Annotated in this window: 110 protein-coding genes, 1 pseudogene and 1 riboswitch (1 of these 112 running past the window's edge); of the genes and pseudogenes, 45 read left to right on the top strand and 66 right to left on the bottom strand. The window is 60.4% G+C overall.

All coding sequences use genetic code 11. The features are described 5' to 3' along the window. On the top strand, positions 1-2,038 hold the 3' portion of the coding sequence (locus GT495_RS01245; protein WP_161161835.1) for a phosphoribosylformylglycinamidine synthase. Its footprint begins 1,709 nt before the window's first position; the window shows 2,038 of its 3,747 coding nt (coding positions 1,710-3,747); its start codon lies beyond the left edge, outside the window; it ends in the stop codon at positions 2,036-2,038. A 98-nt stretch (positions 2,039-2,136) separates the two neighbouring features. Continuing rightward, positions 2,137-3,072: a DMT family transporter gene (locus GT495_RS01240; protein WP_161161836.1), complete on the top strand. Its 936-nt coding sequence runs from the start codon at positions 2,137-2,139 to the stop codon at positions 3,070-3,072. 98 nt (positions 3,073-3,170) lie between these two features. On the opposite strand, the gene GT495_RS11075 is transcribed toward GT495_RS01240, so the two are convergent. Together GT495_RS11075 and GT495_RS01230 are read right to left on the bottom strand one after the other, a co-directional pair. Beyond that, complete coding sequence (locus GT495_RS11075; protein ID WP_161161837.1) at positions 3,171-4,313, bottom strand: GGDEF domain-containing protein; 1,143 nt, start codon at positions 4,311-4,313, stop codon at positions 3,171-3,173. A 188-nt stretch (positions 4,314-4,501) separates the two neighbouring features. Further along, positions 4,502-5,524, bottom strand: coding sequence for a 2-keto-3-deoxygluconate permease (locus GT495_RS01230; protein ID WP_161161838.1), 1,023 nt, complete (start codon positions 5,522-5,524; stop codon positions 4,502-4,504). A 282-nt stretch (positions 5,525-5,806) separates the two neighbouring features. Here GT495_RS01230 and GT495_RS01225 point away from each other — a divergent pair, with 282 nt between their 5' ends. Then, positions 5,807-6,619, top strand: coding sequence for an HD domain-containing protein (locus GT495_RS01225; protein ID WP_161161839.1), 813 nt, complete (start codon positions 5,807-5,809; stop codon positions 6,617-6,619). Here GT495_RS01225 and GT495_RS01220 read toward each other — a convergent pair. The 3 genes from GT495_RS01220 to GT495_RS11070 are packed head-to-tail and all read right to left on the bottom strand — an operon-like array spanning position 6,616 to position 10,241. Further along, complete coding sequence (locus tag GT495_RS01220) at positions 6,616-7,821, bottom strand: electron transfer flavoprotein subunit alpha (protein ID WP_161161840.1); 1,206 nt, start codon at positions 7,819-7,821, stop codon at positions 6,616-6,618. The genes GT495_RS01225 and GT495_RS01220 overlap by 4 nt on opposite strands. Then, positions 7,822-8,637 carry an electron transfer flavoprotein subunit beta/FixA family protein gene (locus GT495_RS01215; protein ID WP_161161841.1) on the bottom strand — a complete coding sequence of 272 codons (816 nt, stop codon included), beginning with the start codon at positions 8,635-8,637 and terminating at the stop codon, positions 7,822-7,824. Positions 8,638-8,639: 2 nt separating this feature from the next. Beyond that, a complete protein-coding gene (locus GT495_RS11070) occupies positions 8,640-10,241 on the bottom strand; it encodes an FAD-binding oxidoreductase (protein WP_161161842.1) in 1,602 nt (533 codons plus the stop codon). 346 nt (positions 10,242-10,587) lie between these two features. On the opposite strand from GT495_RS11070, the gene GT495_RS01205 reads away from it, so the two are divergent. From GT495_RS01205 to GT495_RS01165, 9 genes are all read left to right on the top strand, one after another. Further along, entirely contained in the window at positions 10,588-10,884 is a 297-nt protein-coding gene (locus GT495_RS01205; RefSeq protein WP_156598435.1) for a hypothetical protein, read from the top strand. Further along, the gene (locus GT495_RS01200) at positions 10,881-11,390 is read left to right on the top strand and encodes a hypothetical protein (protein WP_161161843.1); all 510 of its coding nucleotides are present in this window, start codon (positions 10,881-10,883) and stop codon (positions 11,388-11,390) included. The genes GT495_RS01205 and GT495_RS01200 overlap by 4 nt, the downstream gene beginning before the upstream one ends. 87 nt (positions 11,391-11,477) lie before the next feature. Further along, entirely contained in the window at positions 11,478-12,080 is a 603-nt protein-coding gene (locus tag GT495_RS01195) for a hypothetical protein (protein ID WP_156063421.1), read from the top strand. Then, the gene (locus GT495_RS01190; RefSeq protein ID WP_161161844.1) at positions 12,061-12,321 is read left to right on the top strand and encodes a hypothetical protein; all 261 of its coding nucleotides are present in this window, start codon (positions 12,061-12,063) and stop codon (positions 12,319-12,321) included. Before GT495_RS01195 ends, GT495_RS01190 begins: the two co-directional genes overlap by 20 nt. Positions 12,322-12,360: 39 nt before the next feature. After that, a complete protein-coding gene (locus GT495_RS01185; protein ID WP_161161845.1) occupies positions 12,361-13,761 on the top strand; it encodes a hypothetical protein in 1,401 nt (466 codons plus the stop codon). Positions 13,762-13,850: 89 nt separating this feature from the next. After that, complete coding sequence (locus GT495_RS01180) at positions 13,851-14,567, top strand: DUF554 domain-containing protein (RefSeq protein ID WP_161161846.1); 717 nt, start codon at positions 13,851-13,853, stop codon at positions 14,565-14,567. Between the two features lie 187 nt (positions 14,568-14,754). After that, positions 14,755-16,515, top strand: a complete 1,761-nt coding sequence (locus GT495_RS01175) for a TerB N-terminal domain-containing protein (RefSeq protein WP_370457552.1) — start codon at positions 14,755-14,757, stop codon at positions 16,513-16,515. After that, positions 16,508-17,812 (top strand): ATP-binding protein, encoded by a 1,305-nt coding sequence (locus GT495_RS01170; RefSeq protein ID WP_161161847.1) that lies wholly within the window; start codon positions 16,508-16,510, stop codon positions 17,810-17,812. Before GT495_RS01175 ends, GT495_RS01170 begins: the two co-directional genes overlap by 8 nt. A gap of 116 nt (positions 17,813-17,928) precedes the next feature. Continuing rightward, complete coding sequence (locus GT495_RS01165; RefSeq protein ID WP_161161848.1) at positions 17,929-20,373, top strand: DEAD/DEAH box helicase; 2,445 nt, start codon at positions 17,929-17,931, stop codon at positions 20,371-20,373. A 137-nt stretch (positions 20,374-20,510) separates the two neighbouring features. Here GT495_RS01165 and GT495_RS01160 read toward each other — a convergent pair whose 3' ends face one another. The 4 genes from GT495_RS01160 to GT495_RS01145 all read right to left on the bottom strand — a co-directional run bounded on the left by GT495_RS01160 (position 20,511) and on the right by GT495_RS01145 (position 25,013). Further along, entirely contained in the window at positions 20,511-21,386 is an 876-nt protein-coding gene (locus GT495_RS01160; protein ID WP_161161849.1) for a spermidine synthase, read from the bottom strand. Then, positions 21,387-23,291 (bottom strand): elongator complex protein 3, encoded by a 1,905-nt coding sequence (locus GT495_RS01155; protein WP_161161850.1) that lies wholly within the window; start codon positions 23,289-23,291, stop codon positions 21,387-21,389. A 103-nt stretch (positions 23,292-23,394) separates the two neighbouring features. Further along, positions 23,395-24,291: a DUF4097 family beta strand repeat-containing protein gene (locus GT495_RS01150; RefSeq protein WP_161161851.1), complete on the bottom strand. Its 897-nt coding sequence runs from the start codon at positions 24,289-24,291 to the stop codon at positions 23,395-23,397. After that, positions 24,291-25,013 (bottom strand): helix-turn-helix domain-containing protein, encoded by a 723-nt coding sequence (locus tag GT495_RS01145; RefSeq protein ID WP_161161852.1) that lies wholly within the window; start codon positions 25,011-25,013, stop codon positions 24,291-24,293. The genes GT495_RS01150 and GT495_RS01145 overlap by 1 nt, the downstream gene beginning before the upstream one ends. Positions 25,014-25,280: 267 nt before the next feature. Here GT495_RS01145 and GT495_RS01140 point away from each other — a divergent pair, with 267 nt between their 5' ends. The 3 genes from GT495_RS01140 (at position 25,281) to GT495_RS01130 (ending at position 30,103) form a co-directional block, all read left to right on the top strand. After that, a complete protein-coding gene (locus GT495_RS01140) occupies positions 25,281-26,153 on the top strand; it encodes a bifunctional 2-polyprenyl-6-hydroxyphenol methylase/3-demethylubiquinol 3-O-methyltransferase UbiG (protein ID WP_161161853.1) in 873 nt (290 codons plus the stop codon). 118 nt (positions 26,154-26,271) lie between these two features. Further along, positions 26,272-27,111, top strand: coding sequence for a tRNA (guanosine(46)-N(7))-methyltransferase TrmB (locus GT495_RS01135; protein WP_156598402.1), 840 nt, complete (start codon positions 26,272-26,274; stop codon positions 27,109-27,111). A 310-nt stretch (positions 27,112-27,421) separates the two neighbouring features. Continuing rightward, positions 27,422-30,103 carry an RNA helicase gene (locus GT495_RS01130; protein WP_161161854.1) on the top strand — a complete coding sequence of 894 codons (2,682 nt, stop codon included), beginning with the start codon at positions 27,422-27,424 and terminating at the stop codon, positions 30,101-30,103. Positions 30,104-30,214: 111 nt separating this feature from the next. Here the strand turns inward: GT495_RS01130 and GT495_RS01125 are convergent, their stop codons facing one another. The 30 genes from GT495_RS01125 to GT495_RS10700 form a co-directional block, all read right to left on the bottom strand. Further along, positions 30,215-31,312 carry a 1-propanol dehydrogenase PduQ gene (locus tag GT495_RS01125; protein ID WP_161161855.1) on the bottom strand — a complete coding sequence of 366 codons (1,098 nt, stop codon included), beginning with the start codon at positions 31,310-31,312 and terminating at the stop codon, positions 30,215-30,217. A gap of 40 nt (positions 31,313-31,352) precedes the next feature. Then, on the bottom strand, positions 31,353-32,213 hold the full coding sequence (locus GT495_RS01120) for a MerR family transcriptional regulator (protein WP_161161856.1): 861 nt from the start codon (positions 32,211-32,213) through the stop codon (positions 31,353-31,355). Positions 32,214-32,215: 2 nt separating this feature from the next. Beyond that, a complete protein-coding gene (locus GT495_RS01115; protein ID WP_161161857.1) occupies positions 32,216-32,857 on the bottom strand; it encodes a DUF4125 family protein in 642 nt (213 codons plus the stop codon). Positions 32,858-32,909: 52 nt separating this feature from the next. After that, a complete protein-coding gene (locus tag GT495_RS01110; protein ID WP_161161858.1) occupies positions 32,910-33,842 on the bottom strand; it encodes a DUF4037 domain-containing protein in 933 nt (310 codons plus the stop codon). A gap of 39 nt (positions 33,843-33,881) precedes the next feature. Next, entirely contained in the window at positions 33,882-35,519 is a 1,638-nt protein-coding gene (locus GT495_RS01105; protein ID WP_161161859.1) for an acetaldehyde dehydrogenase (acetylating), read from the bottom strand. A 49-nt stretch (positions 35,520-35,568) separates the two neighbouring features. Next, positions 35,569-35,856 (bottom strand): BMC domain-containing protein, encoded by a 288-nt coding sequence (locus GT495_RS01100; protein WP_075844702.1) that lies wholly within the window; start codon positions 35,854-35,856, stop codon positions 35,569-35,571. Between the two features lie 418 nt (positions 35,857-36,274). Further along, complete coding sequence (locus tag GT495_RS01095; protein WP_075844449.1) at positions 36,275-36,562, bottom strand: BMC domain-containing protein; 288 nt, start codon at positions 36,560-36,562, stop codon at positions 36,275-36,277. 27 nt (positions 36,563-36,589) lie between these two features. Further along, positions 36,590-37,498 carry a phosphate propanoyltransferase gene (pduL, locus tag GT495_RS01090; RefSeq protein ID WP_240128048.1) on the bottom strand — a complete coding sequence of 303 codons (909 nt, stop codon included), beginning with the start codon at positions 37,496-37,498 and terminating at the stop codon, positions 36,590-36,592. Between the two features lie 14 nt (positions 37,499-37,512). Continuing rightward, positions 37,513-37,782 carry a EutN/CcmL family microcompartment protein gene (locus GT495_RS01085; RefSeq protein ID WP_040221112.1) on the bottom strand — a complete coding sequence of 90 codons (270 nt, stop codon included), beginning with the start codon at positions 37,780-37,782 and terminating at the stop codon, positions 37,513-37,515. Continuing rightward, positions 37,769-38,074 (bottom strand): BMC domain-containing protein, encoded by a 306-nt coding sequence (locus GT495_RS01080; protein WP_075844452.1) that lies wholly within the window; start codon positions 38,072-38,074, stop codon positions 37,769-37,771. Before GT495_RS01080 ends, GT495_RS01085 begins: the two co-directional genes overlap by 14 nt. After that, positions 38,067-38,915, bottom strand: coding sequence for an ethanolamine utilization protein EutJ (eutJ, locus tag GT495_RS01075; RefSeq protein WP_156598385.1), 849 nt, complete (start codon positions 38,913-38,915; stop codon positions 38,067-38,069). The genes GT495_RS01080 and eutJ overlap by 8 nt, the downstream gene beginning before the upstream one ends. Continuing rightward, a complete protein-coding gene (locus GT495_RS01070; RefSeq protein ID WP_161161712.1) occupies positions 38,908-39,534 on the bottom strand; it encodes a hypothetical protein in 627 nt (208 codons plus the stop codon). Before GT495_RS01070 ends, eutJ begins: the two co-directional genes overlap by 8 nt. 27 nt (positions 39,535-39,561) lie before the next feature. Further along, a complete protein-coding gene (locus tag GT495_RS01065; protein WP_192924088.1) occupies positions 39,562-40,011 on the bottom strand; it encodes a EutP/PduV family microcompartment system protein in 450 nt (149 codons plus the stop codon). Beyond that, positions 40,011-40,349 (bottom strand): BMC domain-containing protein, encoded by a 339-nt coding sequence (locus GT495_RS01060; RefSeq protein ID WP_022387084.1) that lies wholly within the window; start codon positions 40,347-40,349, stop codon positions 40,011-40,013. Before GT495_RS01060 ends, GT495_RS01065 begins: the two co-directional genes overlap by 1 nt. Before the next feature lie 9 nt (positions 40,350-40,358). Continuing rightward, complete coding sequence (gene cutD, locus GT495_RS01055) at positions 40,359-41,306, bottom strand: choline TMA-lyase-activating enzyme (RefSeq protein WP_161161714.1); 948 nt, start codon at positions 41,304-41,306, stop codon at positions 40,359-40,361. A 55-nt stretch (positions 41,307-41,361) separates the two neighbouring features. After that, positions 41,362-43,896, bottom strand: a complete 2,535-nt coding sequence (cutC, locus tag GT495_RS01050; RefSeq protein ID WP_161161715.1) for a choline trimethylamine-lyase — start codon at positions 43,894-43,896, stop codon at positions 41,362-41,364. A 16-nt stretch (positions 43,897-43,912) separates the two neighbouring features. Further along, complete coding sequence (locus GT495_RS01045; protein ID WP_161161716.1) at positions 43,913-45,412, bottom strand: aldehyde dehydrogenase; 1,500 nt, start codon at positions 45,410-45,412, stop codon at positions 43,913-43,915. Positions 45,413-45,423: 11 nt separating this feature from the next. Beyond that, positions 45,424-45,735, bottom strand: coding sequence for a BMC domain-containing protein (locus GT495_RS01040; protein ID WP_022387080.1), 312 nt, complete (start codon positions 45,733-45,735; stop codon positions 45,424-45,426). A gap of 9 nt (positions 45,736-45,744) precedes the next feature. Then, complete coding sequence (locus GT495_RS01035) at positions 45,745-46,041, bottom strand: BMC domain-containing protein (RefSeq protein WP_022387079.1); 297 nt, start codon at positions 46,039-46,041, stop codon at positions 45,745-45,747. A 15-nt stretch (positions 46,042-46,056) separates the two neighbouring features. Beyond that, positions 46,057-46,320 (bottom strand): hypothetical protein, encoded by a 264-nt coding sequence (locus GT495_RS01030; protein ID WP_161161717.1) that lies wholly within the window; start codon positions 46,318-46,320, stop codon positions 46,057-46,059. A gap of 1 nt (position 46,321) precedes the next feature. Next, positions 46,322-47,413 (bottom strand): hypothetical protein, encoded by a 1,092-nt coding sequence (locus tag GT495_RS01025; RefSeq protein WP_152074322.1) that lies wholly within the window; start codon positions 47,411-47,413, stop codon positions 46,322-46,324. A 552-nt stretch (positions 47,414-47,965) separates the two neighbouring features. Then, positions 47,966-49,681, bottom strand: coding sequence for a DUF2130 domain-containing protein (locus GT495_RS01020; RefSeq protein WP_161161718.1), 1,716 nt, complete (start codon positions 49,679-49,681; stop codon positions 47,966-47,968). Positions 49,682-49,820: 139 nt separating this feature from the next. Continuing rightward, entirely contained in the window at positions 49,821-50,585 is a 765-nt protein-coding gene (locus GT495_RS01015; protein WP_161161719.1) for a ChbG/HpnK family deacetylase, read from the bottom strand. A 78-nt stretch (positions 50,586-50,663) separates the two neighbouring features. Beyond that, positions 50,664-52,112: a PTS transporter subunit EIIC gene (locus tag GT495_RS01010; RefSeq protein WP_161161720.1), complete on the bottom strand. Its 1,449-nt coding sequence runs from the start codon at positions 52,110-52,112 to the stop codon at positions 50,664-50,666. Between the two features lie 341 nt (positions 52,113-52,453). Then, complete coding sequence (locus GT495_RS01005) at positions 52,454-53,290, bottom strand: PRD domain-containing protein (RefSeq protein ID WP_161161721.1); 837 nt, start codon at positions 53,288-53,290, stop codon at positions 52,454-52,456. A gap of 73 nt (positions 53,291-53,363) precedes the next feature. Beyond that, positions 53,364-53,909 carry a metallophosphoesterase gene (locus GT495_RS01000; RefSeq protein WP_161161722.1) on the bottom strand — a complete coding sequence of 182 codons (546 nt, stop codon included), beginning with the start codon at positions 53,907-53,909 and terminating at the stop codon, positions 53,364-53,366. A gap of 66 nt (positions 53,910-53,975) precedes the next feature. Next, the gene (locus GT495_RS00995) at positions 53,976-54,155 is read right to left on the bottom strand and encodes a hypothetical protein (RefSeq protein ID WP_161161723.1); all 180 of its coding nucleotides are present in this window, start codon (positions 54,153-54,155) and stop codon (positions 53,976-53,978) included. A 246-nt stretch (positions 54,156-54,401) separates the two neighbouring features. Continuing rightward, positions 54,402-55,781: an aldehyde dehydrogenase gene (locus GT495_RS00990; protein ID WP_161161724.1), complete on the bottom strand. Its 1,380-nt coding sequence runs from the start codon at positions 55,779-55,781 to the stop codon at positions 54,402-54,404. Between the two features lie 8 nt (positions 55,782-55,789). Next, entirely contained in the window at positions 55,790-56,857 is a 1,068-nt protein-coding gene (locus GT495_RS00985; protein ID WP_204986868.1) for an iron-containing alcohol dehydrogenase, read from the bottom strand. After that, entirely contained in the window at positions 56,854-57,000 is a 147-nt protein-coding gene (locus GT495_RS10700; RefSeq protein ID WP_204986867.1) for a hypothetical protein, read from the bottom strand. Before GT495_RS10700 ends, GT495_RS00985 begins: the two co-directional genes overlap by 4 nt. Positions 57,001-57,255: 255 nt before the next feature. Here GT495_RS10700 and GT495_RS00980 point away from each other — a divergent pair, with 255 nt between their 5' ends. Further along, the gene (locus tag GT495_RS00980) at positions 57,256-57,816 is read left to right on the top strand and encodes a ferritin family protein (RefSeq protein WP_187323865.1); all 561 of its coding nucleotides are present in this window, start codon (positions 57,256-57,258) and stop codon (positions 57,814-57,816) included. A gap of 243 nt (positions 57,817-58,059) precedes the next feature. On the opposite strand, the gene GT495_RS00975 is transcribed toward GT495_RS00980, so the two are convergent. Both GT495_RS00975 and GT495_RS00970 read right to left on the bottom strand, forming a co-directional pair. After that, positions 58,060-58,941 carry a hypothetical protein gene (locus GT495_RS00975; RefSeq protein ID WP_161162663.1) on the bottom strand — a complete coding sequence of 294 codons (882 nt, stop codon included), beginning with the start codon at positions 58,939-58,941 and terminating at the stop codon, positions 58,060-58,062. A gap of 538 nt (positions 58,942-59,479) precedes the next feature. Further along, positions 59,480-60,919: a PLP-dependent aminotransferase family protein gene (locus GT495_RS00970; RefSeq protein WP_161161726.1), complete on the bottom strand. Its 1,440-nt coding sequence runs from the start codon at positions 60,917-60,919 to the stop codon at positions 59,480-59,482. Positions 60,920-61,064: 145 nt separating this feature from the next. Between GT495_RS00970 and pdxS the strand changes: the two genes are divergently transcribed. Both pdxS and pdxT read left to right on the top strand, forming a co-directional pair. After that, positions 61,065-61,955, top strand: coding sequence for a pyridoxal 5'-phosphate synthase lyase subunit PdxS (gene pdxS, locus GT495_RS00965; protein WP_161161727.1), 891 nt, complete (start codon positions 61,065-61,067; stop codon positions 61,953-61,955). Between the two features lie 20 nt (positions 61,956-61,975). Next, positions 61,976-62,563, top strand: coding sequence for a pyridoxal 5'-phosphate synthase glutaminase subunit PdxT (gene pdxT / locus GT495_RS00960; RefSeq protein WP_161161728.1), 588 nt, complete (start codon positions 61,976-61,978; stop codon positions 62,561-62,563). A 345-nt stretch (positions 62,564-62,908) separates the two neighbouring features. Here pdxT and GT495_RS00955 read toward each other — a convergent pair whose 3' ends face one another. Then, a complete protein-coding gene (locus GT495_RS00955) occupies positions 62,909-63,808 on the bottom strand; it encodes a hypothetical protein (protein ID WP_161161730.1) in 900 nt (299 codons plus the stop codon). Positions 63,809-64,022: 214 nt separating this feature from the next. Between GT495_RS00955 and GT495_RS00950 the strand changes: the two genes are divergently transcribed. Beyond that, entirely contained in the window at positions 64,023-64,433 is a 411-nt protein-coding gene (locus tag GT495_RS00950; protein ID WP_161161731.1) for a peptide deformylase, read from the top strand. A gap of 73 nt (positions 64,434-64,506) precedes the next feature. Here the strand turns inward: GT495_RS00950 and GT495_RS00945 are convergent, their stop codons facing one another. Both GT495_RS00945 and GT495_RS00940 read right to left on the bottom strand, forming a co-directional pair. Continuing rightward, positions 64,507-65,988 (bottom strand): aminotransferase class I/II-fold pyridoxal phosphate-dependent enzyme, encoded by a 1,482-nt coding sequence (locus tag GT495_RS00945; RefSeq protein ID WP_161161767.1) that lies wholly within the window; start codon positions 65,986-65,988, stop codon positions 64,507-64,509. A gap of 201 nt (positions 65,989-66,189) precedes the next feature. Beyond that, entirely contained in the window at positions 66,190-67,047 is an 858-nt protein-coding gene (locus GT495_RS00940; protein WP_156598336.1) for a LysR family transcriptional regulator, read from the bottom strand. A 118-nt stretch (positions 67,048-67,165) separates the two neighbouring features. Here GT495_RS00940 and GT495_RS00935 point away from each other — a divergent pair, with 118 nt between their 5' ends. Both GT495_RS00935 and GT495_RS00930 read left to right on the top strand, forming a co-directional pair. Then, the gene (locus GT495_RS00935) at positions 67,166-68,077 is read left to right on the top strand and encodes a DMT family transporter (RefSeq protein WP_156598333.1); all 912 of its coding nucleotides are present in this window, start codon (positions 67,166-67,168) and stop codon (positions 68,075-68,077) included. 215 nt (positions 68,078-68,292) lie between these two features. Beyond that, complete coding sequence (locus GT495_RS00930) at positions 68,293-70,542, top strand: KUP/HAK/KT family potassium transporter (protein ID WP_161161733.1); 2,250 nt, start codon at positions 68,293-68,295, stop codon at positions 70,540-70,542. A 79-nt stretch (positions 70,543-70,621) separates the two neighbouring features. On the opposite strand, the gene bsh is transcribed toward GT495_RS00930, so the two are convergent. Together bsh and GT495_RS00920 are read right to left on the bottom strand one after the other, a co-directional pair. Next, entirely contained in the window at positions 70,622-71,587 is a 966-nt protein-coding gene (bsh, locus tag GT495_RS00925; protein WP_161161734.1) for a choloylglycine hydrolase, read from the bottom strand. Positions 71,588-71,832: 245 nt separating this feature from the next. Further along, positions 71,833-72,252 carry a peptide deformylase gene (locus GT495_RS00920; RefSeq protein ID WP_156598032.1) on the bottom strand — a complete coding sequence of 140 codons (420 nt, stop codon included), beginning with the start codon at positions 72,250-72,252 and terminating at the stop codon, positions 71,833-71,835. A gap of 193 nt (positions 72,253-72,445) precedes the next feature. Here GT495_RS00920 and GT495_RS00915 point away from each other — a divergent pair, with 193 nt between their 5' ends. Next, positions 72,446-73,759 (top strand): NCS2 family permease, encoded by a 1,314-nt coding sequence (locus tag GT495_RS00915; RefSeq protein ID WP_161161735.1) that lies wholly within the window; start codon positions 72,446-72,448, stop codon positions 73,757-73,759. A 143-nt stretch (positions 73,760-73,902) separates the two neighbouring features. Beyond that, positions 73,903-74,562, top strand: coding sequence for an alpha/beta hydrolase (locus tag GT495_RS00910; protein ID WP_370457553.1), 660 nt, complete (start codon positions 73,903-73,905; stop codon positions 74,560-74,562). A 40-nt stretch (positions 74,563-74,602) separates the two neighbouring features. On the opposite strand, the gene GT495_RS00905 is transcribed toward GT495_RS00910, so the two are convergent. From GT495_RS00905 to GT495_RS00895, 3 genes are all read right to left on the bottom strand, one after another. Then, a complete protein-coding gene (locus tag GT495_RS00905; protein ID WP_240128049.1) occupies positions 74,603-75,736 on the bottom strand; it encodes a 5-methyltetrahydropteroyltriglutamate--homocysteine S-methyltransferase in 1,134 nt (377 codons plus the stop codon). 155 nt (positions 75,737-75,891) lie between these two features. Continuing rightward, positions 75,892-76,788: a LysR family transcriptional regulator gene (locus GT495_RS00900; RefSeq protein ID WP_161161738.1), complete on the bottom strand. Its 897-nt coding sequence runs from the start codon at positions 76,786-76,788 to the stop codon at positions 75,892-75,894. Between the two features lie 10 nt (positions 76,789-76,798). Continuing rightward, entirely contained in the window at positions 76,799-77,707 is a 909-nt protein-coding gene (locus tag GT495_RS00895; RefSeq protein ID WP_161161739.1) for an HAD-IIB family hydrolase, read from the bottom strand. A 160-nt stretch (positions 77,708-77,867) separates the two neighbouring features. Further along, positions 77,868-77,978, top strand: a riboswitch (TPP riboswitch). A gap of 51 nt (positions 77,979-78,029) precedes the next feature. Here GT495_RS00895 and thiM point away from each other — a divergent pair. From thiM to GT495_RS00880, 3 genes are read left to right on the top strand one after another with little or no spacing between them, the layout of a single operon-like run. Further along, on the top strand, positions 78,030-78,869 hold the full coding sequence (gene thiM / locus GT495_RS00890; protein WP_161161740.1) for a hydroxyethylthiazole kinase: 840 nt from the start codon (positions 78,030-78,032) through the stop codon (positions 78,867-78,869). A gap of 4 nt (positions 78,870-78,873) precedes the next feature. Continuing rightward, a complete protein-coding gene (locus tag GT495_RS00885) occupies positions 78,874-79,215 on the top strand; it encodes a thiamine-binding protein (RefSeq protein WP_240128050.1) in 342 nt (113 codons plus the stop codon). Further along, positions 79,212-79,907 carry a thiamine phosphate synthase gene (locus tag GT495_RS00880; RefSeq protein WP_161161741.1) on the top strand — a complete coding sequence of 232 codons (696 nt, stop codon included), beginning with the start codon at positions 79,212-79,214 and terminating at the stop codon, positions 79,905-79,907. Before GT495_RS00885 ends, GT495_RS00880 begins: the two co-directional genes overlap by 4 nt. A 224-nt stretch (positions 79,908-80,131) precedes the next feature. Here GT495_RS00880 and GT495_RS00875 read toward each other — a convergent pair whose 3' ends face one another. Next, positions 80,132-81,001: a patatin family protein gene (locus GT495_RS00875; RefSeq protein ID WP_161161742.1), complete on the bottom strand. Its 870-nt coding sequence runs from the start codon at positions 80,999-81,001 to the stop codon at positions 80,132-80,134. A 201-nt stretch (positions 81,002-81,202) separates the two neighbouring features. On the opposite strand from GT495_RS00875, the gene GT495_RS00870 reads away from it, so the two are divergent. From GT495_RS00870 to GT495_RS00840, 7 genes are all read left to right on the top strand, one after another. Beyond that, the gene (locus tag GT495_RS00870; protein ID WP_156598017.1) at positions 81,203-81,427 is read left to right on the top strand and encodes an EAL domain-containing protein; all 225 of its coding nucleotides are present in this window, start codon (positions 81,203-81,205) and stop codon (positions 81,425-81,427) included. 127 nt (positions 81,428-81,554) lie between these two features. Next, positions 81,555-83,084: a diguanylate cyclase domain-containing protein gene (locus GT495_RS00865; RefSeq protein ID WP_161161743.1), complete on the top strand. Its 1,530-nt coding sequence runs from the start codon at positions 81,555-81,557 to the stop codon at positions 83,082-83,084. Positions 83,085-83,194: 110 nt separating this feature from the next. Then, positions 83,195-83,818, top strand: coding sequence for a flavodoxin family protein (locus tag GT495_RS00860; protein ID WP_156598013.1), 624 nt, complete (start codon positions 83,195-83,197; stop codon positions 83,816-83,818). A 199-nt stretch (positions 83,819-84,017) separates the two neighbouring features. Beyond that, positions 84,018-84,356, top strand: coding sequence for an arsenate reductase family protein (locus tag GT495_RS00855; RefSeq protein ID WP_156598011.1), 339 nt, complete (start codon positions 84,018-84,020; stop codon positions 84,354-84,356). Between the two features lie 86 nt (positions 84,357-84,442). Beyond that, the gene (locus GT495_RS00850; RefSeq protein ID WP_161162661.1) at positions 84,443-85,573 is read left to right on the top strand and encodes a GTP-binding protein; all 1,131 of its coding nucleotides are present in this window, start codon (positions 84,443-84,445) and stop codon (positions 85,571-85,573) included. A gap of 95 nt (positions 85,574-85,668) precedes the next feature. Next, positions 85,669-86,268 carry a tRNA (cytidine(34)-2'-O)-methyltransferase gene (locus GT495_RS00845; protein ID WP_161161745.1) on the top strand — a complete coding sequence of 200 codons (600 nt, stop codon included), beginning with the start codon at positions 85,669-85,671 and terminating at the stop codon, positions 86,266-86,268. A gap of 142 nt (positions 86,269-86,410) precedes the next feature. Further along, the gene (locus tag GT495_RS00840) at positions 86,411-87,511 is read left to right on the top strand and encodes an ATP-binding protein (protein WP_161161746.1); all 1,101 of its coding nucleotides are present in this window, start codon (positions 86,411-86,413) and stop codon (positions 87,509-87,511) included. Between the two features lie 40 nt (positions 87,512-87,551). Here the strand turns inward: GT495_RS00840 and GT495_RS00835 are convergent, their stop codons facing one another. The 5 genes from GT495_RS00835 to GT495_RS00815 form a co-directional block, all read right to left on the bottom strand. Further along, positions 87,552-90,044 (bottom strand): excinuclease ABC subunit UvrA, encoded by a 2,493-nt coding sequence (locus GT495_RS00835; protein WP_161161747.1) that lies wholly within the window; start codon positions 90,042-90,044, stop codon positions 87,552-87,554. After that, entirely contained in the window at positions 90,041-90,598 is a 558-nt protein-coding gene (locus GT495_RS00830; protein ID WP_161161748.1) for a GNAT family N-acetyltransferase, read from the bottom strand. The genes GT495_RS00835 and GT495_RS00830 overlap by 4 nt, the downstream gene beginning before the upstream one ends. A 14-nt stretch (positions 90,599-90,612) precedes the next feature. Beyond that, entirely contained in the window at positions 90,613-91,731 is a 1,119-nt protein-coding gene (locus GT495_RS00825) for an AAA family ATPase (protein ID WP_161161749.1), read from the bottom strand. A gap of 35 nt (positions 91,732-91,766) precedes the next feature. Next, positions 91,767-93,827, bottom strand: a complete 2,061-nt coding sequence (locus GT495_RS00820) for a translation factor GTPase family protein (RefSeq protein ID WP_161161750.1) — start codon at positions 93,825-93,827, stop codon at positions 91,767-91,769. A gap of 253 nt (positions 93,828-94,080) precedes the next feature. Further along, positions 94,081-94,569 (bottom strand): N-acetyltransferase, encoded by a 489-nt coding sequence (locus GT495_RS00815; protein ID WP_161161751.1) that lies wholly within the window; start codon positions 94,567-94,569, stop codon positions 94,081-94,083. A 149-nt stretch (positions 94,570-94,718) separates the two neighbouring features. Between GT495_RS00815 and GT495_RS00810 the strand changes: the two genes are divergently transcribed. Continuing rightward, positions 94,719-94,943 carry a hypothetical protein gene (locus GT495_RS00810; RefSeq protein WP_240128051.1) on the top strand — a complete coding sequence of 75 codons (225 nt, stop codon included), beginning with the start codon at positions 94,719-94,721 and terminating at the stop codon, positions 94,941-94,943. A gap of 48 nt (positions 94,944-94,991) precedes the next feature. Here the strand turns inward: GT495_RS00810 and GT495_RS00805 are convergent, their stop codons facing one another. Continuing rightward, positions 94,992-95,696 carry a class I SAM-dependent methyltransferase gene (locus GT495_RS00805; protein ID WP_161161752.1) on the bottom strand — a complete coding sequence of 235 codons (705 nt, stop codon included), beginning with the start codon at positions 95,694-95,696 and terminating at the stop codon, positions 94,992-94,994. Positions 95,697-96,132: 436 nt separating this feature from the next. On the opposite strand from GT495_RS00805, the gene GT495_RS00800 reads away from it, so the two are divergent. Further along, on the top strand, positions 96,133-96,537 hold the full coding sequence (locus GT495_RS00800; protein ID WP_161161753.1) for a hypothetical protein: 405 nt from the start codon (positions 96,133-96,135) through the stop codon (positions 96,535-96,537). A gap of 128 nt (positions 96,538-96,665) precedes the next feature. On the opposite strand, the gene GT495_RS00795 is transcribed toward GT495_RS00800, so the two are convergent. Then, the gene (locus tag GT495_RS00795; protein WP_161161754.1) at positions 96,666-97,481 is read right to left on the bottom strand and encodes a putative RNA methyltransferase; all 816 of its coding nucleotides are present in this window, start codon (positions 97,479-97,481) and stop codon (positions 96,666-96,668) included. A gap of 178 nt (positions 97,482-97,659) precedes the next feature. Here GT495_RS00795 and GT495_RS00790 point away from each other — a divergent pair, with 178 nt between their 5' ends. Together GT495_RS00790 and GT495_RS00785 are read left to right on the top strand one after the other, a co-directional pair. Continuing rightward, positions 97,660-99,042, top strand: coding sequence for an MATE family efflux transporter (locus tag GT495_RS00790; RefSeq protein WP_161161755.1), 1,383 nt, complete (start codon positions 97,660-97,662; stop codon positions 99,040-99,042). A 213-nt stretch (positions 99,043-99,255) separates the two neighbouring features. Next, complete coding sequence (locus GT495_RS00785) at positions 99,256-99,981, top strand: uracil-DNA glycosylase (RefSeq protein ID WP_161161756.1); 726 nt, start codon at positions 99,256-99,258, stop codon at positions 99,979-99,981. Positions 99,982-100,035: 54 nt separating this feature from the next. Here GT495_RS00785 and GT495_RS00780 read toward each other — a convergent pair whose 3' ends face one another. From GT495_RS00780 to GT495_RS00770, 3 genes are all read right to left on the bottom strand, one after another. Next, positions 100,036-100,716: an SDR family NAD(P)-dependent oxidoreductase gene (locus GT495_RS00780; RefSeq protein ID WP_161161757.1), complete on the bottom strand. Its 681-nt coding sequence runs from the start codon at positions 100,714-100,716 to the stop codon at positions 100,036-100,038. Positions 100,717-100,725: 9 nt separating this feature from the next. After that, the gene (locus GT495_RS00775) at positions 100,726-101,448 is read right to left on the bottom strand and encodes a VUT family protein (RefSeq protein ID WP_240128052.1); all 723 of its coding nucleotides are present in this window, start codon (positions 101,446-101,448) and stop codon (positions 100,726-100,728) included. Between the two features lie 156 nt (positions 101,449-101,604). Continuing rightward, on the bottom strand, positions 101,605-103,218 hold the full coding sequence (locus GT495_RS00770) for a peptide chain release factor 3 (RefSeq protein ID WP_161161758.1): 1,614 nt from the start codon (positions 103,216-103,218) through the stop codon (positions 101,605-101,607). 558 nt (positions 103,219-103,776) lie between these two features. Between GT495_RS00770 and GT495_RS00765 the strand changes: the two genes are divergently transcribed. The 5 genes and pseudogenes from GT495_RS00765 (at position 103,777) to GT495_RS10965 (ending at position 106,704) form a co-directional block, all read left to right on the top strand. Beyond that, positions 103,777-104,157, top strand: coding sequence for a GntR family transcriptional regulator (locus tag GT495_RS00765; RefSeq protein ID WP_161161759.1), 381 nt, complete (start codon positions 103,777-103,779; stop codon positions 104,155-104,157). Positions 104,158-104,180: 23 nt separating this feature from the next. Next, positions 104,181-105,062: an ABC transporter ATP-binding protein gene (locus GT495_RS00760; protein WP_161161760.1), complete on the top strand. Its 882-nt coding sequence runs from the start codon at positions 104,181-104,183 to the stop codon at positions 105,060-105,062. Next, positions 105,059-105,760 (top strand): ABC-2 transporter permease, encoded by a 702-nt coding sequence (locus GT495_RS00755; RefSeq protein ID WP_161161761.1) that lies wholly within the window; start codon positions 105,059-105,061, stop codon positions 105,758-105,760. Before GT495_RS00760 ends, GT495_RS00755 begins: the two co-directional genes overlap by 4 nt. A 68-nt stretch (positions 105,761-105,828) precedes the next feature. Next, a pseudogene (locus GT495_RS10970) lies at positions 105,829-106,242 on the top strand (EamA family transporter); the annotation flags it as partial. Further along, a complete protein-coding gene (locus tag GT495_RS10965) occupies positions 106,237-106,704 on the top strand; it encodes an EamA family transporter (protein WP_255451683.1) in 468 nt (155 codons plus the stop codon). The pseudogene GT495_RS10970 and the gene GT495_RS10965, both read left to right, overlap by 6 nt. A 161-nt stretch (positions 106,705-106,865) precedes the next feature. Here the strand turns inward: GT495_RS10965 and GT495_RS00745 are convergent, their stop codons facing one another. The 3 genes from GT495_RS00745 to GT495_RS00735 all read right to left on the bottom strand — a co-directional run bounded on the left by GT495_RS00745 (position 106,866) and on the right by GT495_RS00735 (position 109,264). Continuing rightward, positions 106,866-108,170: a chloride channel protein gene (locus GT495_RS00745; RefSeq protein ID WP_161161763.1), complete on the bottom strand. Its 1,305-nt coding sequence runs from the start codon at positions 108,168-108,170 to the stop codon at positions 106,866-106,868. Between the two features lie 124 nt (positions 108,171-108,294). Next, positions 108,295-108,828: a TIGR00730 family Rossman fold protein gene (locus GT495_RS00740; RefSeq protein ID WP_161161764.1), complete on the bottom strand. Its 534-nt coding sequence runs from the start codon at positions 108,826-108,828 to the stop codon at positions 108,295-108,297. 10 nt (positions 108,829-108,838) lie between these two features. After that, complete coding sequence (locus GT495_RS00735; RefSeq protein ID WP_161161765.1) at positions 108,839-109,264, bottom strand: potassium channel family protein; 426 nt, start codon at positions 109,262-109,264, stop codon at positions 108,839-108,841. Between the two features lie 366 nt (positions 109,265-109,630). Here GT495_RS00735 and GT495_RS00730 point away from each other — a divergent pair, with 366 nt between their 5' ends. Continuing rightward, a complete protein-coding gene (locus tag GT495_RS00730) occupies positions 109,631-110,185 on the top strand; it encodes a transposase (RefSeq protein WP_204986865.1) in 555 nt (184 codons plus the stop codon). Positions 110,186-110,275: 90 nt separating this feature from the next. Here GT495_RS00730 and GT495_RS00725 read toward each other — a convergent pair whose 3' ends face one another. Both GT495_RS00725 and istB (GT495_RS00720) read right to left on the bottom strand, forming a co-directional pair. Further along, positions 110,276-110,467, bottom strand: a complete 192-nt coding sequence (locus tag GT495_RS00725) for a hypothetical protein (RefSeq protein WP_152077065.1) — start codon at positions 110,465-110,467, stop codon at positions 110,276-110,278. Next, on the bottom strand, positions 110,464-111,168 hold the full coding sequence (gene istB / locus GT495_RS00720; protein WP_304515539.1) for an IS21-like element helper ATPase IstB: 705 nt from the start codon (positions 111,166-111,168) through the stop codon (positions 110,464-110,466). Before istB (GT495_RS00720) ends, GT495_RS00725 begins: the two co-directional genes overlap by 4 nt. An 827-nt stretch (positions 111,169-111,995) precedes the next feature. On the opposite strand from istB (GT495_RS00720), the gene istA (GT495_RS00710) reads away from it, so the two are divergent. After that, positions 111,996-113,228, top strand: a complete 1,233-nt coding sequence (istA, locus tag GT495_RS00710; RefSeq protein ID WP_161161258.1) for an IS21 family transposase — start codon at positions 111,996-111,998, stop codon at positions 113,226-113,228. Then, positions 113,228-114,001, top strand: a complete 774-nt coding sequence (istB, locus tag GT495_RS00705) for an IS21-like element helper ATPase IstB (RefSeq protein WP_117821545.1) — start codon at positions 113,228-113,230, stop codon at positions 113,999-114,001. The genes istA (GT495_RS00710) and istB (GT495_RS00705) overlap by 1 nt, the downstream gene beginning before the upstream one ends. Before the next feature lie 95 nt (positions 114,002-114,096). Here the strand turns inward: istB (GT495_RS00705) and istA (GT495_RS00700) are convergent, their stop codons facing one another. Beyond that, complete coding sequence (gene istA / locus GT495_RS00700) at positions 114,097-115,203, bottom strand: IS21 family transposase (RefSeq protein ID WP_161162659.1); 1,107 nt, start codon at positions 115,201-115,203, stop codon at positions 114,097-114,099. Positions 115,204-115,343: the final 140 nt, after the last annotated feature.

Below are 115,343 nucleotides of genomic sequence, written 5' to 3'. Positions count from 1 at the left end.
CGCCGAGGTTACCGCCGAGCCGCGCATGCGCATGGCCTGGAACGGCGTCGCCATCGTCGACCTGTCCCGCGAGTTCCTCAACTCCAACGGGGCGCCCAAGCACCAGGCCGCCCACGTGTGCGCCCGCAGCGTGTGGCAGCCCAGCTGGGCGGGCTCCACGCTTGCCGAGCGCATGACCTCGCTGGTCACCGACCTCAACGTCGCCTCCAACAAAGGCCTTTCCGAGCGCTTCGACTCCACCATCGGTGCCGCAACCGTGCTTATGCCTTTTGGCGGCAAGACGCAGCTCACCCCCAGCTCGGCCATGGTCGCCAAGTTCCCCGTGGACGGCGAGACCACCACGGCGAGCGCCATGGCATGGGGCTTCAACCCCTACCTGATGGAAGCCGACCAGTTTGCTGGCGCCTACCTGTCCGTGGTTGAGTCCATCGCCAAGCTCGTGGCCGCCGGCTTTGAGCACAAGCACGCCTACCTCTCCTTCCAGGAGTACTTCGAGCGTCTGCGCACCGAGGCCGAGCGCTGGGGCAAGCCCACGGCAGCCGTCCTGGGCGCCCTCATGGCCCAGGTCGACCTGGGCGCCGGCGCCATCGGCGGCAAGGACTCCATGAGCGGCTCGTTTGAGGACGAGGCCGGCGAGCTCAACGTTCCGCCGACTCTGATCAGCTTCGCTGTGGCCGTGGGCCGCGCCGCCCGCGCCGTCTCCCCTGAGTTCAAGGGCCTGACGCACCGCGTCGTCCGCATCGCCCCCGCCACCTACGGCGAGGACTACCGCCCCGACGCCCAGCAGCTGCTCGCCGCATTTGACGCCGTCGAGGCGCTCACTGCCGCCGGTGACGCCCTGGCCGTCTCCACGCCTGGCTACGGCTGCGGCGCCGAGAGCCTCTTTAAGATGTGCGTCGGCAACCAGATCGGCATCGAGCTTGCCGAGGACGTGGACGTGGAGAGCCTCTTCACCCCGCTCTACGGCAGCTTTATCGTCGAACTCGCCGAGGACGCCGAGCTGCCCGAGGTCGCGGACGGCGTTGTCGTCGAGCCCCTGGGTACCACCGTCGAGGGCTATGTCATCGATACCGGCTCCGAGGTCATCGAGCTCGCTGGGCTCCAGGAGGCCTGGGAGAGCGGCATCGAGGGCGTCTTCGCCTACCGCAGCGCCGGCGAGACCGCCAAAGTCGAGACCGTCGACTTCCGCGCCAAGGACATCCACGTGTACGGCGGCGCCAAGATCGCCCGCCCGCGCGTGATCATCCCCGTGTTCCCCGGCAACAACTGCGAGTACGACAGCGCCCGCGCCTTCCGTGCCGCCGGTGCCGAGGCCGACACCTTCGTGATCAACAACCTCACGCCCGAGGCCGTCGCCGAGAGCACCCACGAGCTTGCCCGCCGCATCCGTGAAAGCCAGATCGTCATGATCCCCGGCGGCTTCTCGGGCGGTGACGAGCCCGACGGCTCCGCCAAGTTCATCACGGCGTTCTTCCGCGCTCCCGAGGTCACCGAGGCAGTCCGCGACCTGCTCAAGGCCCGCGACGGCCTGATGCTGGGCATCTGCAACGGCTTCCAGGCTCTGGTCAAGCTCGGCCTGGTGCCCTACGGTGACATCGTCGACGCCACGCCCGATGCGCCCACGCTGACCTTTAACACCATCGGCCGCCACCAGAGCCGCCTGGTGCGCACCCGCATCTCGTCCAACCTGTCCCCGTGGCTGTCGCAGTGCAGCCTCGACGACCCCTACACCGTCGCCATCAGCCACGGCGAGGGCCGCTTTGTCGCCAACGACGAGGTACTCGCCCAGCTTATCGCCAACGGCCAGGTCGCCACGCAGTACGTGGGCGAGGACGGCAAGCCCAGCATGGATCTTTCCGTCAACCCCAACGGCTCCGCACTCGCCATCGAGGGCATCACGAGCCCCGACGGCCGCGTCCTGGGCAAGATGGGTCATGCCGAGCGCCGCGGCGACAACCTGTACCGCAACGTGCCCGAGCATGTCCCCGGCGATAAGTTCATGCCAATCTTTGAGAGCGGCGTAGCCTACTTCGCTTAAAGCCTTTCCATCGGGTACAATCCCCTCGGGTACAACACCCGCCACCGGCACGCCCGGTGGCGGGTTCTTTTTTGCTTCGCACATACCGGAAGGACATCATGGAAAGCCGCAAGCCGTATCTCGCCACCCTGTCCGGACTCATCCTGGGCTGCCTTATCTGCTGTGCGCTCTGGGGATCGGCTTTCCCCTGCATCAAGATCGGTTACAGGCTCTTTGGCATCCCCGCGCACGATAGCGCCTCGCAGTTGCTCTTTGCGGGCCTGCGCTTCACCCTTGCCGGCATACTGGTCATTGTTGGCATGAGCGTGGCTCAGCACCGCCCGCTCGTCCCACAGGTATGCGACATCAAGCCCATCTGTATCCTGTCGCTCTTCCAGACCATCGGACAGTACTTCTTTTTCTACCTGGGACTCTCGCGCGCCAGCGCTATGTCGAGCTCCATCATCGAGGCCAGCGCCAACTTCTTGGCCATCCTCTTTGCCGCCCTGGCGTTTCGCACCGAGAAGCTCAATACGGCCAAGGTGCTCGGCTGCGCGCTGGGATTTGCCGGCGTCGCGCTCGTCAACCTTTCGGGCACGAATGGCACCTTTGGCTTTACGCTCGACGGCGAGGGCTTTATCTTGACTTCCACCGTTGCGGGTGCCCTTTCGACCTGCCTGATCGGCATCTTCTCGCGCGAGCACGACGGCGTCTTGCTCGCCGGCTGGCAGTTTTTAGTCGGTGGCCTGGTCCTTACCGCCGTCGGATTTTTGATGGGCGGCGCGCTCTCCCCCACCGCGATCATCCCCGCCATCGCGCTCATCAATTATATGGCACTCATATCCGCCGTCGCGTACTCGCTATGGTCGCGTCTGCTTGCCGTCAACCCCGTCAGCCGCGTCTCGGTCTTCGGGTTTATGAACCCCGTCTTTGGCGTGCTGCTGAGCGCGCTGCTGCTCGGCGAGGGTGCCGGCACGAGCCCCGTTACCGTCATCGTTGCCCTGCTGTTGGTCTGCGGCGGCATCATCATCGTCAACAAACCCAAAAAAGCCTAGCGAGCTCACCTTTTTAGAGAGGGTGTCGTACACTTTAGCTTAATGGAGTACATCGGTGAGCTGAGGGCCACCACGAACGCAAGCGTTCGCCCTTTTTTCTAGCGTATCTGGACGCCGGCTTGCTTCTTTTCGCGCTTTACACGGTAGAGCTCCGCGTCGGCAGCGCGAAGCAAGTCTTGCCAGGAATCGACGCCATCACCAACCCGTGCATAGCCGATGGACATCCGCAACAGATACGGAACCTCGGCGCGCGCGAGCTCGTCGTTGATTGTCGCGCACAGATGCATGATATCCTGCTCCGTCGTCGCCTTTTGAAGCACCACGAACTCATCGCCGCCATAACGTGCGATAAAGCCACCAGACGCCGAGCAGACTTCTTTGAGCGCAGCGGATATGACCTGGAGGGCATGGTCGCCCTCCACATGTCCATAGCGATCGTTAATCTGCTTAAAGCCGTCGACGTCCATCATAAGCAGATACACATCTTCGGCCTGATCCACATTTGAGAAGGTCGACAGCATGTAGGTTTCAAAACGATTGCGATTGTTGAGGCCAGTCAACGGGTCGGTCGAGATGAGCTGCTCCTGGTAGATGATGTAGAGCGATAACATGCTAATCATTATGCCGACACAAAGGCCGGGCACCGAGTATATGACCTGAAGGGTACCGCCCACCAGGGCCGGAATGGCGAAGAATGCCAGAGTTCGATAAATGGCCTTCTTTCGCAGGCTTTCAACCCGTAGGGAATGCACAAAAGCGTGTAAGGACGTATATATGACATAGCAGTAGCTCACGATAGGCTGAATCATATAGGCGACACCGCGGCGGTACACGCCACGGGCATCGATGTAGAACAGGGCGTGCGTCCAGTAACTGGCAAACGCCAGCACGACCACCAGAACCGTAGGCAACGTTACAAGCAGCACCCTATAGCGCGAGGTCAAAAGGCGAGAACCCTGCACCGTCTCGGAATAGATAAACCAAATGAGACACACGATGGCAAAGAGCGAAAACGAAACCGCGTTGGAAATCCAGTTGACGGCAATGCCCAACGTGCCGTCCACACCATCCGAAAGCGTCCAGATCATATCGAATGATATGTACGCGGCAGAGGTGTAGCCAAGCATGCTAAACAACAGCTGCTGGGTGCTCGAGAACAAGGAGCGACGACTTCGCACGGCAAGCCCGATAAGAACAATCGTGCATAGCAGGAATATCTCAATCTTGAGCGCCTTAACCACTAGACGCCATCCCTTCAATATCCAAGTGGTCAGAATCTCCCGATTCGAGTCTGAGCAACAAACACCCCCTACTCCGCAGGGGTAAGGGGAATAATAGCAGAGCGCCCGAACGTCACTGCAAGACAGCTTTCGTTCGGGCGCTCAAACGGCGTGAATTGCACGCCGGCATCGTTGATTGGTAGCGCTCACTACTCGCCATCGATGTCGGTCGCGACGACCTCCTCGATGGCCTCGACACCGGCAGGCGACAGATCCTCCTTGCCCTGGCAAAACTTATTGTCGACCCAGCCGGTCAGAATCGGAGCCATGATTGCCGTGATGATAACGGCGGTGGCGATCTGGGCGTACGCGGTGGGCGCAAGCTCGGCGTAGCGCGGTGCAACCTCGGCGAGGGCAACCGGTGTGGTCATGGCCGTGCCAGCAATAGTAGAGCAAGCCACGGCCGCCTTGCCATTGCCGCCGCACAGGCGCTCGAACGCAAAGGCGATAGGACCGACGACAAACAGCGTGATAAGGCCCAGCAAGATGCCGGAAATACCGCCGGTGATAAAGCTCGACAGGCTCATGGAGGCACCGAGCTGAAAACCGATGACAGCGATCGCGGGATTGGCGCCGGGAACCAGCAGGTTTTTGATAAACGGGAACAAGTTGCCCAGGACCATGCCGATAACAAGCGGCAGGATGGATCCGATGATGGTGCCGACGGGGATGTTAGCGAGACCCGAGACACCGAGGATGATCATCGTGACGGCGGGGCCGGCCGTAAAGAACAGGATACCGACGGCACCTTGCTCGGACTCATCGCCGAACTCGCCCATGATGCCCGTATAGAGCGCCATGTTGCAAAACGTGATGCCGCCGATGATAGACACGGAGCTCAGGCCCAAGAAGTTGTCGTTAAAGAAATATGCCACACCCAAGCCAAGGGCAGCCGCAAGAACAAGTTTGGGGATCAACACGACGATGCCGGTCTTGATGGCGCCCGGCGTGGACTTAAAGCTGATGCCGGCGCCCACAAACAGCAGGATCGCGGCGACGATGGTGTTGGAACCGCCGCGGCAGGCTGCGGTAAAGAAGCCGCCGATCTCAAAGACCTGCGGACAGAAAGTGTTGAGCAAAAGGCCAACGATCATGGGATAGATCATGATGTCACCCGGGATACGCGGGACTTTGAATTTCTTTTGCTCGTTGGCGGTTGCTTCCTGTGCCATGAAACCCCCATTTCCGTTGACGGGGCACAAAAGCCCATGTCACACTTTGCTACAGTAAAGTCTGAACATGGTACCAGAAGAAGCAGACCGCCTCGGTGAGAAATTCGACAAGTTCGGATGGAACGAGATTCGGCGCCCGCGGCGCCACCCCTCTATAGAGCGCGAAACGGGGGGATATAGCAGCGACGCTTGCGACGATCGATGCCGCCGGTACGTGCGCCAGCAACCGAGTTCGCCTACAATTGCCACCGGATCGAAAGACACAACTTTTAGGAAGTCATTATGACAGCTATCGATCGGGGCCGGGCGACCGCGGCCTTCAAACGCTATACCGATGCCTACGATGCCGCCAATCCGCGCATCGCACTCAAGATCGAACATACCTATCACGTGGCGGAAGCGTGCGATACCGTGGCGCGTGAGCAGGGCTGGTCGACAGAGGATATTGACCTGGCCTGGCTTTGCGGCCTGTTACACGATATGGGACGCTTTGAACAGTTGCGGCGCTGGGACACCTTTAAGGACGCCGAGAGTATGAGCCACGCAGCGCTGGGCGTCGGGGTCCTCTTTGGCGAGAACCCCGACGACGCGCCTGCAACAACAAGCATCCGAGATTTTATCGAGGCCGACGAGCACGACGAGCTCATCCGCGCGAGCATTGCCTATCACAGCGACTTTCGCCTGCCGGCACAACTCGACGAGCGTACACGGTGCTTCTGCGATATCGTGCGCGATGGCGATAAGATCGACATTATGCGCACCATCGCCGACAGCACCGTCGACACCATCCTCAAGGTGAACGAGAAGACGTTTCTCGGCAGCCGCTTCTCGTCGCCGACACTTGCCGCCTTTGACGAGCACCGCTGCGTCGCACGCGACGAACGCGACGAACCCGCAGACTACCTGGTGGGTCTCATCTGCTTTATGTTTGAGCTCGTCTATCCCGCAGGCCGCGCGCTGGCGCGCGAGCAGGGCGATATCTACCGCCTGCTCGACGCGCCCTTTGGCATCACGCGCCCCTTTACCGATCCCGCCACGCAAGCAACCTGGAAGCGCCTAAAGGACGAGATGCGCGACTGGCTGGCGCGCGCCTAGCGCTCAAGCTGGGCCAGCAGTTCCTCAACGACCTCGACGGCGTCGCCGACGACCTTGTACTGGGCAGCACCAAAGATGGGGGCATCCGGGTCCTCATTGATGGCGATAATGCACTCCGCCCCACCGATGCCGGCAAGATGCTGGATGGCACCCGAGACGCCAATGCTCACGAGGAGCTTGGGTGAAACCGATACGCCCGTCTGGCCAATCTGGTGGCGATACTCCAACCAGCCCGCCTCCACAACGGGTCGCGTGCAGCCGAGCTCGGCACCCAGGGCTTCGGCGAGCTTTCGCATCAAGGGTAGGTTTTTCTTGGAGCCGATACCGCGACCCACAACAACTAGACGCTCGGCATCGGCAATTGAGGCCTGCTGTCCCCATTCCTCGGCGGGAATCGAGATCTCGACACGGGCCTTAACGTCTTCCGCAAGAAATACCTGGGTAATCGTTCCGGAGCGGCTATAGTCAAAGTCGGGCGCCTTAAAGATGCCGGGACGCACCGTTGCCATCTGAGGACGGTGGTTGGGGCAGATAATGGTGGCCATCAGGTTGCCGCCAAACGCCGGACGCGTCTGCTGCAGCAGTCCCGTCTCCGTATCCATCGAAAGCACGGTGCAGTCGGCCGTAAGGCCCGTCTGCAGGCGCACGGCAACGCCAGGCGCCAGCTCGCGGCCAAAGGCGGTCGCACCGTACAAAATAGCCTCGGGCTTGCGCTCTGCCACCAAATCGCAGATCAGCCGGGCGTAGACCTCCGCATCGTTCTGACGCAGACGCTCGTCGCGACAGACCAGGACCTCGTCGGCACCGGCGCAAACCAGATGCTCCAGGTCCCCGAGCGAGCCCTCGGGGCCCATGCCGACCAGCGCCACCAGGCGACAGCCGCGTGCATCGGCAAGCTCGCGGCCCTTGCCTATGAGCTCATAGGCAACGGGAGTCACCGTATCGTGCTCGTCGGTCTGCACGAAGACCCAAATGTCTCGATATGTATCAAGGTCTGCCGCGACGGCGGCCTCGTCACGCTCGAGCGAGATAGCGTTGACGGGACAGGCGTCGACGCACCCGCCGCATAGGATGCAGCCATCGGTTACGCGGGCGCAACGGTTGGGCCGATCGCCTTCCACGACGATGCCGCCCGAGGCACAGGCGCGAACGCAGCGACCGCAGCCGATACAGGCTTCGCTATCGATAACCAGTCCGCTCATCTATGCCATCCCCTCGATAATCTTGGCAAGTTTTGCCGCCTGCTCGGACGCTGTTCCGCCAACGGCCTCGCACGTTTGGTCGCGGTCGGGCACAAACGATCGCACGACCTGCGTCGGCGAGCCGGCAAGGCCGCAGCGCGCGGGGTCGGCATGCACGTCGGCAGCGCTGACCACGCGCACGTCCGCCTCCTCGGCCGCACGAATACCGGCAATGCTCGGCATGCGCAGTTGGCCAATCTCCTTTGCGGTCGTCATCGCACACGGCATCTCAAGATAGACCGTCTCTTCACCGGCATCGCAGCCGTGAACAAGCGCCAGTGAACCACAGTTCGCAAAGCCCGCGCTCTGCACGCAGCTCACGTCGGTCACGCAGGGAATCTCGAAGGCACCGGCAAGCTCGGGACCAATCTGGGCCGTATCGCCGTCCACCGCCATCTTGCCGCAGATGAGCAGGTCGAAGTCCTCGTCGAGCTCCTCGATGCCGCACTTGAGGGCATAGGTGGTTGCCAGGGTATCGGCACCTGCAAAGGTGCGATCGGTTAGCAGCAGTGCGTCATCGGCGCCTCGGGCGATGCAGTCGCGCAAGAGCGATTCAGTCGCGGGGATGCCCATCGACACCACCGTTACGCGCACGTCCATGCCAAAGCCGATAAAGTCGTCCTTCAGCGCCAGCGCGCATTCCAAAGCGCTCGCGTCAAAGGGATTAATGACCGCCTGCTTGCCATCGCGCACGATGGTATTGGTCTTGGGGTCCATCTTGACCTCGGTGCTGCCCGGCACCGCCTTGATGCACACCACCATATGGAAATCGCTCATCTTCACGCGCCCCCTTTCTGGACGAGCTCATCCAAGAGCTTCTCCGAAAACAGGTTACCGCGACCCAGCTGCCCGGTAGGATCGAGCTGAAGCTTGAGCCGCGCCGACTCGACCATGGCCTCGTGACCGTACATCGTCTCCAAGAAGCCCGCCTTGATCTTGCCGACGCCGTGTTCGGCGGAGACGGCGCCGCCCATGGCCGTGACCTCGGAAGCCCACTGGGCAAAGAGTTCTCCGCCGCGGCGGTAATCCTGCGCATCGCGCGGCAGGATGTTTACATGCAGATGGTTGTTTCCGATGTGTCCCCAGGCGGCAGACTCAAGCCCGCTTTCGGCCAGCGTGCGACGATAGAGCGCAACGACATCGGCCAGACGCGCGTTGGGGACCGACATGTCGGACCCCAGCTTGGTGATGGTGGGATCCGTGCGGCGACGCTCGTCGATGAGCATGTTGACGCTCTCGGGCACCGCATGGCGGAAGAATCGCTGACACTCGCGATCGACCTCGGTGCGCGCGACCCATGTCGCATCGTCGCTGCCGCCCGCAAGCTCTAGCACCCACCCCAAGTGATACAGCTCCTCAGTCGCCTGGACTTCGTCATCGCAGTCGAGCTCCACGTAGACACAGACCTTGGCGTCTTTGTTGAGCGCCGGCAGCGAGGCAAACGCGGTCGACTGCTCACGCTGACGACGCAGGATATCCAGGGCGCCCGCATCGAAATATTCGATGGCAGCCGCGTGGGACAGGACGGGACGCACAGAATCGGTGAAGGACACGGCCTTGTCTTCGCTATCAAAGAAGCAGCTCACGCCCCAAACGACCGCAGGTGCCGCCTGCAGGGCAATCTCGAGCTCGGTGATGACGCCGAGTGTACCACACGCACCGATAAACAGATCGATGGCATCCATATCGTCAGCAACGAAATAGCCCGAAGCATTTTTGGTCCTTGGCATGGTGTAGTCGGGAAGGTCGAGCTCGAGCGTGCGGCCCTGCACCGTGACGAGCGAAAGGCGACGACCCTGTGCAAAAACCTCGCCACGGTGAAGCTCGAGCAGGTCGCCATCGGTCAGCACGACATGAAGGCCCGTGACGTGAGGACGCATGGGGCCGTACGCGTAGCTACGGGCGCCGGAAGCGTTGCATGCCGCCATACCACCCAGGCAGGCAGATGCCTCGGTGGGATCGGTAGGAAAGAATTGCTCGGGAGCTTCCTGGAACTCCTCGTAGGCCTCAAGCGATGCTTGGTCCCAGCCGGCAGTCGGCAGCACTTTCTTGCCCAGTTGCTTGCGCAGCTCAGACAGCACGACGCCGGGCGCCACACGCAAAAGAAAGCGACCCTGCTCATCGCGGCGAATGCCTAGGTAGCGATTCATGCGGGAAGTATTGAGAATGTGACCGCCATGAGGCACGGCGCCGGCGGCAAGACCGGTCCGGGCGCCCTGAACCGTCACCGGGACACGCTCGGCATGGAGCTTTTTCAAAATGGCGCGGACCTCGTCCTCTGTTGTCGGAAACGAGATGCTCGAGGCCTCGCCCGATGTGCGAGACTCATCGCGGCCATACTCTTCGAACTCGTCGGTGAAGGGTTTGATAGTTGCAGACACGCGAACTCCCCCTTTAGCTAACTACAGTGTTTGCAGGGAGATGTTACCGCATCGTTTCGTCGACGTGTTCGAAACCGTCTCCATAATTGGCGATTTTTACGTTTGTGCAATTCGGCGAGCGGCAATGTTTCCTCGGCAGACGATGCTTTTGACACATGTCGCTTTACCGCCAGCGACCACGCAATTGTCGCTCGAAAAAAGTTGAAGTAATTTTTACCATCTTTTACCTGCGGAGATGTCAATCCGTCAAGCATTTGGTCAGGAATTGGTCAAGTAGCGACTGATACGGTCGGCATCAACAGCCAAAACCAATGGAAGTTTTGGCCCCAGAAGCAGGGAGGTTCCCATGGCATATTACTGGCCCCAGTACGGCGTCGCCATCGAGGTCGACGACGATCCCTATCTCCTGCCTTTCGACGAAGAGGCGTTCCCCGATACGGCGGTCTACCACGTCACCACCGATGTTATCTGCGACCCCGAGTCGTTCTCGGCGCTCGCCCACCACATCGCGCGTACCCACAACATCGAGCTCCCTCACGACTTCGACGAGCTCATCTACTCGCGCCGCCTGATGCTTCACATGCTCTTTGGAGCGGACCCGTCCACGTTCGCACGCGTCTACACCACCAAGGACGCCGCATGAGTGCGAAGAAGCCGCCCCGCCTTGCAGGGCTGGGGCGTCGCAAGAAACTCGTCGTTGTCTGCCTGGCTATCGCCTGCGCCCTCATCGCCGTAGGGCTATACGCCTGGCAGTCGCAGCCCGTGCCCGAAGCGGGCGCCTCAGTCACGACGGCAGAGGGTAAATCGCGCCAAGAAATCCAGGATGAGCTCGACGCCATCGTCCGCGACAACATGATGACGATCTCGGTCGCGCCGGTCGCACAGTTACAGGAAGGCGGCAAGTTGCGCGTCAACGTGCAAAACGTCCAAGACAACAAGTTTCCCCAGCGCTTCCGCGTGATTCAAAACGACGAGACCATCTATGAGTCCGGTGTGGTCGAAGCCGGCAAGACGGTTGCGACCTGCCCCGCTGGCGATATCCAAGAAGGCGAGGCATATATCGAGATTCAGGCACTCGATGCCAAGACCTACGACACCCACGGCAATCCGACGCGCGTCAAAGTGCGAGTGACCCAGGCAGAAGGCTAGTGGCCGACGCACTCGCAGGGGCAGCACCCTGCCCCCATTCGTCCAACCATCACGGAAACAGTCCGCGACGAGCAGAAAGGATCAATTATGAACACACCCATGAACCTGAGCGGAGCCAGGGCACTCGCCGTGGGCGCAGGGCTTACGCTCGCACTTGCGATGGGTGCCGCGCCAACGGCGGCCATGGCAGAGGTGCGCGCTGGAACCACCGATGTGACGGTGAAGGCCGACATTAGCAATGTTTCGTTTAAAGCCCCAACGGTCATCCCCTTTGCCGCCAAAGCCGACGGAACGCTTGTAGGACCCTCCGACAAGACGATTACCATCGACAACCTCTCGGCATATGGCATCCACGTCACCAACATGAAGGTCACGGCCAAGAACGACTGGACAATCGTTGCAGACGCAAAGACGGGCTCGGCCCAGAACTCCATCGATTTTAAGGTTGGCCCCGATAAGGCAGAAAAGGATGCCAGCTCGGCGACTCAGACTACGGGCCTCGATCTTTCCAAAGACGCAAGCTTCGACATGAAATACAAGGACATTGCCGACGGAACGGACAAAATCAAGCTCAATGTGAGTGGCCACGTCGCCCGCGTCACGCGTGACATCTACCATGCCACCGGTACGGGAGATCAAGTGGCAAGCATCACCTGGACGGTCGAGCCCGGTGCGCACGCCACGTCCTAAGGCGATTGCACTGGCTGCCATCGTCGGCATCCTGGCGTCCGCACCTGCCATGGCCTTTGCTCAACAAGAGCAAGCGCAGGCGGCCACAGAAGTGACCGTCGACCTTTCGGGCCTTAATCGCGGCAGCCGTCGCGAGCCGCTCGCTCAGACGAGCGACACCCGGCAACTCATTGCGGAAGGCGTCGCCACGGTGGGAGCAGGACTGACGTGCCTTGGCCTGCACATCAAACACAACCAATAGCCGAGCACAACCGGAGTACGCGGAATAGATAGGAGAACCATGGCACCCAAAAACCTTTTGCCCGTTACCGCGCTCTGCAGCGCACTGGTGGGCGGTACGCCTCTCGCCGCTTGGGCGACGCCCGCCACGGCAAACTCCTTACCGCAAGCTCTGAACCCCGTGGCGAATTCGTCGGGTATCGTCGCCTGCCAACGTTTTTCGCTCGCACGCGCCACGGTCCGAACCTCGGGATGCCTTCACCGCAATACGGTCGACTCGATAGTCGTGGATATCAAGCGACCGGACAAGGAGAACGGCCCCCAGACAGGTTGCGCCATCTGCACATGGAAATCGGCTGCAGTCGACGCCGATGGCGACCCATGCGACTTAGAGCTGCGCATCGATATTGCCTCGGTCGATGACTCGGCGAACGGGGCGAAGGTCGTCTTCGACAGCGCCGCCCATGAAGAAGGAGGGGGTGTATGCCTGGGCTGCGTTCCCTCGAATGTCGATGGCGCGCAGCCCATCATCTCCTTTACGGCATCGCTGCGACTGACCAAGGCGGACACCGAAGCCATCGCAACGGGAGATGCGCCTTTGCTGTTCTACGCTGGCGACGCGGACGACCAAGAGGCTCAAAGCACCAGACAGAAGGGCTCGCTTAACCTCACGCGCGGATCAGATCCTGCCCCCATCAATATCGATACCCAGGCGCAAGGCGTGCAGCGCATTCTCGCCGATCCGGCGCTGCTCCAAATGACATGGCACGGAGTGGGGTCCGTCGGGATTGCTGCTCCTATATCGAGCGATAATGACAAATCCCCCAAAGACGAGGTCGCAGACGCACCGGCACATGTTGACGATGTAGACGACGCATCATCAGAAGACAACGCTGCGGCTCCCCTCGAGAAGCCAGACGGCACCGCCACCGAACTAGGCGATCCCCAACCGAAAGACGTCCTGGACTTTGCCGCTCCCCCAGATATCGACGAAGGCAACTGTTGCATGATGGTCGCGCTCGACCACACGGAAACCGTCGACGCCGCAAGCATTGAGCCAGTCGCTGCCGGTGCGCCCCGCCGCAAAAATGTCCTCATCACATTCCCCAATACCGTCGAGCTCGTCTTTTTGCCTTCGGGTGAAGTCATCGCGCCTACGGCACTTACAGCAGTGGGAGCAAGGAGCGCATCGAACGATATCCAAGCTATCTCGGCACTTGATGCCGCAACGACCGCCAAGTTACACCTTTATTCCGTTGCAGCAGACGGAACGCGAACCGAAGAATTCGACGGGACCAAGCTTTTGGTTCCTCGTCGCATCGGTATCCAAGAAGACTTCCCCTATCAAATGGAACTTGAAGGGTTCGATCGTGCACGAGATGCCGACATCATTGCCGCAGCCATCGACTCCCCGCAGCACCTCATGACGCTGCGCTTCGACTTTAGCCCCATCCTGTCCTAGACCGCTAACCGCTGCTTGGCTCGGATACTGAGCGCTCCCCTCCCCGTTCTGCTACGATTGCCGCGTTGGCATCAAGTACAGGAGGGTTCATGCCGGGTTTAGGGACGATCATCAACGTCGTACTTTTGATCGCGGGCGGTCTGCTGGGCCTCATGGGTGGGCGCTTCATTACGCCCCGCATCCAAGACACGCTCATGAAGGCGTCGGGGTTGTGCGTTCTGTTTATCGGACTGGGCGGCACCATGCAAAAGATGCTCGTTATCGATGGAGGGGCGTTGGCGACCACCGGCACCACCATGCTTATCGTCTCATTTGCCCTCGGTTCGCTCATCGGCGAGGCCATCAACCTGGAGGCCGCCATTGAGGACCTCGGCGAATGGCTCAAGCGCAAAACCGGCAGCGAAGGCGACAACGAGTTCACCAACGCCTTTGTCTCGGCATCGCTCACCGTGTGTATCGGCGCGATGGCCATCGTAGGGTCGATTCAGGACGGTCTGCTCGGCGACTGGTCAACGCTTGCCCTCAAGGGCGCGCTGGACTGCATCATCGTCTGCACCATGACGGCCTCGCTTGGCCGCGGCTGCATCTTCTCGGCCCTGCCCGTTGCCGTATTCCAGGGCACAATCACGCTTTTTGCCGGCGCACTCTCCCCCATCATGACCACCGCAGCCCTCGACAGCCTTTCGCTTGTGGGCTCCATGCTCATCTTCTGCGTCGGCGTTAACCTTATTCGACCTCAGACCTTCCGCACGGCCAACATGCTCCCCTCCGTCGTCGTGGCGGTCATCTACGCCCTCCTGTTCTAACCCCTCGGTAGATTTTTGGGACATGCTTTAAAATCCATCTTTCGCCAGTGCCCCAAAGGCCAACCCGCCTACAGGTAGATTTCTGGGCATGTCCCAAAAATCTATCTGAGAACGGTATCTCGAACACCTGTTTGATGCTGTGCTATGATATGAGGTCACCGACACCATATAGGGAGAGGAGAGGGCGGTGGCCGACCAGGACGTCAAGATGCTCATCGAGCGCATTATGGCCGAGGCCCGGACCCATCAGTCCGCCCGCTTCTCAAACGAAATCTATGCTGACGAGCCGATTCTCAAGACCGGTCGTCAGATGCAGAACTTCCTCCCCGACCAGTACCGCAAGATGCGCGAGATATCACGCTGGCAAGATGATCCCAAAGGCGGCGCGGGACGTTGGCTATCGGAGGCGGAGCTCTTTTACCGCCAAGGCCTGCTGATGGCCGACTTTGAGGACGACTGTCCCTACAACGGCACCTTTAAGTCGTACTTTCCCACCTACAACGCCATGAGCGACCGGCAGCTGCGTGGCTACTTTACCTGGCATGCCCAAGTGCGCCGCGGAACCGTCGAGGAAACGTCTACGTCCTTTGCCTTTCTGTATCTCTATGAACTGATTTGCGGCATTGGCGTAGATGACCCGCTCGATGGTTTTAACAAGATCAAGGCCTTTTGGGATGCCTACCGCGCCTTTGAGCCCGGCATCGACCGGTTTGCACGCGTGTGGTTGCAGGACTACGCCGTGTTCCACGGGCTTGACCCCAAGCTGCTTCGTGATTCTAAAACCGTCATGTTCGACAACGCCCTTATCGAGCTGCGGCGCGCAGCACGAGACCTCGTACCCGCGCCGACGCCGTCGGACCTGCCCCCCAAGCGTCGCAAAACCTCCGAGCCCACGCTCCCCCTTCCGCCCGATGAAGCGCATGAGGAGCGACTCATGGCTGCCATCGACGCACTCTCGACGTACAACCTGAATAACTCACGGCTCGACCGCAGCCGCCATCGCGACCTGCGCCACGTGGCATGCGCCGTGTATGTCCGCATGGCGCGCTACTATGACACGCACCGAAAGACCGGCATCGTAGCGAGCTTGTTTGGGGAGGAGACGGCCATGCCCTACACCATGTTTGCCTCGGCCGTATTCTTTGCGCCCGAGCGCCACGAGGACTGTGAATACCGCCTGGATCCTATCCATATCTACCGTTGCCAAAATGGCTTTTGGGAATGCATGCGCATCCACGGCAGCAGACAAAAAAGTAGCAAGCTCGGTGAGATGATGCGCGCCTGCGACCAACGCCTGCGCCTGGCGCTGGACCCCGCCCATCCCCTTAAGGAAGAAAAGGTCCCCAAATATCTGGCCAAGATTATCGATGACGAGATCGTGGCATGGCTTTCGTGGGACGCCGCACACCAGCCCATCAAGATCGATATCGATCTGAGCCAGCTGGGGCACATTCGGAGCGCCGCCGCACAAACGCGCGAGGCGCTTTTGATCGACGAGGAGCGCGAGGACAGCGCGCTTGCGGATGCCGAGGTGGCAGTTGCCGAGCGACGGGAAGCCGAGCCCGTGGCCGACGCGACGGTCGAGGCGGTCGCGGCACCCATTCGGCAGGACGAGGCCGACGAGCCGACTATATCCACCGAACACTTTGGTGTCGTGGCACCGCTTCTCGCGCCGACGCCCGCCTTCGCAGCTGCTGCGCCCGCTGACGCCACGAACGAACTCGCGCCTGCCGCAGACGCCTATCTCCGTGCGCTGCTCGAGCACAACGCAGTACAGGTGGAATCGGCGGTAGTGCAATCGGGACAGAGCGAGGACATGCTCGTCGATACCATCAACGAGGCGCTCTTTGACCTGGTGGGCGACACCGTAATTGAATTTAGCGCGGCAGGGCCGCAGATTATCGAGGACTACGAAGCAGACGTGAGAGGATACCTAGACCATGAGTGATACCGCATCCGCAGCGCCCCGCGTGCCCAAGCGCGTCGCTGCCGTCATTCTCAACTCGCTCAAGGGCGGTGTTGTCCCGCGCATTGGCCTTCCCTATATCACCGTGGGGCGCGAGGTCGAGATCCGTGCTCTGCTCACCGACCTGAGCCTCATCGCCGATGGCGGCGCAAGCTTCCGCTTTCTAGTCGGTCGCTACGGCGCCGGCAAGAGCTTTTTGCTCCAGACCATCCGCACGCATGCCATGGGCGAGGGGTTCGTCGTCGCCGATGCCGACCTTTCCCCTGAGCGCCGCCTACAGGGCGGCCAGGGACAGGGCCTTGCCACCTACCGCGAGCTCATCCGCAACATATCGACTAAAACGCGCCCCGAGGGCGGTGCGCTCAACCTTATCCTAGATCGCTGGGTCGCCTCGTGTGCCGATGCCGACGAGTCTGCCGTTAATGCCCAACTGGCCCCGCTCGAGGAAATGGTCCACGGCTTCGACTTCGCCCGTATGCTCCGCCGCTACCGCGCGGCCGTATCCGAGGGCGACGAAGAGGCCATGAGCCGCGTGACCAAATGGATTCGCGGCGAATACCGCACCAAGAGCGAGGCTCGCGCCGAACTGGGGTCCTCAACCATCATCAGCGATGACGACTGGTACGACTACGTTAAGCTCATTGCGCGCTTTTTGGTCTGCAGCGGCTACAAGGGCATGCTGGTGCTCATCGACGAGCTCGTGAATCTGTATAAGATTCCCAACGCCATCACGCGACAGTACAACTACGAGAAAATCCTAACGATGTACAACGACACGCTGCAGGGCAAGGCGCAGTACTTGGGCATGATCATGGGCGGCACGCCGACCTCTATCGAGGACCGCCGCCGCGGCGTCTTTTCCTACGAGGCCCTTCGGAGCCGTCTCGCTCAGGGCCGTTTTGCGCGCGATGATCTCAAAGACATGCTCGCGCCCATCATCCGCCTGCAGCCGCTCACCTACGAGGAGCTGCTGGTGCTCATCGAAAAGCTCATGCAGATCCATGCCGGCTACTTTGGCTGGACGCCCACGCTTACCGAGAACGACTTGGTGGACTTCCTCAAGATTGAGTTTGGCCGCGTGGGGGCAGACACGCACCTGACGCCCCGCGAGGTCATCCGCGACTTTATCGAGCTGCTCGATATCCTATGTCAAAACCCCGAAGCCAACGTGGCCGAGTTGCTGCAAGGCGTCGGTGGCGACGCGCTGGCGCCGGCAGCCGCAACAGACGACACCGGCACCGCAGACGATGACCGCAACTTCGCCGAATTCACCATCTAACCTGCCAAAAAGGGACAGGTTTATTTTGGCAGGTTTTATCTGGGCAAACGCCGATGTTGCAATTCGACGACCCATTGCCCGTTGCGTTTGATAGCCCGTTGTTGAGAGGAGGTCCCATGAACGCTTTTGACCGCTACGCCCCGTTTATCCAGGATTTCATTTACTCCCACGATTGGGAGAGTCTACGCTCTATCCAGGTTGCGGCGGCAGATGCCATCTTCAACACGCAAGACAATGTGCTCCTGACGGCATCCACGGCATCTGGCAAAACTGAGGCGGCCTTCTTTCCCATCCTGACCGAGTTTTGGGAGAACCCGCCCGCAAGCGTGGGCGCCCTCTACATTGGCCCCCTCAAGGCGCTCATCAACGACCAATTCGTCCGCCTCAACGACCTGTGCGAAGAAGCCGATATCCCCGTCTGGCACTGGCATGGCGATGTCTCACAGTCGCACAAGGCAAAGCTCATCAAAAAACCGAGCGGTATCCTACAGATTACGCCCGAATCACTCGAGGCACTCCTGATCCACAAGCACATGGCAATCCCGCGTATGTTTTGCGACCTGCGCTATGTGGTTATCGACGAGGTGCATTCGCTCATGCGCGGCGACCGCGGCGGGCAGACGCTCTGCCTTATCGAGCGCCTCTCGCGCATGGCAGGCGTGCAACCCCGCCGCATCGGTCTTTCGGCTACCATCGGCGACCCCGAGCGCACGGGCGCCTTTCTCTCACAGGGAACGGGACGCGACTGCGTCATCCCCCGCTTTGAGGAACCGCGCCGCGTGTGGCGTATCTCCATGGAGCACTTCTACAACTCGGGTCCCCAGGCGCAGCAGCGAGGATTCACGGGCACAGGTCCGCAGGAAGCTGAGGTGCTCGCATGCGAGCGAGTTGCGGCGGCACCACCCGCGGCACTGCCCGTCAGCACCCAAGATATGCGTCATAGCGGGCAACTCACACAGGAGGAACGCCGCCAACGTCGCGAGCAGGCACGGGGCAAGGCTGCCCCCAAGGACCGTCGCACCTCCTCAGCCCCCGAAGGCGAAGTCGACATCCCGCAGGCAACCGAACAGGCACTGCTCAACCCCACCGACACCGCACCCGACAACGCCGACCCCGGCATGGGCTACATCTTTGAGCATACGCGCGGCCGCAAGTGCCTGGTCTTTGCCAACTCGCGCGAGGAGGCAGAGGCCGTGTGCTCCATGCTGCGCAGCTACTGCGAGAGCCGGCACGAGCCCGACCGCTTTCTAATCCATCACGGCAACCTTTCGGCATCGCTGCGCGAGACGGCCGAGGAGCTCATGCGCGACGAGGAACAGGCGCAGACAACCGTCACCACCTCTACGTTGGAGCTCGGTATCGATATCGGCCGCCTGGAGCGCGCGTTCCAGATCGATGCGCCGTTTACCGTCAGCTCCTTTTTACAGCGCATGGGGCGCACAGGTCGTCGCGACCTTCCACCCGAGATGTGGTTTGTCATGCGCGAGGAAGAACCCGAGCCGCGCACGATAATGCCCGAGACCATTCCCTGGAAGCTCCTACAGGGCATCGCGCTCGTTCAACTCTATCGCGAGGAAAAGTGGGTTGAGCCACCCGAGCTCGATCGACTCCCCTACAGTTTGCTCTACCACCAGACTATGTCGACGCTCGCCAGTACCGGCGAGCTCACACCGGCCGAGCTTGCTCAGCGCGTGCTCACGCTCAGCTATTTCCACCGTGTCTCGGCCGATGACTATCGCATACTGCTGCGCCACCTCATCAAGATCGACCATATCCAGGTCACCGAAGGTGGCGGGCTTATCGTGGGTCTCGCGGGAGAGCGCATCATCAACAACTTTAAGTTCTACGCCGTGTTCCAGGAGAACGAGGAGTTTACCGTCCGGAGCGAATCGGCCGAGCTGGGCACGATTGTCAACCCGCCACCACCTGGCGAGCGCATCGCCATCGCGGGCCATTGCTGGATCGTCGAGGAAGTGGACTGGAAGCGCCACACTGTCTTTGCCACGCAGGTCAAGGGCCGGGTGCCGGCCTACTTTGGCGACTGCCCCGGAGACATCAATACGCATGTACTCGAGCGCATGCGCAAGGCGCTCAACGAGCATGCGGCATATCCGTATCTCATGGGCAACGCACGGGCACGCCTTGCGCAGGCTCGTCATACCGCCGAGATTTCGGGCGCGGGAATTAAACCGCTTATCAACCTGGGCGGCGACACCTGGGTGCTCTTCCCCTGGCTGGGCAGCTACGCCTTTCTGGCGCTCGAACGCATGCTCAAGATTAAATGCGCCGCGGAGCTTGGCCTTCGCGGGCTCGATCCGTCGCGTCCATACTTTATGCAGTTCAAGATGAAGGCCGACGAGGAGACATTCTTTGAGGTGCTCGCCGCCGAGGCCGAGAAGGACTTCGACCCCATCGAGTTCGTCTATCCCGGCGAGATGCCTTATTTTGATCGCTACGACGAGTTTGTTCCCGAGGAGCTCGTGCGCAAAGGCTTTGCCGAAGGCGTGCTCGACATCGAGGGTATGAAGCAACGCGTTCTCAGCTGGCGCGACCACACATAAAACGGGGCCGACTATATGAGTAGTCAATTTGGGACGGGGCTATTTTAGCTACCCCTGCCGCCAATCGGCCAACCCGTTCGCGCTACCTGCTTGGGTAGCTAAAATAGCCCCGTCCCAAATTGACTACTCCCAATAGGCTAGTCGTGAAGGACGATGCCAAGGAAGTCGGTGTCGAAGGGCACGGCTTCGGCAAAAGCGTAGTCGCCGTCGCTGGCGATGAGCAGGTAGTTCTCCTCGCCGCCGAACTCCGTATCGCCACATGGGACCACCCAGGCGTGGGCGAATACCTCGAGTGCCGTGGCGGCGCAATCGCGCAGGAACGTCACGTCGCTCCCCCTGTTCGCACTCACGATATTGGCAACATAGATGCCCCCGGGGTTCAGGCCGCCTTGCACCAAACGCAATGCCTCAACCGTCGCCGGCTCGCGCACGGGCTCGGCACCGCCAAAGCAATCGCTCACGACCACGTCGTAGCGACGATGGCCCACGCTCGTCACACCCAAATACGAGCGAGCCTCAGCGGTTATTACCCGCAGGCGATCGCCCGCCGCGCGCTCCAGCTCGTCTAGGTAGAACCAGCGGCGCGCCAGGCGCGTAATCTCGGCATCGTACTCAATGACGTCCATGCGCAAGCTCTCGTGCGACATCAACGCGAACTTGGGATAGGCAAACCCACCGCCGCCCAGCATGAGCATACGGTCGATACCATGCCCGTAAGCATCACGCATTGCGTCCTCGGCCTCAAACACATTGTCAAATGCACGATAGTACTCAAAGACGGGCTCCGCCCAACGATCGCCAACATAGCTCGCGCTTTGGTAGACGCCGCCCTGCACGAGCACACGGACCTCGTCACCGCCCTCATCGTGCACGCGTTTCACACGCGCCAACCCATTGCGGGTTCGCGCAACCTGCAGACAGGCAGCACGAACAGCGACGGCGGCCGCACCAAGCGCCGCGGCTCCCAGAGCAACACCGGCAACGACGCCAGCAGAAACACTCGGCCTGTTCATCTAGAGCTCCTTTTGCAGATAGAGTCCGTGGTCATAAAAACCCAAATGGCGATAGTACTCGCGCGTACCGATCGCGCTTATCACGTTGATGTGCGTATAGCCCGCGTCCCGAGCAATATGGCACGCACGCTCCACCAACGACCGACCCAGTCCATGGTGCTGGGCCGCCTGGCCTTGGTCGCCCACGCGTGCCGCCATGCCATACACGTGCACCTCGCGAATCATCGCCTCGTTCGGCATCGTCGGCAGCTCGTCCGCATGTGCGGCAACAAAAGCGCGAACGGGCAGAGACAGGCGCAAAAAGCCCGCGATCTTGCCCTCGGGTGTCACCCACTGCAAAAAGTACTCGCGCGTCACCGGCGTCTCGTAAGCGACCTCATCAAGTGACAGTTCATCCAGGTCGGCACCCGCCGTGCTGATCTCGCGATAGCGAATCTCGCGCACCGTCGCACCATTCCCCCGAGCAGCCAGGCGGTTCTCAACGAGCTGACGCAGGTTGGGTTTCTTGTTGCCCACCATGATGTCGTCGGAGCTAAAGTCGCGGATCATGCGGCTGATGCGGCAGAACGCCGGCGTCACCACGATATCGTCGGCCAGCACATCGAGCAGCTCTTCCTCGGTATAGGGACGCCACTCGCCGCGCTCATAGCGGCCCACCAGACGCGAACCCTCAATGAGCGCACACGGGTAGACCTTGACCTCGTCGGGCATAAAGGCCCCCTCGGTCATAAAGCGCTCGTAGTCGCGCTTGTCCCCCTCGGGTGTGGCGCCCAGTAAGTTGAGCATAAAATGCGCATGGATCTTAAAGCCAAACAGGCGCGCAAGCGAAAACGCCTGCTCGATCTGAGCCACCGAAATGCGGCGCTCGTTGATATCGAGCAGGTGCTGGTCGAGGCTCTGGATGCCCATCTGAATCTTGGTGCAACCCAGGCGGCGGATGAGCTTGAGGGCCTGCGGCGTTACAGCATCGGGGCGCGTCTCGATAACGAGCCCCACCACGCGATGCTTCGCCGTCTCGTTGACGCGCTGCTGACGCTCAAGCTCATCCATCGTGGCGGTCTGCCACTCGGCAACCTCGCCCCACGGCGTACCGGGTCCGTACAGACGACGCACCGCGCGGTTATAGCCACCCACGGCAGCATCCACACGCCCCTGCTCGTCGGTAACACCGCTCGCAAGCTCGGCCTCGTCGGTCGCAATACCGACGGCCCGATAGCGTTCGCGACGCTCCGCCACCACCGGCGGCAGGGCATCGGCGGGAGCGTCATCGAGCAGGCGCCCTGCCTCGGCACGGCTGATGCCCGGACGCGCCAACATGGGGTTGGCCGCCACGCCGGCCACGGCATCGTCATTGAGCGCGCGGAAGAGCTCCGACATAAACCACATCTGATACCCTTGCGGATAGTCGCTCCAGGTACCGCCAAGCACAATGAGCTCGATCTTATCGGTCGCATGACCCATCTGCGAAAGCGCGGTCAAACGGGCGCTCACCTGCAGATATGGATCGAAGCAGTTTTGCTCTGCACGGGCACACGCCGGCTCGGCATGTAAATAGCTTTTGGGCATGCGCAGGTCGTTGGGGCAAAACAGGCAATCGCCCGAGCACGGCCACGGCTTGGTGATGACGGTAATGGTTGCCACGCCCGAAGCCGTGCGACGAGGCTTCATACGCAGCACCTGCAGCAGTTGACGTTCCAGCTCGGCATCGACATTCCACCCAGCCCAACGAGCCGGCTCCTCACGTTTTACCCGCTGGTAGAACGGCAGCAGACGGCGCTTGGCCAGATCGCGCTTGTCGGCACCCTCGCGGTGCGCCTCGGCATGTATCAGTTTGACGAGCGCCTTGTCGTCCACGGTCTCGCCGCGACGCAGGGCATCGAGTATGTTCAAAATAATCTGTTCCATGACCCCATTGTAAAGGCAAAGGCGCCGGAGCCCGTCACGGCTCCGGCGCCTACATCAAACAGCGCGTATAAGCATCTATGTTTGCGGACTTAGCCCGCCGTCGTCATTCCGGATTGAACGACACGTCGCCCGAACCAACCTCAAAACGATACGTGGCGGACTTATCGCCATTATCGAATTCAAGATTCAAAATGGTCTCGCCGTCGTAGCCAAGCGGAAGGAAATCGCTCTCGAAGTCGCCACTGCCCAAGGTGAGGCTCGCCTTAAAGCCCGTAGAGTTCGGAACCGTCATCTCCACATCGCCCGAGTCCACGCTTACGTTCATCGACTTCGCGGGGGCCTGGTAGAGCTCGAACGTCACATCGCCCGAACCGACCTCAGCACTGAGCGCATCAGTCACGCTGCCCGTAAACTCTACATCTCCCGCACCCAGGAAAAGGTCGAAACCATCACAGGTGACACCGGCAATCTGCAGATCACCCGAGCCCACGTGCGCGTTGACTCCCTTCAGATGTTCGGCAACACGGCGCGGCAGCTCGACCGTAACTGTGCGATCGATTGCCTTACCGTCATCACTTCCAAACTGAGAAACCTTGAGCGTCGAGTCCTCGACGGATGCGATGTTTTGCGTCGCGGCCTTGGAGGCATCCATACCCTTGGCAACACGCCCCCGCTCGATAACGCGAGCCTTGTTGCCATCAACAACCTTGACGTCCACCGAAGCCGCATTGATATCGAAATCGAGGTAACGGAACTTATCGGCATCAAAGGTCGCACTCGAAAGCTGCTGAGGCTGAGCGGAATAGTTACCGTCATCCAAAAGATCGTCATCGTCAACCACATCGTCCATACCGGACAAGCCGGATGCAATAGTGCCGAGGCCCCACGGACCATCAAAATGAATCAATGTCCGCGAAATGCCAAAGACAAGCCCAACAATGAGCACAAACGCTCCGATGCCAACACCCAGGCGTACCTTGGATTCATGCGAAAGCTTCATCATTCGTCACCCTCTTTGGAAATCGGCTCAGCGGTGGCCGTGGTAGCCACGTCAGTATCAGGTTCCGCAGAAGTATCCTTCCCCTGGGCCTTGATCGCCACCGGCGCCGGACCAACCTGGATATCCCCGCGCGCCCAATCGCCATCGAGCGCACGCGCCACCCAGTGATAGATGGGAATCGTAAAGAAGATCAGTGCGGGAAAGGGGCTGCCACCAACCAGGAACATCAGCAAAAAGAACAGCAGCCAGCACACGGCCCAATACGGGAACGACTGGAAGGGGCCCTTCACCGGAGTCGAGCCAACTGCGTCGCCACTCGTCGCCTGCGCCGTAGCAGCATTGGCGGCTTGCGCACTCCAGCTTGCCGCTTGCGCCGCCTTGGCCGCAGCATCACTCGCCTGTGTTGCCGCTTCGGTGGCGCGTGCCGCCGCCTCATGGGTGCGGGCGCGCTCTGCCGCCTCGGCCTCGCGCTGGCTGGCGCGGTCCTCGTTCTCAAACTTGATATCGTCCTCGATCTCATCGCTCGGATTGAGCAGCTCGTCCAGACTCACGCCATAGAGCTTGGCGAGCGAGATCAGGTTCTCGGTATCGGGCGAGCTCTCCGCGCGCTCCCATTTACTGACCGCCTGGCGCGACAGCCCCAGCTTTCGCGCCAGCCCTTCTTGGCTAAAGCCCTTGCTGCGGCGAAGGTCGGCGAGCCGCTGCGCAGTTTCTACATTCATGGTTCCTCCTATGCTTTTGCCAGCCGTGCCGCCGGACCGTTTGTTTCTTAAGGCGCCTTGCACAGTTAAAAATCTATCCGCCACCGCCATAATCATGCCACCTATTTTAGTGAGATTTTTGACAACCGGCGGTTGCGGGCACATATGAGCTGCGGAAATGTGTCCAAACAAAGCATTGATCCGCAGCTCGGTTGTCCCCGTTGTGGCGTTAACGGTAGTATGGTCGTATTGTTTATTCCACACCGCCAACGGAGGGAGTTCCGCGCCGTGAACCGCGATTTCGCCTCATCGCTCATCCAGCTCAACAATACGTTTTATCGCGAACACTCCGCCTCCTTTTCCGATACGCGCCAGGCCCCGTGGCCCGGCTGGGTGCGCACCATGGATATCGCGCTCGAGCAGCTCGACGTCGCCACCATCGAGCATCCCGTCCGCATCTTCGATCTTGCCTGCGGCAATATGCGATTCGAGAACTTTGCCGCCGGTGGCACGCTGGCTGCCAAGGGCGTCGACGGCGCGAGCCCCTCGGCGGATGCCAGCTGCCCGTTTGAATTCTACGGCGTCGACTCGTGTCAGGATTTGGCCATCGATGCGCGCGGCCACGCCCTGCGCATTCCCAACCTGCACTTCCAGGAACTCGACGTGCTCGACGCCCTCATGAAGCTCAACCCCGCCGAGACACCCGACGTGCTTTTCGACGCGCCACTCGCCGATATCTCGGTGTGCTTTGGCTTTATGCACCACGTGCCGTCATGCGAGTACCGCGTACGCGTGCTCGACGCCCTGGTGCGCCAGACGCGCCCGGGCGGCATCATCGTCATCAGCTTTTGGGAGTTTATGAATGACGAGCGCATGGCGCGCAAGGCCGTTCGTGCCGAAGCCCGCGCCGAGCTCACCCCGCCGTTTGAGGGCTACGATTCCGCGCAGTTTGAAGCCGGAGACCACCTCATCGGCTGGCAAAACGACCGCCATGCCTACCGCTATTGCCACCACTTTGACGATCAGCAGATCACCGACTTGGTGCGCGGCGTCCGTACGTTCTACAAGAGCGGCGAGGTCCCCGTACGCGAGCTTGAGCGCTTCCATGCCGACGGTCGCAGCGGCGATCTCAACCGCTATGTGATTCTCAAGCGTCTGTAGGCACCGACAACTTACCGCCGAGCCGTATCGCAATTATCGGACAAACTATGCCCACCCTTTTTCAACCCATTGACAGAGCGCACGGCAATGCGTTCCACACTTATGACCAAGGAGCCTCATGGGAGCCGTCCACGTTCGCACGCCTAAGAACTTTGTGCTCGAGGAGCGCCTGGAACGCTACGCCGATGCAATCGAGACGAACCCCGAGGCCTATGCCGGAGATTGGCGCAAGGCCTGTGCGCCCGCAGGCGGCAAGCCCTTCGAGCAACTTTACCTGGATCTGGGCTGTGGCAAAGGAACCTATCTGATCGAGCGCGCCCACCGCGAGCCCGACACGCTCTTTATCGGCATGGACCAGGAGCCCATCTGCATTGCCTATGCCGCGCAGAAAATCTGCGAGCAGGAGCTATCCAACGCACTCGTCCTGCCCCGAGGCGCTGCATCGCTTCCACAGTTGTTTGCCGCAGGCGAGCTCGATGCCATCACCATCAACTTTCCCACGCCGCAGCCCAAGGCCAAGTACGCCAAAAAACGACTCGTCCATGTCGACCACCTAATGCTCTATCGCCCGCTCTTTTCAGCCGGCGCTACCGTCACGCTGCGCACCGACAGCAAGCCACTGCGCGACTACGCCCTGGGGCAGTTTGCCGCGGCAGGCTACGACACACTTTGGGTAAGTGACGACGTTCGCCACGACCATCCCGAGCATCCCGAGACCGAATACGAGCGCCGCACGCGCGAGATGGGTGCCGCCGTCTATGGCATTTGCGCCACACCCGGCGCGAAGCCCAGCGACGATGCGCTCGCGGCGGGCCGTATGCAGGAGCAAAGTCTTGCGTGCTACCTGCCCGATAACCTCGATGGGCTCACCTATGTACCTCTGGGCATGGAAGAGGCCGTCGAGAACTTTAGAAACCGCGCCCGGAAAGGCAAGAAGCGCTTGCCGCAGGAGTCCTAGGGGCTTTTGGCAGTCGCGGCATCGGCAACCAAGCGGCAAATAGGCGCCGACGGACGGTCCTCAAATCTAAGTGAGTAGACTTTTTGGCAATAGCCGAGCACAGTCTGCATGGCGAAAACTAAAACCGCAGGTAGAACCCTTGCGCAAAAGCCATGTGCTCGCGATATCGCAAAAAGTCTACTCACTTAGCTGACAGCTGCACTAAACGGCCGGGCGGAACGCCCATTTCCTGCATTTTCTCGCGCGCTGGCGCCCCGCGCCGCCGCTACGCCATAATGGATGGCGGACAATCGCGAGAGAAAGCAACCATATGGTACAGACCACGACAGATACCGCTGCCAACACCGTTTCCGGCGCCGGCGCTGCCAGTTCATTCTCGGGCGGCACGGGAACCGAGGCAGAGTTCGGTTCGCTCGGCGCGCTCTCCCCCACCTGGTGGGAGCCCGAGGACGGCAGCGAGCCCGAACCGTGGCTCACGCCCGATCAGGCCTTCGAGCGCTTCTTTGAGTGGACGAGCGATCGCGGTATTGAGCTGTGGGATCACCAAGAAGAGGCCCTCATGGACCTGGCTGCCGGCGATCACGTCATTCTGGGCACGCCGACCGGATCGGGCAAGTCGCTTGTCGCGCTGGGCATGCTCTTTATGGGCATGGCGCAGGGCAAGCGCTGCTACTACACGGCTCCTATCAAGGCTCTGGTCAGCGAGAAGTTCTTCGACCTTGTGCAGGTGCTCGGCCGCGATAACGTCGGTATGATCACCGGCGACACGCATATCAATACCAAGGCGCCCGTCATCTGCTGCACGGCCGAAATCCTTGCCAACGATGCACTCCGCGAGGGCGAGGGCGCCGACGTAGGCTGCGTGGCCATGGACGAGTTCCACTACTTTGCCGACCCCGACCGCGGCTGGGCATGGCAGGTGCCGCTGCTCACCCTGCCCCACACGCAGTTTATGCTCATGAGCGCCACGCTCGGCGATGTCACCGCGATCGCCGCCTCGCTCGAGGAACACACCGGCGCTGCTTGCGACTTGGTTGTCGACGCCCCGCGTCCTGTTCCGCTGAACTACGACTATGTGACGACCTCCCTCGAGGGCACCGTCGAGCTCGCCATGCGCCGCGGCGAGGCCCCGCTCTATATCGTGCACTTTAGCCAGGATGCCGCCCTTGCGACGGCACAGTCGCTCGCCAATTTTGGCATCGCCAGCAAGGAGCAGCGCGAGGCCATCAAAGAAGCAGCAAAGGGAACGAGCTTCTCGACGGCCTTTGGTAAGATTCTCAAACGCCTGCTTGGATGCGGCGTCGGCGTGCACCATGCTGGCATGTTGCCGCGCTATCGCCTGCTGGTCGAGCGCTTGGCGCAGCAGGGCCTGCTGCCCGTCATCTGCGGTACCGATACGCTCGGCGTCGGCATTAACGTACCCATCCACACCGTGGTGCTCACCGCGCTCACCAAGTTCGACGGCTACAAGATGCGTCGCCTGCGCGCCCGTGAGTTCCACCAGATCGCCGGTCGCGCCGGTCGCTCGGGCTTTGACACCGAGGGCATGGTCATCGCCGAGGCACCCGAGCACGAGATCGAGAATGCCAAGCTTATGGCCAAGGCGGGCGACGACCCCAAGAAACTCCGTAAGATCAAAAAGAAAAAGGCCCCCGAGGGCTTTGTCACCTGGAACAAGCAGACCTTTGAGCGCCTGATCGAGACGCAGCCCGAGACGCTCAAGCCGCGCCTTCGCATCACACACTCCATGGTGATTAGCGTGGTCGAGCAGGGCGGCGATGCCCGAGCCCGCGTACACGACCTCATCGAGACAAGCCTGCAAACGCCCGAGGAAAAGGCAAAGCTCGAGGTTCGCGCCGACGAAATCTTCGCCACGCTCATCGATTCCGGCGTCGTCGTGCGCACCGAGGTGCCGCCCGCACCCGACGCCCCGGCTGACGCCGCGCCAGACATCGACTATGCGCTGACGGTCGATCTGCCCGAGGACTTTGCGCTCGATCAGCCGCTCTCGCCGTTCTTGCTTGCCGCGTTGGAGCTGCTCGACCCCGAGAGCGAGACCTATACCATGGACCTCATCTCGATGGTCGAGGCTACGCTCGAGGATCCCAAGCAGGTATTGCGTGCACAGGAGCGCGCCGCGCGCGACCGCGCGATGGCCGAAATGAAGGCTGACGGCGTCGAATATGAGGAACGCCTGGAGCGCATCCAGGATGTCACCTACGAAAAGCCGCTCGAGGATTTGCTCGACGCCGCCTTTGACAAGTACTGCCAGGAAGTGCCCTGGGCAAACGATTACCAGCTCTCCCCCAAGAGTGTCCTGCGCGATATGCTGGAAAGCGCGAGCGATTTTAAGGGCTACATTCAAAAGCTTGGCATCGCCCGCTCCGAAGGCATTTTACTGCGCTACCTGGCAGAGGCCTACCGTTCTCTCGACCGCACCGTACCTATCGAGAAGCGCGACGAGCGCCTGTGCGACATTATCTCGTGGCTGGGCTTTGTGGTGCGCTCGGTGGACTCGAGCCTGGTGGACGAATGGGAGAACGCCGGCAACCCGGCAGCCCTCGACGCCGCGCCGCCGCAGGGAATCGACGAGGTCGTGGCGGACCGCCGCGGCTGCACGCTGTTGGTGCGCAACGCGCTCTTCCGCCGCGTGACCCTTGCTGCCCGCGGGCACGTTCGCGATCTGGGCGAGCTCGACGACGACTGGGGCATGAGCGAAATCCGTTGGCAAAAAGCACTCGACGCTTACCACGAGCAACACGAGGAAATTCTCACCAACGGTGACGCCCGCAGCGCCGCGATGTTTACCATCGACGAGAGCGACGAGAAGACCGATCACGTGTGGCACGTGCACCAGATTTTTGCCGACGAGGATGGCGACCACGACTTTGGCATCATGGGCGATGTCGACCTGGACGCCACGCAAGACGGTGGCGAGGTCATCTTCAAAAACTACCGCGTCGGCTTTATCGAAGACCTGCTCGAGGACTAGTCCCCATGCAAAGCGCAGCGACCGGCTCGTCTACACACGAAAACAGCTAGCGCCGGGGGCATCAAGGTGCCCCCGGCGCTAAACATGACATAATAAACTTGTGGACTTTTATCACATGCGGCCGCAGTAGGCATCGCGGGCGATGTTGACCAAGTCCTGCTTGGATACGGCACGTGGGTTGGACGGCGTACAGCGGTCGTGCTGGGCTGCCTCGGCGATGCCGGAGAGCTCGGTCTCGAACGCCGCCGACTCAAACTGCGGAAGGTCGGACAGGGTATTCTCGACACCCAGGCACTCGCGTAGCTCAAGCACGCGGGCAAGAAGCTCGTCGGCATCGGCCATACCCAAATCGTGAGCTAGGCGGTCATACGGCTCGCGATATTTGGGCTCGCTCATATGGAACCGCATCACATAGGGCAGCAAGATGGCGTTCAAGCGGCCGTGGGCCACATGGAAGCGTCCGCCCAGAGCATGTGCCAGCGAATGGTTAATGCCCAGGCCGGCGTTGGTGAAGGCGATACCTGCCGAGCAAGAGGCCTCGATCATGCGCGTACGGCTGCGCATGGCAAGACCGTCGCGATAGACCACCGGCAGGTCCTCAAACACAGTGGAGGCAGCCTTTACGGCGAGTGCATCGGTAAACGGCGTGGCGGCGTTAGAGACATAGGCCTCGATGGCGTGTGTCAGTACGTCAAGACCGGTATCGGCCGTGATCTTTGCCGGCACGGTCTTGGTGAAATCGGCCTCGAGCAGGGCGCCGTCGGGGGCCAGGAAATCGTCGATCAGCACAACCTTGTTCTCGCCACGCGTGATGACGGCAAAGTTGGTAACTTCCGAACCCGTACCTGCCGTGGTAGGAATGGCCAGGAAATACGGCTTGTCCAGTCCATGCTCGTGGGCGAAGTACAAAATAGCCTTCGTGGCATCGATGCACGAACCGCCGCCAAAGGCGATGACCATATCCGGCTGAACGCGCTCCACCACAGCGACGCCTGCGTCAACGAGCTCCTGGCTCGGATCGGGCTTGACGTCGGAATACGTCTGGTAGCGCGCGCCCGCGGGCAGGTGCTGAGCCATCTTGGCGACCATGCCCGAGGACTCCAAAAAGCCATCGGTGATAATCAGCACGTTGTGATAGGTCAGGCCCTCAAGATGATTGATGGCCTGCGACCCAAAAAACAATTCGGTCGTGAGCTTAAAGCCCTGCATGAGAGCCCCTTTCGATTTTTACATGGGAGTCGTCGCGTCGTTACCGCTCAACGGGCAAAAGAACCTCGGCGACAAAAAGATCTTGATTGTAAGTGGTCCAGTAGTCGGTCACAAAGCGCTCGAACACGCCATCGGCCGGCTTAAAACCGTTTGCGAGCGCATAATCGCGCACGCGTCGATGGGCCTCGCCGATATTCTCGAACGGACCCGTATGATACGTGGAGAGATACATGCCGCTTTTCACCGTCATGCGATTCTCCTCGGCAATGGGACGCAGCGCATGCTGCACGACCGTGACCTCAGAATGCTTCTGGGCGTGGTCGGGTTCGCAGCACGCATCGAAGCTGCTGTGATGCAAGATCACGGGGCCAGTGATCACGTTATCGTGCTCCTCGACAAACGAGGTGAAATCGAGGTTGATGATCGCATCGGCATGGTTGCCCCAGAAGTGATACGGCATGGCCAAAAACTCCTGGCCGGAGAAGTACTTGAGGCTGACGTCCTTTGGCTTGACCGAAAGGACAAAACTGGCCTCGTCGATAAGCCCCATCCAATCCCGAATGGTATGGCGGCACTCCTCAAGACGGGTCATCTCGCGCGTGCAGGCATCGGCATGAGCACCGAGCATTCCCTTGATCTTGTCAAAGCTCTGCGTCTCAAACAATTCGGAGACCTCGTCGAGCGAGAAACCCATCATCTTGAGATAGTTGATGATGGGAATGCGCAAAAGCGTCTCGAGCGAGTAATAGCGGTATTTATTATCCCCTATGCAATCGGGCTGGAGAAGATTGAGCTTGTCGTAATGGCGCAGCGTACGAGACGTGATACCGCACAGCTGGCTTGCCTCGCCAATACCCAAAAGCTGACCGTTGTGCAGCTCGTCATCGCTCACATGAGTCATCTTTACGCCTCCAGAACACGTTGAATGAGTACGGCATTCACATAGGTATCCAAAATAGGATTCACGTGGTCGCTCAGCTGGCGTTGCAACCCGTCACGCAAACACGTGAGTGTAGACAGCGAATAGCTTTGAATCTCACAGACATAATAACCAATCGAAGAGATGAGTTTTGGCTGCGTTATCGATCCCCTCACATGCTGCGCCGTCGCGGGAAGCTCGCACTGTGCGATATCGAGCATGCTTCGCAGCGTACCCTCTATCTCGTCGAGCACGCAGCACTTAACCGGCGAAGGAGCCTCCAGACGTCCCGACCAATCGCGCGCAAACGCCACAGGATCGGTCGCCTCCATCATGCGTGCGTACTTCTCGCGAATCACATTGCGGCCCGCCGCATCGGCAGCCACCACGTCATCGCGTACAGCCATGATGGACTCGCGAGGAAAACTCAGGTACTGGGCAACGCGATGGACAAAGAACCCCACCGCGTCGTCTTGGCAGGCGGCGCGTCCACTCATACCCTGAACGGTGTCGAAATGTACCCATTCAAGCTGCACGAGCTCCCGCAACGCAGAGATTTCCGCATGAGCAAGGCCCTTGTCTTCGAGCAACTTCTCGACCGCCGGCATATTGAAAAACGCCGACATGCCTTGTCGAAGTGCGGAGCATGACGTCCTGCAATCTCCCAATGCCAACCCCCTATCGGTATCCGCCTGCCGCAAGCGGACAGGCAGCAAGATACGGATCTCTCAACGAACCCTGAATGCCCAATGCAACATCGAGCAAAAAGTCACTGCCGCACGACGTCCAGCCAACCAAGCGAGCAGATGCACTAACCGTCTGGCAAAGCGCCTCGACATCATCTTGATTCACCTGCTCCACCGGCGCCGCGGCGATGGAGCGCACGGCATCGAGCACCGGCACAGGCGCGCACGCGCGCTCGGCAAGCGAGCGATACGCCCACTTGTAGTACGGCATGTACGTATGGGCGAGCAGATGAAACGCCGCCATGGCGCTTGTCAAAAACTCACTGCGCGCCGCCTGGGCAGCGACGGCATCTTTGCGCTTAAGGCAGCGCGGAAGGTTGTACTGACCCGCCTGCGCCATGGAGGCGCAGTGGGCAGCAAACTTCTTACGCATGACCTCGTCTGGATAAAATCCCTGGTACACCGCGCGCATGGCGGAGAACTCGCCACTCGGATCAGCAAAAACCTCGCCGGAGGTAACCTGAGCGAGAAGCTGCTCGGGAATGGCGAGCCACTCCTTTGCACACTGCGGTGCACGAGAAAGACCGGTGTAGAGACGATGGAACGCCTGCGTCTCAAAGACCCCCACGCGCTTGCCCGCCATCTGCGTCTGCTGGCGCGTAAAACCTTTAAAACTTACAGGCAAAAGGTCGTAGCGGCGCTGAAGCTCCGACCCCCACTCCTCATACACATCGGTAGAAAGCCACACGCAGAAGCCGGGACCAAAGTCGTGGTCGCGCGAAATCTCGTCGTCGAAGCCCAGGCATTCCGATCCCTCTCCAACGAGACCCAGCGCGGCGCGGTAACGAACGTCGCTCGGTAGCCCCTCGAATAGGGATGGCGCGTAGAGCTCGCAATACGAACGAGAAAGCTCAAGACCTGTCACAACTTCACCCCGCTTCCACGCGTTTGGCTACAAGAAAAACTAGATGCCCTTGAAGGCATTCGTGAGCTCGTGAATCATCTTCTGGAGCTCGTCGGCGTCGATGACGTCGTTGGGCTTGGCGCCTGCAAGAGCGTCGGGAGATACGTCGGTGCAGTTGCAACCCACCGAGTAGCTGATGCCCGAGACCGGATGGGGCTTCGAGTCGCAGCAGCCCGTGCCGGACGCGGCATCACAGCAACCGGCACTGGAAGCTGCAGCCTCGGTATGAAGCGCCGCCAGGTCGGGATGCCACTTGGCAAACAGCTCATCGTGAGCCACAACCTCGTCGGGCTCGATCAGGCCATTGACCACGCGCTTCACGTTGATGAGATGCTGCGGGCCCACGTTCTCGGAAACGGAGCTGCCGCCCCAGGTGCCGCAGCCCAGCGTGAGCGCGACGTCAAGACCGGTGATGACGCCCGTACCGCCCTGGGATCCGCCGGTGTTCACCAAGATGCGGGAAGCCGGCTTGACGGAGAACTTGCGCACCATGTCCTTATCGGTGGTGTGGATGCTCATGGTATGGCCGATGCCATTTTGCAGCAGCTCGATGGAGAGCTCGCAGGCCTCTTCCCAGTTGGAGACGGTATAGAAGCCCAAAACAGTGGTGAGCTTCTCGTAGGACAGCGGCCAGGCATCGCCCACGCCGTGCTGCTCGCCAATAAGCACACGAGTACCCTCGGGGATCGTGATACCAGCCGCCTGCGCAATCGACTGCGGGCTGTGGCCCACGAACTTGGGGCTCATGGAGTGACCGTTGCGGAAGAGCAGAGCGCAAACCTTCTTGCACTCCTCCTCGGTCATGAAGTAACCGCCCTGAGCGCGGAACTCAGCCATCACGGCATCGCGATTGCAGGTCTCGCAGATGATACTCTGCTCGGAAGCGCAGATCGTGCCGTAGTCAAACGTCTTGGAGGCAAGGATGCGACGGACGGCATCGTGCACGTTGGCGGTGCGCTCGATATAGGCAGGCGAGTTGCCAGCACCCACGCCCAGTGCGGGCTTGCCGGAGCTGTAGGCAGCCTTGACCATGCCGGGGCCGCCGGTAGCGATAATCATGGCAACCTCGGGAGCATGCATGAGCTCGTTGGTGGCAGCCATGGAGGAAAGCGTGATGCCCTGAATCACGTTCTCGGGGGCACCCGCCTCGACAGCTGCCTGGTTCATGAGCTGGATGGCCATGCCCGTGCACTTGGCGGCAGCGGGATGCGGCGAAAAGACGATAGCGTTACGCGCCTTGAGGGCGATCATCGCCTTGTAGATGACCGTAGAGGTGGGGTTGGTGGAGGGAACGATGCCCATCAGCAGACCAACCGGCTCGGCGATGGAGATGACCTGGTTCTTCTCGTCGGCGTCGATAACGCCGATGGTCTTCTTGTCGCGGATCTCCTCATAGAGCAAGGCGCTGGCGATATGGTTCTTGTACACCTTGTCGCAAACCTTGCCAAAGCCCGTCTCCTCGACAGCCATGCTGGCGAGCACCTGGGCGTTTTCCTCGGCAACCTTCACCATGTTACGGAGGATGCGGTCGATCTGTTCCTCGTCGTAATGAGCAAGCTGGTTCGCAGCGATCTTACCCTTGCGGGCGAGGTCGCGAACCGCCTGGATACTCTGAAGGTCGAAATCGTAGTCCTGCATGAGACTCCTTTCGAATCAATCGGATAAAACAGCTCGTGCGGACGCGCGATTATGCGGCGCCGCCGGGCAGGATGGACTCGACGGAGCCGTCGGGGCGCGGGATGACGTGCACGGAGATGAGCTCGCCCACGCGCTGGGCGGCGGCTGCGCCCGCGTCGGTTGCCGCCTTGACGGCGCCCACGTCGCCGCGGACGAAGACGGTCACGAGGCCGCCGCCGACGCGCTCCTTGCCGACGAGGGTGACGTTTGCGGCCTTGACCATGGCGTCGGCGGCCTCGACGGAGCCGATCAGTCCACGGGTCTCGATCATGCCGAGGGCCTGGGTAGCGTTAGACATTCTTGTTACCTCCTGAGTAATTTCCTTGGGTGCAGGCGCGCCTGCAGGTTTGGTAGCGGGTGCTTCCTTTGCGGAAAGCTCGACCTTGAGCGGCGCGGGATGCTCTTCGACCTCGCGCTGCGCCTTGGTCTCGTTCTCGTTGAGTGCAGGTGCCGCAGATTCCAATTTGGGCTTTGCAGCAGACGTCTTTGCAGCAGACGTCTTTGCCGCCGCGGGCTTTGCCACGGTCTCCTTTTTGGAAGCCGCCGCAGGCTTTGCGGAGGCCTCCTTCTGAGCAGCCGCCGGCGCAGATGTGGGCTCCTTCTTTGCGGCGGGAGCCTTTGCGGGAGCTTCGGTCACCTCAGGAGCTGCCTTCTTGGCGTTCTCCTGAAGCTTCTTGCTCCCGCCGGTACCGGATCCACGCGTTGCCATGGCTTACTTAGGCCTTGGCACCGGGCAGGATGGACTCGACGGAGCCGTCGGGGCGCGGGATGACGTGCACGGAGATGAGCTCGCCCACGCGCTGGGCGGCTGCCGCGCCCGCGTCGGTTGCCGCCTTGACGGCGCCCACGTCGCCGCGGACGAAGACGGTCACGAGGCCGCCGCCGATTTCCTCTTTACCCACGAGGGTGACGTTTGCGGCCTTGACCATGGCGTCGGCGGCCTCGACGGAGCCGATCAGTCCACGGGTCTCGATCATGCCGAGGGCCTGGGTAGTGTTTGCCATTTTTGTTACCTCCTATTTCGCAGAGATCTACTTGATGATCTCTACAACAGAACCGTTTTTAATACCGAAGGCATTTGCCTCTTCGGTGTCGATATGACAATCGAGGGCGCTCGTGTTGTTGGCACGCACGACCACGTTGTCAAGACGTCCGCCGCGCTCGCCGCCAAAAGCAATCGACACGATCTGGCCGTCATGAAGCCCGCGCTTGGCGGCCTCATCGCACGTCATATGAATATGACGCGCAGCAACGATGACGCCTTGGGACAGGGCAACGGTGCCATGGGGGCCAGCGAGCGTGATGCCCGGCGTGCCCTCAAGCTTGCCGCTCATGCGCACGCAAGCAGGAACGCCCAGCTTGAACGTATCGCCGCGCAGCACCTCAACCTGAGTGGACGGGCGCACGGGACCAAGCACGCGCACGCGCTCGATAACACCCTTGGGGCCCACGAGCGTCACTGTCTCTTTGGCGGCAAATTGTCCGGGCTGGGAGAGCTCTTTGATGGGAGTGAGCTCGTAGCCGGCTCCAAACAGAGCCTCAAGGTCCTCCTGGGACAGATGGACATGACGACCGGACACGCCAACACTCACCGTCAACGGGGCGGCATGCCCAAGAAGATCCTCAACCTGCTGCTCGCTCCAAATGCCGGTGTCCAGAGCGCCGCGAATAAGACGCTCGATCTCCTCGGCACTCATAGCGGCCTCGTGCCCCTCGTGATGCTCGGGCTTGCGGGCAACAGGTGCCTCGTGATGCTCGGGTGCAGGCTCAGCCGTCTTGTGCTGCGTCGCTGCGGGCGCGGCACCAAAGACCAGCTCGACGCCCAACTCAGCAGCTTCGTCTTTGGCCTGCGGGGTCACGATGGTGTTGTCATCAATCGCCAGCACGCCACCATGCTCAGCCGCCGCCTTCACGTCGGCCGCACTGATCAGTCGTTTCATCTCTTCCTCCTTTCCTACAGACTCACGTCTTCGTCGATAATTCCTACAATGGCCGCATCCACGGGTGCGTTCTTACCAAAGGTCTCGCGCATGAAGTGGTAGGCAGCCGAACCCGTAGCCACAAGCACACGGTCTCCGGTGCCCGCGCTGATGGTGTCGACGCACACCAGGCGACGTCCGGATTCCGGGCCGTCGATGACCTCGACGCGCATCAACTTCATGCCGTCGAGCTCCTCGTACTTACGGGTCGCCCAAATGGAATCGATGAGCTTACAGATGAGCATTGGCGCCGTCCCCTCCTTCCTTGATGCGTTCCAAGCACTCCATGACCTCCGCCGTGTCTCCGGCGATGGCCAGAAGAATCATGTTTTGCGGGCAGCTCCCGCGAATATCCGTGACCTCGACGCCCGCCGTCTTCTCGGCGATGTCGCTCGCAACAACCATGTCGATGAGCTTTCCCTGCACAAGGCCCACGGCCGCCGGCAGGAACTCCTCGTTCCAACGATTGCCCGAACGCTGGCGCAAGATCGCCATCGTGCCGGGAGCAGGCGCCTTGATGACCTTGATATCAAGCATCGAGGTCACCTGCGGCAGCAGCCTGGCATCCCAAGGCAATGCCCAGCGGCGTCACGAACATGGGGTGGTTGGGCTTGTGCACCGGGATACCCAGCGCCATCTCAACCGGAGCCTCGATGCCCGTGAGCTCGGCCGTACCGCCCACCAGAACAATCTCCGGTACGTCATAGCCATCGATGGCACGGGCGATAATGCTTGCCACCTTGTCGATCGTGGGCTTGACGACGGGGAAAATCTCACGGTGATGAGCAGGGTCGCGTTTGTAGAGCTCGGCTTCGTCAAAGCTCATGCCGCGAGCACCGGCCAGCACAAGGGAGAAATGCGTTCCGCCCGTAGACTCGTCGATGCACTCCACCACGCGGCCGTTCTGAATGACGGAGATGCCGGTGGTGCCACCGCCGATATCCACCACGGCGCCATCGCGCGCACCGATGAGCAGATTTGCGGCCGTGGGCTCGTCAAAGACGGCAACCACGTCGAGCCCCGCTCCCTCGGCGACGTTTTTGACAACGCCGCCGTCGAGACCCTCGGTTCCCGGAGGAAGGGCCACGGCACAGGGCTCAAGCTCGCGCCCAAGCTGTTGCTCGAGCTCTTCCTTGAGCTCGCGCGCGATATCGACCGCGCCCATGTAGTCGACGACCATGCCGTCCTTGACCACACTGGCAAAGCGATACGCGCAGGCCACAGGCTCACCCGCGGCGTCAACCACAGCGAGCACGATAAATGCGGTGCCCACGTCGAGGCCGCAGTACAAGGGCTCGTCGGCGCTTACCGGGCGCGGGCTACCCACACGATCGAGCAAATCTTGAAGGCGAGCGTTGGCAGCCTCGAAATCAACCATGGCGCGCCTCCCCTGCGACCTTTTCCAAACACGTAGCCAGGCATGCACGGCAGCGAGTCACGCTTTGCGCCCACGCGTCTACGCTGGCATGGCCCTCGGCCGTCATCTCGCCCGCAGCCTGCGCCCAAAAGCGCTGCGTGCGAGCAAGCTCGGCATCGAGCAGCGCCATCTCGTAGTAGAGCGGGTGCACTGCCGCGGAAAGCGGCGGGAGCACGGGTGCCGACGGCACCTCGCCTGCGGTCTCGCATTCGGAAAGGAGACCGCCCAGGTCAGTGTGGTTTTGCCACAGGGTTCCCAGCGCGTCGCACACGTGGGCGATATCGTTTTCGATTCCCAGGGCGTTGCGGCCCAGCATGCGCAGGCGAGCGCCCAGGACGACGATGTCGTCATAAAACGAAGCCAAGGCGTTCTCGGCACGCGCCGCCGCAAGAGCCGGGTCGGTCACAGCGGTGCCCGCAGTGCCGGAAGCAGCTCCGTAGCCCTCATTGAAATCGATATGGAAGTCGATGAGGAACTGACGGGCGCTCGGGGTGAGCTTGGCATCCTCGGGCAGCGTATAGCTGGAAAAGTGTTCCCGGTTGTACGCGCCGCGCAGCTCGTTTTCGGTTACATAGAACATAGGTGTCTCCTCCTTTCTGGTTATCGGTCACTCGTTGGGTGCGAGGTTTCGCACCCAGTCCAATAATTCGTTCACGCCCTCGCCGGTTGTTGTCGAAAGGCACAGGGCCATATCGACGCCAGCATCCACGAGCCTGGCCAACCCTTGCTCGCGTTCCTCTTCGCTCAGCAGGTCGCACTTGGTAAGCACGCCCAAGCAGGGCTCGTTGAACGCACGGGCAAAACCGCTCGAGTAGAGCGTCTCGCCGCTCGCCCCGTCGATCAAAAGGAGCACCCCGGAAGCCTGGTTTTGCGACAACATGATCACGATGCTGTGCATCCAGTGGTTCTCGATATAGCTCCCCGGAACCTCGAAGCTGCGCGAACGATACAAGCAATCTTCCCGATGCTGGTGGTCGGAGGGCTCCCCCTCCACCAGATCGGAGATCGTCGACTTACCCGATCCGGGCAAGCCGATGATCATAAGGCGATCTCCCATCACGACCTCGTGACCTCATGGGCACGAAATCCCAGGCCGTCATGAAGAACGCGAACGACCTCCTGCATCGACGTCTCGACGCTTTGCACGTCGCCCAAGACCACCACAGCACCGGTAAAGCGATCGAGAAACCCGATGCTCACCGGAGCCGCCTTCGCGGCGATATCGGCCGCGATAATGGAGGTCTCCTCCGGCGACAGCGTGAGGATGCCGATGGATTGGCCATGCGGCACGCCGATGCGGTCGTAGATATCCGGCGCGGGAGACGCGATGACGTGCGCCAACACGACTTCCTTACCGTCGACCGACTCTTGGATGATGCGCTGAAGATGTTCCATGCCCCACCCCTAGTGCCGAACGAGGCTGACCTTGAAGTCCGCCTCGGAGACCCAGCCCTCGATGCGGTTGAGGTCGTCCTCGGAAAGCGACGGGTCGCCTTCGATCTCGTAGTCGCGACCAAGCTGCGCGTACTTGCCCACGCCCAGCTTGTGGTACGGGAGCAGGTCCACGCCGTCGAGGTTCTTCTGGTAGCGATACGGAGTGAAGAACTCGATCATGGCGTCTATCTCGGCCTTGTCGTCGTTCACCCCGTGAAGCAGCGGCATGCGCACGCGCACGTTAAAGCCGTTTTCCAGCAGGGCGCGGATGTTGGCGAGAATCTGCTCGTTGTTCACGCCGGTCCACTGCTTGTGCTTGACCGGGTCCATCTGTTTGATGTCGAACAAGAACAAGTCAACGTAGCGCGCGATATCAAGAATCGTCTCGGTCTTGGTGTAGCCGCATGTCTCGATCGCCGTGTGGTAGCCGCGGTCCTTGCAGGCCGCAAGCAGGGCGCGGGCGGCCTCGGGCTGTGCCAAGACCTCACCGCCGCCCAGGGTCACGCCGCCGCCGGACATACGGTAGAAGTCCGCATCCTGGTCCATGAACGAAACTAGGTCGCAGATCTTGCGGTCCTCGCCCATGATGGAAAGCGCCTTTTGCAGGCAGGCCTTCTCGCAGGCGCCGCAGCCCAGGCACTGCTTGGTGCGGTCCACCACATGCTCGCCATTGACGAGCCGGTGAACCCCTGCGGGGCACGCCTCGACGCACGCCCCGCAGTTCACGCAAGCAGTCTGCTTGAACATGACCTCAAAACCACGATGCTGACTCTCGGGATTGGAGCACCACTTGCAGCGCAGAGGGCATCCCTTGAAGAACGCGATGGAGCGAATGCCCGGGCCGTCGTACATGTTGTACTTCTGCGTATTGAAGATGCGCGCGCGGCGCTCGAGGCTCTCTTCCAGCTGCTCGCTCATGTGCGTCCTCCTTTCCGTTGGGGTTGCGCCCATTTGGGCTTGAGTGGTTACGTGCTTAGAGCTTGGTCAGCATCGTGCGGCTGATGATCTCGTCCTGAACGTCCTTGCACAGCTCGACGAAGAACGCGCTGTAGCCGGCGACGCGAACCACAAGGTCGCGATGCTCCTCGGGGTGAGCCTGGGCGTCGAGCAGCGTCTGGTTATCCAGGTAGTTGAACTGCATCTCGCCGTTGCCATACATGCAGGCCGTGCGCAGAAGCGTGACCAGGCCGTTTTCTCCCTCGGGGGTATCCAGCAGGCCGGCCATGAGCTTGAAGTTGTGCACCATGCCGATGTTCATGCTGTCGTTGCTCATCTTGGAGACCGACTTGATGATGGCGGTAGGACCGTTGTGGTCGGCACCCTGGGTGGGGCTGATGCCATCGGACAGCGGCGTCCAAGCCTTACGGCCGTTGGCAGAAGCGCCGGTCATCTGGCCAAACGGGGTGTTGTTGGAGATGGACAGCGTGCCGTGGGACAGGCGCGAATACAGGGTCTTGAACTGGCTGTGAATGTGCTCGGTGAAGTAGACGATGTCTGCCACGAACTGATCGGCGTAGTCGTCGTCGTTACCGTACTTGGGAGCGTCCAGGCAGTCCTGGCGCATCCTCTCGTAGCCCACGAAATCGGCCTTGAGGCCCTCGTTGAGCTCGCACAGTGTGTACTTGTGGTCATCGAAGACGAGCTTCTTGATGGCAGCCATGGAGTCGGCGTAAGTGGCCAGACCGCTCCACACAACGCCCGGTCCGAAGTTGTACATAGCGCCACCGGCAGAGACATCCTTACCAGACTCCATGCAGCCCTCGAACATGATGGACATGAGGGGCTTGGGAGCCATGTCGCGGTGCACGCGCTGCGAAATCACCGTCATGACGCTCGTCCACTTGGTGATGTAGTAGATGGTGCTCTTGACCGCAGCCTCGAACTCCTCAAAGGTGTGGAACTGATCGAGGTCGCCCAGATCGGGGGTAACCTGCTTGCCATACCACAGGGGCACGCCATGGTTGAGTGTGAGTTCGATAGCGATCGGCCACTGGGTGTAGGAGGTGGAAGTCCACTGATACAGGCGGCCGGACTTCTGCGGCTCGACGCAGCCCATCATGCAGTAGTCGCGCGCATCCTCGACGGAGACGCCCTTGGCGAGCATCATCTTGATGTGTGTGTCGTCAAAGTGGCAGGCGGGGAAGCCCATGCCGGAGCGAACGACGTCCACGATCTTACGCAGGTACTTCTCGGGGCTCTTGTTGTGAATACGGCAAGCCAGGGAAGGCTGGTAGATCTTGACGTGACGTACGGCGTCCATCAGCAGGTAGGTAAGGTCGTTGGTGGCATCGGCACCGGAGCGGGTCACGCCGCCGAGCGTCATGTTGACGAACGGCTGGTATCCAGCGAAGAACTTAGAAGCGTCCTCGGAGGTAGCCCACATCATCTCGCTCATCTTGATGAGCATGCAGCCGGCGATATCGAAGGCCTGATAGTCGGTCAGGTGGCCAGCCTCTTTGTCGGCCTTGTAGAAGGGATACATATACTGGTCGACGCGGCCGATGGACATACCGGTCTGGTTCTCCTCAACCGGCAGCAGGCTCTCGACAACCCATACGGACTGCACGGCCTCCCAGAAGGTGCGCGGCTTGTGAGCAGGCACGTTCTTAAGATTCTCGCAGATCTGCAGAAGCTCGGCGCGGCGCTTGGGATCGCTGCACTCCTGGGCCTTCTGGCAGGCGAAGTCGGACAGACGACGGGCGTAGATCATAACGCCCTCGGTGGTGTCGATAACGGACTTGTAGAAGTAAATCTTGTCCAAGTCCTCGGGGTTTGCGTAGTCGAGATGCTTGAGGTGCTCGCGAGCCTCGTCCTGGATGTCCTGCATGCCCTTCTTCATCAGGATGACGTCGTAGCCGGGGTTGGAGTCGCCGCCGCCGTTTACCTGGTGATAGGAGCAGTCGGAGACAAAGGACTCACCGGAGAGCTCCCAGCCGCCGCACTCGCGGTACTGATCCTCGCAGACCTCGTCGAGCGACTTGCCCTCCCAGAACGGGAAGAGCTCCTCGCGCATGTATTTCTTGTCCTCTTCGGAGATGTAGAAGGGGTCCTGAGCGCGCGTGCCGATGGTATCGAGCTCATCGCGCAGCCAACGCCAGGCGATATCGGGCGAGAAGGCGCCAGCGCGCGGAGCACCCGTGGGGTTACCGACGATAAGCTCGTCGTCCTGGATGATCAGCGGGGCGGTCTCGCAGCAATAGCGGAAGCACTTGGCGCGCAGCTCGATCTTGGGCATACCCGGGTTCTTGCGGGTGAACTCGGTGACGGCGCGGGCACGGAAGGTGGTGATGGAGGGCACCTGCTTGAGAAAGTTCTGCTTCAGGCGAACATGGCGCTCGGTGGGGCCGTTGGGCACCTCGGTGCACTCGGCGTGGACAGCAGCGCTTTCCAGCGGACGATCAAGCTGGTCGGCGACCTTGCTGAACATCGCGCGGACATTGGCGCGCTGCTCTTCGCTCATGTCCTTGGTGGCATCGGACAGTTGCTTGGCAAACTCTTGAATATCCATCGGTACTCCTTTTCTTCTAATCGATCATGTTTTTAAGCAGGCTGGCAAACCATTCGTTGTCCTGTGGGGCAACGTCGGCTGCCGGCTGCTGTTCAGTCTTATGTGCGGCGATCTTCCGATCCGGCACCCGATTGAGTCCGGCTTCCTCGAGAAGAGAGAGGTCAGAAGACTCGAGGCTGCACCCAACCTGGCGCCGGCGGATAAAGTCGCGATAGGTCACGCCCAGATTCGAGGTGGTCGCGCTTTCCCAGCCGGTAACAGTGAGGGTCTTGGGCAGCGTGGAGCGGCAGCCGGTGGCGCCCATGCCGGTACCCACATTCACGAGGATGCGTCCCACCGGCTTTTTGAGCACAAACTGGCGAACGACTTCGCCATCACGCGAGAAAATCGAAAGCGCGTTTCCTGAGCCGCTGTTCAAGATCAGCTCGATGCACTTCTCGCAGGCATCGCGCCAGTTCTCCTCCACGTAGTAGGACAACACGGGGCCGTACTTGGTACGCGAGAAGTAGCTGCGCTCGGAGACATAGGGCTTCTCCGCCACAAGCACGCGCGTGGAGGCGGGTACCGCGATATCGGCACGGCGGGCCAAATCGCACGCCGATTTGCCGATGAGCTCGCGGTAGGTGCGTCCGTCCTCGCGAAAGCACACGTGATAGAGACGCTGGCACTCCTCGTCGGAGAGGAAGTAGCAGCCACGGTGCTTGAGCTCGGTCTTAAAGGCTTCGTCCACGGCTTGCTCGACCACAACCGACTGTTCGGCGCCGGGTAGCATGCCATAGCAAAACGATTTGCCGTACACAACCTCCTCGGCGCACAGGGCCAGGTCTGCGGTTTGCTCCACAAAGACCGGGTTGTTGCCAATGGAAGCGCAGTACACATCCTTGCCCGTAGCATCGGTCACGTGGATATGCTCGCACTCGCGAGAGTCGATCAGCACGCGAACGGCCGGCTGCGCTGCCAGCCACTCCTCGCCCTCGGGGGCATAGAGCTCCAGATACGTGAGAGCGTCGAACGGATAGTGGCACTCGACGGCAATATTGCGCACGTCCTCGATCACGGCTTTGCAAGTGGCATGCGTGCGCTGACGAGCCGAGAAGATGATCGGACTCTTGGACGCAACGGCACACACGAGCTGCGAAAGCATCGTGGGGATGCACAGCCAGTCGGGCAGAAGCGAGACGACCGTACCCTTAGAGATGCCCACCTCGACGGAATGCGTGGTGCTGCGCGAGTAGAGCTCTTGCGTGGGCGCCTGGGCGTATACATCGTCCAGAAGCTCGGTGAGCACCCACTCGATAAGCGTCTGCTCGTCCTCAGCGTTGCCGTAATCGCTTTCGGCTACTGCCAGCTGGGCATACGAAGCGGCATTGGGCAGCAACTGCTCGCGCAGGGCCTGCAAAAAACCGTCAACAAGCGTGCCGGGCAAACCCTCGAGGACTTCCCTCGACTCCTCGGCGTGCTCCAGCAGGATGCGCGCCTCCTGAACGGAGCGAAGATCGGTGTCAACAAGGGACATGGCACACCTCCTTAGTAGGGAAGCAGGTTCTCGAGACGGTAGCGGTCGGTGATCTTCTTCAGGTCGGGGTGCGGGCGCGGGATGACAACCGAGCTGTAGACCTCGGCGCCCAGGGCCTCGACGGCCTCGACACCCGCATGGACAGCCGCCTCGACAGCCGAGACATCACCCTCGACGAGGATGGAAATATAACCGGATGCGGTGTTCTCGTAACCGATCAGGTTCACATCGCCGGCTTTGCACATGGCGTCGCCCGCCTCAAGAACCCACACGAGGCCGAAGGTCTCGATGGCACCGAATGCGTTGCCTTTGCTTTCAGACATCAGGACCTCCTAAAAATCTACGTCGTGGACGGAAACAACATCGCCAATAGGCGGAACGGGGCGCTTCATGACGTTTTGCGCCGTGACCTTGCCGATAGCCGATGCGGCCTCGACGCCTGCCTTGACAGCGGCCTCGCATGCAGCGACATCGCCCTTGACGATGACGGTGACGAGCGTGGAGCCAACGTTCTCGTAGCTCACGAGCTCGCAGTCGCCCGCCTTGAGCATCTTGTCGGCGGCTTCCAGAGCCGGAACCATGCCGAGGGTCTCAATGAGGCCGATAGCCTCTTCGCCGGTATAGCGCATGGGGTAGCTCCTTTCCTATTTGATGTAGGAATTGATGGTGCCGCGCTGCTCTTGGTCAGCGCTGTAGTAGACACGGACCTCACCCGCACCGTCCAGGTCAAAGCGGGACTCGCTGATCAGACCGTTCTTCTCGGCGGTCATCAGGGCCTCCTGCATCTTGGGCTTGGTGAAAGCGCTAAACGAGGAGTACTCACCCTTGAGGACCTCCATGACGTCGTCGGCGCAAGCCTCGTCATGACAGGTAAAGTACTTGAGCATGGCGTAGTTCAAAGGCAGCACGTTACTCACCATCCTTCTTCAAGAGGTCCATCGGGTTCACGGCGATCAAGAAGATGCCGATAAGGTTAACGATGGCAGCGACCCAGGCGATGGGAGCCAGCGCATAGCCGTCAAAGCCCATGACCAGGCCGAGGATGATCCAAGTGGCAAGCGGAGCGGTGAAGGTGTAGGTACCGTTGATGGCCATACCCAGGGCGGTGCCGCACATAGCGTTGGCGCGGTACCAACTCATGAAGGAGAGGTAGGCGGCGGCGCCGGAGACGGCGAAGAAGATGACGGAGGGGCCGTCGGTGAGCGCCTGGGCAACATAGGTGTAGCTCTGGGCAAGGGTGCCACCGCACACGAGGGTGAGGATCGGCAGAACGATGATCAGGTTGCCGATGCCGGAGACGAGCTGACGGATATTGATGGCGATCTGCGAGTCGATCATGCAGGTGGCGTAGCCGCCCACGCAGCCTTCGATACCCCAGCACAGGGCGGCGAGAAGAGCCAGGCCCAGACCAAGTGCCATACCCGGTGCAGCCTCGCCGGTGAGGCCGGTGCTTCCGATCATGACACCTGCGATGACGCAGATCACGATACCCGCGATAACACGGGGGCCAAGCGGCTGCTTGTAGAGGATGCGAGAGAGGATTGCGCCGATTGCGGGGTTTAGAGCCGCGATGGGCACGGCAAGGGTGCCGGCCTGAGAAAGCGCGATAACGTAGGCAGCAGAGGCAATGGGGCCGCCGATGAAGGCAGCAAGGATCACGATGCGACCGGGCTTGGAGGCGATGCAGCGACCCAGGTCGGCGATCTTGCCCTGCTTGAGGGTAACGAGCGTGGCCCAGATGGCGCTCAGGGTATCGTTGATGCCCGAGGCAATCGTAGGCAGGATGAAGACGACGACCAGGCTGGTAGATGCGAGCGCACCAAACCAATTGCCCCAGACGCCAAAGAGCTGACCACCAGTAACGAAGGCAGTGTACAGCGCGTACATTATGCTGGAGAGCGCCGCGATAGCGATGCCTTTCTTGAAGAAGCTTGCGTCGAGCGCCTTCTTCTTTTTGATCGCAAGTGCGCGATCAGTTGGAGCTGTTGCGGTTGTTTCCATGCAAGCGGTCTCCTTTCCATCATTGATCGTTTGTTGGACACAGGTGTCGACTCCCATGGCGTTCAATGACTGAAATGCTAGAAATTGACGCGGGCGTGAAAGAAAGGAATCGACCGTATGTATTCCGTGAACGGCATTAGCCTGCGTTTTTTGACCGTTTGGCGCTCATGAACGGTCAAAAACGGCCGCAAACGGCATAAGTGCTTCCATTCTCATATCATTTGTCGGCAGCAAGGTTATCGCTCACACCAAGGTGCGCGCACATTAAATCCCCCCCTGACAAACCGAAGGCTTCTCTAATGGCAGCTGAGATTCTCCCTGTTAAAAGTGATAATCGACCGCAAATCAAATGAGGATTCCCCTCACATTGCGAAGCAATTTAGAAACAATTACCTAACGTTAAAGTGTCGAAACCAGCACACAAAAAAAAGGACCGTATCGCGCACGACACGGTCCAGAACACAGCAGAAGTCCATGGGTTGTTTTGTCATATTTTTGGGACATGAAGACTGCTCCCCCGCACCCCAAAGCTGCATAGCGGCGTTGAAAAAACTAGGCTTCGCCGTCCTTTCGCATGGTCTCCACCTCGTCAAACGCCGCCTTCATAGTAGGATTACCGCGTGTGAGGCGTTTGATGGTCAAACCCTCGGCCTTCTTGTTTGCCAAGCGTAGATTGTTCTCGGAGGACAGCAACGCCTCCTTGGTTTTCTGCAGATGGCTAATCGTCTTGTCGATCTCATCGATCGCCGTTTGGAACTTGCGGCTCGCGATCTCGTAGTTGCGACCGAAATCATTCTTGAACTTTTCCATCTTGGCTTCGAAGTTCGTGACGTCGATATTCTGCTGTTTGTACTCCGCCAGCTCCTGCTTATAGCGCAGCGAACCCATGGCGGCGTTGCGAAGAAGTGTAATCATGGGAATGAAAAACTGTGGGCGAATCACGTACATCTTCTCGTAGCGATAGCTCACGTCGACTATCCCTGCGTTATAGAGCTCGCTCTCGGGCTCGAGCAGCGTGCAGAGCACCGCATACTCGCAGCCTTTCTGGCAACGATCGTGATCGAGTTTCTTAAAGAAGTCCTCGTTTTTATGCTTGGTCGCAGTCTCGTCGTTCTCGTTTTTCATCTCGAACATAATCGAAATGACCTCGTTGCCGCTCGCGTCGCACTCGCGGAAGATAAAGTCGCCCTTGGTACCCTCGGACGCATCGTTATCTTTCTCGAAATACGCGTTAGGAAACGCCGTCATGCGCAGACGGTTAAACTCGGTCTCGCAGTGCTGCTCGAGCGACTCGCCCACCATCTTGGTGGACAGGCGGACCTTCATGTCCTTAAGGCGTTCAATCTCTTCATCCTTGTAGCGAATCAGGTCATCGCTCGCGCGCTTGGCCTGCGCAAGCTCGAGCTCATGTGCCGCCTTGGCCTGCTCCTCGCGAGAATCGCGCACCGCCAGCTCGCTCGTCAGTTTGGCACGCGCCTCATCGCGCTCTCGCTCCGCCGCGGCGACCGCCTCCGACAGGTTCATTTTTGCCATCAGTTCCTGCTCGCGCAGCTGGGCACGCAGGCCCTCGGCCTCTTGCTCAGACTGTGCCTTTGCGGCGGAAAACTTCTCTTGTACCTTCGTGCGATAGTCAGCAAGCGCGCGCTCGGCCTCGCCGCGAGCGGCATCGAGCTCACGCTGCGACTCTGCCGCGGCAGCGGCAAGCGCCATCTCCTGGGCCTTGTCCGCCGCGGCAAGCCTGGCGCGCAGCTCGGCAATCTGAGCATCACGTGCAGCTAAATCGTTTTGAGCAGCATTGCGTGCCGCCGACTCGACGAGCTTGGCTTCGTCATCTTTGCGCTCCAGCTGCGCACGCAAGTTGTCGATTTCACGTTGGAGCTCGGCGTTCTCCTTTTGAGCGCCGGCACGGGCCTCAACCGCCGCGCGCTGGCTTGCGCTCTCGCGCTCTGCGGCAGCGCTCTCGAGCTTAGCGTGCAGCTCGGCAAGCTCCGCATCGCGCTTGGCGAGCTCTTGCGCCAGCTGCTGAGCTGCAGCATTCTTCTGCTCGACAAGCTGAGCATTGCGCTGAGACTCTGCCTTTTGCAAAGCAGCCGTCGAGTGTGAGCGCTCAAGTTCCAACGCCTGCTCGCCCTCGCGCTGGACTGCCTTCACACGCTCGTCCAGGTCGCGCGAGAACTCGGCATCGCGCACCTGCTTGACGATATCCGCATAGCCGGATGCATCGACCTTAAAGACTTCGCCACAATGCGGGCACTTGATCTCATTCATAGCAGCTCCTCGATGGACGCAAATTTCAACCGCCTACACTCTACCGCGCCGCACGGACAAAAAAGGCGCCGCCGCCATAATGTCAACGGCGCCAGAACCACCACAAAGGTGCCTGTCCCCTTTGCGGTGGTTTGGGCCCTTACAGGTCGCGGTAGTCGACCAGGCGAAGATCGGGTTGAGACTCGAGCCAAGCGCGCAGTTCAGGATCGATCAGCGCATCGACCTCCTTGGTACGATCGGTCGTAAGCGAGCTGTTCTCGAGGATAAAACGATCGAGATAGCCCGGGTGACACACAAAGACGACCGTCTCGCCGTCGGACATCTCGCGAACCGTCTGCATGATTGCTTCTTTAGGCTCATAGTCTGGCTTCATTGAATGCATTACCGCGCGCAGGTCGGTATCTCCGCAACGCACCACCGCCGTGGGGTCGAAGCTCGCCTTTTGCTCCTTAAGGCCCAGCTCCTGGGCAACCGCCGAGATCGCTCGGTTAAGGTTTTTGCTCATGACGGCATGGGCTTCAAAGTAGTCGGGCTCGCGACCCACAATCTCGACAAAGCGGTCATGCTGCGCACGAATCTCGATGCAGGCCTCGTCGAAGTCAATCAGTTCCTCGCCACGCTTAAAGTGCTCGCGGAAGGTACGGCTGCTATGGAACTCGCCGTTCTCGTTGAGCATGCTCGGAATGAGCGCCGGGTCGGCACACGGGTTGCCCAGGCACACGTTGGTATGCTGGCCCACCGCAATATCGGCATCCGCCACGAGCGACCACCCACGCTCGGCCTCGGGCATATTTGGCATAAGGCCCGCCGAGCGCACCAGGCCCTCGTTGACGCTACGAGCAATCCCCAGGTCGACGGCGTACGAATATCCGATATCATCGGCGCGAATAAGCAATTGCTTCATAACGACTCCAATCTATGGAAAAGGGCACTTGGAGTGCAACCAAGTGCCCTAGGTAATTATCCTGCCCAAACAGATGCCTTAAGCCTTAGCGGCAGTAGCATCTTCCTCGAGCTGCTCCTTGGTAAAGCCAAAGAGGTAGGCGATGGCGGCGGCGGCAACAACTGCGACGCCGCACGCAACGCATCCCCAGACGAGATTTGCGGTTCCGCCGGCAACAAAACCGGTGACGCACAGAATATTGGACGCGCCCAGAACATACAGCGTCACATTAGTAAGAGCTGCGATCAGGCCACCGAGAGCACCGCCGGCAACCATGGCACCCAGACAGCGGGTGTACTTAAAGCCGCAGCCATACAGTGCGGGCTCCGTCACGCCACCGACAATGCCGGAGAGCGAGAAACCAAGCATGGCGCCCTTTTCATCGGTCTCCTTAAGGCGCAGGAAGGCACCGAAGGCCATGCCCCACGTAGCGAACTGAGCGATACCGGCCGCAACCATAACGCAGGAGTCAGATCCCATCGTGAGCACCTGCACAATACCAAGGGTAAGCAGGACGTGGTGCATACCGGTCATAACCAGGAATTCCCAAAGCGCGGCAATGGCGACGAGGGAGAGGATCGTGACGATGCCGCCGGCGTTGCCAAGGCCGAACATGAAGTTGCCAACCACGCTACCCAAGATAGAGCCGATCGGAGCCAGAGCGCACAGCGACACGGGAACCATGACGGCCAGGGTGCACACGGGCACAAACACCGTAGAGAGCATGTCAGGAATGATCTTCTTCATGAACTTCTCGACGACCATGAGTACCGGCATGGACAGAACCATGGGGAGCACGGTGGAGGAATAGTTGTTCAGCTGGGCCGGCAGCACTCCGTAGACCATGGTGGTCGTTACGCCCGAATCCGCTGCAGCGTTGACCATCGTCATGAACTCAGGAGCAATGAGCACACCGCCGAGCATCATGCCGAGCGGCTGGCTGCAGCCAAGCTGCTTCGCAGCAGCCCAACCCAAATAAATGGGAAGGAAGTAATAACCGGCGTTGTAAATCCAGTTGTAGAAGAAGTTGTAGATGTCGGAATCGGCAGACCAGATACCGAGCATGCCGTCACCGCAAAGCACGGCAATGGTGCGGAACATGGCGGCGCCCATGATGATGGGGATCGTCATGACCATGGTCTTGGACAGGTAGTTGAGGGCCTTCCCGCCCGCGGTCTTAAGCGTCAGCGGCTCCTTGGCGCCGCCATCGAGGTTCTCGTCAATGGAGCCTTCACCCTTAACGCCCAACGCAATGGCGGCGTCATAGACCTTCGGCACGTTCTGGCCGATGATGACCTGATACTGGCCGCCAGACCACTGGGCACCTAATACGCCCTTGATCTTCTTAACTTCATCGTCATTGGGGATGGACTGATCCTTAAGGTTCAGACGCAGGCGGGTCATGCAGTGCGTCGCGTTCGTCACATTGGAGGCGCCGCCTACGGCAGCGAGCACATCCTCGGCAATCTTCTTGTTATCGACAGCCATGTCGAATCCCTTCTCTTCCAACTAAAAGCCCGTGGGGTTCCACAGCGTCAAGACGCGCGATTCCGCTCGCGCCTGCGCAGCGCGCGATGCCCGTTGGCAAGAGATTTGATTACATGTGATTCCCGGGTGGATCGACATGAAAAAAGCCCCGCGCACAACCGACAGAGACCCAACAATGGCCTCGGCAGAATCGGTAGTGCCTCTCGGAGCTGCGCCGTGAGTAACACCCAACACACGGCGAGTATATGCGGCAGATACGTTCTCCGCGGCTCAGATTACCGACGAACGGTAGCAAACAGTCCGCGAACGGTCACTACGACGGAAACAAAACGCCAGAGACCCTATTTATTCAAGCTTGCAGGAGCCACGCGATTCACATGCATGATCAGATAGACGAGCTCTTCTTGGGCCAATGGCTCGCCAAAGGCCTCTTGAATCAGAGCGTCGATACGATGAGCACAGCGCGATGCCGCAGGATATTGCTCCACGAGCACGTCGTAAAGACCTGAGTTCTCGGTGTCAATCGGCTCTTTCTTTGTCACGCGATCGAGCAGATAGCGCACATGCGTGGCGAAACGAGTAAAGGCAAACGACGAGCGATCGACCGTCACGCCCAACTCTTCTTGAATAATCGCAACCGTCATATCGAGGAGATGTTCCTCGTGCTGCTCGGCAAGCACGCGCCGCTCGCTCGGCCTAATCGCCGCATTGATAATCGACATGGCGATACCCGCGGCCTCACTCTGGGGCATGCGAACGGCAAAAGTTTTCTTAATGCCACGAACAGCCAGCTCGCCCAAGCGGTATTCAATGGGATGCAGCTGCTCCAGATCGCGCTTGAGCGGCAACGACACCACCATATGTTCGCGGGCGCGCTTAATGGCAAACTGGATATGATCTGCCAGCGTAATGGGCAGATTAGGACTCAATTCGTACGAAAGCTGTCCGGTCGCAATATCTGCCAGCTGAGCAGAAAACTCAAGCACCTCGGGGTCGACCTCGTCGATGAACGCCAGATACTTTGAATCGATGCCGTAAAAGGTACGCGTAATAACGTCAAGATCGACCTCATGCGGCATGTCGCCAAAACCGATGCCGCGACCCAACGCGATAAGCTGACGCCCCGCACCATCTTCACAGATGGCAGCGTTGTGATTAATGCGCTGGATAGCCCTCATGAAATCATCGCTCCTACTAAAACGCGCCGCGTAGACCATCCACACGGCGCGTTCATTCTACCTGCACTTCTAATTACAGTCCAAAGAAGCCAAGGATTTGATCACGGCTTACGGGCTTATAGTCGTTGGCGTCGAGGCCCACATCGTAGCGAAAAATGGGTCGCTCGCGATCGCGGTTGCGCGCGTTGGCGCGGTCTCCCCTGCTGTGGATATGTCCATGCAGCATGATGGCACCGCGCTCCTTGCCATTCCAGCTGAGCATGGGGTAGTGGCTCATCACCAGGCGATGACCCTTGGCATAGCCGGGAGCAATCTCCAGGTAATCGCGCACGTCTTCCCAAATCTGCGGTACGTCGGGATCTTCCCAGTCACCGTCATGGTTGCCACGGATGAGCGTCACGTTCTGGCATTCGATACGCTCGCGCAGGCGCACCGCCTCCGCCAGGGGCAAACGATAGGTAAAGTCTCCCAAGATATAGAGGCGGTCGTCCGCCGACACGCACTCATTGATGGCAGCGATGACCTTGCGGTTCATCTCCTCGACCGAATCAAACGGCCGGTCCATGTCGTGCAGGATATTCGTGTCGCCCAGGTGCAGGTCGGCGGTAAACCACATCATCGTCTATACCCTCATTTCGCAACGCGTATAAGACCTGTTTAGTATACAGACGCGACGATGAGACAGTCACCCAAAGAGCCCGCCGAACAGACCTCGGCGACGCTTGTCCTGCTTTGTCGAAGCGTCATCCCGCGCCTTCTTGCCCTGCCGCTTCTTACGGTCCTGCTCCAACTCATCGTCATCGAGCAGCATATCCCACTCAAACGGATCATCTGTCAGATCGAACAGTTCGTCGTCATCGAACATGGCTGCCTCCCTTGCAGACTAGCGAGTATCCACCACACAGTTGAGAAGTCTACGGGCCCGTGCGGACACAAATTCATCCTGTCTGCGTCTTTCAATCGTTTGCCGCAACGCTTGCAGATAAGATAGGAACACGGATGGCACCCGTGGCAGCGGGTCTTGCCAACTCCGATACACGTTTTCATCGTGAGAAGTGGCCGTCTTCGCTTACGCGGGGGCGGCTACTTTTTATCCCTATGCCATCTGTTTCTAATGCACAAACATGCGCACGAACTTGTGCTTCCAGCTTGTGTAAGGGGCATAGCGGAATGGCACGTCCAGCCACGTTGCCTTGTTCACGATGCTCTTCTTGTGGCTAAACGCATCGAAGCTCTCGCGACCATGGTACTGCCCCATGCCGCTCGCGCCCATGCCGCCAAAGCCCATATGGCTCGTAGCCAGATGCATGATGGTGTCGTTGACGCAGCCGCCGCCAAAGGGCACGTAGCGCACAAAGCGCTGCTGAACCGCGCGATCCTGGCTAAAGATATACAGGGCCAGCGGCGTCGGACGATTTGCAATAAACGCCTCGGCCTCGTCTAGGCTCTCAAACGTCAGCACCGGCAAAATGGGGCCGAAAATCTCCTCCTGCATTACGGCGTCCTCAGGTGCCACGCCGTCCAAAATCGTCGGCTCGATCTTGAGCGACGACTCGCGCGCCGTACCTCCAAGCACGACCTTATCGGGATCGATCAGCCCGCGCACGCGCGCAAAATGCTTGGCGTTGACGATATGCCCGTAATCCTCGTTGTCGAGCGGGTGCTCGCCAAACATGCGACGGACCTCCTCCTTGATGAGGCCCAACAGCTCATCGTGCACGCGCGCGTCGACCAGCAGGTAGTCGGGCGCCACGCAGGTCTGTCCCACGTTGAGCCATTTACCAAAGGCGATACGGCGTGCCGCGACCTGCAAGTTCGCCGTTGCATCCACGATGCAGGGGCTCTTTCCACCCAGCTCAAGCGTCACGGGCGTAAGGTTTTTACTTGCGCGCTCCATGACGAGCTTGCCGACCGGAACGCTACCGGTAAAGAAGATTTTGTCCCAGCATTCATCGAGCAGCGCCTCATTCTCGGCACGCCCGCCTTCGACGACCGTCACCAGGCGCGGATCAAATGTCTCTTCACAGATTTGCTTGAGAACTGCGCTGGATGCCGGAGCATAGGCGCTCGGCTTGATGACCACGGTATTGCCCGCGGCGAGGGCGCCGGCGAGTGGCTCGAGCGTCAGTAAAAACGGGTAGTTCCACGGAGCCATGATGAGTGTGACGCCATAGGGCACGGCTTGCGTCTTGCACACACTCACGGCGTTGGCGAGGTCACACGGACGCAAGTAGGCACGGCTCCATCGGGCCACATGCGCAATCTGATGGCGAATCTCGGAAAGCGACGTGCCGATCTCGCACATATACGCCTCGTCATGCGACTTACCCAAATCGGTCTTGAGCGCATGGGCGATATCGCCCTCGTGCGCACGAACCGCATCGCGCAGGCGCACCAGTGCGCGGCGGCGAGCATCGACATCAAACGTGGCGTGCGTCTTAAAGTAGGCGCGCTGATCGGCAACGACGCGCGCGATCTCCTCGGTGTTCATGGGCCCTCCTAGTTCTCGCCCTCAAACATACCACCCGCGACGACCGCGTACATATGCTCGAGCTCCAAGCGGTCCATCAAAAGTGGAACGGGGTATAGCGGATTGGCCTCGGCATCGGCATGGGCCGCCATTTGCGGAATATCGGAGCGGCGAATACCCAAGACATATTTGGGAATTCCCAGGGCCTCATTCATGCGGTCGACCCAATCGATAAAGGCCTCGGCCGCCAGGCTGTCCTGCGCGTTATCCGGCGCGATACCGGCCATGCGGGCGAGATCGGCGAGTTTAGGAGCAGCAGCTTCGCCATAGGCGCGAAGCATATGCGGCAGGATGATAGCGTTGGCCAAGCCGTGCGGAATCCTGTAACGCCCGCCCAAGCTGTGTGCGATGGCATGCACATATCCAACATAGGAGCGCGTAAAGGCAACACCCGCCTTATACGCCGCCGAAAGCATATTGCGGCGCGCACGCATGTCGTCACCATGTTCATAGGCCTCGAGCAAATTGTCGCGGATGAGCTGGACCGCCTGACGCGCCATCTTGCGCGTGTAGGGCGTGGTGCTTCGCCCGATAAAAGCCTCGACGGCATGCGTCAGGGCGTCCATGCCCGTCTGCCCCGTAATGGAGGCGGGCAGGCCGCGCGTAAACTCGGGGTCGTGGACCGCAAAACGCGGAATGAGCACAAAGTCGTTAATGGGAAATTTATAGTGCGTCTCATCATCGGTGATAACCGCCGCGAGCGTGACTTCGCTTCCCGTACCAGCGGTAGTGGGAACCGCAACAAGCAGCGGCAGGAGACGGTGGACGCGCAACAGGCCGCGCATCTTGTTGATGGTCTTGTTTGGCTGCGCAATGCACGCCCCCACGCCTTTGGCACAGTCCATAGCCGAACCGCCGCCAAAACCGATAATGGCCCGGCAGGCGCCCTCGCGATACAGCGCCGCCGCTTCCTCCACATTCGAGACCGTGGGGTTCGCACGCGTTTCAGCATAGACCGTAACGCCAATCCCCTGAGCCGTAAGCGCGCGCTCGAGTGATGCTGTGAGCCCCAAACGTGCAATACCAGGGTCTGTCACTTCTGGATCGAGCTCTTTTGAAGCACCGCGGGCACATCCTCGGCATGATCCAAAATGCGCGGCTCGGTATAGGGCAGGATCGGCAATGCAATGCGAAAAACCGTCCGATATGTTCGGCACCAGGCACGACGGTCTAGATGCATAGAGGAAACTCCTTTATTTGTTGATAGGTCAACATTTTGCTCGACCGATTGTGCTCATCGGCGTCCGTATATAGCTTGCCAACCGTTAATCAATCAACATCTTCATATGCTTAAAATTGTTTTATTAAAAATCATTCCTAATAGGCTTCACTTTCAGTCTCATTTATGGATAATAGAACTCGTTAAGACGCACGTCCGGAGAGGGCCCTTATGGGACCGGGCGAGCGCACCATCGCCATCGATCGAAGGGATCGAATCATGAAATTTGTTTGCCCCGTTTGCGGTTATGTTGAAGAGTATGACGGCGACCAGCTGCCCGAGGATTTTAAGTGCCCCCAGTGCGGCGTTCCCGGTTCCCGCTTCCTGAAGCAGGATGAGGGTGGCTTTACTTGGGCTGCCGAGCACGTTGTGGGCGTTGCCAAGGAGGGCGTGCCCGAGGACATCGTCGCCGACCTGCGCGCCAACTTTGAGGGCGAGTGCTCCGAGGTCGGTATGTACCTGGCCATGGCCCGCGTCGCTCATCGCGAGGGTTATCCCGAGGTTGGCCTTTATTACGAGAAGGCAGCCCATGAGGAGGCCGAGCACGCCGCCAAGTTCGCTGAGCTCCTGGGCGAGGTCGTGACCGACTCCACCAAGAAGAACCTCGAGATGCGCGTTGAGGCCGAGAATGGCGCCACCGCTGGTAAGACCGATCTCGCCAAGCGCGCCAAAGCTGCCAACCTCGATGCCATCCACGACACCGTCCACGAGATGGCTCGCGACGAGGCTCGTCACGGCAAGGCCTTCGAGGGCCTGCTGAAGCGCTACTTTGGCTAAGCCAGCCGCCTGAGAGATAATCTCTAGCTCAAAAAAGGCCCGGACCACATGGTCCGGGCCTTTTTCGTGCCTCACAAAACATGTTAACGCCATGAAATAGGACCACCTTAGGCCTCGGCTTCTCATCAAAAACTAAGTGAGTAGACTTTTTGGAACTTTCCGAGCAGACCATCCATATTGCTTTATAAAGTCGCAGGTAAATGACTTGCTGCAAACCGGCCCGGTCGCCATCACGCCAAAAGTCTACTCACTTAGTTCCGCGGCCGTCCACGATTGAGCCTTTTTAAATCTAACGGGCATCTTTTCGCCGATTTCTCCCAGTTTTGACCAGTCCACGAATAGCTCAGACCGGAGTAATGCCTCGGCCCTTTGCTCATCCGAGCTTTTGTCACGATATTCAACATCGAGCATCCTGCATACGGCCTTAACGATCGCGCGGAATCTATCCTCATCGGATATCTGTCTGTGCGTCAGGAGAAGTACATCATAGCCCATGGCCTGAAGGGCCGTCATGCGGTCAGCGTCACGCAAACCATCCCCTGCGCGTCCGTGCGAGGCCTTTCCCTGACATTCAATGGCCACCTGTCGCCTGCCGTCCGGCGAAGAAAGAAGTAGGTCGATATACACACGCGACTTTCCCACAATTGCTCGAGCACTTGTGCTTAGCGCCACTTCGACATTGAGTTCTATGCCACAAAACCCTTCGCCTCCCAGGGATCGCGACAGTCCAAACAACAAATACGCCTCAACCTCAAAAGGCGATGCGGCACCCAATGGAACGAGATGCGATACCGCCATAAATCGATTGCCGTAACGCATCCCGCAAACATCTGAACAAAAACGGTCAAGGTCGCCGCCCAAAACCAAAGCGTCTCGACGCCATAAATTTGAGGCGGTACCGTCCTCGGACGGACAGCGCGACCAGCCCAGCGTTGTCGAAATCGCGCCCGAATCAATTGCACGCGAAAGCTCCGCCTCAAGCGCCGCCGGCAGAGCGCACACCGCAAACAAGCCGCACATTTCCGCCAATACCAAAAGAAGCTGAAGATCCGTCAGATGCCGCGACATGATGAATGCCGTCAGTAGAGGAGACGTAACTAAGAACCCATGCTCCGTTTCCAGCACGGATTCCCTAGGGAGCTCACCAAGAAACAGCCGCTGCCTCATGCTGACAGAGCATGTCCGCTTGCTTCTCGTCCGAACCAATGTATACAGCGGAAAGCCAAGCACAACCGCAGCCGTCGGGTTACGGGAGAGGTCATATCGCTGCCGGTCTTCTTCTGGTCGTGGAAGCGGCGGACACAAAGCGCGGACTTGAGGGGGCAAACGCCAGTACCTAAAAGCCGATATGTCACAAAGTAGATCCTTCATAGGCACAGGAAAACACGGATTTCAACACAGCCGGTCTCGCTATGGCGCGAACGCAGCGAAAATGGCGTCGAACGGACTGTCAAGTTTTCAACAGCCCTCCCCAACTGACCAAAAGCTTGCCAAGAACTGGACGGGACCCTGTTGAAAACCCCATTTTTTTCTCGTGCGGAAGCTTTGCGCAGCAAGTGAGTAGACTTTTTGGAACATCCCAAGCAGATCGGTCATCCTGCTTTTCAAAACCACAGGTAGATAGCTTGTTACAAAACTGCCTGGTCGCTAAAGCGTCAAAAGTCTACTCACTTAGATTGCAGGGCGCCCCCATAAGCTGCAATTCCAGGGTATTTAGCACTTTTGGACTCAGATCGTCATACTGAACAATTATTTGAGTCGGGTTTTCATGGACAGATGCGCCGCCGGCACACCAAAAACAGTCACTGATATCGATAAAAGGGATACCCGACCGCGTGAGGGCTCGCGCAAAAGAGCTTCCGCCCACTCCGCGCCCCCCAACCACGGTGCAGTAAAGGCCTGCGTCTGCATGCTCGATCGAGACCTCCCCCGCCGGAAACGCTTTCCGTACAAGTGCCGCCAGCCCATCGCGCGCGTCGCGAGCACGAACGCGCACACGGTTCACATGCCGCTCGTAATCACCCGATTCCAGCAAACGCGCCAAAGCGACCTGGTCAACAGAGCTCACCGACGAGGCGTAAAAACCAAGGTTGCGCCTAAACCGCTCCATCAGCTCATCGGGCAACACCATATACGCCAAACGCAATGCCGATGACAGGCTCTTCGAGAACGTGTTGGTGTAGATAACCGACTGAGCGGCATCGATTGATGCGAGCGCAGGAATCGGCTTGCCGGCAAGGCGAAACTCACAATCAAAGTCATCTTCGATGAGATACCGACCTGATCGCTCGGCGGCCCAGCTCAGCAGCGCATAGCGACGCGCAATGCTCGTCACAAGACCGGTCGGATACTGATGGGACGGCATCAGGTGAAGGACGTCGGCCCCGGTTTTCTGCAGAGCGCTCAGGTCCACGCCGTCATCATCCAACGGGATATGTCGTACTTGGCAGCCCATAGCCTGATAGATGCGCGTCAGGCGCAAATAGCCCGGGTCCTCAACGGCATACACCTTGTCCGCGCCAAGCAACTGAACCAACATGGTATCGAGCAGCTGAGCGCCCGCACCGATAACGATGTTGTCGGGGTCGACATTCATGCCCCTTGTCCCGCGCAGATGGTGAGCAATTGCGCGTCGTAGCCGAGCGGTGCCCTGTGCCGGCGCGGTCGAAAAGATTTCGCATTCGTCTTCGGATGCCAGCGTCGCCCGTAGCGCGCTTTGCCAAAGCCGCGCCGCCTCCAAAGCGGAAGGAGAAAGTGTATCGAATTGCTCGACCCGTCCGTTGACATCATGCGCGCTGGGGCCCACAGAGACGGCATCTCGATCGATACTCCCCGTAGCCAAAGGCAAAACCGGTGCATCCGGAAGCTCGCAAGCGTAGTAGCCACGCCGCGGCATTGAACAAATATAGCCCTCGGCAAGTAACTGGCTATATGCATTCTCGATAGTAATGACACTGATTCCCAGATGACTGGCAAAGGCGCGCTTAGACGGCAGATGCTCTCCCGCCGCAATGCGCCCAGCAACGATATCATCTCGAATTTGCTGGTAAACATACTCATAGAGCGATGCCTCGCCGCGTTGTTCCAAATTATAGTCAAGCATGAGTTTGTCACCTGATCTTATCGAGTCATTCAATCTGGCATTAGTCTGACCTTATTATTATCTCGAAAACTGAGTATTTCGCCATACCCAGCTCCCCGATAGGATGTTCCGTCAAGCAATGCACATGCCAACCAAGGGAGCAACCATGGCAGAACAGACCAGCAAGGCCGATCGCGTCAAACTCAACCGCGAGCTTGCGCAGATGCTCAAGGGCGGCGTCATCATGGACGTCACCACGCCCGAGCAGGCACGCATCGCCGAGGAGGCAGGCGCCTGCGCCGTCATGGCTCTCGAGCGCATCCCGGCCGACATCCGCGCCGCCGGCGGCGTGTCGCGCATGAGTGACCCCAAGATGATCAAGGGCATTCAAGAGGCCGTCTCCATCCCCGTCATGGCCAAGTGCCGCATCGGCCACATCGTCGAGGCGCAGGTCCTACAGGCCATCGAGATCGATTACATCGACGAATCCGAGGTTCTTTCCCCCGCCGACGATGTCTACCACATCGACAAGACCCAGTTTGACGTCCCGTTTGTCTGCGGTGCCCGCGACCTGGGCGAGGCGCTGCGCCGCGTCGCCGAAGGCGCCACGATGATCCGCACCAAGGGCGAGCCGGGCACGGGCGACGTGGTCCAGGCCGTGCGCCACATGCGCAAGATCCAAAAGCAGATCCGCGACGTAGTTGCCCTACGTGACGACGAGCTCTTTGAGGCAGCCAAGCAACTGCAGGTTCCGGTCGAGCTGGTGCGCGAGGTCCATGCCACGGGCAAGCTTCCCGTCGTGAACTTTGCTGCCGGTGGAGTCGCGACCCCCGCCGATGCCGCGCTGATGATGCAGCTGGGCGCCAAAGGCGTCTTTGTCGGATCGGGCATCTTTAAGAGCGGCGACCCGGCCAAGCGCGCGGCCGCCATCGTCAAGGCCGTGGCAAACTTCACCGACGCCAAGCTCATCGCTGAGCTTTCGGAGGATCTAGGCGAGGCCATGGTGGGCATCAACGCCGACGAGATCGAGATCATCATGGAGGAGCGCGGACGCTAGTCCAGCAGAAAGGATCGCACATGAGCGATTACGCAGACCAGACGGTCGCCGTGCTGGCGGTCCAAGGTGCTTTTGCCGAGCACGAGGCGAGGCTGTCCGAACTGGGCGCACGTTGTATTGAGCTGAGGCAGGCGGCTGATTTGAAGCAGGACTTTGACCGTCTGGTACTTCCCGGCGGCGAGTCTACCGTTCAAGGGAAGCTGCTTGATGAGTTGGGCATGCTCGAGGAGCTTCGTGCCCGCATCGCTGAAGGCATGCCCGTCCTGGGCACCTGCGCCGGCCTGATTCTGCTGGCTCACGACCTTGCCGCCCACGACGATAAGGGCACGCCGCGTTTGGCAACCATGGATGTACTTGTCGAGCGCAATGCCTACGGCAGGCAGCTCGGCAGCTTTCGAACCAAGGGGCAGGTAGCCGGCATCGATGGTGAAGCGCCGCTGACATTTATCCGCGCGCCCCGCATCGTCGAGGTCCACGGCGACGCCAAGGCCTTAGCGAAAGTCGACGGGCGCATCGTCGCCGCCCGTCAGGGCAGCCAGCTCGGCGTAACCTTCCACCCCGAACTCGACGAGGATACCCGCCTCCACGAACTGTTCCTACAAATATAGGAAGAACAGAAACGAGAGTGGATACTCTCGTTCTATTTAGTCGTTGGGGACGTTCTTAAACGACTAGTCAAACAAGAACGTCCCCAACGACTACATTGCGATAGACGACCACGTTTGCCCAGATAAAACCGACCAAAATGAACCTGTCCCTTTTTGGCAGGTTTCGACCAAGACAACGCCGATACTTTGGTACCGACAGCGAAACCCGCCAGAGCGAGCAAGGTGCCTTGAAGCGAAGCGGCATTGACCTTCTGGTCATGCCGCTGAAGCTGAAAGGCAGATTGCCGCTCTGGCGGGTTTGCAGCGTCAACTAGTTACGCGGTTTGGTAAAACCGCGTAACCCAATTAGAAGCGGTTGCCGCGGAAGCCGCCGCCGTTGCGCCCGCCACGGTCGCCACCGCGGCCGCCGCGGTCGTTACCACGGTTGCCGCCGAAGCCGCCACGGCTGCCGCCGCGGTCGCCATAGCCACCACGGTTACCGCCAAAGCCGCCGCGACCGCCACGGTCACCAAAGCCGCCACGGCCGCCGCGATCGCCACCGCGACTGCCACGGTCACCACCACGGCCACCACGATCGCCAAAGCCGCCGCGGCCACCACGGTCGCCGCCACGGCCACCACGGTCGTCACGGCCGCCGCGAGGACCGCGGTCCTCGTCCAGGCCCATGGCGACGAGCGGAGCGATAACCTTATCGAGAGCGGCCATCAGCTCGGTGGCCTCCTCATAAGAAAGCTCGGGCAGGAGCTTCTCCTTCTTGTTGGCAAGCTCGACCAGACCCTCAGCGGCATCCTCGGCAGCGAAGACGACAATCTTGCGCATATCGCCCTCGGCGTCGTCGATACGGCCGACCAGATCGGCAGCCTCGGCCTCGGCCATCAGGCCATCGAGCTCACGAAGGCGCATGCCCAGCAGGTCGGACATTTCCTTCTGCTCCATCTTGGGCTTGAGGTCAAGAAGCTTGATGGCGCGCTCGATGTTCGCCATGCGCTCGGCCTTGGCCTCCTCCTCCTTGGAAATAGCAAAGCGACGGCTACGCAGCAGGCGGGCGGCCTTCTGCATCTTGTCCATCAGCTCTTCGTCATCGTAATCAACGGTGGCCTCGACAACCTCGGCCTCCTCCTCGGCGGAAACCTCGTCAGCAGCCTCAACCTCGGCAGCTTCGGTCTCCACGGTCTCGACTGCCTCGACCTCGGCAGCCATGGTCTCGTTCTCGGTCTCGTTCATGATCTCTTCGTTCTCGGACATGAGACTCCTTCTTGGCCCTTTCGGGCATCATCGCCCCATTCGCGGGGCCCGTCGCGCACTCTTTGCGCTTTAAACATTCATGCCTCTCGGCAAAACGTCCATTAGTTTATGGTCTCGCCCGCCAATCTAGCTGCAGAATCTATGTGCACACATTAATGCGACATGTCGCGGTATCATGACCTGAACCAAACGTGTCCACCTTAAGGAGCCCGCCATGATTAAGCCCATCATGAAATCCGAGTTCTTTTTACGCCTGCCTTCCGAAGACGCGGGCCCCGATGACGCCGTGACCGGGCAGGACCTCCTGGATACGCTCCACGAGCATGAGCACGAGTGCGTGGGCCTCGCCGCCAACATGATCGGCGTGCGCAAACGCATCATCTGCATAAAAGATGGCAACAGGGAGCTCCTGATGTACAACCCTCAAATTCTTGAGCAGGTCAACGCCTATCGGACGAGCGAAGGATGCCTCTCGCTGACCGGCGAGCGTCCCTGCACCCGCTATCTCCGCATTAAGGTTGAGTATTTGGACGAAAACTTCGTCCACCGCATCAAAAACTTCTCGGGCTACACCGCCGAGATCATCCAACACGAAATCGACCACTGCAACGGGATCGTTATTTAGACAGCCAGGGTAACGATGCAGGTTGAGCACACGACAGCGAGCGAGCCGCCGTTCGGTAGAACGGCGGAACCAATTAGCTCTGGCGGTAATGATCGAAGAAGTCGGCCAAGTCTTCGAGGGACTCTTTGAGCACTTCCATGCGCGGCAGATACACGATGCGGAAGTGGTCGGGCTCGGCCCAGTTAAAGCCGCCGCCACGCGTGATCAGGATCTTCTTCTCGTGCAGCAGGTCGAGGGCAAACTGCTCGTCATCGGTGATGTTGAACTTCTTCACATCCATCTTGGGGAAGATATAGAACGCCGCGCGCGGCTTGACCACCGAGATGCCGTCGATCTTGCTGAGCGCCTCATACACAAAGTTGCGCTGCTCGTAGACACGACCGCCGGGGCGGATGTAGTCGTTAACCGACTGATGGCCGCCGAGCGCCGTCTGGACGATCGACTGAGCCGGCACGTTGGAGCACAGGCGCATGTTAGAGAGCATGTTGATGCCCATGATGAAGTCGCTCATGCAGCGCTGGTTGCCCGAAAGCACCATCCAGCCGATGCGGTAGCCCGCGATCATATGCGACTTGGACAGACCGCTAAACGTAATGCAGGGCAGGTCGGGGGCGAGCGAGGCAATGGAGACGTGCTCGTAGCCGTCCATGCACAGGCGGTCGTAGATCTCGTCGGCAAAAATCATGAGCTGGTGCCTACGCGCGATCTCAACAATGCCCTCGAGCACCTCGCGCGGGTAGACCGAGCCTGTGGGGTTGTTGGGGTTGATGATGACGAGGGCCTTGGTCGCGCTCGTGATCTTGGACTCCATATCCTCCAGGTCGGGATACCAATCCGCCTGCTCATCGCACAGATAGTGCACGGGATGACCGCCGGCAAGGGTTGCGCACGCCGTCCAGAGCGGATAGTCGGGGCTGGGGATCAGAATCTCGTCGCCGTTGTCGAGCAGCGCGTTCATCGAAAGCTGAATGAGTTCGGACACGCCGTTGCCCGTGTAGATGTGCTCCATCTGAACATTGGGCAGGCCCTTGATCTGCGAGTACTGCATAATCGCCTTGCGCGCAGAGAACAGGCCGCGCGAGTTGGAATAGCCTTCGCAGTCGGGCAGCTGCTGGCGCATATCCTTAATGACCTCATCGGGCGTGCGGAAACCAAAGGGCGCGGGGTTGCCGATGTTGAGCTTGAGAATACGCTCGCCCTCGTCCTCCATACGGGCGGCCTCGTCGACGACAGGACCGCGCACGTCATACAGGACGTTATCGAGCTTGGTGGATTTAGAAAAAGTACGCATGGTGGTGCTCCTTGGAATTTGAGCTGAGGGATGGGGTTCGGGCTTGGAAACGTTGCGGGGCGATGATGCCTCGCTTTGATCGGCGTCACCGGCGAGCAGCCAGGTAACATCGACCTCCAAAATACGGGCGAGCAGCTCTGCCACATCGCGCCGCGGGATCGTCTTGCCGCTCACATATTGGCTCATCTGACTCTTACCGAGTTTTTTGCCGAACATCTCCGATGCACGAATCACGTCCGACTGTCGAACGTCGCGATCGGACATAGCCTGTCGCAGGCGATCGCTAAACGTCTCTTGGGCCACAGGAACCTCCTTGCTGGCAAAGTTCAATTTATAGAACACGAATTGAACTAAGGTTCAATTTAGGCAGCAGTATAGCGCGGCACCTCATTCGAAAGTTCAATTTCATAAGAAAATGTACCGAACTCCAAGATTTGCCCAAGGCGGACAATGGCGTGTACACGTTTAGAGGTATTCAAGGAATCGGGCGGCGGCAAGCGAAACATCGGCCGTTCGATATATGGCGTTGATCTGCCGATGGGGATGTCCCTCGAGCGAACGCACGGCAACATCGAACTGACAACGGCGCAAGATGAGCGCGGGAAGAATGCTCACGCCCAAGCCGTCCTCGACCATAGCCATAATCGCATAATCATCCCAGGTCGACAGTTTTGAGCGCACTGTCAGTCCCGCCCGACGAAACAGCGGCGTAATCTCGTCATCGGTGCCGCGTTCCAGCAGAATAAACTGCTCGTTGGCCAAATCGGCAAGGGAAACGACCTCCGCGGTGGCAAGCGAGGAGTCCGCTGGCACCACGGCCATCAACTCATCGCGCACCAACGGCCGCGATGCCATGCCGGCGCCGCGTGGCTCACGCGGGATAAAGCCCAGATCGCAGCGGCCTTCCGCCACCCATTGTTCGATCTCTGAGTAATCGCCCATCAGCAACTCATAATCGACGTCCGGGTGATCGGCGCGAAAGCGCGCGATCACCGGCGGCAGTACGTGGGTCGCCACGCTCGAAAACGTACCGATGTAGATTTTGCCGCGCATGAGCCCACGCATCTCATCCACCCGTCGCTGCAAACGAACAAATTCCTCGCATAACGCCTCGACCGCTGGCATAACTTGCCGCCCATCGGCAGAAAGCACTACGCCCTCGCGGCTTCTATCGAGCACTTTAAAACCCCAGTCGGCCTCAAGATCGGCCACCATACGGCTCACGCCCGACTGCGAATAGCTCAGGCGCTCGGCAGCACGCGTAAAGCTTCCGGCGCGCACCGTCTCCAGCAGCACCTGCATCTTTTGAATATTCGTTTCCACGACGCGCCTCCACCTTTGCATGAGTTTTTGTCATGTTAGCCATGCATTATATTCTCTTTTCTTCTAAATCCACCTCACCCATAGTGAACATGCTCGGATATAGAGGGGATGTCAGCGCATGACCAACGGACTGTTTACGTACTTAGCAGCATTGTTATTGTTTGGCTCCAACGGCATCATCGCCGCTGCCATCGCGCTGCCGAGTTCCGATATCGTGCTACTCCGCACGTTTTTGGGCGCACTCTCGCTTGTCACCATCCTCGCCATCACCCAACGCCATACGTTGCAGGCGCCATCTCGCCCCCGCGAAGCCGCAGCCCTCCTCCTCTCGGGAGCCGCGCTGGGCGCCAGCTGGATTTTTCTGTTCCGCGCCTACCAGACGATTGGCGTCGGCGTATCCTCGCTGCTGTACTACTGCGGCCCCATCATCGTCATGGCCCTCTCGCCGTTTATCTTTGGCGAAAAACTGACCGGCGGCAAAATCGCCGGCTTTATCGCCGTCGCCTGCGGCGCTTTTCTCATCGCGGCCCAAGGCCTCGGCGGCAATATGCCCATTGCAGGTATCGCTTGCGGCATCGCCTCGGCCTTCTGCTACGCATTGATGGTCATCGCCAGCAAGGGTGCGCCACACATCGAGGGCCTCGAGAACTCCGCGCTCCAGGTGAGCGCCGCCTTTGTGACCGCGCTGACCCTCACACTCATCACGCAGGGCGTCCCCTCATTCCTGTCCGCCGGTGTCGCCGCCAGCATTGATTGGCGCGCCGTCGTCATGCTCGGTGTCGTCAATACCGGCATCGGTTGCCTGCTCTACTTTAGCGCCGTCGCCAAACTGCCCGTACAGACCGTCGCGGTCGTCGGCTACCTCGAGCCACTTTCGGCGGTCGTGTTCTCGGCCGTCCTTTTGGGCGAAGCCATGACACCGGTCCGTCTGATGGGCGCCGCACTTATCATCGGCGGCGCGCTCTTTTGCGAACTCGCCGACAAACGCGCAGGCGCCAAGACCGGCATCGCCCAGACAGCACACGCCTAAAAGCCCCTCTTCATTCAGTTTCAAAGGCGGGGCGCGCCCGCGATTATCACATTGCAGCACGCCATTCAGCGGATGCGTCCCTGCTTCGAAATGCTGCCTGCGTACATGAATAATCCCCAGATGAGGAATTATTGTCTAAAATAACCTGATGTGCCAAACTGCTCTTGTATGTATACAGGCGGCATAAAAGTTATCTATCTTGGACGGATAACCAGATGTCTAAGGGAGTCCACGTGGCACACACCAAACTGGAGGCAAACCTCCAAGGCCGGCATGGGCAGGGCGGGCACGGAGCCATTCCCCTCTCCGCTGGCATGCTGCTCGTAACGCTCGGCGTCGTCTATGGCGACATCGGCACGAGCCCTATGTACACCATGAAATCAATCGTCGCCAACAACGGCGGCATCGGCACCGTCAGCGAGGATATGATTCTGGGCGCGCTTTCGCTCGTCATCTGGACCATGACGCTCGTAACCACGGTCAAGTACGTGGTAATCGCCATGAAGGCCGACAACCACAACGAAGGCGGCATCTTCGCTCTGTTCAGTCTCGTGCGCAAGGTGGCGCCGTGGCTGATTCTCCCCGCCATGATCGGCGGCGCGGCGCTGCTCGCCGACGGCATCCTCACCCCCGCCGTCACGGTTACCACGGCCATTGAGGGCCTGCGCACCATCGAGTGGGGCCACGCGCTTTTGGGTGACGGGCAAACCAACATCATCATTATTACCATCATCATTATCTGCGGCCTATTTGCCATGCAGCGTGCCGGTACCTCGTCGATCGGCAAGCTGTTCGGCCCACTCATGACGCTGTGGTTCCTGTTCTTGGCTGGTGCCGGTCTGTTCAACATGCTCGGCAACCTGTCCATCTTGCGCGCGCTCAACCCCATCCGCGGCATCATGTTTCTGTTCTCGCCCATCAACCACTCGGGCATTATGGTGCTCGGCTTTGTCTTCCTGTCAACGACCGGCGCCGAGGCGCTCTACTCGGACATGGGTCATGTGGGCAAGGCCAACATCTATGCATCCTGGCCGTTCGTAAAGGCCGCACTTATCCTTAACTACCTTGGTCAGGGAGCTTGGCTGCTCGCCAATAACTCCAATCCTCAGATGCTCGCGATGGATATCGTCAACCCGTTCTATATGATGCTTCCCGAGCCCCTGCGCCCCTTTGCCATCGTGCTTTCGGCCGTAGCGGCGATCATTGCCTCGCAGGCGCTCATCACCGGCTCGTTCTCGCTGGTTTCGGAGGCCACGCGTCTCAACCTTATGCCGCACCTGCGCATCCACTACCCCAGCGACACCAAGGGCCAGCTCTATATTCCGCTCGTCAACAACATCATGTGGGTCGGCTGTATCTTCATCGTGCTGCTGTTCCAGAACTCCGAGCGCATGGAGAGCGCCTATGGCCTCGCCATTACCGTGACCATGCTTATGACCACGACGCTTTTGACGAGCTACATCGCCGGTATCCTCAAGCACAAGCTGGGTGCCGGCGTCTTCGCCCTGCTCTTTGGTGCCATTGAGCTGTGCTTCTTCGCTTCGTGCCTCACCATGTTCTTTGACGGCGGCTACGTCATGATCTTCCTGGCCTCGCTGCTGTTTGGCCTTATGTACGTGTGGCGCCGAGGCACCGCCATCGAGCGCACGCAGACGATCCTGCTGCCCGTCTCCAAGTACATCGACCAGCTCAATCGCCTGCGCAATGACGAGACCTATCCCGTGCTCGCCGACAATCTGGTATTTCTCACCAACAGCCCCGACCCGCTCACACTCGACCGCGACGTGCTCTACTCCATCTTGGACAAGCATCCCAAGCGCGCCAAGGCATACTGGTTCATCAACGTGCATGTCACCGATGAACCTTATACGCACGAATACTCCGTTGAGACCTTTGGCACGGACTTCCTGTTCCGCGTGCGCCTGAACCTGGGCTTTAAGGTCAATCAGCGCGTCAACGCCTATCTGCGCCAGATCGTTGGCGACCTGATGGCATCGGGTGAGTTGCCGCCGCAGCATCACACCTACTCCATCTACGAGACGCGCGGCAACGTGGGCGACTTCCGTTTTTGCATGCTGCGCAAGATGCTTGCCCCCGAGACGGACATCAACCGCAACGACCATCGCGTCATGGCCATCAAGTACGCCGTCCGCCGCGCCTGCGGAAGCCCGGCACGCTGGTATGGTCTCGAGAACTCGGCCATCATCATCGAGTACGTGCCCCTCTTTGCCCGTATGCGTCCGGCAGTCAAACTCGTACGCACCCAGGTGCCGCTCGAGGTTCAGATCGAGGAAGCCGAGGAAATGGATGTCGATATCTTCTCGGGCGACTTGGTCAACGGCAACGAAGCCGGTAGGGACATGAACGTCGATCCCACCGAGCTGCTCGAGAGCGTCGCCGAGACGCCCGAACAGCAACAACTCGACGGCCTCGAGAGCGAACAACTCAACGACGCTAACTTCTAACGACGTTGCGCATCGACGACAGCGGCCCTGCACCTCACAGGAAATGCGGGGCCGCATTGCATTGCAGTAAAGCTATCGGCTACGAACGGCGCGGCTCGGGAACCACGAGCCTATCGGGGCTCGCACCCTCGGCATCCATCAGGCTCACGTAGCGAATCGAAGGGTCCTCGTACGTCGCGTAGTAATAATTGCCCGTACGTGCGCTAAAGCATCCGGTGTAGATGGTCTTCTCGAACTTGCCATCGCCCATCCTGGACGCCCCCTCGATCATCATCACGCCCTCGAGTGAGCGGAACATGCGAATCACGTTTTCGGACTCGCTGTCTTTTTGCGGGTAATTGGCGTTGAGGTACGCTGCCTTTACAAAACGGCTCGGCGAATAGCAGTCGCCGGGAATGCCGCGCATGCCGGCACCCGCGCCATAGGGCTTAAGCTCGGCGCCGCGCCACGTCGCCGTCTGCGGAAAATCGTTCGTGGCGGTGATATAGGTGCGCAGGTTTTCCATGTGCCACGGGAAGGTCGGCTGGTTGGCGAGGGTGTCGACCGGGTCATCGTACACATGCAGGCCGTCGGCCATCATCTCGACCACAATGCTGCGCCGGTCGTCGCCGATAATCCAGTGGAGCAGCGACACGCCTAGGCCTTCGCCCGCCGATTTGGCCACGATCGCCACGTCATGCAGCGCCACCTCGACCTCATCGACCGTCGAAAACGTCGCGGCTACCCATAGGGGAAACTCGTAGGCCGCGATATTGGTCTTGCCCTCGACAGGGCCCTCGGCATACTCGGCATAGCCGGGAAAGTTGAGGCCCGCCACTGCCAGGCCCGCATCGTTGCCGCAGTCGAAAAACATGGGATAGTTCTCGTAATCGATGCACATGCCGATTACCGCGTGTGCCGCTGTCGCATCGTCGATAAACGAATACGGGATGTGGAACCCGAGGGGCATCACACGAACCTGCTCGCCGTATCCAAAGCTCCAGTCGAGGTTGCGGCCCAGATACATGTTGCCAGAATTATCGGTAAATCGAATACTCGTGCACATAGCGCCTCCTAGCTTAACGTTCTTCCTAAGTTCATTGTCACCAATTAGAGGGGCCCTAAACAAAAAAAGCCCGGACATGACAACAATGTCACGCCCGGACTATTCAATCAGGATAAACTCAACCAAGTTAACCCCGCAGGTCGTCTAAGGGATCAAAGTGCCGCAGATTGCCACAAAAGAGGAGCGAAGCATACTTAAGGTACGCGAGCGACGATTGAGCGGCAAGGTGCGGTGCTTTGGTCCCCTTAGACCAACTTTCCTAGACAGTGGTCAATCATGTGTTGGATCATCTGAGCCTCAAAGCCCGCGTAGTCGCGGCGGCACTCCTTCATCTTGCCATCGACGATCTGGTCAAAGGCAACCTTGCACTTGATGTAGCGCGTAGACTTGGTGATCTCCTCGTGCGTCAGGCAGCTCTCCTCCATCTTGCTGGCACCCAGGCCAAACACCAGACGGGGGTTGTAGAGCACATGGGGCTCGCCGGCATCGTCCAGGTAGACGCAGACCTTCTTGGTGACGCCGATCTGGTTGGCGGCAAGGCAGCCGGCATCGTCGAGCGACTTGATGGTATCGATCAGGTCCTGCGCCACCGACTCGTCCTCGACAGTCGCGACCTCGCAACGCTGGGACAGAATAGCCTCGTCGTGGCAGAGCTCTTTAATCATGCATTCCTCCATAGGGGTCGTTGTAACTGCTTAAGTATACGGTACCTACACATTTTCATACGGAAAATACCGCCCGTCCATTACAAAGCGCCGAACATCGACATGCGAGGAACAGCAAGGTTGTAAAGGCGATATAGTAAGTAAGTTCGTGTCAATCGGCCTAAACTCGGGGCCGAACAAGGAAAGGGTGTGCATGGACGAACTATTTCACGTCAGCGAGCGCAAGTCCACAATCGGGACCGAACTTCGCGCTGGACTGACAACGTTCCTGGCAATGGCCTACATCATTGCCGTCAACCCCGCGGTGCTCTCGGGCGCCGGCATCGATGCGAGAGCGCTCGCCTGCGCCACTTGCCTGGGCGCCGGCATCATGACCATCTGCATGGGCATCTTCGCAAACCGCCCGCTCGCCTGCGCGTCGGGTCTGGGCATCAACGCCATGATCGCGGGCATCACCACCACCATGTGCGGCGGCGACTGGCACGTGGCCATGAGCGTCATCTTCCTCGAGGGTGTCGTCATCTTGCTGCTCGTCCTGTGCGGCCTGCGCGAGGCCATTATGGATGCCATCCCCGTGGTCCTGCGCCACGCCATCTCGGTTGGCTTGGGCCTCTTCATCGCCATGATCGGCCTGTGCGACGCCGGCATCATCACCGCTGGCGCCGGTACGCTTGTCGGCTTGGGCGACATCACTTCTCCCACCTTTATCGTCGGCATCATCTCCATCGTCGTGACGGTTGCCCTGGCTTCCCGCAACGTGCCGGGCTCACTGCTCATCGGCATCATCGTCGCCGTTATCGCCGGCATCCCGCTGGGCGTCACCCACGCTCCCGAGGGCCTCATCGCCCCGCTCGATTTCTCGACCTTTGGCGCTCCGTTTTCCAGCACTGCCGACGGCAACATGGCCATCGTGAAGGTTCTGACCGACCCGATGCTGCTCGTCGTCGCCTTCTCGCTGCTCATGAGCGACTTCTTCGACACCATGGGTACCGCGATGGCCGTCGCCAAGCAGGGCGAGTTCCTGACCGAGGACGGCAATGTCGAGGACATCCGCCCCATCCTGGTCGTTGACTCCGTGGCCGCCGCTGCCGGTGGCTTTATGGGTGTCTCCTCCATCACCACCTTCGTCGAGTCCACGTCCGGCGCCGCCGACGGTGGCCGCACGGGCCTCACCTCCGTCACCACCGGTGTGTTGTTTATCCTCGCCGCCTTCTTCTCCCCCATCGTCTCCATCGTTTCCAGCGCCGCCACCTGCGGTGCCCTGGTCTACGTCGGTTACCTCATGATGAGCGAGGCCTCCGGAATCGACTGGTCCGACGTGTCGCAGGGCTTCCCGGCGTTCATGATCGTCGCCGGCGTGCCCTTCACCTACTCCATCTCTGCCGGCATCGGCCTGGGCTTTATCGCCTACGTGGTCGTCGCGCTCTTTAAGGGCGAGGCTTCCAAGATCAAGCCGCTCATGTGGGTCGCGGCCCTTGCCTTCCTCGTCTACTTCTTCGTAGCGTAAGGGCATAGCCTACTAAAGCAAAACAACCAGGCGCGGAGTCGCATCGAGCGGCTCCGCGCCTTTCTTTTAGCGTCTGCCCCCGTGCCAGCGTGCGACAATTAAGGCCGTCAATATCACAACACCGAGAGAAGTCGGCCTTGGAAGTGCATCAGAAGCAGATAACCGTTTATTCAGAGTGTGCGGAAGGCGCGCCCGTCATCTATCTCCCCGTGGTTATGGGTGACGGTGGTGAGGTCTACGAGCGCTGCCGAGAGCTCGACTGCCCGCCGTTCACCCTCGTCGCCATTGGAGGACTCGATTGGAATCGCGAGCTGAGCCCCTGGGCATGCGACGGATGCGTGCGCGGTGCCGAGCCCTTTGGCGGGCAGGCGTCTGGGTTTCTCGATGAACTGCTGAATCAGATAATCCCACAGGTCGAATCATCACTTCTCTGCCCGCCTACCTGGCGCGGCATTGCCGGTTACTCATTGGCGGGCCTCTTTTCGCTTTGGGCCCTCTGGCAAACCGATACCTTTGACCGCGCGGCGAGTGCATCGGGGTCGCTGTGGTTCCCCGGCTTTATCGACTACGCGCACGAGCACACGATGCCGAAAGCGCCCGATGCCGCCTATCTGTCGCTCGGCAAAAAAGAGACCAAGACGCCCAACCGCATGATGCGGCACGTACTCGACGACACGCGCGCAATGGAAGAGCTGTTTATCGAGCGTGACATTCCAACAACGCTGGAGCTCAACCCCGGCAACCACTTTGCCCAAACCGACCTGCGTATGACGCGTGGCATTCGCTGGATACTGACGCGCTAAATATAGCCCGGCACACAGTCACCGACCGTGACCGGTACTGCTATCTCCAAACGCGCTCGGCAATGCGCTTGACCAGCGCGATCTTTGCCCACTGTTCATCCTCGGTCAGTTTGTTGCCGATCTCGCAGCTGGCAAAGCCGCACTGGGGCGACAGGTACAGGTTCTCGAGCGGTACGTACTTTGCCGCTTCGCGGATGCGCTCGACGATGGCATCCTCGTCCTCGAGCTCTGGCGCCTTGGTGGTCACCAGGCCCAGCACGACCTTCTTGCCGGGAGCGACGTACTTGAGCGGCTCAAAGCCACCGGCGCGCGGCGTATCGAACTCAAGATAGAACGCGTCGACATCCTCGCGCGCAAACAGGTACGGTGCAATGGGATCATAACCACCCTCGAAGGCATACGTGGAGTGATAGTTGCCGCGGCACACGTGCGTGTTGATGACCAGATCGTCGGGCTTGCCCGCGATGGCGGCATTGTTGAGCGCCACGCCCAGCTCGCTCACCTTTTGCAGGTCAACCGGGCTCATGCCGGTCTTGGACACAAAGTCGCTATCGCAATAGATGCCCCAGGTGCAGTCATCAAATTGGATGTTGCGGCAGCCTGCGGCATACAGGTCGGCAATCACGGTGCGATATGCTGCGGCGATGGCATCGGCGAGCTCTTCGTCGGTCTTGTAGACGGCGCGCAGACTCTCCTGCTGACCATCGCAGCGGTCGAGCGTGACTTCGGAGAATGTCTGAATCGGCGCCGGAATGGTCTGACGCGCGACCTGGCCCTCCACCTCAAGCGCCTTGACAAACTTGAAGTGCTCGACGAACGGATGGTTCTCGCCGCTAATGGGACCGGTTACAACAGCGGTGTCGGCGGTAGTCTCCTCATCGTGGAACATATAGCCCGTACGAGAGGCACGATGCTCGACGCCGTTAAGCCCCCACATAAAGTCGAGATGCCAATAGCTGCGGCGGAACTCGCCATCGGTGATCACCTGCAGGCCGGCGGCCTTCTGCTTTGCCACCAAGTCGCGAATGGCCTCGTCCTCGACGGCCTTAAGCCCCTCGGCATCAAGCGTGCCTGCCGCATAGGCAGCGCGGGCATCCTTTACGGCCTGCGGACGAAGAAAGCTGCCGACGATATCGGCGCGAAACGGCGCGTTCGGTTGAATCGAAGTGCTCATAGATATCTCCCTTTGCATTGGTTGCTTTACTGGGACACAGTATGAGCGTTCATATGGCCATCGTAAAATATACGTTTATAACAGTTTGATATAGATGATTCCTATATCAGTCTGGACTGCCACAGAGAGATTTGACCCGTGCAGAACGCAGCAGTCTAGATGTGCTGACGGATCGCGTCGATATAGGCCTGCCCATAGCGCGTGAGCGTCGTGTTCTTGCGTGTGATAATACCGATCTCCATGTACTCGTCCACATCGAGCGGAATCGAGATAATACCGGGACCGTTGAGTTCATGGCTGATCACGCCCGAACACACCGTGTAACCGTTAAGGCCCATAACTAGGTTGAACAGCGTCGCACGGTCACGCACGCGGATATTCTTGCGGCGCTCAAACGTCGAGGTCAGCTCTTCAGAATAATAAAACGAGTTATAGCTGCCCTGCTCATAGGACAGGAACGGGTAGTCCTTGAGATCTTCGAGTGTCACGCTGGCGTGGTCCGCCAATGGATGGTCGGCGCATACAAAGACATGCGGCGCAGCGCAGAAGAGCCCCTCGAATACGAGCTCGTTGGCGGCGAGCATGCGCTCGATAACCTCGCGGTTATGCTCGGATAAGTACAGGATGCCCAGTTCGCTTTTCATATGCGCGACGTCCTCGATAATCTCGTGGGTCTGCTCCTCGCGCAGGGTAAAGTCGTAGCGCGCGGCATCGAACTCGCGGATCACGTCGACAAACGCGTTAACGGCAAAGGAATAATGCTGGCAGCTCACACTAAAGTGCGGCACCTGCTCGGACGTGCCTTTGTACTTGCCCTCGAGCAGGTCGGCCTGGTCGAGCACCTGGCGCGCGTAGCCCAAGAAGGTCTCGCCTTCCTCGGACACAATGACGCCCTTGTTGGTGCGCTCAAAGATGTGCACGCCCATCTCGTTTTCGAGATCGCGGATCGACGCGGTAATCGAAGGCTGCGACACAAAGAGCCGGCGCGAGGCCTCGGTGATACTGCCGCATTCGGCAACCTTAACAACATACCTGAGTTGCTGAAGCTTCATGACTTTCCCCCTAGACGGTCGTAATGCCGAAACCTGCCGCGTCCACCTGACACATAAACGGCGGCATCTCCCCCGTCGCAGCGCAGGCGGCAATCTGATGCAGAGCCCCGGCAACCGCATCATCTGCCGCAGCGCCGATATGCCAGCGCGCGGCAGCCGTGACCGCCTCGTTGGCATTGGCGACTGCAACGGAGTTGGGAACGGCATCGATCATGGGCAGATCGTTATCGGAATCGCCGAATACGGCCACCTCGTCGAGCGTCAGGCCCAAAGCACGCGCCAGCTCCAGCGCAGCGCAACCCTTGTCCCAATCTGCTGGAAGAATGTCGAATAGGCGCACACGATTGTTGGGAAACACGAGCGAGAGTTCCGGCACCTCAGCGGCAACGCGCTCGCGTAGCCCCGCGAGCTCCTCACGCGAACGGGCACTCCAGATATTCGCCTTGTATACCGGGGCATCATCGACAACAGGACGGCACGGGGCCTCTTCGCCTTTGAGCCATGCGTTGCCGCCCGACTCCATGGCGCGACGAACGCGCTCGGGATCACTCGTCACACAATAGGCATCGTTATTCCAAAAGTCATCGCCCAGGCTGTAGACTTTCAGATACGTATCGTCGGTCTCTTGCTCCAAGTAGTCAGCCAAGCGCATCAGGGCGGCGTTGTCGGTCGCATGCGAGGCCACCACCTCGCCGTCCACAAACATGACCTGGCCGTTGCAGAACGCACCGGTCGAAAAGCACTCGGAACAATTTTTGAACATCCAGCCCATCGCGGACGGTTGGCGACCCGAAACCGGGCCAAAGTGCAGACCCGCCGCCTGCATGGCATGAATGCCCTCGATGGCGTAGTCGCTGGCGCCGTCATGCCCGGCCGGAATCAGCGTATCGTCCATATCGGTCAGCACAAGTTTAATCATAAGGTCCCCCGTCATTTTCACCGTAACCATTGTAACGACCTACCAATAAGGGACGGGTTTATTTTGGCAGGTTTTATCTGGGAAAATACCGCGCCCCAGTTGCCACCTGCCAAAATAAACCTGTCCCTTTTTGGCAGGTGCGCTAGTATAGGGAGCAACAGATTCGATGCGGGAGTGCCGGCGGTGCAAACCACAAGGCTGAGAGGGCATGGGGCCCAATCCTTTGAACCTGTCAGTTAATGCTGGCGTAGGGAGCATGCCGCCTTTACAGGGGCGCTGTCTATGCACAGCGCCCCTTTTCTATGCCAAGGAGGCATGTGCAGTGATCAATTCGGAACAGCTCAAGCAAAACGTAGTCAAGGCCGCGGAGGAGATTCGCGCCACGAATCCGATGGCCGGCTCCATCACCAATACGGTGACGATTGATTTTGTCGCCAACGCACAGCTCGCCGTGGGCGGATCGGCCGCCATGGTCTACCTGCCCGACGAGGGCGAGGCGCTCGTTGCCGGCGGCGGCGCCATCTATCTCAATATGGGAACGCTCTTCCCCATCTACGAGCAGACGATTCCCCGCGCAGCCAAGGCGGCGCATGACGCCGGCAAGCCCTGGGTGCTCGACCCGGTGGGCCTGGGCATCGGTAGCCTGCGCACCCAGCTGGTAAACGAGCTCAAGCAGTACAAGCCCGCCATCGTGCGCGGCAACGCCTCCGAGATCATCGCGCTTGCCGCCCTATGGAACCTTGAGGGTGAGGCAGCCGACCTCAGCCGCGCCCGCGGCGTCGACACCACCGACACCGTTGATGCCGCCCGCGATGCCGCTGTGGCGCTCGCTCGCTACACTGGTGGCGCCGTAGTTGTCTCGGGCGAGGTTGACCTGATCACCGACGGCACGACCGTGGCCAAGTCCCATGGCGGCAGCCCGCTCATGTCCAAGATCACCGGCTGCGGCTGCTCGCAGGGCGGCGTGCTGGCCGTGTATGCCTGCGCCGGCGACCCGCTTACGGCAGCCATCTGCGGCACCGCGGTCTACAACGTTGCCGGCACGCGTGCCGCCGCTGTCGCCGATGCCCCGGCAAGCTTTAAGGTCGCCTTTATCGATGAGCTCTACCGCGCGACCGCCCAGGACATCGCCGACAACCAGCTCGAGCTCGAGGAGGCATAAGCCCATGTCCGAGTCCGCAACCAGCGCCGGCATGAACACGTTGGTCGCCGTGGCCATTGCCCCGTGCGGTACGGGCGACGAGCTCTCCGCCGAGGTCGCCGAAGTCGTGCGCGTCATTCGCGAGAGCGGCCTTCCCAACCGCACCACCTCGATGTTCACCGAGATCGAGGGCGACTGGGACAAGGTTATGCAGGTCGTACGCGATGCGACCTTTGTGTTGGCGAGTAAGGGCATCCGAACCGAAGTCGTACTCAAAGCCGATATTCGACCCGGATTTACCGACACCATGACCGGCAAACTCGAGCGCATGGAAGCACAGATCAAAAAGCAGGAGGAAGCACGATGAGCATCCGCGACAACCTTGATATCTCGGCCTATCTGGTACTCGGCCCCGAAAACACACTCGGGCGCCCCGTGGGCGATGTGGTGGCGCAGGCGCTCGACGCCGGCTTTACCTGCATCCAGGTGCGCTCCAAGGTTGCAAGCGCCCGCGAGATCATTGCGCTGACAGGCGACGCCGCGCAGGCAATCGCGCAGGCCGGCAAGACCGGTCAGGTCGCCCTGCTGATCGACGACCGCCTTGACTGCGTGCTCGCCGCGCGCGAGCAGGGCATCGCTGTCGACGGCGTGCACGTGGGCCAAAGCGATATTCCCGTCGAGGTCTGCCGCAAACTTTTGGGCCCCGATGCCATTGTGGGTCTTTCGGCCCGCTGCGAGGAGATGCTCGAGTACGTCAAGACCGCCGACATGAGCCTGGTCAACTACCTAGGCGTAGGCCCGCTGCACGAGACCGAGACCAAGCGCGACTGCGGACGCGCAGCCGATGGCTCCATCATCACCAAAAGCTTTGAGGATCTGGCCGCACTCCACGCGGCAAGCCCCGTGCCCATCGTGGTGGGCGGCGGCGTCAAGACGGCCGACCTGCCACAGCTCAAGGCCACCGGCGTCGATGGCTTCTTTGTGGTGAGCGCCGTCTGCAGCGCCGACGACCCCCACGCCGCAGCCAAGGAGCTCGTCGACACCTGGCAGCAGGCATAGACATAAGCCGAGCAGCTGATTCGCAGCCTCATATCTTCAATAGCGGAAAGCGCATCCCAGTTTGGACCTCCATTCCGGGATGCGCTTTCCGTAAAGAGGGGCAGTGGGAAACTGCATCCCAGTCTGAACACATATTCCGGGATGAACTTTCCGCCACGGGCCTCTCGCGGAAACCGCATCCCATTCCAAACGCTCATTCCGGGATGCGCTTTCCGCCGCAGCCCCTACTCCGCCAGATACGCTTCCAACGCCGGCAAAGTCGCCTCTGCATCGCGACGGCCGATCTGATAGATGCGCTCGAGCTCATCCGGTTCGCGGCACAGCGACGGCACCTTCACTGATTCACTCGGCCGCACCACAAAGATCTCGCCGGCAGCCTCGCGACGTGCCAGGTCATCGAGCGTGGCATTGTAGACCTCATGCCGATGCTCAAGCGCTGCGACAAACTCCGGGTAGTGACGGAACACGCGCCGCAGCATGGGCATCACGCTGTTGGGCTGCTTCACAAAGCCCGCCGGCTGCGTCAGCACCACCACGTTGCGGTCATACCCCTGCGCAAACAGCCAAGCACTGGGAATGGAATCGGCCACGCCGCCATCCAGATATTTATGCCCGTCAATAGCGACAGGACGCGTTGCCACGGGAATCGCCGACGACGCCCGAATCCACTCGATATCTCGCTCGTCGCCATAAGGCAGGTCGTGGTAGACGGCCTTGCCCGTCTCGATATCGGTACACACGCACGTAAACCGCATGGGGCAGGCACGATATGTCTCCAGGTCGATGGGATCGCGCTCGATGGGCACCTCGTGATAAGCAAAATCGGCATTGAACATGTCTCCAGTTCGCAACCAGCTCGTCACACTCGCATAGCGCTTATCGGCACAATAGGCTTTGTTGTAGCGAATGGCGCGGCCGATCTGCCGCGATTTAAAGTTGTAGCCAAACGCCGCGCCCGCCGAAACGCCCACCATATGGTCGCAGGTCAAACCGTGTTCCATCCAAACGTCGAGCACGCCCGCCGTATACATACCGCGGTAGCCGCCTCCCTCGAGCGCAAGCCCCACCGTGCGCGTCGTATCTGGCTGCGCCATACGACCATCTCCGTTTCTGCGTTTTAAACCGAGACAAATATACCCGTCAACATATATCGTCTCAGTTGCATTTTTCATCGAACATCGCATTGTCGCGCTACCGCCTGTCGAATAATAGCCGCCCACAGTATGCGCACCCATATCCCCGCTCTCGAGGTAAGCGGCTTTGTGGTGACGCTCGACAAGTACATTTGACAGATTGTGCCCGTCGACGGCGATCATGGCCGCAGCACGCAAATCATTTCATCGATGCTCGAGATGGCGCATTCGCTCCATCTGCCCGTCGTGGTCGAAGGCGTCGAGACAAATGAGCAGGCGAACATGCTACGACAAATGGGCGCCCGCTACGCCCAGGGCTTCCTCTACTTCCGCCCCATGCCGGCAAAAGATTTTGAGGTATTGCTCGATGGTGGCAATAGCAATTGATACGCTCGCGCGCAGAACGCTACCGTTAAGGGACATGCTTGTCCCCATTGGCTAACTTATATTCCCAAATCGAGTTGAATTGGGGATATGATACAAACCACTGTCTCGCCCAAGGAGGTTATGCATCATGAACGAGTCCTATCGCCTGGGCGAGCAATCGGTTATTACCTATCTTCAGCGACTTGCGAATGGCGTCTCGACCGCCGAGCTCGATGTTGCCGCGCTGCCCACAGAGCTGCACGCCATTGGTGAGCAGCTGCAGAAGACGCACGCTATCCTGCAACAAGAGCGGCAGCTGCTTGAGCGCAACGTCTATATCGATCCGCTCACCAACTTGGGCAACCGTGGCGGACTCGACCGTCACGTCGAGCAACTCTGGCGCACAGGCGACCCCTTCACCTGCGCCTATATTGACATCGACCACCTTAAGCACTGCAACGATAAGTTTGGCCACGCCGAGGGCAATCGCTATATTCTGAGCATCTGCCGCGCGCTCACTGAAACAATGGAGCACGATGAGATGCTGTTCCGCATCGGTGGAGACGAATTTGTACTCGTGTCCCCCACGACAGGCGAAGCCGAGCTCGAGCAGCGCCTTGAGCGGGTACGCGCCGACCTTATCGAGGCGACATCAGACGATAAAGCGCCCATGATCTCTAGTTTTAGTTTTGGCTGCTCGCGCGTCGACCCGCTTGCAGGCGACACGCGTCGCCAGATGACGATGGATGCCGATCGCAAGATGTATCGCTATAAGCTTATGCATCGTGTGCAGCAACCGAAAGACAGTGACGCACCGCAACAGCCAATCGCCGAGCAGTTTCCGTGCAACGACCGGGTGTTCCAAGCAATCTCCATGAGCTCCGAGACGCGCTATCCGTTTATCCTCAATCTCGATACGGGCGAATCGCAATGGTCGGTCAACGCCGTGCGCGATTTTGACCTGCCTTCCCAGCACCCATTTAACTCGGTCGATATGTGGCTTGCCCGCGTCCACCCCGAGGACCGCGACAATGTGCGCGCCGAGCTCGATATGGTGGTCAACGGCACGTGGCACTTCCACTACATGCAGTACCGCGTGATGGACGCCACCGGAGCGTACGCGCTTTGCGACTGTACGGGCTACCGCTTGGACGGCACCGATACCGAGCCTAACATGTACGTGGGCATTATCGTCAACCGAAGCCTAGCGGATACGACCGACTCGGTAACGGGCCTGGGCGATATTCACGCCCTGGTCAACGCTATTGCAGAGATGCGCCGCGTGGCGCGCAAGGCAGGCTTTATCGCCATTAAGGTCGACGATATCGCCGAGGTCAATGCCCGCTTTGGATTCGATGCAGGCGACCGCGTGCTCGCCGAAAGCGCCGCCTGCATCATGGATTGTTCGCGCGGCAAGGGCCGCCTATTCCGCTCGACGGGACCAATGTTCGTGGCACTCTTCGATGAGCTCGGCCCCGAGGCAATCGATGAGCTCGCAAGCGAAATCGAACGATTCCTGGGCTCTCCCGTGCTCATCGGCTCGCTCGAATATCAGCCGCCCATTCGCGTGGCCACGCTCCATCTGGACGGCGTCGACCGACAGCCCGTTTCCATTCTGAACGAGCTCAAAGCGCGTCTTAAAGAGGCGCCGCAAGTACCGGGCACCAAGCTGGACTAGCGCTGCGGGGCGTATTGTGAAACACAAGCCGCTTCACATCACGCCTGAGCCATCTACCCTCTCGTGCGATAATCCTCCGCAGAAGTCACCGACAGCAGAGGGAGTTTGTGATGAAGGTTCTTTTAGTCAATGGCAGCCCCAAGGCAAACGGCAACACTGCCCGCGCACTCGCCGAGATTGCAGAACAGCTTAAAGCCGAGGGCATCGATACCGAGGTGTTTCAGCTGGGCGCCAAGCCCATTCGCGACTGCATCGGCTGCGGCCAGTGCGGCAAGCTTGGCGGTCGCTGCACCTTTGACGACGACGTAGTCAACGAGCTCATCGCTGCCGCCGAACAAGCCGACGGTTTTGTCTTTGGCTCACCCGTCTACTATGCGCACCCCAGCGGCCGCATCCTCTCGGCACTCGATCGCGCGTTTTATGCTGGCAGCAAGGCCTTTACACATAAGCCGGGCGCCGCCGTCGCCGTCGCCCGTCGCGGCGGCACGTCGACCACCTTCGACGTGCTCAACAAGTACTTCACTATCAATCAGATGCCCGTGGTGGCCTCCACGTACTGGAACAACGTCTTTGGTGCCATGCCGGGCGAGGCCGCCCAGGATGCCGAAGGCCTTGCCACCATGCGAAACATCGGCAAAAACATGGCCTGGCTCCTGCGTTGCATCGAGGCGGGAAAGGCCGCCGGCATCGACGCGCCCGAGGCCGATCACGCTAGGACCAATTTCATCAAATAATTCCAGCGGTGGTCACCTTGATGTTCTATCAATGTAAGCGAAAAGCCAGCTGATGAGGCAAGGTGCCTTGAAAGAGGAGGGCGCTGGGCTTTTGCCCGCGCCCGACGATTGAAAGGCAGATTGCCCATCAGATGGCTTTGCAGCGTCGAGGTGACCGCCGTTCGTTAGAACGGCGGAACTACGAGAACGGCGGAACAAAATGATTCAAATCTTCGGAACTAAGAAGTCCTTCGATACCAAGAAGGCACAGCGCTTCTTTAAAGAGCGCCGCATTAAGGTGCAGTTTATTGACCTTAAGGAAAAGGAGATGAGCAAAGGCGAGCTCACGAGCGTGATGCAGGCAATCGGCGGCATCGACAAGCTGCTCAACCCCAAGGCCAAGGACGAGGAGACGCTCGCACTCATCCAGCACCTCACCCCTAGCCAGCGCTTCGACAAGTTGCTCGAGAACCAGCAGGTTCTAGCCGAGCCCATTGTGCGCAACGGCAAGAAGGCAACCGTCGGCTATTGCCCGGACGTGTGGGGAGCCTGGGAGTAGCCTGTGTTATTTGCCAGCGCGTGGGTATAAGAGCAGGCGTTTGGCATATGATTCAACTGTAAACCATGTCTAACAAAGGAGGGCACATGCCCAACAAACCCGTGAAGATCATCATGCTTACCGGATACCTCGGTGCCGGTAAGACCACGCTGCTCAACCACATCCTTGCTAACGACGGCGGTATCCGCGCCGCCGTGATCGTCAACGATATCGGCGAGATCAACGTCGATGCCAGCCTCATCGCCGACGGCGGCCTTTCCGAGACCGACGACCTCATCCCGCTCACCAACGGCTGCATCTGCTGCACGCTTTCGGATGACCTGGCCAACCAGCTGGAGGGCATCGCCGATTCGGGCAAGTTCGACTACATCATTATCGAGGCATCGGGCATTTGCGAACCTATCCCCATCGCCTACACCATCTCGAGCTTCTGCGACGAGGCCAAGGTGGGCGGCGAGCCCAAGCTCGCACTCGACAACATCGTGGCCGTGGTCGATTGCGCCCGCATGTACGACGAGTTCAACGGAGGCCGCGACCTGCTGGCCGAGGATATCGACGAGGACGACATCGAGAGTCTGCTTATCCAGCAGATCGAGTTCTGCTCCACGCTGATCCTCAACAAGACCGATACCGTGAGCCCTGAGCAGGTCGCCGAGCTCAAGGCCATCGTGCGCAGCCTGCAGAAGGACGCCGTGATCGTCGAGGCCCAAAACGGAGAGGTTCCCATGGAGGAGCTGCTCGACACCGGCCGCTTCGACTTTATGCGCGCCTACAACTCCGCCGCTTGGATCGAGGCCATGGAGCATCCCGAGGAGCACGACGACCCCGAGGTGCTCGAGTACGACATCGACACCTTTGTGTACTCGCGCCGCAAGCCGTTTGACCTGCAAAAGTTCACCGATTTTGTTGAGCAAGAGTGGCCCGACGAGGTCATTCGCGCCAAGGGTCCGCTGTGGCAGACTGGCGATCCGGACATGTGCTACATGTTTGAGCAGGCCGGCCACCAGATGCGCCTGATGGAGAATGGCTTGTTCGTTGACTCCGCGCCCGAGGGCGAGAAGCAGAAGATCATCGACGAAAGCCCCGAGATCATGCAAATTTGGGACGACGAGACGGGCGACCGCATGACAAGCCTGTGCATCATCGGCCGTCACATGGACAAGGATGCGCTCATCGCCTCCCTCGATGCTTGCCTGACCGACTGGCACCGCGCCTAGGTTTATCCAAGCGGGCATTTTTCCGCCTACGTAACCACCAAACCACCACGAAGGTACCCTTCGTGGTGGTTTTTCGTTCTGAACCAAGGAGATTCATGTTCAACATTGTGCTGTATGCGCCCGAGATTCCGGCCAATACGGGCAATATCGGCCGCACCTGCGTGGTTACCGGCGCCCGTCTGCATCTGGTGGAGCCGCTGGGGTTTTCGCTCGACGACAAGACGGTGCGTCGCGCCGGTCTGGGCTACTGGCAAAACTTGGACGTGACGACCTATGCCGGCTGGGAGGATTTCCTTGCGCGCAACGGTCTCTCCCCTGCCGATGGTCGCCTGCATCTGCTGACAAAAAAGGCACGCCGCACCTATGCGCAAAGCACCTACCGCGACGGCGACTTTTTGGTCTTTGGCAGCGAGAGCTCGGGGATTCCCGAGCCACTGCTTGCCGCGGCGTCCGAACGCTGCGAGCGCATCCCCATGCTACGCGATTGTGACTCACTCAATAACGCCGAGGCTTGGGAAGCTCACGAGGAATCGCTGGGGCACACCGAGGACAGCCACGAGGCCATCCTTCAACAGGACATCTGCGGCAACTTCGTCAACCCGGACGACTACCGCATCAGCGCACTCAACCTCTCCAACAGCGCCGCCATCGTCCTCTACGAGGCCCTGCGCCAAACAGGCTTTCCGGGAATGTGACAAAGGGACAGTCCCTTTGTCACATTCAAGCGCCACGTCGATGACACACACCTGATTGATGCTCTAAATATCGAACCATCACTTTTAATCATAATTAACTAAAATAAAATGAAGTTAAACGGCGATGCGAAAGGAGAGCCTTGTGGAATATCTCGAGAACCCGTTTACCCCCAGTTTTGGTGAGGTTCCTGCCCATCTCGCTGGCAGACAACAGATTATTCGGGATTTGGACCGCGCCTTCTTGAGCCAACGCAGGCGCCCGGAATTGACCTCGATTTTCTCAGGCGCGCGCGGAACCGGTAAAACCGCTCTCATGTCGTCGCTTGCGACAAGGGCGGAATCCCACGGCTGGATTGCCGTAAAGACGACCGCGCTCCCGGGAATGCTTGAGGAAATCGAGTTCGGGGCGAAACGTGCTGCAGGCCATCTCATCGACCCATCTATCAACTTCGAAGTCACCGGTCTCGGAATTGCACCATTCGGCAGCATCGAGGTCAATCGCGTTCATGATGCCTCAACCTGGCGCTATCGCATGAGCGACATCATCGACCAGCTCAACGAGGCGGGCACCGGGCTGCTCGTCACGGTTGATGAGGTCGATCCGACGCTCGACGAGATGATTCAGCTCGCGGCGACGTATCAGCACTTTGTGACCGATGGGAAACGCGTCGCGCTGCTCATGGCGGGACTTCCCAACAACGTATCGACGCTACTGAACCACAAGACGGTCTCGTTCCTTCGCCGCGCCCAACAATATCATCTGGGGCGTATCGCCGACCACGATGTGCGTGAGGCCCTAATCCGAACGATCCAGGAAAACGACCGCTTGGCGGATGCCAAGGGAATCGATAAGGCCGTTCGCTCGATTTCGGGCTTTCCCTTCCTTTTGCAGCTTGTGGGTTACCGCGCCTGGGATCTCACGAGCAACTCGAGGGAAATATCATCGCGCGACTTTGACCTGGGAATCAAAATCGCGCGCGACGAGATGGACGACCGAATCCTCGCGGCAACCTATCGGGAACTCACTGCAGAGGACAAGCGATTCCTCATCGCCATGCTCGATGACAAGGAAGAGTCCACCACCGCCGACCTTGTCGAGCGCCTTAAGCGTTCGCCGCAGCAGGTCTCCCGCTACCGACGCCGCATGATAGACGCCGGCATCATCGGGGAGCGAGGACGAGGGCTCGTCGCATTTGAATTGCCATTCTTCCGCGACTATCTCGCCGCTCAATGCGTGAAATAGGCATCAATGAGGCAAAGGGACTGTCCCTTTGCCTCATTGTCTATAGGTAGCGGCCGGTGATGCTTGCGGAGCAAGCTGCGATGTCGCCCGGCGTGCCGGCGCAGACGATTTGCCCGCCGGCGTCGCCCCCGCCCGGGCCCATGTCGATCACGTAATCGGCGTTGCGGATAAGGTCGAGATCGTGTTCGATCACGATAACCGTGGCGCCTTTGGCAACAAGGCCGTCGAACACACTCAGCAACACCTGAACATCGAGCGGATGTAGTCCGATCGTGGGCTCGTCGAACACGAATACGGCATCATTCTGCACGCGGCCCATCTCGCTCGCGAGCTTAAGACGCTGCGCCTCGCCGCCCGAAAGCGCCGGTGTGGGCTCACCAAGTGTGAGATAGCCCAAGCCCAGGTCGTGCAAGGTCTGCAAGCGCGCCTGAACTTTCTTGAGTCCCACCGTGGCGTCGATAGCCTCGTCCACACTCATGTCCATGAGCTGCGGCAACGTAAGCAGGCTCCCGTCCTTGCCCTCGCGATGGATATGCGAAGCCGCGTCTGCATAACGTGAGCCGTGGCATGCCGGGCAGACGATCTCGACATCGGGCAAAAACTGCACGTCGAGCGATATCGAGCCCGTGCCATCGCACGTTGGGCAGCGCAAGGCGCCAGTGTTGTAGCTAAAGGCACCTGCCTTGTAGCCGGCCGCCTTGGCCTCGGGCGTACGGGCGAAGGCGCGGCGCAGCTCATCATGGATGTCGGCATAGGTTGCCACCGTCGAGCGCACATTGGCGCCGGTGGGCGTGGCGTCAATCAGGGTGGCGCGCGCGATGCCCTCGGCATCGACCCAACGCACGTGCCCCGGCAGGCGCTCGCCGGCTGCCTGCGCCTTGAGCGCCGGGATGAGCGTCTCGAGCACCAACGTCGTCTTGCCCGAACCCGAAACGCCCGTCACCGCGACGAGACGGCCGCGCGGGATATCGACTTCGAGCGGCTTGACGGTATGGATGGCATCGGTCGCCATGCGGATATGGCCCTGGTCGAACATCTCGTCATCAGTCACCTGCGGACGCAAGCGCTTGGGCTCCGAGCGCAAAAACGGGGCGATACGGCTGCCCTGCGATTGTTCGACCTCGTCCACCGTACCGGTGGCGATCACATTACCACCACCCGCTCCGGCAACGGGGCCCATCTCGACCAGATAATCAGCCTCCGCCAGTACGCGCGTATCGTGGTCGACAACAACCACGGTGTTGCCGTCATCCACCAGATCGCGCATCACGCCCACCAGGCCGTCGACATTGGCAGGATGCAAGCCGATCGAAGGCTCGTCCAGCACATAGAGCACGCCCGTCGATCGATTGCGCACCACGCGGGCGAGCTGCACGCGCTGGCGCTCACCCGTGGAGAGCGTAGCACCGGCGCGATCGAGCGAAAGGTAATCGAGACCCAGGTCGACCAGGCGACGGGCCGCGCCCAAAAACGACTCGCAGATATCCATCGCCATGGGCTGCATCTCGGCCGGCAAGGATGTGGGCACCCCGCGCACCCACTCAATCGCCTCACCCAGCGTCATGGCCGCCGCCTGCGCCAGATTGATACCGCGCACCTGGGGCTGGCGCGCAGCCTCGGAGAGACGCGTGCCACCGCAGTCACGGCATTGCCCCTCGCGCAAAAAGCGCGCAACGCGCTTGAGGCCCTTATCGTCCTTAACCTTGGCAAGCGCATTCTCGACAGTATAGACGGCGTTGAAATAGGTAAAGTCGAGCGGCGTGGCGCCCTCGCCGTTTTTGGGAACGTAGAGAATGTGCTTCTTAACCGCCGGGCCATGGAGCACGATGTCGCGCTCTTGAGGCGTGAGCTGGTTAAACGGCACATCGGTGCGCACGCCCATCTCGCCGGCCACCTGTTTCATCAGGTCCCACATGAGCGTGCCCCAGGGAAGCACCGCACCCTCGTTGATAGTCTTTGACTCGTCGGGTACCAGGCTCGCTTCGTCCACCTCGCGCATGACACCGGTGCCGCCGCAGGTGGGACACGCACCGCCGCTGTTAAAGGCAAGGTCCTCGGCACTCGGCGCGTAGAACTCGCGGCCGCACGTCGGACACGTGAGCGACAGGCCTGCAGCCACGTTAAGGCTCGGCTCCACGCGCGCCCCGCAGTGCGGGCACACGTGATGGGCGCAACGGCTAAAGAGCAGACGCAGGCTATTGTTTAGCTCGGTCATGGTGCCAAAAGTGGAACGCACGCCCGGCATGCTCGGACGCTGGTGTAGCGCGAGCGCCGCCGGCACGTGCAAGACCTCATCCACCTGGGCATGTTCGGCCTGCGTCAGACGACGGCGAGTATAGGTGCTGAGCGCCTCCAGGTAACGGCGCGAGCCCTCGGCGTAAAGAACGCCCAGTGCCAGCGAACTCTTGCCCGAACCCGACACGCCGGCAATACCCACGAGCTTTCCCAGCGGGATATCGATATCGATGTCCTTGAGGTTATGGACGCGCGCGCCACGCACCTCGATAGCGCTTGGTTGTTGCGACACCGTCATCGCTCCCCTTCTGCCCGCCCGCGCCAGTCGTCGCAGGTCAAATACGTAAAGTGCTCGGTACGCACATCGCCCATGAGCTCGCAGGGCACGTCGCGCTCAACGTGATGTGGCGCGAACCCACATTTTTGTTGAACGCGTAACGACTTGTTATTGCCCTCATAGTATCCGCACCAAAGCGCCTTGCAGCCAAGTGTTTCGAATGCATAGCGCTGCATCGCTCGCACCGCTTCGGAAGCAAAGCCTCGACCCCAGAACGGCTTGGCGATCCAATACCCCACCTCAAACTCGAGTCCGCTTCTTTGAATGTTCGACTCGCAACGGGGCGGCATGAGCCCAATGCTGCCCACGGGCTCGTCTGTCACAGCCAGACAAACGGCAAAGGTGTGGAGCGCGGAAAAGACCGTTCGAATGATCTCCTCGCTTTCTTCAATGCTTCGATGGGGCGGCCAGCCGGCAGCCGGGCCCACATCCGGATCGCTTGCGTATGTAAACAGACTCACCACATCCGCCTCGCGCCACGGACGAAGCGTCAAGCGTTCAGTTTGAATCACCATGTTTTGACCTCACATCACTCATGCCATAAAACGCGGTCGCGGATGTACGCGCCCAGCATGGGCACGGTAAATCGGACGAGGCCGTATCCGGCAGCCTCGATGACGCGCTCGCGAATCAGGCTTGCGCGATATTTACTCGCCCAGCTCTGGGTACGGTCGCAGCGTTCAATGATATCCGCCATGCGCGTCGGTTTGTCCTCGTCAACCGCCATGGCCTCGATAAAGAGGCGCTGTGGACTGCGCAGCCCGTAATACAGAGGCGCGTCAACCGCTTCATAGAACTCGGAGATGGCATCCGCATGGCCATCCTCGACATCGCGCCTTTCGATGACCTGCGAGCCACGCCGGACAGCAGAGCGCCACATGTAATAGCCCACCAGCTGAACCATATAGGGATGCCCCATGCTCTTGTGTGCCGCAAGGTCCGCTGTCTCCGCGTCAACGTAAAGACCAGCGTCTTTGACCGTCTGGATATATGAATCGCGCACCTTGGGCAAAGAGATAGCCCCCAGCGTTCGCTGCTGGGCACGCCGCAAAAACGTCACACTCGGCTCTTCGAGCAGATCGTCAACCATACTGGGTAAGCCGGCGAACACCAGCGCAAGACCGCGCTGGTCGCTATCGGACAAGCCCGTGGCATCTTGATCTCCAAGCACCTGCTGATAGAGAACGGCAAGAGCCGCCAGTTCCTCGATAGACGCCGATTGTGCCTCGTCAATCGCAAACAGTATACCCTTGCCTGGACCGAGTCTCTTGAGGCGCTCGTTAACCAGCCCTCGCAACGTCTTGCCCTTTGCTCGCGCCGCCTCGACCGGCATCCGGCCAAACGACGGACCGAACTCCATTGACGTCACAACGGGTTTATTCGAGCGAAGCGCGTCGGCCAAGCGGTCGCATAAGCCAAGCGAAGCGTAATCGGAGACAACCGCCCATCCGCGCTCGCTGGCCAGACGTTGCAGCTCCCTCAGGAGAACCGTCTTGCCGCAGCCGCGGTTTCCCGTAATGAGCATGAGCCTGTCCGGCGCTCCAGCGCCGTTATCGAGCCCTTCCTCAAAATCTTCTATGACCGACTCGCGATCGATGAGTATCGGAGGCCGCTTGCCAGCCGTGGGCTTAAAGGGATTTGGATTCATGTCGGCCTCTTCGGATTGGAAAACCCTGGTAATAGTTATACCAACTTATACCGAGTTATACCAATAGTATGTGGCAAAGGAACTGTCCTTTGCCACATATGGCCGAAAAACTCGGCGTCTGCTGCTCGCCAGGGGCGGAAGGTGGCGGGATCGATCTTTACGTGCGCCGCGGCGGGTACGTCGTACCATTTGACCGTGTAACCGGCGCCGTGAGAGCAAAAGACCGAATCGGGCGTGTTGGGCAGATCGGCCTCGGGCTCATAGGCGTCCGTCTCGATTACGCGCTCGGCATCATGGCAAGCCGCATAGCCGGCGAACTCCAGGTACAAATGACCGCGACCGCTCGTGTAGGCAGCCACCTCCAGCGCGTAATCCTGCACCTCGGATGCCGGCACGCGACCCACAAGCTTCGCCCGGTCTCCCGCCATCGTCGGCGGCTCGTACTCGGCACCCATGCGCGTGGCATCCGAGAGCGCCCGGCCCACGCACTCCCCCGGCACCTCGAGCTCAAAGCGATACCACGGCTCCAGCAGCACCGCCGCGCCGGCCTCACGCGCTTGCATGAGCCCCTGGCGAATCGCGCGGTACGTGGCCTGGCGAAAATCACCGCCCTCGGTGTGCTTGGCGTGCGCACGCCCGCCCGTGAGCGTAATGCGCACATCGGTGATGGGCGAGCCCGTCAACACGCCCAGGTGATCGCGCTCCATGGCGTTGGTGAGCGCCAAACGCTGCCAGTTAAGATCGAGCTCGTCGGTCGAGGTCACGGTGCCAAACTGCACGCCCGAGCCCGCTGGCAACGGCTCCAGCCGCAAATGCACCTCGGCATAATGGCGCAGCGGCTCAAAGTGGCCCACGCCCTCGACCGACTGCGAAATAGTCTCCTTATAGAGAATGCCGCCAGGCTCAAACGCAATCGAAAGGCCAAAGCGATCTGCCAACACCCGCTGCACGACCTCGAGTTGCACGGCGCCCATCAACTGCAAGTGAATCTGCTCAAGATGCGTATTCCAGCTTACGCCGAGCATGGGATCTTCATCCGCCAGCCCAGTCAACGCTTTGAACACCGCATGGACGTCGTGTTCGCCCGGAAGCACCGTATAGGTAAGGACCGGCGCAATGACGGGTGCATCGCCCGCGGGCTCCGCGCCCAGGGCGTCCCCTGGGCGAACGTGCGCAAGACCCGTCACGGCACAAATACCGCCAGCAGCAACTTCTTGCGCAAGCTCATACTTCTCGCCGTTATAGATGCGTACCTGATCGACCTTCTGCTCCCATGCCTCGGCACCGGAACGTCCGTCAATCATCTGCTTGGCATGCAGCGTTCCGCCGGTCACTTTAACCCAAGCCAAGCGCTCGCCGCGATCCCCGCGGCTGACACGATAGACGCGCGCGGCAAACTCCGGGAGCCATGCCTGTTCGCGCATCAGCGCGCATATGCCATCCAGCAGCTCGTCCACGCCTTGGTCCTTGAGCGCCGAGCCAGCAAAACAAGGAAAGAGCTTGCGCTCGGCAACCATGCGCGACAGCGTCGCGACAGAAAGCTCACCCGCCTCTAGAAACTCCTCGAGCGCCGCCTCGTCCAACGCAGCAGCGTCCTCCTGAACGGCACCGCCCGCCAACAGCTCGTTGGCATCCAGGCAGCCCTCGGAAAGACGCTGCCCCAGCTGTGCCAGCAAAACATCGCGGCCGGGATGCTCCAAATCGATTTTGTTGATATAGATGAACGTCGGGATGTCATAGCGCGCAAGCAGGCGCCACAGAGTTTCGGTGTGCCCCTGTACGCCGTCGTTGGCGCCCACCACCAGAATCGCGTAGTCCAGGGCGCGCAGCGTGCGCTCCGCCTCGGCAGAAAAATCGACATGACCCGGTGCGTCCACGAGCATGACGCGGGTATCGCCGTGGTCGAGCACGGCCTGCGACGAGAAGATCGTAATGCCGCGCTCGCGCTCGATCGCGTTCGTGTCCAGATGCGAATCGCCATCGTCAACGCGGCCGCGCTTGCGAATGCGGCCCGCGTTAAACAGCATGGCCTCGGCCAGCGTGGTCTTGCCGGCATCGACATGCGCCAAGATTCCAACGACCGCTTGCTTCGACATGGCTCTCCTCTTATTGCAAGCCCATCGCACGCGGCAACGGGCACCCTCGTTCCACACTGGATGATACAATGTACGGGCCGGCGGGCGAAGCGGGCCCTATCCCCCGACCGAGCTCATCGCCCCGCGTTGCCGCGCGGCGATTTTCGTAGGTTCGCGCCTTGCGAAAGCCGGCTTGCAAATCAGCACAGCGAACGAAAATGACCCCACCTGGGCCAGTTTCGTTCGCATGAATTATTGATATGAGACGTCGCTCTTACGCCTCGCGCAGCCAATCAAACGCAACACGCGGCGTGCCGTCCGACACATGCACGATGCCGGCGCGCTCAAATCCGGCCTTGAGGATCGCACCCTGCATGGGCAGGTTATCCTGATGCGTGTCGATACGCAGATGGTCGATGCGTTCCTTGGCAAAGGCAAACATCGCAGCCGCGATACCATGCGCGGTACCGTCGGATGCCACACGGTGCAACACGGCGTACGGAGTGTCGCTACGCCATTGACCGTCCTCAATGACGTCATAGCACTCGTCCGGCCCCGGCAAAAAGGCAAATGTCGCCACCACGCGGCCGTCGACTTCGCACACATAGCTGCCACCGGCGGCGATATCGGCAGCCAGCTGCTCGGCAGAAGGCGTGCCCTCGGGCCACTGTGTGGCGTTGCCATGCGCGCGCATAAAGGCGCGGGCCGCATCATAGATAGCCATGACAGCGGGAATGTCGGTATCGAGGGTTTTTCTGATCATCACGCGGCGGCCTCACGTTTATTGGTATCACTTTGATTGAGCAATGATACCAGCGTTTGGAGAGGGGCGAGAAGCAGATGGGGAGCAAAAAGCGAGCCGCGTGGTCAAAAGCCAAAAGCGAGTTTTTGGGCGCTGCCACAGGCGGCGATATGAGAGACTTGTTTGCGCGCGAGGACGAGCGCCGCGACGTCCTGGAAGCCGAGCGCGATGAAGCCTGGCGCTACAAGTCGTGCGAGCGCAAAAACCGTTACGACACGCGCGCCGAGGCCGAAGCAGTTATGGCCGACTGCGAAAACCGCGGGCGGCGTGGTTTGGCCTGCTACAAATGCGAATACTGCGGCGGATGGCATCTGACGTCGCACCCTTGGAAATAGAACCCGCATCGGCACGGCGTTGACGGGACGCCAGCCATCGTGCGCAAGCTACGGGTGCGGCGGCACCAAAACATCGTAACGAACGGCCTTGCCCGCAAGCTGATAGCTCGGCTTAACGCCGGCAAGCAGCGGCCCCTTCACCGGCCGCTTGATAACGACCTTGCGCGGCCGCACCGCAAGCGCGGCTTCGACCAGCGACTCCTCATCGGCACACGGCTGTTCCAGATGGTGCAAGAGTTGGAACTTCTTTTTCACCGCCGCGCTCTTGGTGCGCTCGGGAAACATGGGGTCCAGATACACCACGTCGGGAGCCGCGAGCTCGCCCTGCCCGATCAGCTCAGCTGTATGGCGAAGACCGGCAATGCTGTCCTCGCCCGCATGTAAGCGCATGCGCGCCACAGCTGTCGCAAGCGCCGGATCACCTGCCGCGCGATCCAAAGCATCCTTGAGGAGCGCCGCGATCACGCAATCCTGCTCATACAGATCGACGGTAAAGCCTGCGGCTGCCAACAGCAACGAATCCTCGCCAAAGCCTGCCGTGGCATCAATCACCCATGGGCGCTCGATGCCTTTTGCGCGCGCAGCCTTTACCAACAGCTCTTGCTGCAGACGGCCCTGCTTGAGCCGTGGAAGCATACGGGCAAAATCGGCACGCAGCTCCATCGTGCCGTCGGTGAGCGTGAGGCCCTCGGACTTCCCAGTCAGCTCAAGCCCCGCAGCCCGAGCAACAGAAAAGGGATCGACGACGCCCATGGGTACTCCTTAACAAACAAAACGAATACGTGAGCGCCGTTTATGCCAGCACCCAACCGTCCGCTATTGTCCCACATGCGACATGGCCCACAGCATCCCAATGCAAAGCACCGCCATCAATCCCGTGCACACGGCAGCAATCACGGAATCACTCATGCGCCTTCCCAACGATCGCGGCTCACGCACTTGCTTGGCTCCGTACATCATGGCTCCTCCTTGAGACCAGCTCCTTGTTACGGCCCTATCATCTCAGCGCCGCACATGAGCTGCCATCGATTTGGCTTACAGCTGGCTTTCTTTTTTGAAAGATTGCCCTGCACAGGCGAGAAGCGCTTTCCAACACACACGCCGTCACATTGAACTACAATGTGTTTCACGATATGTGCAGCATACGGGACGCGCCAGCCTGGCAGCGCCCGCATCGAAAGGACTACCCATGAGCTTCGTGCGCAAGACACTCAAAATCCTTGCCCTCATCTACTTAATTCGGGGCATCTCCGACCTCGTCATCGCCGGCGTCGGCATTGCCACGAACAACCTCGATTATTCCACATTCGGCCCAAACGCCATGCTCGCCGCGGTCGTGATTATCGCCAAGGGCCTCGTCGACCTTGCCGCGGGCGTTGCGGGCATCAAGGGTGCCAACAAGCCTTCGCAAGTAGACGGCGCGTTTAAGCTCGGTATTGTTGCCGCAGCCGCCACGCTCGCCCAGGCCGTGCTTACCCTTCCTGCGCTGGGCGGCAGCGCCCTCAATATTGGGGCCTTTGTCATCGTGGTCTACGACCTGTTCTTTGTTCAGCAGGCACACGCCGTTAAGGCCGAGAACAAGGACCGCCTGTAAGCGCCCACTTCTCATAACCTCTGCTATCAAGCAGCTAAAAAGGGCCGATCGCGTAGCAACGCGGTCGGCCCTTTACGTTTGCCCAGATAAAACCTACCATAATAAACCTGTCCCTTTTTGGCAGGTTGTTAGCAGTGACGGTACTCGGCGATGATAAAGTCGATGTCGGTCTGAAGGGTGTCCAAATGTGCCAGACGCTCTTTGTCGGCAGGGCGCGTGCGGTAGTAGTACGGCGTCATCTGGAACACCGCCTCAATGTCGGCCTGGGTCTGAAGCGTAATATTCGCAGACACCCGCTGCGTTCCGACCAACTCGAGCTCGGTGGTCTTCGGCAGCTTCTCATCGTTAAGGTACGGCGTGTCGTAGAGTACCTCCTTGAGCCCAAACAGATGACGGGCGCCTGGCACCACGGTATAGAGCGATCCCTTCGGCGCCAATACGCGGGCAAACTCGCGCTCGTTAAAGGGAGCGAAGAGCTCGGTCACCATATCGAAGGCGCCATCGGCCACGGGGATGTCCTTCATGTTGGCCACAAAATAGGTCGCGCCGCCACGCTTGGCGGCCAGGCGCACCATCTCCTTGCCCAAGTCGAACCCGTTGGCATCCACGCCCGGCACCGCGCCCATGGCGCTCGTGTAGTAGCCCTCGCCACAGCAAATATCGAGCAACGTCATGGGGCCGTTCGCAGACGCAGCGCGCCCAGCCGCCCGCTCGCGCACGAGCTCGACCATCGCATCGCGCAACGGCGCATAGTAACCGCGGTTCAGAAAGTCACGACGGCTGCGCGCCTGCGACTTGGGATCTCCCATCGAGTCGCCGCTCTTGGACGAGCGCAGTAGATACAGATAGCCCTCGCGCGCGCGGTCAAACCGGTGTCCGCCCGCGCATACAGCACCGCGTTCGTCGTCCACCAACGGCTCATGGCAAACGGGACACAACAACATGGCAACTCCTTAGCGCGAACAACACAACGCCGACCATTGTCGCACGCCTTCCCCACCTAGTCATTGGGGACGTTCTTGAATGACTAGTCGTTTAAGAACGTCCCCAATGACTAGGCGATTAGGAGTATCATCGTCTGCGCAAATGAGCACGAAAGAGCATGTTAGAGATTGAGAGCGTATGGCTGACACCGCATCTAAGCACATTGACATGACCACCGGCTCGCTGTGGCGCAATATTCCCCTGTTCGCCTTCCCCGTGGCCGCCACGAGCATCTTGGAGCAGCTGTCGAACCTCATCGCCACGGTCATCATCGGTAACTTCTCGGGCGACCAGGGAACCCTCGCCATGGCGGCGGTCGGCTCCAATGTTCCGCTTACCAGTCTTATGCTCAACCTGTTTATTGGCATGTCACTTGGCTCCAACGTGGTCATCGCCAACGCTATCGGGCGCAACGATCAGAACATGGTCAAACGCGCCGTCCATACCTCGATTTTAATGGCGCTCGTGGGCTTTGTCGTCATCGCACTGGGCGAGATCTTTGCCGAGCCCATGCTCGCCGCGCTCAACGTTCCCGCCGAAACCATGCCGCTCGCTTCGCTCTACCTGCGTGTCTTTTTGCTCAGCATGCCCTCGATCTTGCTCTACAACTTTGAGGCCGCGATCTTCCGCTCCGTCGGCATCACCCGCATGCCGCTGCAGGCGCTTGCCGTGTCCACCGTCCTCAACATTGGCCTGGACCTCATCTTTGTCCCCGTACTCCACTGGGGCGTCGCGGGCGTCGCCGTCGCCACCGCCATCGCCTACACCGTCAGCGCCGCTACGCTCTTCATCCGTCTGCTCAAGACCAACTCCGTCGTCCGTGTCACCCCGCGCGACTTAGGCTTAGACCCCGTCGCCCTCAAGCGCATCGTCAAGATCGGCCTGCCCGCCGGTATCCAAAGCGCCGTCTTTGCCGTCGCCAACATCATCATCCAGTCCGCCATCAACAGCCTGGGCACCGAAGTCATGGCGGCATCGAGCGCCGCCATGAGCCTGGAGTACGTGTGCTACAACCTGCTCAACAGCTTTAGCCAGGCCTGCACCACCTTTGTGGGACAAAACCACGGTGCCCGCCAGATCGACCGGTGCACCAAGACGCTCAAGGTCTGCCTGACCGAAGGCGGTATCGTTGCACTCACCACGATTGTCGTTATTGTCGGCCTGGGGCGCGAGATCTTGTCGCTGTTCAACAGCGATCCCAACATCGTCTCAATCGGTTATATCCGCGTGTGCTCGATCTTCCCTGCCTACGCCTTTAGCATGTTCTACGAAAACATGTCCGGCTACCTGCGCGGCTTTGGTATCTCGCTCATGCCCGCCCTCATCACCATGATCTGCGTCTGCGGCATTCGCTTCTATTGGGTGTTCTGCGTGTTCCCGCACTTCCGCACCTTTGCGAACATCATGATGGTCTATCCCATCAGCCTGGGCACCACGGCATTCTTTATGGTCGTGGCGGTGCTACTCTGCCACCCGGCACGCACCTATCGCACCGCCCAAACCAAAGCGACAGCCCGCTAAACACTGCACTCAACGCCCCGCCAGTCATTAATGGACAATATGCGAGCTCATATGGTCGATAAAGCGCCTTGTGGCGATAGACATGGTCTCCCAGCTGCGCCAGGCCACCACCACGTCGCGCGAGGGGGCATGCACGATGGGACGTACGCGAATATCGGCCGACGAAAGTCTTTACAATAGATGCCAACAGAGCATCTGACGTAAAGGAGCCCCATGGACGCCGCAACCCGCGACCGCAACATAGCAACTTGGTTGGGCGATGCACCGCAGCCGGTACGTGACACTACGAACCAGCTGCTCGGGCGCATCGCCCTTTTGCGTGCCGAGCAGACCATCTACCCGGCACAAGACGACATCCTCAATGCCCTCGCCTACACGCCGGCCGACCAGGTCAAAGTTGTCATCTTGGGTCAAGATCCCTATCACGGACCCAACCAGGCCATGGGGCTGTCGTTCTCGGTCCCCGCGACGCAAACCAAGTTGCCGCCGAGCCTGCGCAACATCTACAAGGAACTCAATGCCGATCTGGACTGCCCTATTCCCGTCACAGGAGATCTAACCCCATGGGCACAACAGGGCGTCCTGCTTCTCAACACTACGCTCACCGTGCGCGAGCATGCCGCGAACTCGCACGCCAAACTGGGCTGGGGCACGCTCACCGACTACGTTATCGAACGCTGCTGCCAGCTGCCCCAACCGGTCGTCTTTTTGGCATGGGGCCGCTTTGCCCAGCAGATGGTCGAGAGCAAGCTCGCCGCGACCGGCGCAGGCAAGGCGACCGGCAAGTTCTGCCTGGCTTCCACGCACCCCTCGCCGCTTTCGGCCAACCGTGCCACGGCAGAACTCCCCGCCTTTATGGGGTCGCGCCCCTTCTCCGCTGCCAATCGGCTACTCGAACAGCACGGCTCGACCCCTGTCAACTGGACTTGCCTCGGCTAAAAATCGATACATCAAAAACGCGCCCGACGGCAATCTTGCCATCGGGCGCATTTTCTATTCGGGCCAGATAAACTGGGTGCGGCCGGCCTCGCCGCCATCGATCAACAGACTCTGCCCGGTCATGAACCGGTTGGTCACGCCCACAAAGTAGATCCATTCGGCGATCTCTTGGGCAGTGGCCCAGCGTTTAAGCGGCGTGAGCTCCATAATCTGGTTCCACAGGTGCTCGTCTTCCATCACGCAACGGTTGAGCGGCGTGATAACGCCGCCCGGGTCCACACTGTTGGCGATGGCCTGCGGCGCCAAGCGGTTTGCAAGGTTCTTGGTGTAAGCGATAATGCCGCCCTTGCTGGCGGCATAGGCGGGAAACTCCGATCCCGTATGCCCGCTCGCCGACCCCACATTGACCACGGATTTGATATCCGGCGCCGGCTTGGCGGCAAACCCCTCCCCCACAAAGGCGTAGCGCTCGGTCACGTTGATGGTGCCACACAGGTTGGCGGCGATGTCGTCGGCCGAATCCTGCGTACCGGCAACGTTTACAATTACCTGGGGCTCAAGGTCAACTGGAAACGAGTCCGGCTCGCGGACATCGACGATCAGATGGCGGTAGCGCTCATGTTCGATCGCCGCCGGCAGCAGGTCAAAGCCCACGACCTCGTGGCCCTCGTCCAAAAAGCGCCGCACGCATGCGGCTCCGATACCGCCCGAAGCACCCGTGATCAAAACCCGCATACTTGCTCCTTAGGCGGTTGCGTGGCGCTCAAGGTATTCGGAGCCCACATTCTCGCGCTCCCAGCTGCGCACGACCTTGTAGCCCACGGGGCTCAGGAAGACCTCGCACAGCAGCTCGGCAATAGCGCCGGTCAGCGAGCACATAAGGACCTGTACCCACGTCCAACCAAAGAACGTGTGGCTCACCACGATGGCAAAGACCAAGTTGTCGATAAACTGGCCAACGCCCGTGGAGACATAGGAGCGGAAGGCAAAGCTCGCAAAATTATTCTTTTTGACCATACGGCCGAGCGACTGATTGAGCGTGGAGTTAACCACGGCAGAAACGAGCATGGCAAGCGACGAGCCAAGCACCACGTACCAGGTGCCACCGATGGTGGCGTTAAGGGCAGTGTTGACCTCGATCATGCCGGTGTCGTAGTAGGCGCCCCACATGCCGGGCGTGAGCGAGCATGCCCAGAAGCACAGGCTCACGGCCAGGTTGACCAGCAACGCGAGGATAGAGATTTTGATGGATGCCCTGGCGCCAAAGCGCTTGCAGATCATGTCCTGGCACAAAAACGAAACCCAGCTCACCACAAAGCCACAGTCGAGCGCCAGATACGGCAGGCTGATCAGCTCTTTGTTGGCCAGCAGGTTCATCATGATGACGCTCACGAAAAACAGCGAAACCGTTGCCGCGGGAATGCTCCGCAACAGGACCTTGTAGTCCTCCATGACCTTTTTGATCATTATGTACTCCTTTGGTTTTAGGTTTAACGAGCAGGATATCGGACCCGAACTGCTCGGACGCCCCGGTCTTGAGACGACGGTGGGTATGATAGCCGCTCACACGGCATCAGGCAAGCAAACGGCGCGGCGGCACCGCAGGGCCACCGCGCCGATGCGTTAAAAGGCTACGTTGCCAAACTCCGACAGGATAAGGTCGGGGTTGTGGTCGGTAGCCCAGTCCACGTTCCACGGGCTCGTGAACAGCAGCAGCTTGCCGCCGCGCATGTCCTCGACGCGCAGCGTGTCGCGCGTGAGCGAAAGAGCCGGGATATCGATGGTATCGGGGTCGTTCTGGATCCAGCGGATGTCCGTATAGGGCAGCGGCTGGCGACGAACCTCAACACGGTACTCGGCCTTAAGGCGGCGCTCGAGCACCTCAAACTGCAGCACGCCGACCACGCCCACAATGACGCTCTCCATGCCGGCACCCAGCTCGCGGAAGATCTGGATGGCACCCTCCTGGGCAAGCTCCTCCATGCCCTTGACGAACTGCTTGCGCTTGAGCGTATCGACCTGCGTAATGCGAGCGAACATCTCGGGGGCAAACGTCGGGATCTGCGGATACTGCACGTGGCGCTTGCCGGAGCACACGGTGTCGCCGATGCTAAAGATACCCGGATCGAACAGGCCCACGATATCGCCCGCGTACGCCTCGTCCACGATGGCGCGGTCGTCAGCCATCATCGACGTGCCCGTGGCAAGCTTAAGCTTGCGGTTGCCCTGCACGTGGAAAGCGTCCATGCCGCGCTCGAACTTGCCCGAGCAAATGCGCACAAAGGCGATGCGGTCACGGTGATTCTTGTCCATGTTGGCCTGGATCTTAAACACAAAGCCGCTAAAGTCGTCGCGGCAGGGATCGACCGGCTCGCCGGTGAGCGTATCGGTATAGGCGCGCGGCGTCGGGGCCAGGCGCAGGAACTCCTTGAGAAAGGGCTCCACGCCAAAGTTGGTGAGCGCCGAGCCAAAGAACGCCGGGCTCAGCTTGCCGCAGGCCACGGCATCCAAGTCGAGCTCGTCGCCGGCACCATCGAGCAGCTCGATGTCGTCCATCAGGTTCTTATGGTTCTCCTCGCCGATGAGCTCGTCCATGGAAGGATCGCCCAGCTCGGCCTCGACCTCGGCGACCTTCTTGGTGGCGTTGGCGTGGCCGTCGCCCTCAAAGGCAATGACGCGACGGGTCTGACGGTCGAACACGCCGCGGAAGTTGCGGCCGCTGCCGATCGGCCAGTTCATGGGATACGTATTGATACCCAGGACATTCTCGATCTCTTCCATGAGCTCAAACGGATCGCGAGCATCGTGGTCGAGCTTGTTCACAAAGGTGAAGATGGGAATGTGGCGCAGTGTGCAGACCTTAAAAAGCTTTTTGGTCTGGGCCTCGACGCCCTTGGCGCCGTCGATGACCATGACCGCGGCGTCGGCGGCCATAAGGGTACGGTAGGTATCCTCCGAGAAGTCCTGGTGGCCGGGGGTATCGAGGATGTTGACGCAGGCGCCGTTGTAGGTGAACTGCAGCACCGAGGAGGTGACGGAGATACCGCGCTCCTTCTCGATGTCCATCCAGTCCGAGACGGCATGCTTGGCCGAGCTCTTGCCCTTGACCGAACCAGCGGTCTGAATGCTGCCGGTATAGAGCAGCAGCTTCTCGGTCAGTGTGGTCTTACCGGCGTCCGGGTGGCTGATGATCGCGAATGTGCGGCGCGACGAGATTTCATCCGACAGGCTTGCCATGCGGATCCTTTCTTGCATTGAGTGCATTACGTCGATGTAACCGCACTATTGTAGCCGCGAAACCTCGCCATAGGGCGCCTATCAGGACAAATTCATCAGTTGGGGCTCGGATGGTGGAATGTCAGCGGTGTTCCGCGACGGTTTGTCTCAATCTGTAACACCTAGAAGAGTTTTTGACCTCCAGATGTTACAGATCGAGATGAACTCACAGGGCGGGCAGCCAATATCTTGATCTGTAACAGTTAGCCAGCAAAAACGGGCTTAGATGTTACAGATCGAGACAAATGAATGGACCCGTCGACAAAATCTCAATCTGTAACAGATAAACGGGTTTTTGACCTCCAGATGTTACAGATTGAGATGAACGCACAGGGCGGGCAGCCAATATCTTGATCTGTAACAGTTAGCCGCCAAAAACGGGTCTTAGTGTTACAGATTGAGATGAATGAGTAGAGGGACGGACAGCCCCGTAATTTCCTCTTGCACAACTGTGCATAGTATGTATATACTGTGCTTACCGGTTATATACACGTGTAGCCCATCAGCTAAGGAGCCGCTGTGGACATTATCCTATCCAATTCGAGCGACAAGCCCATCTACGAGCAGATAACCTCGCAGGTCAAAGCTCAGATCCTTTCGGGCACACTTGCTGCGGGAGCCAAACTCCCCAGCATCCGTGCACTCGCGAGCGATCTTGGCGTGAGTGTCATCACCACCAAGCGCGCCTACGCCGACCTGGAGCAACTTCGTTTTATCTGCACTGTGCAGGGCAAGGGCTGTTTTGTCGCCGAGGGCAACCAAGAACTCTTGCGCGAAAATCAGCTCTGCCATATCGAAGAGCTGCTCGCACAGGCAGCAACGCAAGCCGAAGCCGTGGGCGTCACGCGCGATAAACTGCACGAAATGCTCGACCTGGTAGCCCCCGAAACCATGCAGTAACCATCTGCAAGAAAGGCTATGCCATGCAAAACTTGCTAGAACTCAAAAGCATCTCACGCCGCGTGAGCGACCGCTTTTCGCTACGTGGCGTCACGTTGGCCGTGGAGCCCGGCCAAATTGTTGGCTTTGTGGGCGCAAACGGCGCCGGCAAGACGACGACCATTCGCGCCACGCTTGGGCTTATAAAGCTCGATGCCGGCGAGGTGCACCTGTTTGGGCAGCGCTGTGGCACCGATGCGCCCGATGAGTCGCAACGCCACCTGCGCTCTCGCATCGGCCTCGTGCTGGACACATGCCCCTTCCCCTCCACGCTCAAGGTCGGCCAGATCGAGGCGCTCGTAGGCCCGGCGTACCCCACGTGGGACCGCGAAACGTTCGCCGGATTCATCAACCGATTTGGCCTCGATCCCAAGACAAAGGTCAAGGACCTCTCCCGCGGCATGGGTATGAAGCTGCAGCTCGCCTGCGCGCTCAGCCACCATGCCAAGCTGCTCGTTTTGGACGAAGCCACCGCGGGCCTCGACCCCATGGCACGCGAGGAACTGCTCGATGAGCTGCTCGCCTTTGTCGCCGACGGCCAGCGCAGCGTGCTGCTCTCGAGCCACATTACGTCCGACCTCGATCGCGCTGCCGACCGCGTCATCTGCATCGATAACGGCTCGATTGTGTTTGACCTGCCACGCGAGGACATTACCGACCGCGCCGTCATCGCCCACTGCACCCAGGCACAGGCCGCCGAGCTCATGGCTTGCGTCGAAGGCACCCGCGCCGCCCGCCACGCCTACAGCGTGGACGTGCTCGTGCCCAACCACCGCGAAGTGCTCGAGGCCTTCCCCGAGATTCCCTGCGATCGGGCAACCATTGATGACTATCTTCGCTTCATGCTGAAAGGGGCTTTGAAATGAAACGCGCCATTATGTCCGAGCTTGCCATCGTTCGCACGCTCGTCCCGAGCATCGCAGGTGTCGGCCTGTTCATCTTCGTCGTGCTGACCGCCGTCAGGGCATCGAATGGTGATTCCGACATGAGCGCCGCCGGCGCCTTCGCGATCAGTGCCATGTCGCCTATCATGGCCATGACGTCGCTGGCCGGGCTCGACAACCAAAACGGATGGGAGCGCTATCGGGCAACGCTGCCCATCTCACGCAAAGACATCGTCAGCGCACGCTACCTGTGCATCACTATTTTCTCGGTCATCATGGCGTGCGCGGCCGTGCTGTTGAGTATCGTCGCCATCCCGATCTTAAACAGCGTGGGTATCCCCTCCACGGGAGAGACCGTCTTTGAGACCGCAATCGCCTCGGCAATATCGATGCTTTTCTCCCTCATGGCGGTGTTTTTGGTACTGCCTCTGTTCTTTCGATTTGAACACATGAAGGCGCAACGCCTATCCGTTGGTCTGTACGCCCTATACATGTGCCTTATCATGGTCACGCTAAACTCATTCAACCCCATTAGCAACCAGCTCATGTCGATTGCAGGGACGAATCCCGATCTTGCCGTCCTCGGTTGCTTGGGTGGTGCCGTCGCGCTGGCAACGGTCGTCCTTGGCGTTGTCAGCTGCGCCATCAGCACCAAGGTCTACCGGGCACGCAACCTATAGGCAAGCGCGGTATCATCGGACATGCGCCATAGATCTGGCGTGGTCTTTTTTGAGGAGGCACCGCACCCGTGTCGTGGGTCGTCGCAGCATTTGCGTCAGCATTCTTTGCCGGCATCACATCCATCTTGGCCAAATGCGGTATCAAGCAGACCGATTCCGATGTCGCGACGGCCACTCGCACCTGCGTGGTGCTCGTTTTCGCCTGGGCAATGGCGGGTATTTCTGGATCCATTGGAACCATTGGCAGCATCGAACCCAGATCCTGGCTCTTTCTCATCCTCTCGGGACTCGCTACCGGCGCTTCGTGGATCTGTTACTTTAAGGCGTTGAGCATCGGAGACGTCAATAAGGTCATACCAGTCGACAAGATGAGCACCGTGCTCGCCGCGCTGATCGCCATCGCGCTTTTTGGCGAGACGAGCAACCTTGCGGTTAAGCTCGGGGGAACCGCCGTCATTACCCTCGGCACGATTTTAATGATCGAGAAGAAGCAGTCCACCGGACCCGAGCAGCAGCAAGACCGGACCTGGCTCGCTTACGCCCTCGGCGCCGCCGTGTTCGCGGCGCTCACGTCCATCCTCGCCAAGGTTGGCATCGAAGGCGTCGAGTCCAACCTGGCCACGGCAATCCGTACCTGTGTGGTACTGGTTATGGCATGGGCAATCGTGGCAGCTAAAGGCAAGATGGGCCAAGCCGTGCACGTAGACCGCTACGAACTCGTATTTCTCACGGCATCGGGCATCGCGACCGGAGCATCGTGGCTGCTCTATTACTATGCCATCGCCGCAGGCCAGGTGAGCGTCGTGGTGCAGATCGACAAACTATCGATTGTCGTATCGGTACTATTTGCGCGCCTGGCATTCAACGAAAAAGTCTCGCGACGCGGCGCCGTCGGTCTCGCCCTCATCGTACTGGGCACCGCCGCGCTCGCGGTTTGGAAGTAGCGCCGATGCCGAGCGAGATCTAGGCGCTGGCCGTGGCTTGTTGCGCCGTTTCACCTCCGTCATCTGGCATATTCTCTTCATGACTGTTGGAACAGCAGCCCAGCAGACGCTACGTTCTCACGCCGGGCCTGGGATGCCTGTATTGGCCGCGCACCACCACGCTACTTGTGCAGTGGCTTGGGCAGCGGAATGCCAGCGGCGATGGCGGCGGAGATGATCATGCAGACGATGCCCTTAAGCGGGAAACACATGAGCAGCAGGCCCACGACCATGACGGGTTGACGCATGACGGCGCCCATCGTCGAAGCGGTGCAAACGGCGACGCAAAAGACCGGATCGGCGCCGGTGAGGATGGCAAGGCCGTAGCCCAGGCTCACACCCGAGAAGATAACCGGGAAGAAGTGGCCGCCACGCCAGCCAAGGTTGATGAGGGCAGGCGTCAACATGGCCTTAACAAGACCGGTCGCGATAAGCACGCCAGCGGGAATGGTCAGGTAGGTTTCCATGAGCACATCGGCTTGTGTCTCGCCGGCAAACATGGTGTAGGGCAGGACCGTGCCGCAGATCGCGAGCGCCAAACCAGCCAGCATCGCCTTGACGACAGGACGCTCCCCTATTGCATGGGCAAGCGCTTCGCTCGCGTGCTCAGAGACAAAGTATAGCCAGCCGCAGACTGTTCCGATCAACGACAGGGGAATGAGCCAGGTAAGCTCCAGGTTGCCCACCACGGCAGCCTCGAACCTCGGCATGCCCATGCCGCCGCCCATGAGCTGTCCGAGCAGCAGGTAGGTGCCCAGGCCGCCGGCAATCGCGATGCCGTAAACCACGGTCTTTTGCGCCTTGGGCAGCCTGATGGTTATCTCACCGGATTCGGAATCATCGCCATCGCCGGCACCCTGGCCGTCAGCGCTTCCGGCAAGCGGCGCCACAAAGCCAAACACGGGCGCGGTAAAGAGCGCCGTCAGGGCGGCCTGGGTACCCAACAGCGTGAGCTCCCTAAACTCGGCTCCAAAACGGCGCATGCGGTCGCCGACCCAGCTGCACAGCCCCGCAATGACGCCGGTCAGGCCGGCCTCCGGTCCAATACTGCCGCCAAACAGCAGCGGCAGCAGCGCGGCAAGCGACAGCTTGCCCAGGTTGTCGTACGGGTAGCGTCCATCGCGCTTTACCTTGGCCATCACTTGGTTAAGGTCATCGGTCTTGGTGCCTGTCATCTTTTCGTACAGGCCAATCAGCGGGCCGCCCAGCAGGCAGACAAAAAACGGGTACGGCAGAAAACCGAACGGACCGCTGGCAAGCTCGGGCGAAGCGACGCCCAACGCGTTCGGAACCTCGGTCCATAGATAGTCGATACCGTGCTCCATCGCAAAAAAGAACAGCCAGACCGCGGCACCCGCAAACGCACCGGTCACGGCAACGCTGGCCAAAAACAGCGCGCGGTTTGTGGGCTTGGCAAGGTTATCCATCGAGTCCTCCCGCGGTCAAAGTCGACATAGATACGTTTGTTGTAGAGCGAGCGTTGCCCGAACGAGACAACCATCTGCGCCGCAAACGGCACCATTGGGAGTCGTAGTGGGGCAGGCTCAAGACTTATCTGCTGATAATCGAAGCAATCTCGCGCAAATCGTCGGCAAAGTAAATGCCGTGCTGGCGCTGCGGGCTCGATAAGCCCTTATCGATCATGTGCCCGAGCAGCGCCTTGAGGTCGTTGTAGTAACCGCCCAGGTTATACAGGATGCACGGAGCACTCAGGTGCCCCAACGACACCGCGGACATGACCTCGGCAATCTCCTCGAGCGTGCCCGTACCGCCCGGAAAGGCAATGAATGCGTCGCCGAGCTCGATCATCTTGGCCTTGCGCTCGGCCATGTCGCTCGTCACGATGAGATCGTCGATACCGTCATGTTGAAACTCGGCCTCGATAAAAAAGCTCGGCTCAACACCCGTCACGTGTCCACCTGCCTCGAGCACGCTATCGGCGAGCGCGCCCATCAGCCCCGACTTGGACCCGCCGTATACCAGCGCGTGGCCGTTGGCTCCAATCCAGTCGCCCAGCTCCTGCACCGCGGGCAGAAACGCCGGGTCGTTGCCGACGTTCGCGCCCAGGTATACCGTGATATTCATTTAGCCCCCTCTAGCGCTGGCGTCGGCGATATTCGCGCACGCGGCGTGACAGATCGGCGAGTTCATCGCGATCGAGATCTTCCAAATGATCAAGATCGTCCATAAAGCGTGCCATGGTGTCCTTTTGGCACATCTTGATAAGCATATTGCAGTAGTTCACCGCCACGCCCGTGAGCATAGCGATATAGAAAATGCTGATAACGCTCAAGACGACGGTAATAGCGCGGGCAACCGGCGTTGCGGCCGGGATGTCACCAAAGCCGATCGTCGAGACCGTCTCGAAGCTAAACCAGAGGCCATCACCAAACGTGAGGGTCGTAGGTTCGGACAGCCAGACAGCCGTCGAACACAGCAGGTAGAAGATAAGAAACAGACTCGTGATGCGCGCAAAGCCAGCCTGGCGCAATACGTCCGCAAGCGTCCTCAACTTGTTCATCGCGACCCCTTTTCCCAGACACCCCATCACGTTCGCTCGGTATTGTCCCACGCCTCCCCAGCAAACGGAACCAGTCATTGGGGACGTTCTTAAATGACTAGTCGTTTAAGAACGTCCATTACAGTCGAAATTGTCAGCCCGGGCTCGTCTCGGGCTACGATTGAGGCGCGCCCAGAACGGGCCGCCGACCGGGCGCCCGCGCACGGCCGAACGTCCCTGCCCCCGAGAGGGCCCGTTGGGTGCTGCCGGCGCGGGACGCGCCGCCCCCGACGGCTGATAGGAAAGTGCCGGGCAGGCGCCGCGGCTGGTAATGTGAGTGCCGAGGGGGAGGCCATCCGGTCGAACGACTACCGGAAGGATACCACCGTGAAAGCGCCATCGACCAGGCCCGCGGCCGTGCTCGGCCTAGACGTCGGCAAGTCCTCCCACTGGGCCTGCCTGATCGACCGCGACGGGGAGGTGCTGTCCAGCGCCCCCGTCCGCAACAGGGAGGCCGAGCTCGACGCGCTGTTCGCCTCCGCGCCCGCCGGCACGCTCGTCGTGGTCGACCAGTTCCGCAACATAGGGTCCCTCGCCGTGAGGCGCGCCCGCGCCGCGGGGCTCGGGGTCGCCTACCTGCCCGGCCTCGCCGCCAGCCGCGCCACCGGGCTGTTCGCCGGCGAGGCCAAGACCGACGAGCGCGACGCCGCGGTGATCGCGCGGACCGCCCTGGGCGTGCCGGACTCCCTGTCGGGGGTCCCGGGCCGCGGCGAGGCCCTCGAGGCCGCGCGCGCCCTCTCGTCGCAGCGCGACCACGTCGTCGCCTGCGCGACCAGGGACAAGAACCGCCTGCGCGCCGTGCTGCTCGAGTCCTGCCCGGCCCTCGAGGCCGCCGTCGACCTGTCGGACCGCCGGTGGCTGGAGCTGTGTTCCGTCAAGTAAAAATCGACAAATACGTCTGTCGAATTTCGACACCCTCATGCTGACCGCCTCCGGGCGGGCCGGCGCCGTCGCGGCCGGCCCGCCCGCTGCCTAGAACGGTATCTCCCAGTCCTCCGGGGGCACCTCCTCCATCCCGCCCCGCTCGCCCGTCATCAGCGGGTGGTCCGGCGTCAGCCCGCAGCCCGGGCACTGGAAGAGCCCGCAGAGCGTCTGCGCGTCCCAGGCGCCGGCGTCGCGGTCCTTCATCCTGTTCACCGGGCAGTCCTCCGCGGCGTACCTCATTCGGCCTCACCCTTCCCGAGCATCAGCGCGTTTTCCATCCTGTAGCTGGCGCCGTTGAACTCCACCAGCCTGCCCGTGTAGACGAGCCTGTCCACGACGGCCGCGGCCATCTTGTCGTCGCCGAACACCGTGCCCCACCTGCTGAACTCTATGTTGGTGGTGACTATGAGGCTCTGGGTGCCCTCGGGGGCCGACATGACCTGGAACAGCAGCCTCGCCCCCTCGACGTCGAGCGGCACGTAGCCGAGCTCGTCGAGTACCAGCAGGTCCGCCGACAGCAGGTCGTCGAGCTCCCTGCGCAGCCTGCCGCGGTCGCGCGCGTCGGCCAGGTGCATCACGAGCTGCGCGACGGTGAAGAACCTCACGGACTTGCCGGCCCTGACGGCGGCGGCGCCGACCGCGATGGCGAGGTGGGTCTTGCCCCTGCCCGTCTTCCCGTGGAAGACGAAGTCCTGGCACGCGTCGATGAAGGCGAGCGACCTGAGGTCGGCCTCCCCGTAGCCGCCGGGGAACGAGACCTGGGAGAAGTCGTAGCCGTCGAGCGACTTGGCCGCGGGGAACCTCGCCCTGCGCATCCTCCTCTCCAGCTGGTTGGCGGCCCTGACCTCCATCTGCCTGGCCAGCAGGCCCTCGACCGCCCTCATCTCGGGGAGCGTCGCCTCCTCGCAGAACTCGTCGACGACGCTGTTCGAGAACAGCATCGAGCGCGCCTTGCCCCTCAGCGAGGACTCGAGCAGGCGCCTGTCGGGGCATGCGGCCCTGGCCATCTACGCCACCCCCATGAAGCCGTCGTAGACGCCGAGGTCCACGGGCTCGTCGTAGGTGACGGTCCCCGTGGCGGCGCGCGCCGCGCTGACGGCGACCGACGCCTCGTCGATGCGGCCGGTCGCCTCGTAGGCGAGGCGCACCGCCTGCAGCGTGGCCTCCCATCCGGAGGTGGCCGCCTGGTCGCGCATCACCCTCAGCTCGGCCTTCAGGCCCGCCCTGTCCAGTGAGTCCATATGCTCCCTGAGCTCGTCGGGGAGCGCCTCCCTCACCCTGCTGTTCTCCCAGCCGCCGGCGTTCCACGCCAGCAGGGCGAGCTGCGAGGCGGGGTCGGACGTGTCGGTCGGGGCGCTGCCGTAGGCCCTGGGGTGCTCGCAGACGAGCTCGCCGCTGTCGGGGTCGTAGACGCTCACGGTCGTCGCCCGCAGGCCGACCGTGAGCCTGCGGCGCGAGAGCGACGGGTGCGTGGAGTAGAGGTGGCGGCCCCTCTCGCCGACCGAGACCTTGCCCTTCTTGTCGGCGGTGCGAGAGACGTAGGTGACGCAGTCGAGGGGCTTGGCCGGCAGCCCGAGCATCGCCAGCCTGTCGGCCTCGAAGAGATCGAGCTCGCGCTNTGTTAGCGCTAATCTAAAATTGACCACTTTCGCAAACGCATCTCGCCGAATGCGCTAATGCGCTTTCGCCGACCCCGCTAACGTACTTTCACCAACTGCGCTAACGGAACTATGCTCCGATCGGGTATCCGACCCGGGAGGAGCGGGATATGGAGCGAAACGTAATGGGAGAGCTGAACGTCTACAGGGGGTCCGGCGCGAAGCCGAACTTCAGTGAGATCGCGAGGAGGCACGGCATGGACCGGCACACGGTCGCCAAGTACTGGCGGGAGGGCGAGTCCGCCGCCGACGGGAGGTCCGCGAGGGGCAGCGCCTTCGACCCGCTCGAGGAGGTGATCCGCTCGAAGGCCCAGCTGCCCGGGATGACCAAGATGGCCGTCTACGCGTTCCTGCGCGAGGGCCGCGGGGAGGGGCTGCCCGGGTACGGCGCCTTCACCGCGTGGTGCCGAGCGCACGACGTGCCCTTCGGGGGCGCGGGCGGCCGCGAGCCGCACCCGCGGTTCGAGACGCCCCCGGGCAGGCAGCTGCAGTTCGACTGGAAGGAGGGCATGAGGCTCGTCGACTCGGAGGGCGAGGTCTTCGAGTTCAGCGTGTTCACCGCGACGCTCGGCTACTCCCGGAAGCACCGCTTCATACCGGTCAGGAGCCGCACGCTCGACGACCTGCTGTCCTGCCTGCTCGCCACCTTCACCCGCCTCGGCGGCGTCCCGGAGGAGTGCATCACGGACAACATGTCGTGCCTGGTGACCGTCTCGGGCCGCAGGAGGACCAGGCAGGAGAGGGCGTGGCGGTTCGCGCGGGAGGCCGGCTTCGAGCTCAGGCTCTGCGCGCCGCGCTCGCCGCAGACCAAAGGCAAGGACGAGTCGGCCAACCGCTTCCTGAACCGCCTGCTCGCCTACGGCGGCGAGTTCACCGGGTGGAGCGGCCTCGCCGAGGCGGTGGCCCGGGTCGAGGCCCAGGCCAACTCGGAGCCGAACCGCACCACCGGCCTGCCGCCCGACGCGCTGTTCATGCGGGAGAAGGAGAGCCTGCGGCCCATCGGGAACCTCCGGCTCCTCGAGTCGATGGTGGGCGACGTGAGCGTCCAGACCGTCCCGCCGACCATGCTCGTCAGGGCCGTCGGCAGGGAGTGGTCCGTGCCCAGGCGCTGCATCGGCCGGCGCGTGAGCGTCGTGGCGATGCCCGGCGGCCAGGTCGTGGTGAGGATGGCCGGCGAGGAGGTCGCCGTCCACGACGCCGCGTCCGGGCCGTCGAGGCCCATCAACTACGACCCCGACCACTACGGGCAGGCCCTCGAGGGGAAGCGGGGCCTGGCCGACGCGGACATCGCCGAGGCCGCGCGCGCCAACCTCGCGCTGCTCGACTCGCTCGGAGGGGCGTGATGGGCGCCGTCGCGGAGGGCAGCCCCTCGATCAGGGCGCAGGCGAACCTCTCCGCGCTCGGGCTGCACGAGATGGCGGCGTCCCTGCCCGACTACGTGAGGATGGTCGCCGCGGGCGAGCGGGGCTTCGCCTCCGCCCTCGAGGAGATGACGCGCGTCGAGGTCGCCGCCCGGGAGGTCAGGATCACCAACCAGCGCATACGGTCGTCGGGGTTCCCCTACGTCAAGGGGCTGGCGGACTTCGACTGGGACTTCCAGCCGTCGGTCCCGCGCGCCGAGATCGAGGAGCTCGCGACCCTGAGATTCGTCGAGCGGGCCGAGAACGTCCTGCTCGTGGGGAGCCCCGGCGTGGGCAAGACGCACCTCGCCGTCGCGCTGGGCATCGAGGCCGTCAGGGCGGGGCGCGAGGTCAGGTTCGTGGACTGCGCCCGGCTCGTCGAGGACCTGGAGGACGCCTCGTCGCGCGGCATCCTCAAGAAGAGGCTCAAGTACTACGCCCACTCGAGGCTGCTGATCATCGACGAGCTCGGCTACCTCGACGTCGGCAGCGCGGGCGCGGACCTGCTGTTCCAGCTGATATCGACGCGCTACGAGCAGCGCTCGACGATCATCACCACCAACGTGGGGATCAGCGGCTGGGGCAGGGTGTTCGGGGACGACGTGGCGGCGAGCGCGATCGCGGACAGGGTGTGCCACCACTGCCACCTGGTCAAGATAACCGGCAGGTCCTACAGGCTGAAGGACCTGCCGAGGGACGGGCCCGTCAAGCCGTGACCGGAATCGGTGAAAATACGTTAGCGCAACCGGTGAAACCGCCTTTGCGCGAACGGTGCGCCTGTTTAGCGAAACTGGTGAAAAATAGATTGACGCTAACANGCCCTGGGGTGCTCGCAGACGAGCTCGCCGCTGTCGGGGTCGTAGACGCTCACGGTCGTCGCCCGCAGGCCGACCGTGAGCCTGCGGCGCGAGAGCGACGGGTGCGTGGAGTAGAGGTGGCGGCCCCTCTCGCCGACCGAGACCTTGCCCTTCTTGTCGGCGGTGCGAGAGACGTAGGTGACGCAGTCGAGGGGCTTGGCCGGCAGCCCGAGCATCGCCAGCCTGTCGGCCTCGAAGAGATCGAGCTCGCGCTCGCCCTTTATCCAGTGGGGCTTGTCGGACATGGCGAGGCTGCGCTCGAGCAGCCTGCGGTTGAAGGCGCCGGCGTCCCACAGCTGGGGGACGGGGACGAAGAGGTTGCGGCGCACGCAGCCCACCTTGTTCTCGACGCTGCCCTTCTCGTTGCCCGAGCGGGGGTTGCAGAACCTGAAGCGGAAGCCGTAGTGGGCGCTGCAGGCGGCGAACAGCTCGGTCGTCCGGACCCCGCCGCCGACGCGGCGGCCGACGCCGGTCGCGTTGTCGAAGACGATCTTGGTCGGCACGCCGCCGACGTGCTCGAAGACGTTGCGCAGGGCCTGGCAGACGCACTCCGACGTCTCGCCCGGGAAGACCTGGGCCAGCCCGACGTTGGAGTACGGGAACGTCATCACGAAGAAGCTCAGCGTGGTCCGCATCCCCCTCACGTAGAAGTCGGCCTCGCCGAAGTCGGCCTGCGCCTCGCCGGGGCCCCAGACGAGGTCGAGGTACTGGGCGTCGGCCGCCTCCGCCGAGCGGCGGGCCCTAATCTCCCTGACGCACCGCTCCACGGTGCTGACGGAGACGTCGGCGCCGCACTCGGAGACGAGCCTGTCGTGGACGCGCTTCGCGGTATGGCGCTGCTTGCGTCCGCTGCGCATGTCGTCGTCGAGCCAGGACTCGATCAGGGGCCTGTACGGGTCGAGCTTTGAGCCCTGCGCCCGCCTCGCGGGCGGCTCGGGGCTGAAGTCGTCCATGTCGCGGTACTTGTAGACGGTGTCCCGGCTCACGCCGGTCTTGCGCGCGATCTCGGCGACGCTGTCCCCCTGCCGCCACAGCAGGCGTATAGAATTCTTATCGGTCATGCTGATCATTTCCTCTCCGGGCCTCCTTTGGTAGATACGAAGCACCACCAAGATAGCCCTGCGATCTGGTCAGCATGCCCCTTGCGGGAAGTGTCGACTTTATGCTGCCGTTTTTGTCGATTTAGATGTTACGGAATACA

Source organism: Collinsella sp. BIOML-A6, from assembly GCF_009875845.1.
Lineage (GTDB): Bacteria > Actinomycetota > Coriobacteriia > Coriobacteriales > Coriobacteriaceae > Collinsella > Collinsella aerofaciens_H.
This window is presented reverse-complemented; position numbering and strand designations above follow the sequence as displayed.

Coding starts and splice junctions, on each gene's coding strand:
- GT495_RS01240 (WP_161161836.1), top strand. CDS start 2,137: ATGGAAAGCCGCAAGCCGTATCTCGCCACCCTGTCCGGACTCATCCTG.
- GT495_RS01230 (WP_161161838.1), bottom strand. CDS start 5,524: ATGGCACAGGAAGCAACCGCCAACGAGCAAAAGAAATTCAAAGTCCCG.
- GT495_RS01225 (WP_161161839.1), top strand. CDS start 5,807: ATGACAGCTATCGATCGGGGCCGGGCGACCGCGGCCTTCAAACGCTAT.
- GT495_RS01220 (WP_161161840.1), bottom strand. CDS start 7,821: ATGAGCGGACTGGTTATCGATAGCGAAGCCTGTATCGGCTGCGGTCGC.
- GT495_RS01215 (WP_161161841.1), bottom strand. CDS start 8,637: ATGAGCGATTTCCATATGGTGGTGTGCATCAAGGCGGTGCCGGGCAGC.
- GT495_RS01205 (WP_156598435.1), top strand. CDS start 10,588: ATGGCATATTACTGGCCCCAGTACGGCGTCGCCATCGAGGTCGACGAC.
- GT495_RS01200 (WP_161161843.1), top strand. CDS start 10,881: ATGAGTGCGAAGAAGCCGCCCCGCCTTGCAGGGCTGGGGCGTCGCAAG.
- GT495_RS01195 (WP_156063421.1), top strand. CDS start 11,478: ATGAACACACCCATGAACCTGAGCGGAGCCAGGGCACTCGCCGTGGGC.
- GT495_RS01185 (WP_161161845.1), top strand. CDS start 12,361: ATGGCACCCAAAAACCTTTTGCCCGTTACCGCGCTCTGCAGCGCACTG.
- GT495_RS01180 (WP_161161846.1), top strand. CDS start 13,851: ATGCCGGGTTTAGGGACGATCATCAACGTCGTACTTTTGATCGCGGGC.
- GT495_RS01170 (WP_161161847.1), top strand. CDS start 16,508: ATGAGTGATACCGCATCCGCAGCGCCCCGCGTGCCCAAGCGCGTCGCT.
- GT495_RS01165 (WP_161161848.1), top strand. CDS start 17,929: ATGAACGCTTTTGACCGCTACGCCCCGTTTATCCAGGATTTCATTTAC.
- GT495_RS01160 (WP_161161849.1), bottom strand. CDS start 21,386: ATGAACAGGCCGAGTGTTTCTGCTGGCGTCGTTGCCGGTGTTGCTCTG.
- GT495_RS01155 (WP_161161850.1), bottom strand. CDS start 23,291: ATGGAACAGATTATTTTGAACATACTCGATGCCCTGCGTCGCGGCGAG.
- GT495_RS01150 (WP_161161851.1), bottom strand. CDS start 24,291: ATGAAGCTTTCGCATGAATCCAAGGTACGCCTGGGTGTTGGCATCGGA.
- GT495_RS01145 (WP_161161852.1), bottom strand. CDS start 25,013: ATGAATGTAGAAACTGCGCAGCGGCTCGCCGACCTTCGCCGCAGCAAG.
- GT495_RS01135 (WP_156598402.1), top strand. CDS start 26,272: ATGGGAGCCGTCCACGTTCGCACGCCTAAGAACTTTGTGCTCGAGGAG.
- GT495_RS01130 (WP_161161854.1), top strand. CDS start 27,422: ATGGTACAGACCACGACAGATACCGCTGCCAACACCGTTTCCGGCGCC.
- GT495_RS01125 (WP_161161855.1), bottom strand. CDS start 31,312: ATGCAGGGCTTTAAGCTCACGACCGAATTGTTTTTTGGGTCGCAGGCC.
- GT495_RS01120 (WP_161161856.1), bottom strand. CDS start 32,213: ATGACTCATGTGAGCGATGACGAGCTGCACAACGGTCAGCTTTTGGGT.
- GT495_RS01115 (WP_161161857.1), bottom strand. CDS start 32,857: ATGTCGGCGTTTTTCAATATGCCGGCGGTCGAGAAGTTGCTCGAAGAC.
- GT495_RS01105 (WP_161161859.1), bottom strand. CDS start 35,519: ATGCAGGACTACGATTTCGACCTTCAGAGTATCCAGGCGGTTCGCGAC.
- GT495_RS01100 (WP_075844702.1), bottom strand. CDS start 35,856: ATGTCTAACGCTACCCAGGCCCTCGGCATGATCGAGACCCGTGGACTG.
- GT495_RS01095 (WP_075844449.1), bottom strand. CDS start 36,562: ATGGCAAACACTACCCAGGCCCTCGGCATGATCGAGACCCGTGGACTG.
- pduL (WP_240128048.1), bottom strand. CDS start 37,498: ATGAAACGACTGATCAGTGCGGCCGACGTGAAGGCGGCGGCTGAGCAT.
- GT495_RS01085 (WP_040221112.1), bottom strand. CDS start 37,782: ATGCTCATCTGTAAGCTCATCGATTCCATTTGGGCGACCCGTAAGTAC.
- GT495_RS01080 (WP_075844452.1), bottom strand. CDS start 38,074: ATGCTTGATATCAAGGTCATCAAGGCGCCTGCTCCCGGCACGATGGCG.
- eutJ (WP_156598385.1), bottom strand. CDS start 38,915: ATGGTTGATTTCGAGGCTGCCAACGCTCGCCTTCAAGATTTGCTCGAT.
- GT495_RS01070 (WP_161161712.1), bottom strand. CDS start 39,534: ATGTTCTATGTAACCGAAAACGAGCTGCGCGGCGCGTACAACCGGGAA.
- GT495_RS01065 (WP_192924088.1), bottom strand. CDS start 40,011: ATGGGAGATCGCCTTATGATCATCGGCTTGCCCGGATCGGGTAAGTCG.
- GT495_RS01060 (WP_022387084.1), bottom strand. CDS start 40,349: ATGGAACATCTTCAGCGCATCATCCAAGAGTCGGTCGACGGTAAGGAA.
- cutD (WP_161161714.1), bottom strand. CDS start 41,306: ATGAGCGAGCAGCTGGAAGAGAGCCTCGAGCGCCGCGCGCGCATCTTC.
- cutC (WP_161161715.1), bottom strand. CDS start 43,896: ATGGATATTCAAGAGTTTGCCAAGCAACTGTCCGATGCCACCAAGGAC.
- GT495_RS01045 (WP_161161716.1), bottom strand. CDS start 45,412: ATGTCCCTTGTTGACACCGATCTTCGCTCCGTTCAGGAGGCGCGCATC.
- GT495_RS01040 (WP_022387080.1), bottom strand. CDS start 45,735: ATGTCTGAAAGCAAAGGCAACGCATTCGGTGCCATCGAGACCTTCGGC.
- GT495_RS01035 (WP_022387079.1), bottom strand. CDS start 46,041: ATGCGCTATACCGGCGAAGAGGCTATCGGCCTCATTGAGACCCTCGGC.
- GT495_RS01025 (WP_152074322.1), bottom strand. CDS start 47,413: ATGGAAACAACCGCAACAGCTCCAACTGATCGCGCACTTGCGATCAAA.
- GT495_RS01020 (WP_161161718.1), bottom strand. CDS start 49,681: ATGAATGAGATCAAGTGCCCGCATTGTGGCGAAGTCTTTAAGGTCGAT.
- GT495_RS01015 (WP_161161719.1), bottom strand. CDS start 50,585: ATGAAGCAATTGCTTATTCGCGCCGATGATATCGGATATTCGTACGCC.
- GT495_RS01010 (WP_161161720.1), bottom strand. CDS start 52,112: ATGGCTGTCGATAACAAGAAGATTGCCGAGGATGTGCTCGCTGCCGTA.
- GT495_RS01005 (WP_161161721.1), bottom strand. CDS start 53,290: ATGAGGGCTATCCAGCGCATTAATCACAACGCTGCCATCTGTGAAGAT.
- GT495_RS01000 (WP_161161722.1), bottom strand. CDS start 53,909: ATGATGTGGTTTACCGCCGACCTGCACCTGGGCGACACGAATATCCTG.
- GT495_RS00995 (WP_161161723.1), bottom strand. CDS start 54,155: ATGTTCGATGACGACGAACTGTTCGATCTGACAGATGATCCGTTTGAG.
- GT495_RS00990 (WP_161161724.1), bottom strand. CDS start 55,781: ATGAACACCGAGGAGATCGCGCGCGTCGTTGCCGATCAGCGCGCCTAC.
- GT495_RS10700 (WP_204986867.1), bottom strand. CDS start 57,000: ATGCATCTAGACCGTCGTGCCTGGTGCCGAACATATCGGACGGTTTTT.
- GT495_RS00970 (WP_161161726.1), bottom strand. CDS start 60,919: ATGCTTGACTATAATTTGGAACAACGCGGCGAGGCATCGCTCTATGAG.
- pdxS (WP_161161727.1), top strand. CDS start 61,065: ATGGCAGAACAGACCAGCAAGGCCGATCGCGTCAAACTCAACCGCGAG.
- pdxT (WP_161161728.1), top strand. CDS start 61,976: ATGAGCGATTACGCAGACCAGACGGTCGCCGTGCTGGCGGTCCAAGGT.
- GT495_RS00955 (WP_161161730.1), bottom strand. CDS start 63,808: ATGTCCGAGAACGAAGAGATCATGAACGAGACCGAGAACGAGACCATG.
- GT495_RS00950 (WP_161161731.1), top strand. CDS start 64,023: ATGATTAAGCCCATCATGAAATCCGAGTTCTTTTTACGCCTGCCTTCC.
- GT495_RS00945 (WP_161161767.1), bottom strand. CDS start 65,988: ATGTCCGATCGCGACGTTCGACAGTCGGACGTGATTCGTGCATCGGAG.
- GT495_RS00935 (WP_156598333.1), top strand. CDS start 67,166: ATGACCAACGGACTGTTTACGTACTTAGCAGCATTGTTATTGTTTGGC.
- GT495_RS00930 (WP_161161733.1), top strand. CDS start 68,293: ATGTCTAAGGGAGTCCACGTGGCACACACCAAACTGGAGGCAAACCTC.
- bsh (WP_161161734.1), bottom strand. CDS start 71,587: ATGTGCACGAGTATTCGATTTACCGATAATTCTGGCAACATGTATCTG.
- GT495_RS00920 (WP_156598032.1), bottom strand. CDS start 72,252: ATGATTAAAGAGCTCTGCCACGACGAGGCTATTCTGTCCCAGCGTTGC.
- GT495_RS00915 (WP_161161735.1), top strand. CDS start 72,446: ATGGACGAACTATTTCACGTCAGCGAGCGCAAGTCCACAATCGGGACC.
- GT495_RS00905 (WP_240128049.1), bottom strand. CDS start 75,736: ATGAGCACTTCGATTCAACCGAACGCGCCGTTTCGCGCCGATATCGTC.
- GT495_RS00900 (WP_161161738.1), bottom strand. CDS start 76,788: ATGAAGCTTCAGCAACTCAGGTATGTTGTTAAGGTTGCCGAATGCGGC.
- GT495_RS00895 (WP_161161739.1), bottom strand. CDS start 77,707: ATGATTAAACTTGTGCTGACCGATATGGACGATACGCTGATTCCGGCC.
- GT495_RS00885 (WP_240128050.1), top strand. CDS start 78,874: ATGTCCGAGTCCGCAACCAGCGCCGGCATGAACACGTTGGTCGCCGTG.
- GT495_RS00880 (WP_161161741.1), top strand. CDS start 79,212: ATGAGCATCCGCGACAACCTTGATATCTCGGCCTATCTGGTACTCGGC.
- GT495_RS00875 (WP_161161742.1), bottom strand. CDS start 81,001: ATGGCGCAGCCAGATACGACGCGCACGGTGGGGCTTGCGCTCGAGGGA.
- GT495_RS00865 (WP_161161743.1), top strand. CDS start 81,555: ATGAACGAGTCCTATCGCCTGGGCGAGCAATCGGTTATTACCTATCTT.
- GT495_RS00860 (WP_156598013.1), top strand. CDS start 83,195: ATGAAGGTTCTTTTAGTCAATGGCAGCCCCAAGGCAAACGGCAACACT.
- GT495_RS00855 (WP_156598011.1), top strand. CDS start 84,018: ATGATTCAAATCTTCGGAACTAAGAAGTCCTTCGATACCAAGAAGGCA.
- GT495_RS00850 (WP_161162661.1), top strand. CDS start 84,443: ATGCCCAACAAACCCGTGAAGATCATCATGCTTACCGGATACCTCGGT.
- GT495_RS00845 (WP_161161745.1), top strand. CDS start 85,669: ATGTTCAACATTGTGCTGTATGCGCCCGAGATTCCGGCCAATACGGGC.
- GT495_RS00835 (WP_161161747.1), bottom strand. CDS start 90,044: ATGACGGTGTCGCAACAACCAAGCGCTATCGAGGTGCGTGGCGCGCGC.
- GT495_RS00830 (WP_161161748.1), bottom strand. CDS start 90,598: ATGGTGATTCAAACTGAACGCTTGACGCTTCGTCCGTGGCGCGAGGCG.
- GT495_RS00825 (WP_161161749.1), bottom strand. CDS start 91,731: ATGAATCCAAATCCCTTTAAGCCCACGGCTGGCAAGCGGCCTCCGATA.
- GT495_RS00820 (WP_161161750.1), bottom strand. CDS start 93,827: ATGTCGAAGCAAGCGGTCGTTGGAATCTTGGCGCATGTCGATGCCGGC.
- GT495_RS00815 (WP_161161751.1), bottom strand. CDS start 94,569: ATGATCAGAAAAACCCTCGATACCGACATTCCCGCTGTCATGGCTATC.
- GT495_RS00810 (WP_240128051.1), top strand. CDS start 94,719: ATGAGAGACTTGTTTGCGCGCGAGGACGAGCGCCGCGACGTCCTGGAA.
- GT495_RS00805 (WP_161161752.1), bottom strand. CDS start 95,696: ATGGGCGTCGTCGATCCCTTTTCTGTTGCTCGGGCTGCGGGGCTTGAG.
- GT495_RS00800 (WP_161161753.1), top strand. CDS start 96,133: ATGAGCTTCGTGCGCAAGACACTCAAAATCCTTGCCCTCATCTACTTA.
- GT495_RS00795 (WP_161161754.1), bottom strand. CDS start 97,481: ATGTTGTTGTGTCCCGTTTGCCATGAGCCGTTGGTGGACGACGAACGC.
- GT495_RS00790 (WP_161161755.1), top strand. CDS start 97,660: ATGGCTGACACCGCATCTAAGCACATTGACATGACCACCGGCTCGCTG.
- GT495_RS00785 (WP_161161756.1), top strand. CDS start 99,256: ATGGACGCCGCAACCCGCGACCGCAACATAGCAACTTGGTTGGGCGAT.
- GT495_RS00780 (WP_161161757.1), bottom strand. CDS start 100,716: ATGCGGGTTTTGATCACGGGTGCTTCGGGCGGTATCGGAGCCGCATGC.
- GT495_RS00775 (WP_240128052.1), bottom strand. CDS start 101,448: ATGATCAAAAAGGTCATGGAGGACTACAAGGTCCTGTTGCGGAGCATT.
- GT495_RS00770 (WP_161161758.1), bottom strand. CDS start 103,218: ATGGCAAGCCTGTCGGATGAAATCTCGTCGCGCCGCACATTCGCGATC.
- GT495_RS00760 (WP_161161760.1), top strand. CDS start 104,181: ATGCAAAACTTGCTAGAACTCAAAAGCATCTCACGCCGCGTGAGCGAC.
- GT495_RS00755 (WP_161161761.1), top strand. CDS start 105,059: ATGAAACGCGCCATTATGTCCGAGCTTGCCATCGTTCGCACGCTCGTC.
- GT495_RS10965 (WP_255451683.1), top strand. CDS start 106,237: ATGATCGAGAAGAAGCAGTCCACCGGACCCGAGCAGCAGCAAGACCGG.
- GT495_RS00745 (WP_161161763.1), bottom strand. CDS start 108,170: ATGGATAACCTTGCCAAGCCCACAAACCGCGCGCTGTTTTTGGCCAGC.
- GT495_RS00740 (WP_161161764.1), bottom strand. CDS start 108,828: ATGAATATCACGGTATACCTGGGCGCGAACGTCGGCAACGACCCGGCG.
- GT495_RS00735 (WP_161161765.1), bottom strand. CDS start 109,264: ATGAACAAGTTGAGGACGCTTGCGGACGTATTGCGCCAGGCTGGCTTT.
- GT495_RS00725 (WP_152077065.1), bottom strand. CDS start 110,467: ATGAGGTACGCCGCGGAGGACTGCCCGGTGAACAGGATGAAGGACCGC.
- istB (WP_304515539.1), bottom strand. CDS start 111,168: ATGCTGTTCTCGAACAGCGTCGTCGACGAGTTCTGCGAGGAGGCGACG.
- istA (WP_161161258.1), top strand. CDS start 111,996: ATGGAGCGAAACGTAATGGGAGAGCTGAACGTCTACAGGGGGTCCGGC.
- istB (WP_117821545.1), top strand. CDS start 113,228: ATGGGCGCCGTCGCGGAGGGCAGCCCCTCGATCAGGGCGCAGGCGAAC.